Genomic DNA, 115343 nt, shown 5'->3' with positions numbered 1-115343 from the left:
CGGTTGCCGTATTCGGTCATGCGCATACCTGTCATAAACAGCTCCTGTCTCATCAAGCCGCGTTCCGTCTGCGCAGTTCGGACGCAACCTCAGCTTGTGTGTTGTTCCCGTTGCGGATCACTTCACGTGTCTCTTCATCAGATAGCCCGATGATCGTGCCCATTCGCTCTACGGCGCGAGTCAACTGCGAGTTGTCCTGCCGAAGCGCCCGAAGCTCCGCCACAACATCGCTGTTGTCATTGCCCGGTATTCGCCCGGTGCGGTTCATATGCTCGAAGTTCTGAGGACCAATCGACTGCAGCGATCGAGCGTTCATGACGCCCTCGCCGCCTGCCAGACCGATCATGCCGCCGCCCGCATAGCGTGCCAGCACGCTGTCGACGTTGAACATGCCGTTTCCGACAATGCCGCCGCCCTGGTATGCACCGACGATTCCGCCCGCCTGCATTGCGCCATGAAGCTTTGCGTATTGCAGATCCGCCTCGATCTGGCTGATCGACTTGCCAGAGTTGAGGTAGAAGCTCAGCCCCGCTGCATCAGCCGAGCGGCCAAAGATGTCGCGATAGAGCTTCTGGATCCGGGCTTCCGGCGAGTCCGCGATCTCCGAGACAACCCGGTCGACGCTTTTGCCGCGGCTGATCTGGTCCTGGTAGAAGTCGAGCCCGGACTGATCCGCAGATCGTCCGAGGTTGGACTGGTAAGCCGCTTCGATCGCGCTCTTGCTGGCGTTCTGCATCGCCGCAATCTGGTCGCGCAGGGCGTTCTGCGAGTTCTCCATCGCAGCCGCCAGATTGCTGATCGCATCCTCGACTGACACAACGCTGTCGTTGATGTCGATGAGGCCCGAAACCTGCTGATTGAGCAGATCCATCTGGCGCTGTGCTTCCGTCAGTTGACGGCCGGCACTGCTCTCCACCTGGCTGAGCGTAGCATCGATCTCACGCCAGATCTCGGCATAAGCCTCGCTGCTCGCATAATATGCCCGCGCCTCGTCGAGTGCGGACTGACTGACATCGGTGAGCCGGTCCTGTGCTTCCTGATCGCCAGAGAGTGCCAGGCCAGCCGTCTCGCGGAACTGGCGCAACGCCTCTTCCATCTGGTCGCGCTGCCCAAGGGGCGAACTGGCATCGATCCGCATTTCGGCCCGGAACTCCCGAATTGACCGGGTAAACCGCTCAAGCCGGCTGATCGTGCTTTCGATGATCGATATCTCGTCATCGTATGCCCGGCGCAGGTCGGCGCGGGCATCCGCAACGGTCTGCATCGCCTCCTGACCTGCTAGCGTATCGATGAGGCCGGACATCAGCGGGAACGCTGCGGCCAGCATGTCAAGATGTTCAGCCGACAACCCTGCGCTCTGGACGATATCGGCCAGCGATAGGTTCAACTCGCGCATTGCCAGCGAGCCGTCGAGCCCAAGCGCCGCAGCATCACGAAGGCTAGCCTGATAATCTGCTTGCGCTTCCATGATGTCGTTGAGATAGCCGAGCCCCGATAGATCATTGATCGACGAATTTACCTCGTTTAGGTATTCACCGGTCAACTTGGCCAAGGCAACGTTCAACGCATCGTCGATCGCTGCAGCCGCCTTGTCTGCCTCCATACCCAGCTGCTCGAGCGTGACCTGCAGAGCCGAAGCCTGCCCACGAGCCGTAGCCGTGGCGTCTTCATACTCAGTCTGTGCATCAGCACCAGCTAGAATGGACAGCGCGTACGCCTGAGCGGCGTCACGGGCTTCTGCCACCCTAGCAGCAGTCTCTTCTGTCAGATCCTTGCCAGACAGCCGCGCAAGCTCGTCGCCCATGAACTGAGCGTCGGCGACAAAGCCCTTCAACTCCTCGCGCAGGTCTGTGACCTCCGACTGAGCCGTAACGAAAGCGCCAGACATACCCTGTCCGGAGCGCAATGCATCAATCGTACCCTGAAATCCGAGCATGAAGTCGGTGTTCAGGAAGTGGAAGAACTGGTTGACCGAGTCCTGGATTTCGGCGACCAAATCGAAGTTGTCAGCTTCTTGTGCGACTTCCTCGAACTCCAGCGCCTGGTCCTTCACATCGCGGAATGCCTTGGTCATCTCGCCAAGTCCACGCCCCTGACCAACATCAATGAAGTTGTCGATCTCGCCGCGGACCTTGGCCAGTGCAGCTTGCGCCTCTTTGAGGGCCTTACTGGCACCGAAGAGACCACCAATGAAGCCACCCAGACCGCCGATAAGCGCCGGAATAGGATTGCCCGCAAACAGCGCCGGCAGGCCCTGCATTGCGCCGCCGATTGCGCCCTGCATGGGGTCTTGCATGCTGTAGCCAATGCCAAGGCCACCCAGACCCATGTTGAGGGCTTCAGTTAGTGCAGTGCCGCCCTGCCCGTCTTTGCCGCCGAACAAAGCGCCAAGGCCGGAGAAGATGCCACCTTCGGCACCTGCCTTGGTGCCTTTCGCAGCGCCTTTCTCGACAAAATCGCCCATCTGTTGCCAAGACGGCATGGAGCCAATCGGGTCTAGGTTCTCGTTCGCCGGAGTGGAGAACATTCCCTGAAACACATTGCTCAAGTTCTGCTGGCCCAACTGCGCGAAGCTGCTCAGAATGCCGTCTAGCGCGTCCTCGAGGTCTGTAATCGGACCATCGAAGAGCGAAGAGAATGCCTCACCAAGAGTGCTGCCCAACGCCTCGGCTGTTTCCTGCGCGGCTTTCTCCGCTGCGGTCAGTTCATCAGTGAGCTTCTTGGTGTCGTCTGCCGCCTTCTTGGCTGCGCCGCCCGCACCTTTTGCCGCCTCTTCGGTCTCGGAAAGCCGGTTCCGGGCGTTCTCGATTGCTTGCACCTCGATAGCGTCGAATAGCTGGCCCGCATAATCCGCTTTCGCGATGCCGGCCATCGTCTCGCCAAGTGCCATGTAGCGATCATTCAACCGCTGCGCGATCGCCGCTTCAGCCTCAAATTCCTTGAGGTTGGGTGGCTCGATGAGGGCAATGTTTGCGCCCATTTCGTTGACGCCGCTGATAATGACGTTGAGCCCGGCCGCAACCTGGTTCACCATCGCATTAATCGCGCGTATGAACGCGTTAGCTGCTGCAGCGCCCGCCAAGGCGAAGATATCGGGCAGTGCCTGCACAGAGTTGCTGACGATGGTGAAGCCGCCAACGAACCCGCGAACAATCAAGTTCACCGTTGTCTTCGTGATGTCGACAATGGTTGCCCAGTTGTCCGCAAACCATCCGGAAACCGCGTCGACTGCCGGTTGCACAACCGAATAAAGCCCGCCTGCAATCACTTGCACCGTGGCCAAGGCTGTATCACCCCAGGTAACTGTCACGTCGCTGGTCTCGTTAATCGAGTCCGTCATCGAGTCGATCGCGACCAACCCGCCAGCGATCGCAGCGCCGATCAAGCCGAACCGCGTCACCACCATTCGGGCAAGTGCGCCAGTCTCAGCAAGGGCAGCGTTCAACCCCCCAGGCCCTCCAACAATCTGGGCGCCCTGTTGAATCGCGACCATATGGGCGGGCATACCTGACGCCAGCGACACGCCAACGTCAGCATATTGGTACATGAGATTTTGCCGAACGGCCGCACGGTCTGCGGTGCGCCCCACCCTCATGTTGCTTGCGGCAACCGTATCATTCGCTGCGGCAAGCCGTTGCGCGTCGACAATCGCAGCGTCGATCTGGGCAGCGCGCGCCTGCTCTAGTGCCATCAGGTCGCGAAGCGCGTCTTCTTCGCGAAGTTTGCCTTGCACCACGAGGTTAGATGCTGCAGCTGCAGCCCGTGACAAGTCCTGTTCAGCCTTTAAGCGGATACGGGACTCAGCGCTCGAGGATGCTGCAAGGCGCTGGTATAGCTTTTCCTCGCGCGACATAGAGGCAACGCGAGCCTCTTGCACGGGAATGCCTGCTTGTTGCGCTGCCGTCATGCGCTTTAGCTGCGCCTCGAAAGCGCCTGTTGCACTACCGGCCCTCGCGGCACTTTGCGCGGTTTCTTGTAGTTCTTTATCGAACCTGTCGAGGTCGCGCAGCGCGCCGTCGGCTTCGACGCGCAGCCGCACAGTCACCGTGTTAGTGGTGGTGTTCATCTTATTGATTTTCCTAAATAATCAACAATCCGCGGTCTTCGTAGACTGACCGGCCCGTATTGCCTTGTGAGGCGCGCGCGACAGCCATTGCACTAGCTACGGCGCCGTCTATGCGATCGGCTGACTTGGCCTTGTGAAAGCTCTTGTTGCCGGCCGCGTCTGTCACCACGGCAATGTTGCCGAAGTGCCAGCGAAGGATTGGGTTACCGGCATGGTGGAAGCGCCCGGCAATTACCGCGCGTTCAAGTTCCATCACCGCGGGCGCCATCGTTAGCCAGCCTTGCCGAAACTCAACAACTGGCAAGCCCTTGGCCTGCAGATTGTTCATGGTCTGGCGCGCCAGGTGCGGATCAAACGCAATTTCGCGAACGTCGAACTCTTCGGACAACTCGCAGATTCGACGCTCCACATGATCATAATCGACCACGTTGCCGGGTGTCGGCTCGATGAAGCCTTGCGCTGCCCATTCCAGATACGGCACGCCGTCACGCTGTGACCGCGCAGTCAGATTTTCGGCTGGGCAGTAGAACCACGACTTAACGGCATAGCCATCGCCAACGCGCCAGGCGGCAATAACTGCGGTTAGATCCGTTGTGCTGGAAAGGTCCACACCAATCCAACAAGGTTGCCCGCGTAGTGCCTCGAGGTCGACAGTGACATTGCCGCGGTCATACACATGCATCTCGACAAACGGCGCGTGCGAATGCTCACCCCACATATTGAGGTGCAGCTGTTTGAACGCCTCGCGATCGGCCGGCTTCTCTGCGGCTTCGCGCGCTAGCTGGCGCAACCCTTCGATATCTGGAAAGCCATCGGCAAGGCCCGGATTGACGCGGTGCCACACGGACTCGTCTCGCCAATCCTCTTCGGGATCCGCTTCAAACAGGATCGGCAGAGTAGCAAGGTCGTCTATCTCGCCGCGCGCAACCTTGCGGGCGTAGTCGATCGCCTCATAAGCAACGTTTTCAGTGCCCCGCCCAGCCGTGGTGATTGTCAGCATCAGGCTGTTAGGCACCTTCACCAAGCCGGTGCGGATCACGTCCCAGAGGTCGCGGCTCTTGTGCGCGTGCAACTCGTCCACTAGGGCAAAATTTGGTGTGCGGCCGTGCTGGGTGCCAGCATCCGAAGAAAGCGCTTCGAACTTCGCGCCTTTGGTCGGATAGCTGAAGGTTTTTATGGATGGTCGGAGCTTCGCCACTCTAGCGAGGCCCTTTGTGGCCTCGACAATGCCAATGGCCTCGTCAAACGCGATAGAAGCTTGTTTTTGGTCAGACGCGCCAACCACTGCCTCGCCAAGCGGCACCTTTTCCGGGCCGAATGTGTGCAGCAATCCGAGCGCGGCACCCAGGCTGGTCTTGCGGTTACCGCGCGGCAACAAGATCACCGCATGGCGAACGCGCCGCTTTCCGTTCGCGTCAACGTCGCCATATATCCTGCGAACAATCCTTTCCTGCCATCGTGCCAGCTGGAAAGCGCGACCCGGTGCGGTCGACTTCGGATGCTTCAGCGCTTTGATGAACTTTACGGCGCGTTCGCCATAGCCAAGCGGATCGGGGATCGCTGAGTCATCACAAACCCAAGTCGGAGTCGGCGTCGTCATCGTCGCCCCCTTCCGATATGCGGCTGCGGCTTGCAGGTGTGAGGCCAAGCTCAGCTGCCCACTGGCGCGCTGCCGTGGTGGCTTCGCGAAGCGTGGTCCAGGCTGGGTGTCGCTTCAGTTCGCCCTTGGCGTTCGCGATGTAATCGCCGTCGCGCTTCAAGGCGGCTCGGGCCTGGGCAGCATCGCCAACGGCCGCGCAGTAGGTTTCGGCTGCGGTGATATCGGCTGGCGACAGCACACGTCGCGCCACTAGCACCGGCATGACCCGGCGCCACTCTTTCTTGCCTTCAGCGCTCAGCGTTGTGGGTGCGCTGGGCACCTTTTCAAGCGCGTCAGCAGGCACCCCGGCAGGCGATTTGCGCCCGCGGGTGTGGTAAGACATTGAGAATGTTCCAATTCAGAATTTTTGCGCGCGTTTGACCCCGGCCGGTCGCAGCCCCCTACTCGGAAGTCTGCGCATGCCCCCGGCTTTCCGCTCGCGTTTTCTCGTTGTGGTGTCGACGGCAGAGGCTTTGCAGGTTCGTCGGATCAAGTCGCCGCTCAGGCGCCAAGCGGATCGGTGTGATGTGGTCGACGTCAACAGCAACCTCGACAATCTCACTGGCCAGGCACTCAACGCAAAGCGGTGACCCAGCTAGGTGCCTGTCGCGCAGCTTGCGCCATTGCCAGTCGTATCCGCGCTCGCTGCTGTTCCCGCGCTGCTCGTCATACTGGCGCGCGGTCTCAGTCTTGGCGATCTGGCGACATGGGCAGGTCTGCCCAGCCGAAACCACAGCGCCGCACGCGCATATGCTGGGTGGTCTACTGGGCATTGAATGACTAACTTAAGCCTGTGAGGACATGGGAGATTCAAAGATGGCGAACCATGAGGCAGCCGATCAGATAAGGCGGGTACTCAACAACGAACTCTATGATGTCGAGAGGTACATGCGTTCAGGGGACATTGATCGCGCGAAACGCGAGCTGGAGGACGCAAATGACAAGCTTAAGCGCATCATGAATCAGCTGCTCAGGGAGTAGTAGGGTGAGCGTGTCCGGGAAACCATCGGTGTTCAAGCCGAAGGCCAGGACGCCCCGAACACGCTCGTTTTTGCTGTTGAGCAATCAGTGAAACAAGGGCTCTCGCTAAACCCTAGCAATCAACCCAACAGCAAAATTGAACGCGCAGTGTCGGCTGCGCGATGGATTAGGCTACAGGCCGAACGTGTGGGTGGCCTTTGACCAGCACCGCACTTGCCGCAATCGACGTGCCACCATTCTTAGTGATCACGGTGCGCAAGTAGCGGCGATGGCCAGCGTAACCTTGTTTGTAGGTACTAGCCGCCTCGAGGGTAGCGGGCAGCGTGCCAATGAGGTGTTCAGCCGCAACGTCTGTGAAGTCGCCCGTTTCGGTGGTGTCCGACTCCTGCAGCTTGGCGGTGAAGTCGCCAGCGCTGACGATTGCGCCGGTATTGATCACCACGGCAGCGGACTCAAAGCCCTGCAGGTCGACGGGTTCTGCTGTATTCGTGGCGCTGAGAACAGCCGGGACAACCAGCTGCACAACGCCAATATTGCTTGCGATATCTCGCATGTATCTCTCCTAGAATGAGAAAGGGCGCCACTGCGGACGCCCTGTTGTTTGGCTGGTTTAGCTGGTGGCCATCTTCAGCTTGCGGAAGCGCGCGGCCTGAATGACCTTGCCGCCAACGCGACGGTTCGCATGAATGCGCGTCATGTTCTTCTTGGCCAGTGTGTACGGATCCACAAGGATCGACATGGCGAGGCGATCAACGATCCGATATGCGCTGAAGTCGCCATAAATGATCGGGAACTCGCCGCTGGCCACGTTTGGCATATCGACAGCCTCGACAACCGGACGGCCTAGCAAAGTCGATGGCTGGCCAGCCTGCAGGCCCGGTTGCCAGATGTAAGCGCCATTGGTGTCCTTCAGTGTCCGGACAACGCCAAGGGTCGTGCCATTCATCAGCCAGGAACCGTTATTCCGGTAGGTCGCCGGCATGTCGTACATCATGGTGATGAGCTTATCGGCGCTCAGGGTCGTAGCGTGACCGTTTAGATAAGCCTCAATTTCGGCATTGGTCAGCAAGCCCTCAGGCTGCTTGACGCCAGAACCTTCCACGAATGCCAAGCCCTCTTTCTGGGCAAAGTCTTCGCTGAGTGCCAACCGAACTTCTTGCTCGGCACTACCAGCGCTGTCGGAAAGCAGTTCGTTCGAGATATCAACGTAGGTCGAAATACGGTTAGCCGGAATCTCAACCTGCCCAAAGGTCACGTTGGACTCTTCGGACTCTTCGGTCTCGCCTTCCCAATTCGCATTGGTGATGCCCGTGCGCCTCGGATACTTGACCGACATGGCGCCGATGCTGCGCACGCTGGCAACCGATCGGATCGGGCTAAACTCAACAAGATCACGGATGAACTCAGTCGCCATTTCAGGCGGCGCCAGGTAACCGGCCTGCTCATCATTGGCGACAACCAGCGCCTTAAGCTCCTCTTCGGAAGCCTTGTCACCGCGGCGCAAATAGGTGGTGAATGCCTTGCGCTCTTCGCTGGGCTCGTCATCGCTCTTCGTCTGAACGGCCGGACGGTTCAGCTTGGTTTCAGCCTCATCGAGGCGCTTGGTAAGTGCTTCGATACTATCATTCGCGGCCTTAAGTTCGGCTTCGAACTCTTTGTTTTCGGTGGCGGCTTCGCCCATAGGTAGTTCCTTGATGTTGGTAACGCGGGCGCCGGCATGGGCGGGAACCGCAACGATTGAAACCTCGACAAGCTCGAGGTCTGTGAAAGTGCGCCCTGACTTGGATCGGATCGCTTTCTTGGGGATGAAACCGACACTAAGGCCGGTCATTGCGCCCTCGCGCACAAGAGCGCGGGTGATGCGGGCATCGGGTACGTCATCGATAAGCAGGCGCCCTTTGACCTTCAGGCCCTCGGCGTCGACGGTGATGCTATCCCAGACGCCAACCGACTCGCTGTGGCGCGTCATCATTGGCAACGTATGCCCAACCGCACTTGCGAAGGCTTCCGGCACGATCGTGTCGCCCGTACGATCCGGGCTGCCGAACGGCCATGCGGTGCCTTCCACCGCGCCGCTGTCATCGACAGCGAACGCGGCCTTGAAAACCATTTGTTCCATTATGTCTCTTTAGGTCTGTGGTGCCGCTGCTGGCGCCGAACTGGTGTTCGGATTCTCGAACGCGTCGCCGCCCTCATAAGGAGGCATGTTCTCGAGCGCCCTCACCTCGTTCGGATTGAAGATCCGCGCGGCAATGGCTTTGCTGTACGCTTCAAACTTCGCGGTAGGATCGACTTTCAGAAGCGCGTCAGTGACGAACTCGACTAGGTATTCATCGCGCTCATCGTCTGGGATCAAAACCCGCTTAAAGGCGTCTTCCCACGCTCGCAGCCAAGGCATTAGGCAGTGCTGCAGGAACTGCAGGTTAGCGCTGTATGAGTTTGCCCAGGTCGCCCGCCCATAGTCCTGCGCGAATGTCGGGGGCACGCGGAAAATCCGACAAATCTCGATATTCTGCGCGGCGCGTTGCTGTTCGAACTGCGAGTCGACGTTGGTCATCGTGACGGGCGCCCAGGTGGCCCCACCTTCCAGCACTGCAGTTCCGCGGCTATTTTCGCCGCCGTGTGCTTCGCGCCAGGCTTGCGCCAGCCGCTTTTGCGCTTCCGGTGAAAGCTGCTCAGGTACGGTCACCACGCCACTAGGCTGGGCACCGTTCTTGAAAAACCTTGCGGCCGTATCCTGGAGCGCCAATGCCAGGGCGATCGCCTCGCGTCCGGTAGTGATTGGCGCTTGACCGTGTACGCCATCCAAAGCCGGCGCCGGTATGTAGACGATATCGCGCCAGCTGTAGATACGCTTGGCGGTGGCGTCGGAAACGTGAAACTCAGGTTCTGACGTGCGATCGTTAAGCTCTACGCGAACCGATTGGGGATCTATTCGGATAAGCTCGCGAACTTCGCCGTTCACCCGGTTCACCCAGGCAACGCCGTGCCCATACAAGAGCGCGTCTTGCGTTAGCTGCTCGCGGAGCTTTCCGGCCCCCGTCCAAGGGTTGGCGCTGTCGTGTACCAACTTATAAGCCGGGTGATCTGGCGCAGCTTCTTTACCGCCACCCTCGAGCCTGCGAAACACCTTTACCGGCAATGTGCCGGTGGCCTCGCTGATCGCCCGCACGCATGCCGTGACAGCCGGAACCTGCATCGCTCGGGCCGGCGTAACAGTCATGCCTGCGGCCGTCTGCAGGGCGCCGAAAAGCGCGTGCAACTCTGGCGATGGTTCGGCTAGTGACTTTGTTTCCGGCTCTTTCCTTGAGAATGGCCACAACTTCATAGGTGGGCTTCCATCTTCTCAAGCTCACCTTCGATGGCTTCGCGCCACTGGGCAATCGGTACGCCGTTGACGGTGCCAATTTTTGGGGTGCGCCACTCCATCGGGCGTTCGGGTAGATGGTCTTCAATGTCTCTGGCTATCCAGAACAAGCACCGGCCAGAAACCGCCCGTGCGCTCGTCATACGGCGCGCAAGGTGCGGAACGTGGTGACCGTCTTCGGTGTAGACGAGCAATTTGCCATCATCTCGAGAGATGACAACAGCGTCATCACCGACGCGGACCACGGACTCGAAGGCCATTTTTCCCAGGCCATTGGTACGCAAATCTGCGAGCCATACGAGCATGGCCGATAGTATCTCGAGCGGGGTGAAAACATTACCCTCGCTATCAGGCAGGTCAAACCATAGCCGCCAGTCTTCGCAGCCATCTGCCAGGGTCAAAAGTATCAATTCTGCGGCCTGCTCGATTAGGGTTGCTTCAGCACTCACCTTTGACAGGTGAGGATCAACGGCCCCGCGATCGACAGCGAGGCGTGCCGCAACGATCGCGGCCAGGGTGTCGAGCGTCATAGGCTCGCCTCCATTCAGTTGAGGGGTGAGGGGTGGTGCAGGCCAGCACGGAAAACACCACCCCGATTCCGGCGCTGAGGAGCTTGCGCCAGAAACGAGAAAGCCCCGCCTCAATGGGCAGGGCTTAAGTTTTGATGTACTCACTTTATAGTAACATAAACGGGGTCTAGGGGTGGACCACCCCCCCCCTTATGCGGCTCCTAACAGGTAGTGCTTGCCCTTCGCGCGCGCGTTTTCGTTCGCCGCCGAAAGCTGTGTGGGTCTCATATGGTTGAGGAGCGGCCCAACCGCATAGGAACGCGGCTGCGCCTTGCCTTCGGCTATATCCATCCAAGCTTCATGGGCGGAACTGAGGAGCGTGAGCGCGTCGACTACACGGCGGCGCCCAATGCGAGCAGCGTCTTTTGGCAAGCGGCCGTCGCTGGTCATAAACTCAGCGCCGCATAGGTCAGCCATCGGCTTGTCTTCGATCACGGCGCCCATGAGCGTCTGGTAAAGGTGCCCCAGGCGGAACGCGATGTAACGACAGGCCAGGTATCCATCAGCGTTGACTTCGGATCCGATCAGCGTTCCCGGTGCGACCTTCAGAGGATTGCCGCTGCGGCCGCTTCGGGCGCCCTTGATATACTGCGCTTTGAACCAGTCAGCGCTTAACGCCAAGTCGCCAGATATCCGCCTTGTGCGAAATTCAAGATCAAGCGGCGATTCTATAACGCATGGTGCGCCTGCGGTGCCTGTACGCTCTACCCAATCAGCTTGACTTTCACCGTGCTGGCGTTCGTGCGGCAAAGGGGTGTTGTCGTTCGCAGCTGGTGGTCGGGTAAGCTTTGGAGCGGATACGCTGGCGATAGGCGCAATGTGCTTTTTCAGTTTTCCGCCTATAATCCGTCCGATGATGCGCTCGGGTGGATTTGGGCCGGCGTCGGTAATGGGGTGCGGTTCGGAAAGCCGCGGGTCGTCGTCTTCTAGATAGGCGGGTTCGGTCAAGGTGCTGGCCTTTCGGGTTGTGGTCTAACCCTTCAGGTTAAGCGCAGATACGTTTTCGTTCGTCAAGCGCGGCTGCAATATTTTTGAGAGAATGTCAAGCGGGCGGTGCGTTGCGGTCGTGCTGAATGTGCATAACCTGTTAACCAGCCAACTCGCCATCCTAAGTGCAGAACGATCGTACACAACAAAAAGCAAGTCGAAAGTTCGCAGTTGACGAATATAAGGTCCTAGATTCGCGTCGGATAATGCAAGAAAATTCAATAGGTTAAGCGCCATCGAAATTCGCAATACTAGCGGTCGAGAGGTCGCTCTATATCCCCGAAATTCACATATCTCACCTACTATCACTGGGCTCTGTATGCAGTCCGGACACAAGAACTAGTGATTTTTCTGCGTTGACCACGAAATTGAATCGGAACACTCTCGCTCCAGTTCTAATACAAGCAGAAGGGCAAGCCCCGAAGTAAAGCCAAGAAGCCGCATTCGACTTAGGAGGGATCATAGGGCTTCGGCGGATTGGCCGTTGAAGGGGCCAGCAAGCCTGGACTTGCTTCCAACTAAAGGGAGCAAAACGCTCATGCGTGTAGCTTGTACTTTAGAACGGCCGGTGTCCGTAAGGACATACCGGCGGTATCGCCTAGGGCAGTGGGAGCTAGTCTCCTCACACTGCAGAAGATGGCCCCGTTACCGCGGGACGTCTTCCCAAGCCTAGACGATCATTGACCGCGAAGGCGGCTCGCGCGGAAACGTGCGGGCCGTCAACACTAATCTAACTTGGGACACTGGAGAGATTCTAGCAAACCCATATGTACCCGGTACGTTCACGATTGTTGGAAAAATCCACTAAATAGCTGCTTGACGCGTCATAATATTTTACTTTGTTCCAACGCTTCTTCGTGTGGATGCCAGATATGTCGCTCATCGGCGTCTATGACCAACCAGACGCGCGCGCCTTCTAGCCTGCCCGCTGCAGACGTAATTCCGGCTACATCTTCCGGCGCGAAAACTCGGCTGAACGTCTCTGGTTCGCCCTCCTCCCGATCGTTCGGGCGAATGGTGAGTCTATGTCCCTCAACATCTTCAATGGTGAAGTCCCGCAACACCTCGCCAGGGTGCACGCGTGGTTTCTTTGGCTGGGTTTGCTTGCCTTGGCGATATGGTTTCGGCAGTTCCTGCTCCCAGCATCGATCCGCAATCCAGGTGTGCAATCGCTTCCGAAAACGCGGTTCACGTCCCTGTCGATCGTACTCAGCGCGCCAAGCGCGAGCCGCCTCGATTATGGTCAGGTGCAGGGCCTCATCCGGCGCAAGCTCATCGTAAGCGCGCTGGGCAGCGGCCTTACTAATGGTGTGGCCATAAGCTTCCCACAACTCGGAGAACCCCGACGCGGCGCGCGACCCCGCGACAGCGGGAGTCGTGGCGCCAGCGCTCGGGGATCCTCCTACTTCCAGTCCACATGCTTTGTCAGCATGTGACTGTAAGTATGAGTAGGTTGCCGTTTGCGGCAACTGGTCGGGCGTTTGAGTTGTCGTTTGCGGCAACTGGTCGGCTGACTGATTGTCGTTTGCGGCAACTAATCCGTTGCGTTGCGTTTCCGACAATCGTTGCGTTATCGACAACAAGTCGAGGTTCGGAACGTATTTAGAAGCTGCGCCGCGATGGCCATGAAAGACGGTTCGGACGTATCCGAACTCCTCAAGCTTGGCTACGGCACGGCAGGCATTCGCCTTGCTGACCCCAACGACATCGCCAAGGGTTTCTTGGCTGACCCATGTGTTGCCATGCTTGTTCTTGTAAGCGTCGACCAGATACCCGTATATCGCTACGGCGCTTCTGGGCAGGTCTCTATCCCGCGAAACCGCCAATACAAGCTTTAGTTGGTCTAGCGGTGTTCCCTTACTCGTCATTAGCGGCAACTCCCAACGCCTCACAAGCGAGCGCGGTAAGCTGCTCCGCGAGGGGCCTTGAAAAGGTTGCCGTTCGATTGCTGCGGGACTGTGGCGCGTAGACGAGATAACGCCCCCTGGTCAGCATCAGCCGCAAGCCATGCAAGCGTAGGTCCGGATTCAACTCTACGTCGACCGTGCCGATGCAAGTATGATTGCCGCCGCTGCGGTCCTTTTTGACCCGGCGCGCGAATATAACCTTCATTCTCTTATGTCCTTGTTGACGCGCAAAAGCGCGGCGCCGTCAGCGTCTGCCGACAGCGTGAAAAAGGCCCCGGCCTTACGGTCGGGGCGCCTTGTGGATGGTGTGTGTAGTTAGGCTGCGGCTGACTGCCCAGACAGCCAATCATTCAACTGAGACCGCCGCGCTGCGACGGTGCCGCCAACCTTGAACGATGGAATATGACGGTCAGCTATCAGCCGGTAGGTCTGGCGCTGTGTCACGCCAAGATGTTTTGCGATCGCTTTTGCTCCAAGGAGGAGGTCAGCAACAGGGAAATTATCATTTGCGGAATCGGACATTGCTTCACCTTTCTCCCAGCGCACGGAAAAAGGGGCTGGGGACTAGTGTAAGCGCAGGTACGTTTTCGTTCGTCAAATACATTTTCCATTCCTACCAAAATCGCGCCTTGTGCAATGCCTACGCATGCGGCAATGCTTCCGTGCGGCAACGATTCGGATGGTCACAGAATGGCTTCTATCACTAAACGCAATTGGACTAAGCCTAATGGCGAGGAACGAGAAGCGTGGCTACTCACATGGTTTGATGCCAGTGGAAAGCGACACCGCAAACAGTTTGCTCGCAAGCGTGAAGCCGATGCCGCTCGGATAGAGAAAGAGGGTGAAGTTGCAAAAGGCACCTTCCGTGCCGGCGCTGACAAATTTACTGTAGAGCAAGCCGTTGGCGACTACGTGAAGCACCTCGAGGCCCGTAACGAACGCGACCAACGAGTTACCCGCACATATCTGGACTCGACCCGCGCCGAACTTGAGAACTATGTGCTGGCCAAGCCGCGCGACGAGGAGTCCAAGGTCTTTAGCCGCGCCACTACCTTCACGGATGGCATTGGCCATATGAAGCTGGCCAGGCTAACACCTGCAGATGTTGATGATTGGAAAGACAAGCTTCTAGCCGCGGGTGTCACCGTGGCGACGACAAGACGAGTTCTCTCGAGCCTTCGCCGCGTTCTTGCTTATGCGATCACCAAGAACAACGTGGCTATCAATGCCGCGGCAGGGGTGAAGGTGGTCACCGGCCGTAAAGACGCACCGAAAAAGATTGTGCCGCCTTCCAAGGCCACTCTGAAGGCGATGCTTGAGGTCGCGCCATCCGACATGCGATTGCGCATAGCATTTGCCGCGGCAACCGGTTTGCGAGCGAGCGAGCAATGGGCGCTGCGCTGGCACCACCTAGATCTTGATGGTGGCGAGGTCACAGTTGAAACTCGCGTTGACGCGCACGCTCAAGAGGGTTTCACGAAGAGCGAGGCGGGCACGCGAACTGTGCCGCTGGGTAGTGGCATGGTCGCGCAGCTTGAGGCATGGCGAAAGCGGAGTCCCTACCCGGCTGATACCGATCTTGTGTTCCCCAACACGCGCGGTGGTTATGTGCGGCACGGAAACATGATCAAGCGCGAATACAAGGCTCTTCTCGACAAGCTCGAGGGGGAGCGGCCGAACTGGCACGCGCTGCGCCATTTCGCCGTTTCCTCATGGATTGCGGCCGGTCTGCCTCCCAAGACGATTCAGACTTTCGCCGGTCATGCGACCCTTGCGATCACAATGGATCGGTATGGCCACCTCTTTCCGGGCGAGACGCACAAGGCCGCGTTCGATCGGCTAGCGAGCGACATATTCGGGTAGGATTGGAAAGCATAGCAGGGTCGGTAATGCCGCAAATATGCCGCATAGCACTACCAAACCCCTGTAAAACTAAGCTTTACCTACCCACTTTTAATCGAATGGTCGTGGGTTCGACCCCCACCCGGCGTACCATTCTTCAAAGTACCATTGCCCCAGCTTCAAGAGCGGCCTAGCGCGGATTGCTCCTTGCAGATCCTGTCCACAAGTGCGTCGAAATCACCACGCGGCGGGCGGTTTGCTTCGAGGCGCTTCTTCAAATGCATGATGGGCTCGGCCAGGATAGTCTCGAGATCCTCGGCGCAGGTGAAGTCGCCTGCCACGCGCTTGACCTTTGAATTGTCGAAAATTGCCGACCACGCTTTGTCTCCCATAAGCGGACCCTCCCAATCCGGCATGTAGCGGATGAGTGTGTCGGACGGCACGTGCACGATTTTTGCCTCAACACCGAGCGCCGTCGCAATTGCTGTCTGGATATCGTCCCAAATGTGCGCCTTGTCGCCGGTGATGTGAAAGATATCGCCTAGCGCAGCTTTGTTCCCGAACAGACCGACAAACGGCACTGCAAAATCTGAAGACCGGGTGATGGTCCAGGGTGTGTGGCCATCACCCGCGACGATTGTTGGCTCGCCATCCAGCATACGCCGCGCCATGATATCGGCATCGCCCATCATGATCGGCAACCCGGTACGGACGGTGTGACTTGGCCGAACGATGGTCCAATTCAGCCCCTGTGCCTGTTTCAGCAGGTTCTCGCAGGCTATCTTGTCCTGGCTGTACGGCCAGTAAGGATTGATCGCCGGCGTGTCCTCGGTGATCACGTAGTGGCTGGCAGGCTTTTCGTAGACCGATGCCGACGATATGAAGATGTACTGCCCGCAATTGCCGCTGAATATTTTGATATCGCGCTGCACCTGCTCCGGCTTGAAGGCGATGAACTGGGCGACCACGTCGAAATTCTGTCCGGCCAGTTCTTCGTACTCCGGCCCATTGAGGTCACCGACGATCGAGGTCACGCCCTCCGGAAGTTCCTCAGAACGCTTTCCCCGGTTGAAGACGCTCACCTGATGGCCCTGTGCGACCGCGTGTTCAACGCATGGGTGAGAGATCTGGCCAGTTCCGCCAACAAACAGTACGCGCAGTGACATGTGATACATCCTCCATTCAACCCCCAGCATAGCGCATGATTTCGCGGCGCATCGCAACCGTCGATAATTAGAGAAAACACCGAGGAGCGAACGGGTTCGGGTCTCAACGACTTGACTTGGGTGTGCGCCGGTCGCATGGCGACATGATGACCGGCGATGCACTTCAATACTATGCAGGCCAGAGTGTCGCCCTCCTTGCACTGGCGCTTTGCGTTGCGGCATTTGCGAACAAGCAGGACGATCGACTGCTGCTGATCCTGATCTTTGGCAATGTCGCATTTGCGGTTCAGTTCGCACTGTTCGAGGCATGGGTCGCAGCAGGCATTTCTGCTTTGATCGTGCTGCGCATCATCCTGGCGCGAAAAATGGAAGGCAATTGGATCGCCATGCTTGCGATGCTGCTGGCCACAATCTTGATCGCAGGTGTCTCCTGGCAAGGAATACAAGACGTCTTTCCCCTGGCCGCAGGCGTTTTTGGTACTGTCGCGATGTTCATGCTTCGCGGCATTCCAATGCGCGCTGTGCTGGCGCTGGCTGCTGCCTGCTGGATTGTGACCAACGCCATGGTGGGATCTATCGGGGCGCTCGCGGCAGAGGCGATGATGCTGGCCACCAATCTGTGGACGATCTCACGAATCCTCAAAGAGCGCCGTGGCGAAGCCGACCGCATCGCTTCGCCTTGACCTGACCTGCAACACCCGCCATTGCTGCCTTCCCTGCCTGATTTCCGCTAGAGCCCGGCATGTCCCAAGATACGATAGAACTTGTGAAGGTGCTGCTGGTGACGGCGCTCATCATGCTTGTTGGCACCTTGGCGCTTTTCTATCTGCTGCTTGGCATCGCCACTTTCGGGCAAGACCTTCCCGTCATCGGGGATCTGGCCCCGTACGCGCCGACGGACATGATACCCCAGTTGGTCGACATGCGCCCCTTCGTGGTCGTCGGAGCAGTGTTTCTGGTCGTTTGCGGCCTCACACTGATGCTCTCGAGCCTTACCCTCGACATGGCGACCGCTCTTTTTGCCAAAGCCGCCGCAATGTTGCTGGCGGCCCATTTCGGGATTTTCGCCGGGACCTGGCTTTTCGTGCGGCTCAGCAGCGGCAACGAACTGTCAATCGCAAGCCTCAACAGGCCGGGGATCGCACTTCTGGCGTTTTTTGCATTCGCCACGATTTTCAGAAACGCGGCCTTGCGCGGCTTAGGGGCCATGCGCTTCGCAATCGCGGTGCTTCTGATACTGCTTGGGCCGGTCGTCCTCGTGTCCCTATAACCTGGACTTGCCTCGCAACCGACAAGGCGCCGACGACTTGTCTTTCCAGGATGCGGCGCGCGTCAACCGGACGTGGCGGTATGGGTCAGCCCTAGGGAACGGGGATGGTTTTTCCGGTTTCCCACCCCGGCCAACGCATTGGCAGCCGAGCCCTTGTCCCGCCCGCGTCGCATCCTTCTGTTCTTAGTGTCAGGTCTTCTAAAGCGTGACCACGACGGCTCCGCGTGGCGTTGCCACGATCGTGTGTTCGAACTGCACAGTCTGTGCCTTCGGCGAGCCGACCAAGGTCCAGGGGTCGCGCGAGGACGCTGCCTCGGCCCAACGGGCGCCGAGTGAAAGAAATGGCTCTACGGTGAAAACCAGCCCATCCACGATCTTCCTGCGATCAGATTTGTTCGGCCAGGTAGCAATTTCGCCCGGTTCGTCGTGGAGTGAGTCGCCGACGCCGTGGCTGGCGAGATTCTCGATCAGGCTGTAGCCGTGACGCTTGGCGAAGCGCCCTATGGCGACGCCAATATCGGCTAGACCCGCTCCGGTGCGCACCTCTCGAATACCCGCCCACATGGCGCGCTTGCCATCGCGTAGCAAGCCGACGTACTGGCGTGGCGGCGTACCCACCGCATAACTCGCGCCTGTATCGGCAAACACCCCGTCACGCACCGCTGAAACGTCTATGTTGACGATATCGCCAAGTCGGATCACCCGATCGCCGGGAATGCCGTGCGCAACCTCCTCGTTGACGGATATGCAGGTCGCACCCGGAAAATCATACGTGACCTCCGGCGCCGACTGCGCGCCGTGCTCGTCGAGAACAGTGCGACCAATTTCGTCCAGCTCAGCTGTAGTTATGCCTGGACGCAGCGCCTCTGCCATTGTGTCCCTGGCCTTGGCACAGATGGCGCCAATAGCCTTGAGGCGCTCGAGCTCTTCTTCAGATGTAATCGTCATTTGCGAAGGTCATGGTAGTAGCGCAGCAGACCTTCGGTCGAGCTATCATGGGGCGGCTGGTCGCCCTGCCCCTCGACAGCTGGCAGTAGCGCCTTTGCCAACTGCTTGCCGAGCTCCACACCCCATTGATCGTAAGAGTTGATGTTCCAGATCGTGCCTTGGACGAACACCTTGTGCTCATAAAGGGCGACAATCGCGCCGAGCGTTTCAGGCGTCAGTTGCGCATACATAAGCGTATTCGACGGACGGTTGCCCGGGAATACCTTGTGGGGCGTCAGTTCTTCGATCGCTTTGGCGTCGAGTCCTTGCTTTTCCAGTTCCGCCACGACCTCCTCCTCGGTCTTGCCGAGCATCAGCGCCTCCGACTGGGCGAGCACATTCGCGACCAGCTTTTCATGATGTGGCGGCATCGACTCATGCGGACGGGCCGCGATGAGGAAATCACAAGGAATCACATCAGTGCCCTGATGGATCAGCTGATAGAAGGCATGTTGGCCGTTGGTGCCTGGCTCACCCCAAACGATCGGTCCGGTCGACCACTTCACCCGCTTGCCGGATAGCGTTACGCCCTTGCCGTTACTTTCCATGTCCTGCTGCTGCAGGTAAGCGGGGAAGCGTGACAGGCGCTGATCGTAAGGCAGCACGGCGTGGGTGGAGAATTCCCAGATGTTGCGGTACCAGACCCCTAAAAGCCCCATGATGACCGGCAGGTTCTGCTCCAGCGGCGCCGTCAGGAAATGCTCGTCCATTTCCGCGGCGCCTTTGAGGAACTTCTCGAAGGTGTCGAAGCCCACAGCCAAGGCGACCGGGAGACCGATCGCCGACCACACGGAATAGCGACCGCCAACCCAATCCCAGAAGCCAAAGATCCGGTCCGACTTGATGCCGAAATCGCGGCAGCCCTCGAGATTGGTGGACACCGCCGCAAAGTGATCCGTTACCGCAGGTTCACCAAGTGCTTCGGCGAGCCAGGCGCGGGCCGAATTCGCGTTGGTCATGGTTTCGTCGGTGGTGAAGGTCTTGGACGCGACCACGAACAGCGTCTTCGCCGGGTCGAGACGCTTCAATGTATCGTGCATATGCGCGCCATCAACGTTCGACACGTAGTGTGCGCGCAGATCTGGTCGGGTGTAAGGCTCGAGCGCGAGCGTCACCATGACCGGTCCGAGATCCGAACCGCCGATACCGATGTTGACGATATCGGTAAACTGCTCATTGGTGTGACCGCGGATGGTGCCGTCGCGAACCTGATCGGTGAATGTCTTGATGTTCTCGAGGGTCTCGCGCACCGCCGGCATCACGTCTTCGCCACCAACGGTGACCGGCTTGTTGCCCTGGTAGCGCAGCGCCATGTGCATCACCGAACGATCTTCGGTGATATTGATCGGCTCGCCGGCCCACATTGCGTCGCGGCGCGCTTCGACTTCCACATAGCGCGCAAACTCGAACAGCGCAGCCATGGCTTCTTCATCGATGCGATTCTTTGAATAATCCAGCAGGATATCCCCGGCCTTCGCCGAGAAGCGTTCGAAACGACCATGATCTGCGTCGAACATCTCGCGCATCGGTTTGTCCTGCAAGCGCCGCAGATGCTTTTCCAACCCAGCAAAGCTTGCCCTGCGTCCGGTCTTAGCCATCTCAGTTTCCTTCTGTTAGCGGCAAGTCGCCAGCGGACCATCCAGCCCGCGTGGCCGCAGCAAAATCTTCAAATCGACCCTCGGCGATCGCCTGACGCGCCCCGTCGACCAGTTCTTGATAATAGGAGAGATTGATCTGCGAAAGGATCATCGCGCCCAAGATTTCCTCGGTCCTTACGAGATGATGGAGATAGGCGCGCGAGAACCGCCGACAGTTCCGGTTGGGCGATGTCTCGTCGACGGGACGAGGATCATCCTTGTGGCGGGCGTTCTTGAGGTTCAATACGCCGAAGCGGGTATAGATGTGGCCATGCCGGCCTGCGCGAGTGGGATGAACGCAGTCGAACATGTCGATCCCGCGCGCTATGGCGCCGAGGATGTCGTCGGGCTTACCAACGCCCATCAGATAGCGTGGCCTGTCAGAAGGCAATTCCGGGGTGATTTCAGACAGCACCCGAAACATCACCTCTTGCGGCTCTCCTACGGCAAGCCCGCCCACGGCATAGCCATCGAAGCCGATAGAGCGGAGCCCGGCAGCGCTACGTGCACGCAACTCAGGATCGTCGCCGCCCTGAACGATTCCAAACAGCGCGCGCTGTGGCTGATCGCCGAAGGCCGCCTTCGAGCGTTCACCCCAGCGCAGAGAAAGCTCCATTGCTCGCTCCATCTCTTTGCGTTCGGCTGGCAAGGAGATGCATTCGTCGAGTTGCATGATGATGTCGCTATCGAGCAGCGTCTGAATCTCGATAGAGCGCTCCGGCGTCAGTTCATGGCTCGAACCGTCGACATGGCTGCGAAAGGTGACGCCACGCTCGGTCATCCGCCGCAGCTTTGCCAGCGACATGACCTGAAAGCCCCCGCTATCCGTCAGGATGGGTCGCTGCCAGTCCATGAAGTCATGCAGTCCACCCAGCGACGCGACACGCTCGGCGCCCGGACGCAACATCAGATGGTAGGTGTTGCCGAGCAGAATATCGGCCCCGGTCTCGCGCACCTGTTCGGGGTACATTGCCTTGACCGTGGCGGCTGTACCGACCGGCATGAAGGCGGGCGTGCGAATCTCGCCGCGATGGGTATCGATCCGGCCGGTGCGGGCCTGCCCTTCCGTAGCCGAAAGCGTGAATGCTACGGGCAAAGGTTCCGGCATGATGCAGCAGTCTCGTCTGTTTGAATGACGGCGCTGCGATGGGCCAAAACGCCGTGCCTGTCAATGCAAGGCGCCGCGCGTCGATCAATCCTCGTCGTCGGTCTCGGCCCGGAACAGCAGTGAAGAGTCGCCATAGGAATAGAACCGATAGCCGGTTTCTATCGCGTGGGCATAGGCACGCTGCATGGTATCGAGCCCACTGAACGCTGATACGAGCATGAACAGTGTCGAACGCGGCAAGTGAAAATTCGTCATCAGGATATCGACCGCGCGGAAGCGGAAGCCAGGCGTGATGAAGATGTCGGTGTCGCCAACAAAGGGGCGGATCGTACCGGTGGCACGCGCCGCGGTCTCCAGGAGGCGAAGGCTCGTCGTGCCGACGGCGACGATACGGCTGCCGGCCAGCCGCGCAGCTTCCAGTCGCTCAGCGGTCTCTGGCTCCAACTCACCCCATTCGGCGTGCATAACGTGATCTTCCGTGTCGTCTGCCTTCATAGGCAAGAATGTTCCGGCGCCGACATGAAGCGTTACGCGCTCGATGGTTACGCCCATTTCCTCAAGTGCTGCGAGGAGTTGTTCGGTGAAATGAAGGCCTGCCGTTGGTGCTGCGACTGCGCCGTCTTCGGCAGCATAGACGGTCTGATAGTCGACCTTGTCGCGCTCGCCAGACTTGCGGCGGGCGCCGATATAGGGCGGCAGCGGCATGGCACCATTGGCCTTGATGGCCTCATCAAGCTCGGCGCCGCCGAGTTCGAATTCGAGCGTTACTTCACCGGTGTCGCCCTTGCCGGCCAGCTTGGCGATCAGCGGGTCGCCGGCGCCATTGCCGAGTTCAAGACGATCCAGCAGCTTTAGGCGCTTGGCAGGCCGGGCAAAGGCGCGCCAGGTATGGGCGTCTACCCGCTTGTGCAGATTGAATGAAACTGTCGCGCGGTTCTCGCCACGGATACGGTCGCCGCGCAGTTCGGCGGGCAGAACGCGGGTGTCGTTGACCACCAGCACATCGCCAGGTTTGAGCAGGTTTGTCAGATCGCGCACGCCACGATCCTCAAGGCGTCCATCTGAACCGACGACGAGCATGCGCGCGCTGTCACGCGGGGTCGCGGGGTGAAGCGCGATTCTCTCGTCCGGCAGTTCGAAGTCAAATGCGTCGACGCGCATGAAACCCTCTCAGAAAATGATGGCCGCCAAGGGCGGCCATCACCAGAATTATGCGTCAGCTGCGACCTTCACGGAGATCATCTTGTCCGGGTTACTGACCGGTTCACCGCGCTTGATCTGATCGACATTATCCATGCCCTCGGTCACCTTGCCCCAGACGGTGTACTGCTTGTTCAGAAACGGTGCATCGTCGAAGCAGATGAAGAACTGCGAATTGGCGCTGTCCGGATTCTGAGCGCGGGCCATCGAGGCGGTGCCGCGAACATGAGGCTCGCTGTTGAACTCCTGCTTGAGGTTCGGGTACTTCGACCCGCCAGTGCCGGTGCCGTTGGGGCAGCCGGTCTGGGCCATGAAGCCCTCGATCACACGATGGAAGACGATGCCATCGTAGAATCCTTCGCGGGCCAGCTTCTTGATGTGCTCGACATGGTTTGGTGCCAGGTCGGGACGCATCTCGATGACCACGGGTCCCTTCGTTGTTTCGATGAGCAGCGTGTTTTCCGGATCGGCGTAATCTGCCATTGTTCTTTCACTCCGTTCGTATGTGACCGCTTAATCGCGGTATTCGATCTCTGCATCAATGATTGAATCAGGATCATCGACCATCCCGTTGCCGCCGCTACCCTTTTTCAGGTCATCGACGTAGTCCATGCCGTCTACCACGCGCCCGAACACGGTGTACTGGTTGTTCAGGTGCGGTGCGTCGGCGTAGGTGATGAAGAACTGGGAATTGGCGCTGTTGGGGTCCATCGTGCGGGCCGCACCAATCGTGCCGCGCACGAATGGCTGGTCGCTGAATTCCGCCTCGAGGTCCGGCAGCTCGGATCCGCCCATGCCGGTTCCTGTCGGATCGCCCGTCTGGGCCATGAAGCCATCGATGACGCGGTGGAACACGACGCCGTCATAGAACCCCTGCTCTGTAAGCGTCACGACGCGTTCCACGTGGCGCGGCGCCAGTTCAGGCAGCAGTTCGATATCAACGGTGCCGGCATCCAGCTCCAGCATCAGATGTGGCGTGCCGGTCGCCTGCGCCCGGGCAGCGCCCGACCATGCGATGGCGGCGCCAAAAACGAGTAGGAAGACGAATGCCAGAAACCCGGGAAGTCGGTTCGCTGTGGCGTGATGATCACTCATGGGATTGAAGCGCCTTTAGAACGATTTGTGGGACAAAAGCGGCGATGTCGCCGCCCATTTCGGCTATTTGTCGAACCAATGTGGCCGAGATATGCCGGACATGCGGGCTCGACGGGACAAAAACGGTCTGCAGGTCAGGCGCCATCTGCGCGTTCATGCCGACCATTTGCATCTCGTAGTTGTAATCCGTGGTGTCACGAAGGCCTCGGATAATCAGCTTGGCGCCATTGTCGCGGGCTGCCTGAACCATCAGTCCGGAAAATTCGACGACATGAAATTCGGTGTTGGTGCGCTTGCCGATTGCCGGCAGCACCTGCTGGAGAATTGCCAGCCGGTCCTCGTGCGCAAACAGCGGGTTCTTTTTCGCCGAGTTGATTCCCACCCCAACCACCAGCGTATCGACCAGCTTGCAGGCGCGCTCGATGACATCCAGATGGCCGTTGGTCAAAGGATCGAACGAACCTGGATAAAACCCTGTCAGATCACTCATGAGTACCGCCCCCTTTCAGACGACGCGGTTCTGTCACGGGCGTCGAGTGGAGGCAAGGGTAACCAGTCCCAGCAATACGACAAGGGCCCCGCCGACAAGGAACGCGGCGCCGGTTCCGAAGCGCGTGGCGATTGCGCTGCCAATGAGTGGAGCGGACAGCATCGCGCAGGTAATCACCGCCTCGCCGCTGGCAAAGACACGGGCTATGCGGTCGGGCGGCGTCTCAGTCTGAACGATGGTGCGATACGGCACCAGCATGAAGGCTGTTGCACCGCCCATGAAGCCGAGTACGACGAGGAAAAGGATCAGCGGGATATTGGCGCCAAAGAGCGCCGCAAGAGCGATAGCAATCGTGATCGACCCCGCGATCACCGCCGCCAGCGACATCGAAAGCATTGGACGCGATTGTGCCAGCCGACCGGCGATCAAAGCCCCCAGCAATCCGCCCAGCCCAGAAGCGGAGATTGAAAAGCCGTAGGCCGTTTCGTTGAAGCCGAAGCCGGCCGCCAGAAGGGCGATCAGGGCGTCGTAAAGAAAAAACGCGAAATAGGCGCAAGCCGAGAAGATCAGTGCGATCAGCAACCGCCTGCTGCGCTTGAATTCAGAAAGCCCTGCCATTGCTTCTTTAAGAAAGGTCCCCGGCGGTGTCGCCGGTTCCGGGCGCTCCGGAACCTTGAGGGTGAGGATGATGGCCACGGCAACAAACGATAGCGCGGCATTGAACAAGAAGACGCCTTGTGCAGGCCAGAATGCGAGGAGCAATCCGCCGATTGCCGGGCCAGCAATCTTCGACGTCTGGTTTATCGCCTGGTGCATGCCCTGCGCGGCGCCCACCAGATGGTCCGGCGTGGTGGCCTGGAGGGCGCCCTGTCGCGCCGGCGTAAACGCAGAATCAATGCAGCCGCGCGCGAAGACCAGCGCCAGCAACACGAAGGGGCTGCCGGTGAAGGCAAAGGCCAGTGTTGCCAGAGCGCGGCCGAGATTTGTTATGAAAAGAACACGCACAAGCGGCGCCCGGTCGACAAAGACGGCCAGGATCGGGCCAACAAGGACATAGGGCAGCGTCAACGCGAGAGCGAAGATCGCAAGGACAACCGGCCCCTGCCCCCAAGTATAGACAAGCAGAGCCACAACGGCGGCGTAATCGAGCCAATCCGAGAAATCGGCCGGGATACAGGCCAGCGCCAAACGTCGCGGCTGCTTCAGACCAAGAAGCGCGCGATAGCCGTCCTGGGATTTGGTGGTCACGACTCGCCTTTCAAATCCCGGCGGAAGATGAGCAGTTGCTCGTCACCCACATCGCTCTCGATCAAGCCCCAGCCTTTGGCGCTGTAAAACCCCTGCAAGTGAGGCTTCGCCGCGAGATAAACCTCGTCGAATCCCAAGGCCTCAAAGCGCGCGATGACGGCACTCATCAGCTTTGCAGCCACGCCGTGTCCACGTGCCTCAGGCTCGACCCATAGTGCGGCGAGGCACGGGCCGAGGCCCGGCCTTTCATGAATATCAGTCTGAATGCCGGTGACGGTGCCGATGAACGCGCCCTCCTGCAGCGCCACCAGGGTGAAGGGAAACGCGTCCGCTTCCATCACCTCGCGCAGCGCCGCCTCGACATCAGAAAGCGTCTCTCCGTATCCTTTCCACCACGCGTTCCACAGCCTGTCGGCGACGGTGGCAAAGTGCTCATCGACACACTTGAGGTCGCAGATCACTAGCCCGGCGGCAGATGACACATCGGTCATCAGGCGCGCTTCTGCAGGGCGAGCCAGACGCCACCGAACATCAGGAGCACGCCTGAAACCCGCGACACGAGCCGCACGCGCGCGGCGCTGAGCAAGCCGCGTGCGCGACCGGCTACCAGGGCATAGAGCACATCAGTCGTGCCGGCAACGACCATGAAGAACACGCCAAGTCCCATCACCTGACCAAAGCTGGGCTGTGATGGATCAACGAACTGAGGAATAAACGCTCCGAGGAAAATCAGGGCTTTGGGGTTGGAGAGGATTACCAGAAAGCCTTCGATGGCTATGCCCAGATTGGTTTTGTCGCGGACGGCTTCCGCCGTTCCCAAATCGCCCCGGCTACGCAGCATGTTGAAACCGAGCCAGATCAGGTACGCAGCGCCGATCAGCTTGATCCAGTCGAACGCGACTCCCATGAATGCCACTAAGGCCTGCATGCCGAATGCGACGACCAGCGTCATCACCAGAAACCCGGCCTGCGTTCCCGCGATGATCGCCAGTCCGGCGCCGGTGCCGCGTGCGAGGGCATTGGCGATGATGACGGTGACCGTGGGACCAGGAACGATGGCCAACAGCACGCATGCGCCGACATAGGGAACGAGAATTGCGGGATCAAGCATCGGCGTCTCCTTTGAAAAGGAAGCAAGCCACCCTCTGCCGGAAATGACAAGGGGCGCCGAAGCGCCCCGTGCCGTTTATTCTGAGTCGCCAGTATCTTCCGGCGGAGTTGGATCATCGCCGCCACCTTCAGACGGTGGTGAGGCTTCTCCGCCGTCTTCTGAGGGCAGCCCGTCGATCTCATCGTCTTCGGGCTCCGGCTCGCTGATCCCCTCGACAGAGACAACCTTCTCGGTCTCGGCGGTATCGAACACGATGACACCCTGGCTACCGCGCGAGACAATGCGGATCGGCTTGCGGCCTTCGACCGGCAAGCGGGTCATCTGGCCCTTGTTGGTCACCAGCATGATCTGGTCTTCCGGCTGTACCGGGAAGGACGCCACCAGCAGGCCATTACGCTTGTTCACCGCCATCGCGACGATGCCTTTGCCGCCACGGCCGGTGATCCGGTACTCGTGGCTCGAAGTGCGCTTGCCGTAGCCATTCTCGGAGATGGTGAGAATGAACTGTTCGATGGCGCTGAGCTCGGCATACCGCTCCTGGCTCAGTTCGCCGGCAACGACCTCGGCCTCGTCGGACGCGTTCTCCTCACTGTCGCCCTCGCCACGAACCGCCCTGCTCATCTTCAGATAGGCAGCGCGCTCTTCAGCGGAGGCATCGGAGTGATTGAGGATCGCCATCGAGATCACGGTGTCACCAGAGGCCAGCGCGATGCCGCGCACGCCCATCGAGTCGCGCCCCTTGAACACACGCACGCCATCGACCGGGAAGCGGATTGCCTGGCCCTGGGCGGTTGTCAGCAGCACGTCGTCGCGCGTGGAACAGGTGTGGACGCCGATAATGCCGTCGCCCTCGTCGAGCTTCATCGCGATCTTGCCGTTCTGGCGGACCTCAACGAAATCAGCGAGGGAGTTGCGGCGCACCGTGCCGCGGGTCGTCGCGAACATGATATCGAGATCGGCCCAGGTCTTTTCGTCCTCGGGCAGCGGCATGATCGAGGTGATCCGCTCACCCTGCTCCAGCGGCAGAATGTTGATCAGCGCCTTTCCACGGGCATTGGGCGCCGCCACCGGCAGGCGCCAGACCTTGAGCTTGTAGACGATACCCCGTGAGGTGAAGAACAGCACCGGCGTGTGGGTATTCGCCACGAACAGACGAGAGACGAAGTCCTCGTCGCGGGTCGACATGCCGGAGCGGCCTTTGCCACCGCGATTCTGTGCGCGATAGGTGGAGAGCGGCACGCGCTTTATGTAGCCACCATGGGTGACCGTAACCACCATGTCTTCGCGGGCGATCAGATCCTCGTCTTCGAAATCGGCAGCGCTGTCGCTGATCTCGGTGCGCCGCGGACTGCCATACTGATCCCGAATTTCGGTCAGCTCATCGCGAATGATCTGCAGCACGCGTGCGCGTGAGCGCAGAATATCGAGATAGTCTTCGATCTGGGTTCCGAGGCCGTTGAGCTCGTCGCCGATTTCGTCGCGACCGAGTGCCGTGAGGCGCGCAAGCCGCAATTCGAGAATGGCGCGGGCCTGCTCTTCCGAGAGATTGAATGTGCCATCATCGTTGATGCGGTGGCGCGGGTCGTCGATCAGCTTGATCAGCGGCGCTACATCCTCGGCCTGCCAATTACGCGTCATCAACTGCTGACGTGCGGTCGCAGGATCGGGCGCCGTGCGAATGAGGGCAATGACCTCATCGATATTGGCGACGGCTACGGCGAGACCGACCAGTACGTGAGCCCGATCACGGGCCTTGTTGAGAAGGAAGCGCGCGCGCCGCGTGACCACTTCCTCACGAAAGCGCACAAAGGCCTCCAGAATGCCCTTGAGGCTCAGCAATTCGGGCTTGCCGCCGTTGAGCGCCACAAAGTTGCAACCAAACGAGGATTGCAGCTGCGTGAACCGGTAGAGTTGGTTGAGCACCACGTCCGGCACGGCGTCGCGCTTGATCTCGACAACCACACGCATACCGCTGCGGTCGGATTCGTCACGCAGGTCGGCGATGCCCTCGACGCGCTTGTCGCGCACCAGCTCGGCGATCTTTTCGACCATCGTGGCCTTATTCACCTGATACGGAATCTCGGTGATGATCAGCGCCTCGCGCTCGCGGCGCACCTCTTCGATGGTGACGCGACCACGCACGAGAACCGAGCCGCGCCCGGTTTCATATGCCTGGCGGATTCCAGTGCGGCCAAGAATGATCCCGCCTGTCGGGAAATCCGGGCCGGGCAGAACCTCGAGCAACTCGTCGGTGGTGACATCCGGGTTGTCGAGCGCCAACAGGGTGGCGTCGATGACCTCGGACAGATTGTGGGTCGGTACGTTGGTGGCCATGCCGACGGCGATACCGCCGCCGCCATTGACCAGGAAGTTCGGGAACCGCGCCGGAAGAACGACAGGCTCTTTTTCGTTGCCGTCGTAGTTGTCGCGGAAATCGACAGTGTCCTTGTCGAGATCGTCCAGCATCGAGCCGGTAATGCGCTGCATGCGCACTTCGGTATAACGCATAGCTGCCGGCTCATCGCCATCGACAGAGCCGAAATTGCCCTGACCTTCGACGAGCGTCTGGCCCATGGAGAAATGCTGCGCCATGCGCACGAGCGCCATGTAAACCGCGCCGTCGCCGTGGGGGTGATACTTACCGATCACGTCGCCGACGACACGCGCGGATTTTCTGTACGGCTTGTTCCACTCGTATCCATTCTCGTTCATCGAGAAGAGAATGCGCCGATGCACCGGCTTCAACCCGTCTCTCACGTCGGGGAGCGCGCGGCTCACGATCACGCTCATGGCGTAATCGAGATACGACTTGCGCATTTCATCGGTAATGGAGATGGGAGCTATATCGCCCGCACCACCGCCGGTGTTGTCTTCAGGCTGGTCTGTCACGTGCTGATTCTGCCTCGGGAAGGATTCGTTACGTATATGCGATTTTGGCGTGAACCGCCAATTCCCGCGGGGATTTCCACTGCTCGCATCGCCGCTGGTGTCGCAGTTTAGCCATTCCAAAGAAGAATCTGGCACAACAGTGACGCCTTGCTGGACGTCTATTGGACGAACCCATAGTAATTCGCCAGCAAGCTAGGTTTTGGGGATTTCTCAGTATGGCGACTATGGGCCGGCGGGTGAGCGATTTTCTTGGTCGGCACCGGTCAATAGGATTCGGACTCGAAACCATTGGTCTTGCGACTGTCGCGCGGCCTCGCCTGATGGCGTTCCTGGTCGTGGCCTTCACCGCACTCACCGCGTTTTTCATCCCAAAGGCCAATGTCGATGGCGATCTGCTGCGGGTGTTCGCGGACTCGGGCGAGTACTACGATTCTTATGCCGCGCTGTCCGAGACCTTCGGGACATTCGAGAACGACATCTATGTGCTGGTGAACTCTCCTCGGCTCACCGATCCGCAGGTGCTGGAGGACATTCGATTTCTCGCTCTTGAGCTGGAGCTGAGCCCCTATGCTACCGGCACGCTGTCGCCGTTTTCGCTGCGGTCACCCGACGGTCAGGGCGGATCCGTGCCTGCTGTGCCCGAAGGCATGACCAGCAGCGAGGATGTCGCCGCGGCGCTACAGGATCTGCAGCAAAACGATCCGATGATGCGCAATCTCATCACACCCGATCTGTCGGGCGTCGTGATGATCGTGTTTCCGAACAGGGAAATGACGGCGGCCGATGGAACGCGCGCAATGATCGCCAGCCTGCGCGAGACCGTCGCCCCTTATCAGAGTGACGACATACAGGTTGAACTGACGGGGCCGCCGATCTGGACCTCGGAAATGCTGAATGCTGCGGTTGACGACCAGATCAAGTTTACCGTTTACGGGTTCTCGCTGGGGGCGCTGATTGCTCTGCTGGCTCTTCGCTCCCTGTGGGGCGCACTGATTGTAGCCGCGTCTCCTTTCATAGCGGTCATCTGGACGATGGGCGCTATTCTCATCCTGTTCGGATCGTTCTCGTTCCTGACCATCATCGTCACCACGGTCTGCCTCGTGGTCGCTTTCTCGGAGAGTATGTTTTTCGTCTACAACTGGCTCAGCTACTGGCGAGACGGCCACGACCCGGACGCTGCTGTAGTCGAGACGATCAAGCTGGTTGGCCCGGCATCGGCCCTGACAATGCTGACCACCGCCATTGCCTTTGGCTCCCTGGCATTCGCACCTGGGCGCGGCATAGAGGAATTCGCCTATGCTGGCGTTGTAGGGTCCGTGCTGACGTTCGTCGTCATCATGACCTTTCTTCCGCTTTTGCTGAAGGGTGCGATCAGGCTCGGCCTCAAGATGCCGAAGCCGCCGAGCGTCGCCTTGACGGGGGGCCTGCCTTTTGCGTGGCGCCTCGCATCTGGCTTCGCCAAGCCACTGGCAGCAGTCGCGGTGGTTGCGACATTGTTGCTACTGATCCCCTACTTCCTGATTGAGCCGCGCTTCTCCTTTGAAGACTACGTGGCCGACGACTCGAGTGCCCTGACTGCAGCCGAAGAGATAGACTCCGGCGTTGGCGGCGTTGCCCCGTTCTACGTGCGTGTACCGCTTCAGGACATGGATCCGAATGTCAGCGATCGCGACTACGAGACCATACGCACCGTCCACGAGATCGTGGAGCAGCACCTGGGGGAGAACAAGGTGATCTCCGCTGCCGCGCTCACGCACTACACAGAGGCCGGCTTCACCCGAGAAGAAGTGTTCAACGCTGTAGGCCCCTTCATGCGACAGCGCTTCGTGACCGATAGCGGCTCCGAGGCGCTGGTGACCGGCTTCATGCCGACGATCGTGAAATCGGATGTTCTACGCTCGGTCGTCGAGGCGACCGAACGCGATCTCACGGCTGCCGGTATCGACGATGCGCAGGTTGGCGGATTCCGAATCCTCACGACATTTGCGACAGATAGTATCGTTAGAACGCTGCAACTGTGCCTGACTCTGAGCGTGCTGGTGAATATTGGCCTGATCGGCTTCGCCTTCCGTTCATACCGGGTGGCGCTGGCCTCGGCCGTGCCCAACCTGTTCCCCATTCTCGGCACCGAAGCTTTTTTGTGGGCGACCGGGTCGGGCCTGCAATTGACCACAGTGCTCGCGCTGACCATCGCGTTCGGTATTGCTGTGAACGACACAATCCACTTCCTCTCGCACTACCTGCACGACCGGAGGGCTGAGGGAAAACCGCACGAGGAAGCGGTCAAGCATACGATTCTGCGCATTGGTGGCGCGATCGTGGCCACCACCATAATCCTTTGCGCAGGTACGGCGATCGTTGCCACATCGGACCTGCCGCAGGTTGCGATGTTCGGGCAACTCTTCGTGCTGTCCATCGCTCTGGCGCTGCTTGGCGATCTGTTCATGCTGCCAGCAATCCTGTTGGCCGGCCGCCGGTTCTTCGCCCATGTCGGCGAGACCAAGCCCGCTTCCGAGGCCGGCAAGGAACGCGTCACCATTTCAGGCGACACCAGTGCACCGGGAGCAAAGTTATGACCGCTGGCTCACCCAGGATCGTTTCACCAATCCACCGTTCGTATAGTACTCGCGTGGTATGTACGCCGGGGGGCGTAACCCATTGGAGGCTCAATAGATGAAGGTTCTCGGACGCAATTTGCGCTCCCTTGCGATCACCTGTCTGGCGTTTATTCCGCTCGTGTCGGCCATTCCCGCACAGGCCGGACCACAGGACGTGGCTCTTCTCAAATCTTACGTCGGCGAGTGGCGCGGGCGCGGCACGATTGTCGGCGACCAGCAGGAGACGGTGGTTTGCCAGCTCTCTCTGCGTGAAGGCAATGAGGACAAGGTCAATTATTCGGGCCGCTGCGCGATTGCCGGGAGCACATTGTCGATCAATGGCACGTTGGCCTTTGTCGATGCCTTGCAGCGCTACGAGGCTGCCATGACCTCGAACGTCGCGTTTAGCGGCATTGCCGTCGGGCAGAAGCGTGGCAACGGGGTGACTTTCAACCTGCGTGAGCGCGAGCAGTCGGAGGGTCAGCCTGTGACCATCACGTCGCAGATCGTTCTCAACAATGGTGCGATCAACGTCGATTTTCAGGTTGTCTACGAGGAGAGCGGTGACACGCTGCGTGCCAGCGTCCCCTTTTCGAAATAGCGATAAAAAAGGGAGCGCTTGGCGCTCCCTTTCATCTTTCAGAATGGAATGTCGTCGTCCATTCCGCCGGGCTCGAAGGCCGGTGCGCCTGAAGACGGCCGCCGGGATTGCGGCTCCGAACGTCCAGCAGGCTGGAACCCCTGCCCTTCATTGTCGCCCCGTCCGTCTAACAGCGTCAGGCTGGAATTGAAGCCCTGGAGTACGATCTCGGTGCTGTACTTGTCCTGGCCGGACTGGTCCTGCCACTTGCGGGTCTGCAGTTGGCCTTCAAGATAAACCTTTGAGCCTTTGCGCAGATATTGCTCTGCAATCCGCGCCAAGCCTTCCGAAAAAATCACGACCCGGTGCCACTCTGTCCGCTCACGTTGCTCACCGCTGTTGCGGTCGCGCCAGCGCTCTGAGGTCGCAACGCTCATATTGACGACCTTGCCCCCGCTCGGCAGGCTCCGCACGTCCGGATCGGCGCCGAGATTGCCCACCAGAATTACCTTGTTTACGCTGCCCGCCATGGCTGCTCCTTACCGTATCTCTTTTCCGCTATTGTAGCGGCCAAATGCGTCTCCCGTCGCCCCCGCGCGGAAGAATCCCCATCAATTCCTTGCGTTCATATTTTGTTCTGTTTGGTCTGCTGTCAACATCTGTCACTGGCGGACTTGACGAACCCAGCGTTGTTCCGCCTATGTTCCTCTGAATCAGTGGTAGGCCGTTGAACCCGGCGCTGACGTCCGGCGTATAGTAAACGCATCTGTTGTTTCAGAGGCGCCTTCTGCCTATGTCACACGCGTGATCCGCCACATTTGTCTTTCGATCTTGCCGGTCGCACGACCGCACACACAGCCCAGTGGACCGAGCCATGAGCGAACACCAGCCGAATAGCCGCGAAATTGTCGTCCGCGGTGCCCGCGAGCATAACCTCAAGGGCATCGACGTGAGGTTGCCACGTGACAGCCTCATCGTCATGACTGGCCTGTCGGGCAGCGGCAAGTCTTCGCTGGCGTTCGACACGATTTATGCCGAGGGGCAGCGCCGCTATGTCGAATCACTGTCGGCATACGCCCGGCAGTTTCTCGAGATGATGCAGAAGCCGGACGTGGAGAGCATAGAGGGCCTGTCTCCTGCAATTTCCATTGAGCAGAAGACAACCTCGAGGAACCCGCGCTCGACTGTCGGAACCGTCACGGAAATCTACGATTATCTGCGCCTGCTGTTCGCGCGCGTTGGCATTCCCTACTCTCCGGCGACCGGGCTTCCGATCGAAAGCCAGACTGTTTCGCAGATGGTCGACAAGACGCTGGAGCTGCCGGAAGGCACGCGTCTCTACCTTCTTGCGCCAATCGTCCGCGGACGTAAGGGTGAGTATCGCAAGGAACTCGCCGAGTTGCTGCGGCGCGGATTTCAGCGCGTCAAGATCGATGGCGAGTATCACGAGATCGAGGATGCGCCGGCGCTCGACAAGAAGCTCAAGCACGATATCGAGGTGGTGGTCGACCGTATCGTGGTCAGCGAAGATATCGCCAGCCGGCTGGCGGAAAGCTTTGAGACTGCGCTTGGGCTTGCTGACGGCATAGCCCTGCTCGAGCATGCAGACGAGACCGACGAGTCCGGCAGGGCCAAGCGGCACACCTTCTCTGAAAAATTCGCCTGCCCGGTCTCGGGCTTCACGATCTCCGAGATTGAGCCGCGCCTGTTCTCATTCAACAATCCTTTCGGTGCCTGTCCCGTGTGCGACGGTATCGGCACCGAAATGACCATCGATCCGAATCTGGTGGTGCCGGACGGAACGATGTCATTGCGCGAGGGCGCGATCCTCCCCTGGTCGAAGACATCTGCGCCTTACTATCGGCAGACGCTCGACGCCGTCTGCAAGGCCTATGGCGCCTCGAGCGGCACCGCGTGGCAGGATTTGCCGGACGACGTTCGCAAGGCGGTTCTGCACGGCACCGGCAAGAAAACCATCAACTTCGTCTATGATGACGGCCTGCGCACCTACAAGACCAGCAAGCCTTTTGAAGGTGTGATCGGCAATCTCGAGCGCCGCTACCGGGAGACCGAGAGTGCCGGCATGCGCGAAGAAATCGAGCGCTATATGTCGAATGCACCGTGCGATGCATGCGGTGGCTATCGGCTCAAGCCCGAAGCTTTGGCGGTCAAGATCAGTGGTCTGCACATCGGCCAGGTGACGGAGAAGTCCATCCGTAATTCGCTCGAGTGGTTCGAAGCGTTGCCGCAGCATCTCAACGATAACCAGAAGGCCATCGGCGAGCGCATACTGCGAGAGATCCGCGAACGCCTGACCTTTCTGAATGATGTCGGGCTCGATTACCTCACGCTCTCGCGCAATTCCGGCACTCTTTCCGGCGGAGAGAGCCAGCGCATTCGTCTGGCCAGCCAGATCGGCTCTGGTTTGACGGGGGTGCTTTATGTTCTTGATGAGCCCTCGATCGGCCTTCATCAGCGCGATAATGCGCGTCTGCTCGACACGCTCAGGCGCTTGCGGGACCTCGGCAATACCGTGATTGTGGTGGAGCATGATGAAGATGCTATCCTGACCGCCGATCATGTTCTCGATATTGGCCCCGGTGCGGGCGTGCATGGCGGAAATGTTGTCGCGGAAGGTACCCCTGACGATATCGTCAGCCATCCGGACAGCCTGACAGGAAAGTATCTCTCGGGACGCATGGGAATTCCCGTGCCGGCTGAGCGGCGTGAGCCCTCGAAGACCCGCGCGCTCACCGTTCGTGGCGCCACCGGCAATAACCTCAAAAATGTTTCGGTAGATGTGCCGCTGGGCCTCTTCGTCGCGATCACCGGGGTTTCGGGCGGCGGGAAATCGACGCTGATGATCGACACGATGTATCACGCGATCGCGCGGCGGTTGAATGGTGCCCGCGTTACGCCGGCACCACACGAGTCACTGACCGGGCTCGAGTTTCTGGACAAGGTCATCGATATCGATCAGAGCCCAATTGGCAGGACGCCGCGCTCGAACCCGGCGACCTACACCGGCGCCTTCACGCCATTGCGTGAATGGTTTGCCGGCCTGCCGGAAGCCAAGGCGCGCGGATACGGGCCGGGACGCTTCTCCTTCAATGTGAAAGGGGGCCGTTGCGAGAAATGCGAGGGAGACGGCGTCCTGAAAATCGAGATGCACTTCCTGCCGGACGTCTACGTCACGTGTGATGTGTGCAAGGGCAAACGCTATAATCGCGAAACTCTCGAGGTTCAGTTCAAGGGCAAGACGATCTCCGACGTCCTCGACATGACCATCGATGAAGGTGTTGAGTTCTTTTCCGCGGTGCCTTCGATCCGCGACAAGTTCGCGACGCTGCAGCGCGTCGGCTTGGGCTACGTGAAAATCGGCCAACCGGCGACCACCCTTTCGGGCGGCGAGGCGCAACGTGTCAAGCTTTCGAAGGAACTATCGAAACGCGCCACTGGCCGAACGCTCTACATGCTAGACGAGCCGACCACCGGCCTTCATTTCCACGACGTGGCCAAGCTGCTTGAGGTGCTGCACGAACTGGTTGAGGGCGGTAACACTGTGGTTGTGATTGAGCACAATCTCGAAGTGATCAAGACGGCAGACTGGGTGATAGATCTCGGGCCGGAGGGCGGCGATGGGGGTGGCGAGATCGTCGCCGCCGGCACGCCGGAAGACATCGCCGCAAACCCGAGATCTCACACCGGCAGGTTCCTGAGAGAGGTGATGGCGCGGCGGCCAGCAAAGCAGGCTGCCGAGTAGTTTCACCCTTTCGTGTCACTGCCATGTCCGGGGCATGCGTGTGCCGCATGCCCCGCTTGACGCCCCAACTGTAGAACCCTTCGGCGATTCACAGCATTCTCTGGGTGTTGCAACGCCAACAGGGATACTGCCGATGTTCGTACGAGCCAGATGGCACCAACGGCGCCTGGTCGACGTCAAGCAGCAGTTGCGGGAGATGGACTCCCCTACCACGCGCGATGCCGGCCTTCTGGGCCTTTCCGGCCCGGATTTCGACAAGATGGCACGCGGTCTCTTCGACCGCTGAAGATATCTGCCAAGCAAGGGCTATCTCGACCGCCGGACGCCAGCCCGGTGGTCATTCGTTTGTGTAAGTTAACAATCAGTCAAAAGCGCCCTTCGCCAGCTTTGCAACACATGCATAGGTCGTTTGAGGTTTTTCGCACTGCACATTTCCGATGCAGTGCACTAAATTTGTTCTCGTAAACGAAAGGAGACTTCACATGGATATCCGCAAGACTTTTCGCCGTTGGTCCGCTTACCAGCAGACTGTTCGTGAGCTCGGTTCTCTCGACAATCGTCAGCTCAGCGATCTTGGTATTTCGCGCACCGACATCAATCGCGTTGCTCGCGACCATGTCAGCTCGCTGTAATCGGCGACTGCTGTCGTATAGCACCGAAGCATTGCAAACACCCGCCTCATGAAAATGGGCGGGTGTTTGTCTTTCAGATCAATACTCGAGACGTCCACGCAAATCATCGAAGCTGACCATTACGTTGGCCTGGAAGGCCGGCCGCTCCTTCAGGTGCTCGTACCAGCGCGTGACGTTCGGCAAGTTCTTTCTTTGAACCGGCATATTGAACCATCTATACAATGAGACGCCAGCCGCAATGTCCGCGTAGCTGAGTTGCGGCCCAGCCAGATATTCTGTCCCGGCCAGCCTGTCATCGAGCAGTTGCAGGCAGGCATGTGTTTCCTCAAGTGCTGCAGCGATGATGTCTGGTTCTTGCAGATGCCTAGGGGTTCTCACCACGCGCCAGAAAACACTCATCCACGCAAGCTGAAACCGGGTCGCGGTCCAATCCGTCCATTGGTCCACAGCTGCGCGGTGGCGTGGATCATCAGGCCAAAGACGGTCTTTTGAATAGACCGCTGCCAGATAACGCAGAATGGCGTGGCTCTCCCAAACCACCAGTTCTCCATCACGCAGCGTTGGTACACGGCCATTCGGATTCAGCGCCAAATAGTCGGACTTTGTCAGTCCGCCATGCGCGCCGCCGCGCTCAGCGAGCGTGTACTCCAGCTGCAGTTCATCCAACAACCATAGTACCTTCTGCACATTTGAAGAATTTCGGCGTCCCCAGAGCGTCAGTGCTTCCATTGCATTGCCAGATCATTGTGATCACCTTCGAGGAACATACCCAAAATCGCGGCGTTGAGCGCTCACCAACCCATTTTGGGAGCACGAAAATGCAGAATCTTCAGAACAAGAAAATCCTCATCCTCGCCACCAATGGCTTCGAACAATCGGAACTCGAAGTGCCGCGCGATAAGCTCCGCGGCGCTGGCGCTACCGTTGATATTGTGTCGCCGGAAAGCGGCGAGATCACCGGCTGGGACACTGACGACTGGGGCGAGGCGGTGAAGGTGGATAAGACCCTGGATTCCGTATCGGCCGATGATTATGACGCGATCGTCTTGCCAGGCGGACAGATCAATCCGGATCTGCTGCGCGTCAACGACAAGGCTCTGGCCCTAATCAAGACGTTCTGGGAGCAGAAGAAGGTCGTTGCTGCCGTTTGCCACGCACCTTGGCTGCTGGTTGAAACCGGCATCGCCAAGGGCCGCAAGATGACCTCGTTCAACTCGATCAAGCAGGATGTCATCAACGCGGGTGCGCATTGGGAAGACAGCCCGGTGGTCGCGGACCAGGGTCTGGTGACCAGCCGTAACCCGGGCGATCTCGATGCTTTCTGCGAAAAGATTGCCGAGGAAATTAACGAGGGCAAGCACCTCAGCCGTGCTGCCTAAGCTACTGGATTGCGCACTCATGGCCGGCCTGCTATTGCGCCGGCCATGACATCAAACACAGTCGTTCACATCATCGGCGCAGGCCTCGCCGGATCCGAAGCAGCATGGCAGGCAGCCTCACGCGGCGCCTCTGTTGTCCTTCACGAAATGCGGCCCACCACCCCTACCGACGCCCATCAGACGGACGGTTTCGCAGAACTCGTCTGCTCGAACAGTTTCCGCTCAGATGACCACGAGCACAACGCCGTCGGCCTGCTCCATGAGGAGCTGCGACGCTGCGATTCACTGGTCATGCGGTGCGCAGATAAACATGCACTGCCCGCTGGTGGCGCGCTGGCTGTCGACCGTGATGCATTTTCCGCAGCGGTGACCGAAGCGATCCATGCGCACCCGAACATTACCGTCGAACTTGGCGAGGTGAATGGCCTGCCGCCCGAGGATTGGAACAATGTTATCATTGCTACCGGCCCGCTAACATCGCCGGCATTGGCCGAGGCGATCGTTGCACGCACCGGTGAAGAGTCACTAGCGTTCTTCGATGCGATCGCGCCGATCGTTCATGCGGACAGCATCGATATGGATATTGTCTGGGCTCAGTCCCGCTACGACAAGCCGGGCCCGGCGGGTAGTGGCGCTGATTACCTCAACTGCCCGATGAACGAAGCCGAATACAACGCGTTCGTCGACGCCTTGATCGAAGCGCCGCTTCACCAGTTCAAAGACTGGGAAAAGGTGCCATACTTTGACGGTTGTCTGCCGATTGAAGTGATGGCCGAGCGTGGACGTGAAACGCTTAGGCATGGCCCGATGAAGCCGGTCGGGCTAACGAACCCCCGTGATCCGGACGTCAAGCCATACGCGATCGTTCAACTGCGCCAGGACAATGCGCTTGGCACGCTTTGGAACATGGTCGGCTTTCAGACCAAGATGCGTTACGGCGTCCAGACCGAGGTTTTCCGGATGATACCGGGGTTACAAAACGCCCAGTTTGCGCGTCTTGGTGGTCTTCACCGCAACACGTTCCTGAATTCTCCAAAGGTACTCGATCCAAAGCTGCGGCTTAAAGCGGAGCCGCGTCTGCGCTTTGCCGGTCAGGTTACGGGCGTCGAGGGCTACGTCGAGAGTGCAGCCATCGGGCTTGTTGCCGGTCGGTTGGCGGCGGCGGAGGTTACCGGTCGTGAATTGCCCACGCCTCCCCTGACCACTGCCCTTGGAGCGTTGATTGCTCATATCACAGGCGGGCACCTCGAGGCTGAAGCCTATTCAGGCGCACGCAGCTTTCAGCCGATGAACGTCAATTTCGGATTGTTCCCGGAGGTAGAATTCAAAAAGCCGGAAGGCGTGAAGCGCTGGCGTGGGCATGAGAAGACGCAGGCAAAGCGGCGAGCGATCACGACCCGCGCTCTGAACGACCTCACGCAATGGGCTGCGGCCTGACGGTCAGCGTCCTCCGCGCCACGTCCACCAAACCACCCGGCCGATTTTTTGCCAATCAGGCAAGTCGGGCGGCATGGTGTATGGCCCGTCGCCCACATCTTTAAGCGCAGCCAGTTGGGCTTTCAGAATCGGCAGGCGTGCAAACGTCGGACGAACTTGTGACGGCAAGTGTCGGATAGCCGATGCGGCTTTGGTCAAATGGTCTTCCGCAAGTTCGAGCAGCTGCCCAATGGCTTCCGTCAGGCCTTCGCTTTCGACGCCCGCGAAGATTTCCGCTTCTTCCACGCCATTGGCATTGAAGACGTTCAGCGGCAGGAACAGGCGGCCGCGGCTGGCATTGAAGCCGAACGCGCGCAGGTGTCCGATTATCGCCTCTGCCACGCCAAGATGACCGGCAGCATCGCCGGATTCAATGAACACGCCGTCGTTTGCGATCATCGCCGAGAGATGCAGCAAGGTGGCGTTGGTCTCGCCGGCGTACCCTTCGAAGCTTTCGAGATCGGGCATCGGATCATCGTAAAGATCGAAGCGCCGGGCACCGAGCAGGCGCTGCAATGTTCCCGCAGGAATGCTCCGCCTATTCATGGTATCAAGCAGAGCTGCAGCAAGGGGATTGCTGCGGACATCACCATGCCCCTCGCCCGTCAATGCGTCGTTCCACCACTGCAGACGGATTTCTCCGGGGCCGGGCTCGGACACGCGTTCGCGGATCATCGCAACGTCTGCGTTAAAGGCATCGAGCGCCAAAACGTCCAAACGCTCCTGTCCGCGAAGCACCAGACTTGCGAGATAACGGTCGCGGTCATGCTGCCGAACGAATGTCTCGGCATGGCCGAAGTCGCCTTCCGCCATCAGCGCGCCCGCTCGACGGCTATCAGCGCGGCTGCAACTCTGCGTTGCTCCCCCAGCAGCACGTTATATGTTCGCACCGCTGGACCCGTGGCTATTGCCTCGACGATCACGTTGCGCTCACGAAACTGGGCGCGCCACTCGCGTGGGAACGCCACGATATCGTGTCCCAAACCTATGAAGAGGACATCGATCTGATCGGCGAGATCCAGAACAGGCTGCAAGGACTCGAGCGTAATTTCTGAACTGGTGTTCACGCTCCAGGCATGCATGCCTGTCGGCAGACACAGAATCGAACCCCGATGCGACATGTCGGCGAAACGAAAGCCGCCATTGCCGTAGGCATCAACCGGTGCCTGATATGGGTAGTGTCCTGCCTCGGCCACATGACCTCCGCAACAATTAAGGTGACAGGACGGGGTCTAAACCGCCGCCCCGTCTGCACGCTTTGCCTCTGCCGGCGCCTTCTGCTGCTCGGGACGCTCGCGCAGTCCGAACAGCAGAAGGATCGGCGCAGAAACAAAGATCGAGGAGTAGGTACCGATGAGAATGCCGAATGTCATGGCGATGGTGAAGCTGCGGATGACCTCTCCGCCGAATACCACCAGAGCTGTGAGAGCCAGCAACGTCGTAAAGCCGGTGAGGATGGTTCGCGACAAGGTCGAATTGATCGACATGTCCAGAACCTCGGTCATCGGAATCTTGCGATACTTCAGCATGAACTCGCGAATGCGGTCATAGATCACAACGGTATCGTTCAGCGAGTAACCGATGATGGTCAAAATGGCGGCGATACTCGATTGATTGAATTCAATGCCGGTGACGGCAAAGAAGCCCAGCGTCATGATGGCATCATGCACCGTGGTCAGAATCGCGCCGACCGCAAATTGCCACTCGAACCGGAACCACAGGTAAATCAGGATACCGAGAACAGCCACTGACAAGCCGATGGCACTGCTTAAGGCCAATTCACCGGAAACAGTCGGTCCGACGCTTTCTACTCGACGGATATCGTAACCCGCGTCAGTGAGAACAGTGCTGACCTGGTCGACCGTCTCCTGTTGGGCGCCTTCGCCGCCCTCCTGCGCTTCAATGCGAACCAGCACATCCTCAGGCGAACCGAAACCCTGTACCTGTACTTCACCGAGTTCGAGTTCGCCCAATGCACTGCGAATGGCCGATAGATCCGCTGGGCCCTCGGTTGATTGCACCTCAATGGATGAGCCACCCTTGAAATCGATACCGAGGGCCAGCCCGTGTATGCCGAACCAGCCAATGGACAGCACAGACAGCAGTACTGAGAATATCAGCGCGGTCTTGCGCCACGACATGAAGGGGATGTGCGTATCATCAGGGATGAAGCGGGTGAGCTGGATCTTCAGCGTCTTCGGGCGCTTCCACGCGTACCAGCGGCCAACGATGAAAAGCGTCACAAAATACGCGGTAAACAGCGTCGTCAGAATACCAAGGCCAAGCGTCACCGCGAAGCCCTGTACCGGTCCCGAGCCAAGGAAGAACAGTACGGCAGCTGCGATCAGAGTAGTGACGTTGGAGTCGAGAATCGCGCTCATGGCGTTGTCGAAACCGGCCTGAATCGACTGCACCACTGACCGACCGTTTCGCTGCTCCTCACGAATACGCTCGTAGATCAGCACGTTGGAGTCGACGGCCATGCCGATGGTCAAGACGATACCGGCAATGCCCGGCAGTGTGAGCGTCGCGCCGAGAAGCGACATCGCGCCAACAATGGTGGTGACGTTCAATACCAGAGCGAGGTTGGCGAAAACACCAAACAGACCGTATGCGATCAGCATGAACACCACCGTCGCCAGACCGCCGATGATGCCGGCAGTCACACCGGCGCGCACGCTGTCAGCACCGAGGCTTGGACCGACAGAGCGCTCTTCAACAATATCGAGGCTTGCCGGCAGAGCACCAGCACGCAGCAACACCGCCAGATCGTTTGCTGTCTCCGTGGTGAAATTGCCTGAGATCTGGCCTGTACCGCCAGTGATCGGTTGCTGGATGACCGGAGCCGTGATCACCTGATTATCAAGGACGACCGCGAAGCGCTGGCCGACATTGCGCGAGGTGATTTCGCCGAAGGTTATCGCGCCGCGGGTGTCGAAGCGGAAGGTCACGACCGGGCGGTTGGTTTGCTGGTCATAGCTCGGCTGGGCATCGATCAGCGATTCACCGCCAAGTGCGACCTCATCGTAAATGAGCTCATTGCCGCCAGTCTGGCTCGGAACGACACGGGTGCCCGCGGGCAGGCCCTGCGCCTCTGCCTGTGCAGCGCTGAGGCCCGGATAGACCATATGGAAGGTCAGACGCGCTGTGCGCGAGATAATGTCCTTCAACCGCTCGGAATCATCGAAACCCGGGACTTGAACCAGGACGCGATCGTCGCCCTGGCGCTGGATCGTGGGTTCCGTTGTCCCGAGCTCGTCGACGCGTTTGCGGATCACCTCGATAGATTGCGCCACCAAGGCGCTCATACGCTGCTCGACACCATCTGGCGTCAGTCCGACCGTCAAGCGACCGCTAGAGGTCTCACCGAACGAGAGTTCCTCCACACCGCCGACAGCGAACATTGAGTTCGACAGGGTGTTCTGCAGACCTTGAATGGCCTGCCGAGCCTGCTCACGCTGATCCGGATCGGTCAGCTCGATCACGATCTCGTTGGCGTCGGGGTTCGTCGTGATAATGTTGCCGATGCCGTTTTCGTTAGCCAGCACCGTGCGTGCATCACGCCGCAGATCGGAAAGCCTCTCTGCGATGATGCCTTCGCGATTGACCTGCAGAAGAAGGTGAGACCCCCCCTGCAGATCGAGACCGAGGACAACCGATTGCTTTGGCAGCCAATCCGGCCACGCCGCCACCTGTTCCTTCGTGAAGAAATTAGGCAGCGTGAACATAATCGCGCACAGCGCGACCAGAACGATCAACACGGTGCGGAACGGAGAAAACTGCAGCATCTAGGCGTCCAGAATCGGAGGTAATTGCCTGGCTTCAGGCGGATTATTTGTTGTCGTTCACAGGCTCGGCTTTGGAGCGGACGTCCGCAACCATGCTCCGAACGATCTTGACTTTCACACCCTGCGAGATCTCGACCTCAAGATCTTCGCCATCAACGGCGCGCGTGACCTTGCCGACAATACCGCCGGTCGTCACCACGGTGTCACCCCGACGAATTGCGCTTAGCATCGCCTGTTGTGCCTTCATGCGCTTCTGCTGCGGACGGAAGATCAGCAGCCAGAAGATCACCACCAGCAGCAGGATCGGCATCAACTGAATCAGGATATCAGCGAATCCGCCTCCGGCCGGAGCACCGGCGGCCTGCGCATAAGCGGGGGTAACGAACATTGATAAGGCTCCTCAAGGCATTTCAGGGGGTGCTGTTGGTCAGAGGCGCGTCCATACGAGGCGCTTCTGGACGGATCAGGCGCCATTGGCCTACCCCGTCAAAATCGCGCGGACTATACAGAGCGCCCCTGAGGATTGCAAAGGCAAACGCCGCGCCACAAATTGACGCGCCAGACACAGGAGCAGAGCTTGGAGAACGAAAAACACCTGGCAGAGATTGCGGCCTCCCTGGCGTCAATCGCGCGTGCGCTGGAGCATCTCGCGCCCGCCCAACCCTCCTCCATTTCCACTCTCGGCGACGCCGACGCGTACCGGTGGGACGCGGAACTTGCCAGCCTGAAACCGGTCCCCAAGGTCAGCCGGGTTCCGCTCGCCATGCTCAAGGGCATTGATCAGGTTCAGGATATCCTGCTGCGCAATACCGAGCAGTTCGCGCGCGGTCACGGCGCCAACAACGCCCTGCTGTGGGGCGCGCGCGGGATGGGCAAGAGCTCGCTGGTCAAAGCTATCCATGCTGACATTTCTGCACGCGAGGAGTCTTCAAACGCCCGTCTGGTGCTGATCGAGATCAATCGCGAGGACATTGAGAGCCTACCGAACCTGATGCGGCAAATCGCCTCTCAGCCTGCCCGGTTTATCATCTTTTGCGATGATCTGAGTTTTGACAGTGGCGAGGCGACATACAAGTCGCTCAAGACTGTGCTCGACGGAGGGCTTGAGGGCCGGCCGGATAATGTCTTGTTCTATGCCACCTCGAACAGACGGCACCTGATGCCGCGCGAGATGATTGAAAACGAGCGCTCCACCGCCATAAATCCTGGCGAAGCAGTGGAGGAAAAGGTCTCGTTGTCAGATCGTTTTGGCCTCTGGCTCGGCTTTCACAACTGCGACCAGCCGACCTATTTGAGCATGGTCGATGCCTATGCGGACCACTATGGTCTCGAGATCGCGACCGATGCGTTGCATGCTCGCGCGATCGAATGGGCCGCGACGCGCGGCGCCAGATCCGGACGCGTCGCCATCCAGTTCGTGAGAACCCTTGCAGGGGAACTGGGCAAAGCCATCTAGAAACAGCAAAGGCCCCAGCCTTTGAAGCCGGGGCCCAAGGTTTCCCGGAGGGGAAGCTTAGCCGAGTAGCGGCATCGGATCGACCGGTGTCGCGCCCTTGCGCAGTTCGAAGTGTAGTTGTGGACGACTGACCGAGCCGGTCATGCCCGACGAGCCGATAGCGTCGCCGCGCGAGACGACCTGACCCTTGTTCACACCGATAGACTTCAGGTGGGCGTAAGCGGACACGTATCCGTTGGGATGGCGGACGAGAACCAGGTTGCCGTAACCCTCAACGCCGGAACCCGTATAGATGACGGTGCCGTTTTCAGCGGCCTGCACTGAGGTACCCTCAGGCAGTTCGATATTGATGCCCGTACCCTTGGACGCGGCGAAATCGGTGATGACGCGCCCGTTTGCAGGCCAGCGGAAGTTGTCGGCGCCTGACATTGATGGCTCTGGCGTCGGGGTCGAAGCTTTGGGAGCAGAAGCCTGCTGTGTTGGCTCCGGCTGTTGGGGCTGCACCTGCTGCTGCGTGGCCTGGGCCTGCTGGGCAGGCTCTGCTGGCGCAGCAACCGGTGTCGGCTGCGCCGGCGTTACGCTCGCAACTTCGGTACGCTGTGGCTGAGCCGGCGCGGGCGTCGTCGCCTGCGTGCCAAGAAGGTCAGAGCGCCCGGGTATCACGAGCTTCTGGCCGACCACGATTCGGTCAGGAGAGGACAGCGCATTGGCATGAACTAGCGACTGCGTCGTCACATCGTAACGACGCGCGATGGTGTAAAGCGACTCGCCACTCTGAATAGTGTGGGTATATGTCCCGCCGCCAGATGTCGCAGCGGCCTGGGTCGGCTGCGGCCGCGGCGTAGTATCGTTGGCCGGCAAGCTGCCGAGGTTTGACGGTGGGGCGCCAAGGGCAGCAGTTTGTGTTGGTGCTGCAACCGACGCAGAGGCTTGCTGTGCAGGCATGGCTTGCGGGATTCCCGTAGTGGTTGAACTCAAGGCAGGAAGGGAACTGGTGGAAACGGAACCACCACTACCCGCTCCGGTCGCGAACGCGGTCTGCTGAGGCGGCGCAAAACCGGCCTGAGCCATGGACCCGCCGACAGCGGCTGGAGGCACGAACGGCCCTTGCGCCACCTGCTGTGGAGCGCCCAGAGACGACGGCATTGTTTGGTTGAGATTACTGGGTGTGGACTGCGCACTTGATCCAGTGGTCATTTGGTCGCCGAAACTCCGGCTTCCGAGCGCAGTACACCCCGAAAGTGCGACGGCACCGACCATCAGGCCAGCGAGCGCCATGACGTTCTTCGACGTCCTACGGGATACGCGGATACTCATTAGCTCACTCGTACGCAGGTACTTGACACACCTGCAAGGTAAACGCGGTAAGGTAAAAGCGAGCTTAAAGTTGGCGCGTTTTGAATAAAGTTTTGGCCGAGATTCTCGATTAGGTAAGGTTAAGGCTCAATCGAGGGCCAGTTTCCCCGACAAACGCTGGCGTTCCGCCTCATCGGTTTGCACCAGAGTTAGTGGCGTAACGGTAATCGCCCGATCGCGATGCAGCACTTCGAAGTCCGCCTCCCGATCGAGCGGCAGGGGCGTTTTCGGAATGGCGATGAAGAAATGATCCGGGTTGTCGCTGGCATAGTAGCCAAACGGGGAATGCGCGAACCGCTGGTGCGGCACGAGCCGGATGCCGCTGACGTCCTCTGGGCGGCCCAGTGGAAAGTTCACGTTATAATAGATGTCGCTGCCGGGGCGGAACTCGGCATGCAGTTGCCGAACGATTGCGGCACCGAACCGACCTGCCACATCCCAGTGTACTTCACGTGTGTGGGCATAATCGACAGCCTGGCTGAGCGCGATGCCCAGTGCGCCCTGCATGGCTCCTTCGCGGGCGCCTGCAGCAGTGCCCGAACAGTGAACGATATCGCCGAGGTTCTGCCCGTTATTGACGCCGGAAAGGACGATATCGGGTTTTCGATCGACGAGCAGATGAGTGCAGCCATAAACCACGCAGTCTGCTGGCGAGGCGGTGTCGATGGCGTAACTGCGATCATCGCGCTTTTGCGCGGTGAGCTCGCGGCCAAAGCTAAACCGGTGCCCTGCCCCACTCTGATTGCCGCCAGGCGCGACAACCCAGACGTCATCGCTGATTGTCTCGGCAATCTGCTTCAAGACCGCCAGCCCCGGCGCATCGATACCATCATCATTGGTGACGAGGATGCGCGGGGATTGTGTCATCAGCTATTACCGATCGCGGTGAGGCCGCCCATATACGGTTGCAGCGCGTCAGGAATGGCGATCGAGCCATCTTCCTGCTGGTAGTTTTCCATCACCGCAATCAGTGCACGGCCAACGGCAGTACCGGAGCCGTTGAGGGTGTGGACGTAGCGAGGCTTGCCGTCTTTCGGACGATAGCGAGCATCCATGCGCCGCGCCTGGAAGTCACCGCACACGGACACCGAAGAGATTTCACGGTACGTGTCCTGACCGGGCAACCAAGCCTCGATGTCATAGGTCTTTTGAGCACCAAAACCCATGTCACCAGTACACAGCGTCATGACGCGGTAATGGATACCCAAGCGGCTAAGAACCTTCTCGGCGCAAGCAAGCATGCGCTCATGCTCGTCAGTCGATTGCTCGGGCGTGGTGATCGAGACCATCTCGACCTTATTGAACTGGTGCTGGCGCAGCATTCCGCGTGTGTCACGACCGGCAGAGCCCGCCTCCGATCGGAAGCACGGAGTCAACGCCGTAAAGCGCAGCGGCAATTCGGCCTCGTCGAGAATGCTCTCGCGCACAAGATTTGTCAGCGGCACCTCGGCAGTCGGGATGAGCCACATCCGTTCCGATTGCTCTTCGGCCGTCACATCCTTGAGCACGCCGAACTGGTCGGCGAGAAACTTCGGCAATTGACCGGTACCGTAAAGCGGTTCATCGCGGACCAGCAGCGGTGGCTGCACTTCCAGATAGCCATGCTCGAGCGTGTGCATGTCGAGCATGAACTGCCCGATGGCGCGCTCCAACCGGGCGACCTGCGACTTGAGTACCACGAATCGGCTGCCCGAAAGCTTGGCCGCAGTCTCGAAATCCATGCCGCCAAGCGCTTCGCCAAGTTCAAAATGCTGCTTTGGAGCAAAAGCGAACTCTGGCTTTGGAGGGCGCGCCTTGGCCGCGAGCTCTCTAGAGCTGTTCGGCCCAAAGTACTCCACATTGCCGTCTTCGTCCTCGCCGACAGGAACATCGGCCAAGGGTACATTCGGAAGTTCCGCAAGCTTCTGGCGCAGATTGGCTTCAAGCTCGCGTTCTTCAGCTTCGCCCTTCTGAATCGTGGATTTCAAATGCGCCACTTCATCCATGAGAGCGCTGGCCCGCTGATCGTCCTTTTCCGCCTTGGCCTTGCCGATCTGCTTTGAGGCAGCGTTGCGCGTTTCCTGCGCCTCGTTCAGATGCGCGATCACCTGGCGACGGTGATCGTCAAGCGCCAGCAACTCTGCAGACCTGGGCTGAGCGCCGCGTGTCGCCAGCGCCGCGTCAAAGGCATCAGCGTTGGCACGTATCCACTTGATGTCGAACATGAATGGTCAGGCCCGGACGGGCCGGCCTCTCGAATTCTTATGATCCCAGACGGAACGGGCCCGCATTGCGGACCCGCTTACTCACTCAGAAGATTCGGCCGCAGCCGCTTCCTTGGCCCGTGAACGCTCTATCCAGCGCACGGACCAGATGGAGAGTTCGTAGAGCAGGTAAACCGGCATCGCAAGGCCGATCTGGGATATCGGGTCCGGCGGGGTAATGAAGGCAGCCAGACCAAGAATGGCGACGATTGCATAGCGCCGTCCCTTGCCTAGCATCTGCGAATTTACCAGCTCTATCTTCGCTAGCAGCGTTAGGATGACAGGCAGCTGGAAACAGACGCCAAACGCGATGATCAACGTCATTGCGAGGCCAAGGTACTCACTAACCTTGACGAGCATCGACACTTCATCGGTCTGCATCCCCTGGAAAAACCCAAGGGCCATAGGCAACACAACAAAATAGACCAGCAAAGCACCGAGCAGAAAGAAGATCGGAGTGGCGATCAGGTAAGGCACGAAGGCCGAACGCTCGTGCTTGTACAGCCCGGGCGCCACGAACATGTAGATTTGGGTCGCCATGAACGGAAAGCCGAGGAAAAGCGCACCAAAGAAAGCGACACTCAACTGCGTGAAGAAAAATTCCTGCGGTGCCGTATAAATCAATTCCAGATCTTCGGGATTGGGCACCACGCTGCGGTACGGCTCCAGAAGAACGTCGAAAATCTGCCCAGCAAAGATAAAACAGATAATGAGCAGCACGCCGATGGCGATCAGCGAATTGATCAGGCGTTTGCGCAATTCGATAAGGTGATCGAGAAGCGGCGCTTCGCTGCCTGCCAGCTCATCCTCCGGCTCGGTTGGCGATTCGACTTTGGAAGGGGTCTTGGCGTCAGTCATGATTGCGCATCCCCTTTGTCAGTCGATTGCTGCTCCGCGTTAGGCGGCGGAGTATCAGGGGTAGTACTTTGCGCAGGTGCGGCGGCCTTCTTACGCGGCGCACGCGGAGCCTTTGCGCTCGAGGACGGCGCCTTCGGCGCAGCTTTTTTCGTACCTGAGCCGCTCGCAGCTTTGGCCGGACGCTTCTTTTTCGGCGCGGCTTCTGCTGTCTCGTCCGAACCGGTGCCGGCTGACTTCGGCATAGCAGACTTTGGTGCTTTGCTACCTGTTCGCCCGGCAGCCTTGACCCGGCTCGTCATAACCGGAGCGGCTTCGGGATCGTCCTGCGCGGCAGAGAGGTTGTCGGGAGTAACCACGGGAGGTTCCTCGCGCGTCACCGGTGGTGCTGGCGACATATTCGCGGCAGCGCGAATTTCGTCGACAACGCTTTCCTGGCCCTCCTTTGACGGCTTCAACTTGCCTGAGGGTTCTACCTTGCCGGATTTGGATATTGAGTTGAACTCGCGCCTGATCTCGTCGGTGGACTTGCGCAACGGCTCGGTGATCGACTTGCGCAAGTTCCGGACTTCATCAAGGCCGGTCGAACGATTTACTTCTCGCTGAAACTCACTACCCAGCCGCTTGATCTGACCCACATACTTGCCGACCTGCTGCATGACAGCAGGCAAGTCCTTAGGGCCGATAACGATCAGGGCCACGACCCCGAGCACGAGCATCTCCGTCCAGCCCAAACCGAGCATATTCTTATCGTCTCCGAGCCTGGTCTATGGCGTGAACTGGCCTGAAACTACCTCAGGCGTCCCGATTCTTCTCGGTCTCTCGCGTCTCGCTGGTATGCTGCGGCTGGTTGGCCGTCTCGATGCGCTCTGACGGCTTGTCATCGTCACGCATTCCCTTCTGGAAGGCTTTGATGCCCGAGGCGACTTCACCCATCATTCCCGAAATCTTGCCGCGGCCGAAAAGCAGAATGACCACGACGGCTACGATAAGGATGCCCCAAATACTCGGCGCGTGCATACTGAACTCCCTTTTAATCCGACAACGCGATACACGCGATACCTATGCCGAGAAATAGGTTCAAACGCGCCTGAACACAAGAACGACTTGCCCTTTGTGCAGCGTCCTATTGCCCCGTCCAACGCGAAATTGAACAGCATCAACCCTCATCGAGATCGTCGCCGCTGACATCATCGGGGTCCAGAGGGTCCTCATCCTCCCGCAGCTGACCATCGAAGGGCAGCGGGATCTGCAGATCAGCAGGCAGACGGCTCGACAGCAATCCGCTGCCCTTCAGCTCTTCAAGTCCGGGCAAATCCGACAACGCCTCCAGGCCGAAGTGGTCGAGAAAGCCTTCCGTGGTCCCGTACGTCACGGGCCTCCCGGGTGAACGCCGCCTGCCGCGCATTCTGATCCACCCCGCTTCCATCAGAAGATCGAGCGTCCCCTTGCCCGAAGACACACCCCGAATCTCTTCAATCTCGGCCCGCGTCGTCGGCTGGTGATAAGCAATGATCGCAAGAGTCTCCATTGCGGCGCGGGAAGGCTGGCGGGTCTCCTGCTCTTCGCGCCGAAGCAGGTATTGGAGGTCTTCAGCAGTGCGAAACGCCCATGCCTCGCCACGCTTGACGAGGTTGACGCCGCGTGCGGCGTAGCGAGCCCCCAGTTCATGCAACAGCGCCGCCACATCCGTCTGCTCGTCAAAGTAAGGCGCGATCTGCTGCAGCGACAAAGGCTTTTCCGACGCGAACAGAAGTGCTTCGAGAATGCGTAATCTCCGTTCGAAGACCTCCGTCGTTTCCGCTAAAGCACTGTTCTCCTCATTCATTCGGGTGCAGCTGCCTTCCGACGCATGAAAAGTGGCCCGAACGTCTTGTCCTGACGCAGTTCCAACTCCCCCTGGCGCACCATTTCAAGGCTGGCAGAAAAACTAGAAGCCCTTATCATGGCACGCTCTTCCTGACGCGTCAGGTAATGTTCGAGATAGCTGTCGAGCGCGACCCACTCGAAGCTTGCCCCAATCAGCCGATCAAGCAACTCATGAGCCTCCTGCAGCGACCAGACCGTCCGCCTGATTGGCTGATAGTTGGTATCGACACGGCGCTCGCGCTGATGTGCATACGCCTTAAGGAGATCGTAGAGTGTCGCTTCCCATGTGCTGGTTCGGTTGATGGTGAGCGCTTCCGGTTGTCCGCGTGCAAATACCGCCTGATTCAGTTGCGGCCGGCCAAACAGGGCGGTCGCCGCCCTGCGCATCGCCTCCAGCCGCCGCAGCCGAAACTGCAGCAACGCTGCCATCATTTCTCCGCTAAGCTCTTCTTCTGCCGGCGCCTGCGGCACCATGAGACGACTCTTTAGGTAAGCGAGCCACGCAGCCATCACCAGGTAGTCAGCTGCGATCTCGATTCGGCGCTGTCGTGCGCTTTCGACGAATTCAAGGTACTGCTCTGCCAGCTGCAGGATGGAAATTGCGGCCAGATCGACTTTTTGCCGTCGCGCCATCTCAAGCAGAAGGTCGAGCGGCCCTTCATAGCCGTCGACCTCCACGAGCAATGAATCAGCCAGCTCACGATGTTGCGTCGCTGATTGTCCGAGCCAGTCTGAGCCTTCGTCTGTCATGCGCCTCGCCGCGGGTTTTCCGAAGCTTGCGGATGACGGCTAAGGGCGTCAAGCGCGCCGCAGCGCAAACTAGATCGTGAAGCAATCGCCGCCGTTCGACTTCACGGCGTTGCAGATCTGGGTCGCTTGCGAAGCCGACTGAGCCGGCAGCCGCACGCGGTAGTAGATACCTTGGTTGCCGAGATCCACGCGTTGGATCTCAAGCGGCACGCCGTTGAAGATCGGACCGAAACGGTTGGCTATGCTCTGAGCAGTCTGGCGAGCAGCATCTTCAGTGCGTTGCGAAGACAATTGGACGTATGCCGGTGCGTTGGAGGCGCTGCTTGTGTTGCTGCCACCGTTGTTCCCGAACAAATCACCGAAAAGAGTACGCTGTGCTGGCGCACCCTCCTGCTGCTGAACCGCACCAGTCGTCTGAGGCTCATTCACGGCATTGACCGGCGAGGTGGGCTGCGACAACTGGACAGGCCCTATGGGCGAGGATGTGCGCGAAATACGGCTCATCGGCACCGGCGCAGTGACGTTGGGCACCACCTCACCTTGCTGATCTACGACCGGCGCTTCCTGCCCAGGCACAAGAGGTTGCAGGTTCGCCGTCAATGTTGTGCCGTCGACTTCGCTTGTCTCGTCAGCAAGAGGCGACTCAGTCTCAGCTGCAGTGCCGTCGACTTCGGTAGATGGAGAAGACAGCAATTGCCCGATCGCATCATCTGAAACCGGGGATGCAGCAGCGTTGCCAGACGCTTCAGCACCGGCCGCGGTCCCGTCGATCTCCGCAATCTGCTCGGAGCTGCCCTCGTCGCTGACGTCCGGAACATTCGGGCGGTCAACCGGAAGCGCAGCGGCACCGGCGAGGCCACTTTCCCCGCTGACGATCGTTCCGTCTGGCCGCACGGTGACTGTACGCACCCTGCGGTTCACCAAGCCCGAATCTGTCGTATCAACCGGCGGCTCGTCACTGATCGTCCCCTCGAGGCTCTGGTCCCGAGACACCAGTTCCTCGTTTTCGGCCGGCGCGGAAACTCCATCCATCTCATCGAACACGACAGATTGTCGCGACGGCTCGTCGGAGGCCTGCGGGAGTTCCTTGACCGGATCGGAATCTGCCGTCAGCACAGGTGGCGGGCTGTCATCGCTGCTGGACCCGAGAACCCAGTAAAGAGCACCGCCAGCGATCAAGAGCAACACGAGAGCGACAGAGGGCCCGACGATCGCCCGTGGAACCCCGCCGCGCTTTCGCGCCGGTTTGGGCTTGCCCGCGGCAGGCGCGACGAAAGCAGCTTCCTCATCAGGCTCAATCCAACCAACCCGCGCACCTGTGGCAGCAGCAGCAGCCAGGATCGCGTCTTCAGCTGAATGCGCTACAGTGCCCTGCGAAGAGCGGGGCGCCGCCTTTTGAGCATCCCCACGCGGCAATACCGGCGTGGCAAGGCTCCTGAGAGCGGCACTTGCTGCCGGCTTCGATGCGGTGCTTCTGCGCTCGATAGCCGCCGCCTCGCCGATCAGCGCCTCCATGTCGCGCTTGGGATCGCGCGCTGCCGCCTGAGGGGCTGATTGACGCGGTGGCTGCTGAGGCGCGGCGCGCGTGGCAGCCGGGTCGACCTCCGGAGCAGCATTCTGGCGACCTGCGAGATCAGGTTGAGCAGCACCACGCGCATCGAGGCCAAAGACTGGTGCCACACGGAAACTGTCATCCTCCGAACGAGCTGCAGTCGACGAACTCTGTGGAGCGTCTTGCTGCGCGCTTTTCTGAGAAACATGCGGCTCAGTCGAGACCGGTTCATCGTCTGCGAACTCCGCCGCAATCAGATTGCCGATGACGTCCTGCTCGTACGCACCATCCGAATCCCTTTGCCCCACCGGCTCTTCGTCGGTGGCCGCGCCAACCGGATCGGATGCTTCTGAACGTGAAAAATCGAATCGCGGTTCTGGAGCAGCCTCTGCCGGCGCCTCGTTAGCTGCGCCGCTAGACGCGGGCCGCGCGCTGGGAGCGTGTTCGGCTGCAGGCTTATTCTCCTCCGGCAATCTGAACGCAAAGCCGGCATCATCCTCGCGGGCATCGTTTTCAGGCTGTGGCGCCTCGGCCGCGCTGGGCGATCGCGAAGTCGGTTTATCGGTGTCCTGCGCCATCAGCTTACTGAGCTCGGCGATCAGGTCGTCCGCGCTATCATGCTGGTTGTTGGATTGCTGTTTCGCTGACATCGATCCAGCGCCCTCTCGTCACAGGTACGGAACGCCATACATGGGCGGGCCGCTACACAACACATTATTGCGCCCGAATTATGAAAGCTCCTCGGGAGCAGAAACCCCCAAAATTTGCAGACCATTCACGATGACCTGCCGAACCGCTTCGACGAGGGCGAGTCGAGCCACCGTTAGAATGTAATCTTCACTATTAACAAACCGTAAGGCAACATCTTCCTTGCCCTTGGCCCAGAAGCCGTGGAAGGCACTGGCGAGGTCATGCAGGTAAAACGCAACCCGATGCGGCTCATGCGCTGCAGCTGCTGCCGCAACCGTGCGCGGCCAAGCGGCAAGCACCCGAATAAGATCCAGTTCCGCTTCGGATGAAAGTCGGGAGAGATCTGCCGTCCTCAGCGCCTCCGGCCCAAAGTCCTGATCCGGTAGATCGCGTTGCGCAATGCGGAATACCGAGCAAGCCCGAGCATGCGCGTACTGAACGTAGAACACCGGGTTGTCTCTGGTCTGCTCCTTGACCAGAGCGAAATCGAAATCCATCGCTGCGTCATTGCGCCTGAACAGCAGCATGAAACGCGTGGCATCGCGTCCGACCTCGTCCACGACATCCGCCAGGGTTACAAGATCGCCCGAGCGCTTGGACATCTTGAACGGCTCGCCATTCTTCATCAGGCGAACGAGCTGGCAAATCCGCACATCGAGTTCGGCGCTACCTTCAGAAACCGCTTTAACTGCTGCCTGCAAGCGTTTGACGTAGCCGGAATGATCGGCGCCGAGCACGTTGATCATGTGCTTGTATCCGCGCAGATATTTGTTCCGATGATAGGCGATGTCTGCGGCAAAATAGGTGTAGCTTCCGTCAGACTTGACGAGCGCGCGATCGACGTCATCACCAAAATCGGTAGCCCGGAACAATGTCTGCTCGCGGTCCTCCCAATCCTCCGGCAACTTGCCCTTCGGAGGCTCGAGGCGGCCCTGATAGACCAGCCCTTCATCCCTGAGCCAATCGAGCGTCGTGTCGATATCCCCGCCCTGTCCGTGCAGGGTGCTCTCTGAGAAGAACTCGTCGTGGTGGATACCGAGCGCAGAGAGATCGGCCTTGATCAGCTCGAGCATGGCAGCAAGCACCCGCTGCTTGACGATTGGCAAGACTTCCGCCTCTGGGCGTTCAAGAAGGTCGCGGCCGAATTCGTCTGCCAGCGCCTTGCCGACAGGAACCAGATAGTCCCCAGGATACAGCCCAGCGGGTATTTCGATGCTCTCCCCGAGAGCTTCGCGATAGCGCAGAAGCGTCGATTGCGCGAGAACGTCGATCTGGCCGCCAGCGTCATTGATATAATATTCGCGGGTAACTTCGTACCCGCAATATTCCATCAGCGATGCCAGTGCGTCACCGAACACCGCGCCGCGAGTATGCCCGACATGCATCGGACCTGTGGGGTTGGCAGAGACATACTCGATATTGACCTTCTGGCCCGTACCGAGACCAGAACGGCCAAAGTCCGTTCCCTGCTCCGCGACTTCAGCCACGATCTTATGCCAGACACCAGCAGCAAGACGGAAGTTGATGAATCCCGGCCCCGCGACCTCGACCGAAACGACATCTGCGTCATCCGCGAACGCGTCGGCAATCTCTGCAGCAATATCTCTTGGAGCCCGCTTTAGGGGCTTGCCTACCACCATCGCCGCGTTGGTCGACAAATCGCCATGCCCAGGGTCTCGCGGAGGCTCGACAGTAATGCGTGCCAGAAGCTCATCCGACAACTCGGGATGCAGAGACCGCAACGCGTCAGCGATACGCGTGGTAAACTGGGCAAAAACGTCCATGATCAACCTATCGGGAAAGACCGGGCGGGGTTAGCTGAAAACCGGACGAGCGTCAAACAACCGGGCGTACTCGTCGATTGCGTAGGGATCGGTCATCCCGGCGATGAAGTCGCCAACAATTCGTGCCCGTGCAGCCTCGTTGCTGGCTGTGGCGGCAGCTTTGCCCCAGCGGCCAGGCATGTCACCAGTCTCGATGTATCGCTCATAAAGTGCTGAGACGAGACGCTGGCTCTCAAGAACTGGGGCCATGACGGCATCAGAACGATAGACTTGCGCAAACAAGAATGACTTCAGCGCCTTTTCCGCCTCGGCAAGCGGGACCGAGAAGCGAACAAGTGCCTGCCCCGCCAACCGCACATCGTCCACCGTCGCGACACCCTCGTCGGCAATCGAGAACTCGGTGGTTTTGATCACGTCCTCGATCTGCCTTGTGATCAGGCGTCTCTGAACTTCGTGCGCCTGTCGCTTTGGTGCGACATCAGGATAACTTGCTTGCACCTCGCGGACGATCGGGCCGACCAACGGCACATCCCCCAGATCATCGAGGCTCAGCAGACCTGCCCGCAGTGCATCGTCTATATCATGCGCGTTATAGGCGACATCATCTGCAATCGCGGCACATTGCGCCTCGAGGCTGGCAAAAGTTTGCATTTCGAGGCCGTCGGCGCCGGGAACCTCAAGAAGGTAGGATGGCAATCCGGTATCCCGGTAGCGACCGAGCGGCTGACCATCGGCGTCAACGAGCGGACCGTTGTGCTTGAGTATCCCTTCCAATGTCTCCCAACTCAGGTTCAGCCCGTCGTGCTCGGCGTAGCGGTTCTCAAGCAGCGTCACCACGCGCAGTGCCTGAATATTATGGTCGAACCCACTGACTTCGATAAGCTTTTCATCGAGCACACGTTCGCCAGCATGACCGAATGGCGTGTGTCCAAGATCATGCGACAGCGCTATGGCCTCTGCGAGATCCTCGTTCAGGCGCAACGCACGCGCCATCGAGCGCGCCATCTGGCTGACCTCGAGCGTATGAGTCAGCCGATTGCGATAATGCTTACCCTCGTGCTGCAGGAAGACCTGCGTTTTGTTCTGCAGGCGCCTGAACGCCGTCGAATGAATGATCCGATCGCGGTCGCGTTGAAACTCCGAGCGGGTGGGACTGCTGCTGACGGAGAACCTTCGACCGCGAGAGTGTTGGGCACTCGACGCATATTGCGCCAATCCTTGCTCGTTCATGGCAGCCCTTCGTTCGCGCCCCTTTTCATGAGGCAAAGGAACGCCTATCTTGAGATTATGTTACTGAGTAACAGGTTGATAAACGGATTGCTTTCATGACCGACGTTCTCGATCGCCCTCAAGTAGCCCTGACGGACCGCGCCGCCAAGCGTGTTGCGCGCATTCTTTCAAAGGAGCCGGAGGGAACTGTCTTGCGGATCGCCGTTTCAGGCGGCGGGTGCTCGGGCTTTCAGTACGAATATAACCTGGTTCAGGAACAAGCCACGGAAGACGACGTCGTCCTCGAGAAGCTTGGAGCGACCGTTCTGATCGATTCCATGAGTCTTGAGTTTATGGGCGGCGCGGAGATCGATTACGTCGATGATCTGATCGGCCAGGCTTTCCAGATCAAGAACCCGAACGCCGTAGCGTCCTGCGGCTGTGGCACCAGCTTCGCAGTGTAGCCTACTGAATAGGGTTTTCTCCATCTCTCCGGTGTCGTATCCAACGGCGCTGGAGGATGCCGATGAGTCTTAAGTCACGTTTAGATGACGCGCTTGAAGCCGCCACGAGCACGGGGGCTATAGTCGGGGCGCACGTGATCGTCGATCATCGCGGTCAGCGCGTCTACGACAAGACGATTGGCTACAATGACAGAGACGTTGGAGAATCCCTGGCTCCCGACGCAATTTTCAGGCTCTCCTCACTCACCAAGCCGATAGTCGCGACAGCCATTCTCGCGATGTGTGACAGAGGCCTCTTAGCGCTGGCTGATCCAGTAACCAAATACCTCCCCGACTTCCAGCCGGCGCTCCCGGACGGCACGCGACCGACAATATTGCTCGATCACCTGATCACGCACACAGCAGGACTTGGCGGTGAAGTCCCGCTGTTCGACGACGAACGCATTGACCCTGCTTTCCTCGCAGTGGGCCTCAATCGTTGGCACCTGTCGCTCGAGGCGAATATCCAGCGCCTGATGCGCGTCCCATTGCAGTTTGCGCCAGGCGAGGGCTGGGCATACTCACAAGGTCTCGACGTGCTCGGACTGGTGGCTGCCAAAATCGTTGACGGTTCTCTTGGTGACGCGGTCGAAGAGTTCGTCACGGGCCCGCTCGGCATGAAGGATACAGCGTTCCTCGCGGTCGAGCCCAGCCGCCTCGCGATCCCCTATGCCGACAGCGCCGACGGGCCGGTTCCCATGCAGGATCCTCACTCGGTGCTGAACCGCTCCGGCGGGGTGACGCCATTCTCTCCAGGACGCAATATCGATCCACGCGTCTACCATGCGGGCGGCGGGGGGATGTCGGGGACCGCCGAGGACTTCATGCTTCTGCTACGCGCTCTTCTGGGTTTGGAGGGCGGCGTCCTCGCTCCGGCGACAATCAAGGCGGGGCTTCAAGACCATGTGCCTGCGCAAATTTCCGGACCAGATCCGGGGTGGGGGTTCGGGCGTTTCGGTGCGGTTCTGCGAGATGCTGACACCGCAGACTGTCCTTGCGCGGCCGGCACAGTTCGCTGGGGCGGGATCTATGGACACACCTGGTTTATCGATCCTGAAAATCATATCGCTGCATTGGCCATGACAAACACCGCCATGTCCGGATACGAAGGGGCCCTGCCCGTTGCTGTTCGGGACGCAATTTACGATGGGTTGAAAGATGACGCTTGAAGCCATGAAGGACGCACTCGACCAAGCAATTGATTCTGCTCTGGGGGATCAACGTGTGGTCGGCACCGTGATACGCATCGCCAGGGAAGGCGATGAGATCTACGCCGGGCATGCGGGCCTTGCTGACCGGGAAGCGGGCGTTGCTATTCAACCGGACACGATCTTCCGCCTCGCCTCTGTGACCAAGCCGATCGTCGCGGCGACTGCTCTTTGCCTGGTTGAAGACGGCAAGCTTAAACTGGATGCACCCGTGTCCGACTACTTGCCGTACTTTCATCCCAAACTGGCCAACGGGACCGAACCACGGGTGACCATCCATCATCTGCTCACTCACACAGCAGGCATCAGCTACCGCTATGACGACCCGGCAATTTCGCGGGGCCTCGAGAATACCGACCTCGGGATGGAGGAAACGTTCACGCGCCTTGCGCAAAAGCCGCTGAACTACGAACCAGGCACGGCCTGGGAATACTCGATGGCAATCGACGTCCTCGGCGCCGTCATTGCCGCTGTCGAAGGCAAGAGCCTTGCCGATTCTGTGGAAGCACGGATCACAGCGCCACTGGGCATGAACGACACAAAGTTTGGCGTGGCGGATCCGGCGCGGCTGGCCGTAGCGTATGCCGATGGCCAGCCGGAACCCGTGCGGATGACAGAGCCGTACACCAAGCACAACGACGACGGCACCGAGACGATCTTCTCACCGGCGCGCATTTTCAATCCGCTCGCCTATCAGTCTGGCGGCGCCGGGATGGCAGGCACAGCCGGCGACATCTTGAAGTTTCTTGAGATGCTTCGGAACGGTGGAAACGGCATACTCTCGGCTGACCTGATAAATGCCGGCATGCAGAATCAGATTGGCACTGTTACGCGGGACCCCGGCATGCGCTTCGGATATTTCGGCGCAGTGGTCGAAGACGCAACCGCAGCCCAGACGCCGTGTCCTGAAGGCACCGTAACGTGGGGCGGAATCTATGGGCACGACTGGTTCATTGACCCGGTCAACAAGCTAAGCGTCATGATTGCCACCAACACAGCGACTGAGGGCTCAAACGGCCAACTGCCGAAAGACATACGTCGCGCCATCTACGACAATCTGGCTCGTGGCTGAGGGGTCACTCAATGCGTATCGCCACCTGGAACATCAACGGCGTAAAAGCCCGGCTTGAGGCTCTGAAGACCTGGCTGCAACAGGAGCAACCCGACGTTGTGGTGTTGCAGGAGATCAAGTCGGTCGATGAGGCGTTTCCACGGAGCGAAATCGAGGATCTCGGTTACAACATCGAAACGCACGGTCAGAAGAGCTGGAATGGCGTCGCAATACTGTCGAAGCTTCCCATTGAGGACGTACAGCGGGGCCTGCCGGGCGATAACGACGACACGCAGGCACGCCTGATCGAGGGCGTGTTTTCGGTCGAAGGTGGCGCCGTTCGGGTCTGCGGCATCTATCTGCCAAACGGCAACCCGGTAGATTCTGAAAAGTTCACCTACAAGCTCGCCTGGATGGACCGGCTGATAGCCTATTGCGAACAGCGGCTGAGCCTTGAAGAGCCCTTTGTCCTGTTGGGAGACTTCAACCTTATCCCGGCCCCGGTGGATGTTCATGATCCTGAGGAGTGGTGGGGCGATGCGCTTTATCGCCCTGAGAGCCTCGAGCGCTTTCGCAAGCTGATGAATCTGGGCTTTACCGATGCCATACGGGCGGTGACGGACGAGCCGAGTTATACATTCTGGGACTTTCAGGCCGGTGCCTGGCGCCGCAACAACGGAATCCGGATCGATCACCTCCTGCTGTCACCGCAGGCTGCGGATCGCCTAGAGGCAGCCGCGGTTCATAAGGACGTGCGTGGCTGGGACAAACCAAGCGATCACGTGCCAGTCGAGGCGACCTTCGCTTTTTAGATCAGTGGCTTAGAACTGCCCGCTAAATTGGGGGCCGAGCTGAGTCGCCAGGTTGGCGGCCTGCAGGCGTTCGTCTTCCGTCGCCTCGGCCAGTGCCGCATTGCGGATCTCGTCGACTGCTGCCTCATCACCTGTGCCCTGAAGTAGGCTCTTGGCGATGTTCATCCACATCAGCCCCTCGACAGGTTGCGCTTCGATGCCCTCGATGCCCTCATAAAGAAGTTCCCCAAGCTTGGCTTGAGCCAGGCCATGCCCTTTGCGCGCGGCAAGTGACAGCCATCGGGCACTCTGCAACGGGTTCACACCCAGTTCATTTTCCTCGAGATACAACATACCGACGCGATACTGGGCATCGGCGTCACCGAAATAACTGGCCGCGTGCATCAACAGAGCGTGCGAGCGATCTGCATCGGCCTTGATTCCGGCTCCCGGCAGACCATCGCGATAATAGTCGCCAACCTTGACGAAGGATTGCGCAACGATGTCGGCTTCCAGACCTCTCGGCGCTGCATCGGCATGCTGGTTGGCAATCTGGGAGAAGTACCCAAAAGCCTTTACGGGGTCTTGCGCTACCCCCTCGCCGTTCTCGTACATGGTGCCAAGCTGCCAGAGCGCCATGGGCTGGCCTGCTGCAGCGGCATTTTCCAGTGCGGAAAGAAGCTGATCGCGCGAAACACCGCCACCTGCCCCATCGAGCATATTGGCCATTCCAAGAGCAGCATCGACAGCACTTTGCGGCTGAGCGAGGTGTGACGGGTTAGCCTGGACCTGAGCCGAACGTTCCCCCTGGCGCAGAGCGCGATCTGCCATGCCCGTTTCGCCTACCGCCACGGTCTGCGCGACCGCCGGCAGCGCAACGGTATCAAGACCGGCGAGGCCCAGACCAAGAGCGAGGGTCAGCAGGCAGGCACCCTTATGCACGCGCATGTAACTCCTTTTCACCTCACTCGACGTGTTGTCGATGTCGGTGGCGTGAGCAGAGACTGTTAGAGAACACCGCAGCAAATGAAGCATCAGCTTCCCGCGGCCGCTTAACACGTTAACGAAATACGAACCATTTGTGTCCGTATTGGAGCAAGCATAAGCCATTGAAAATGCTGAAGGCTTACGAACTCGGCAGATAAGCCGAGACGAAAAGATGGCATTATCCGCAGCAGAGCGCATTCCCACCACAATCCGGAACCGGGCAAGATTGCCCCCAAGTGACACTTTGTGTCCCTATAGCCCAAGATTGTGGCGTGAAATGTCGCCAAATGGTTGACGTGGCCGGCCCTACAAGGCTTTCACAAGGCTTGTTGCTGAATCGTCACATCCCGCAGGCGGGCGCCTACGCGCCCAGTCGTGCCACGGCTGCAGTGATCTTCGCCCGACGTTCAATTGCTGTATCCCGCCGCGCCTTCTGCTCTTCGATAACCTCTTCGGGCGCCTTGGAGACGAACTGCGGATTATCGAGTTTCTTGTCGATCGCCGCGATGTCCTTTTCGAGTTTGCCCACTTCCTTCTCGAGCCGTGCGCGCTCAACTCCAATGTCGATCACGCCGCTTAGCGGCAGCGCCCATGTCGCCTCGCCCACCACAAACTGCGCCGAGCTAGTGGGAACCTGGGAATCAATCGTAATGGATTCTAGACGGGCAAGGCGAGCAATCAGAGCCTCATGCGAGGCCAACCGTGTTTCGGTCAGAGAGCTCGCGCCCACGGCAACAAGTTTAAGTTTTGCGCCGGCCGGTACGCGCATTTCCGTGCGTACCGAGCGCACAGAAGAAATGAGCTCCATTAGCCAGTTCAGCTCGTTATCGGCTGCCTCATCCTCAAGGCCTTCAAGCTTCGGCCATTCTGCAAGTACAAGCGCGCTTTCGCGTGAAGGACCGATCTTGCCAGTCTCCGCCCAAAGCTCTTCCGTCACAAACGGCATGAAGGGGTGCAGCAGCTTGAGGATCTGGTCGAGAACGAAAGCAGCGGTTGCCCGCGTCTCGGCCTTCGCCTCCTGGTCTTCCCCACTAAAGATCGGCTTTGCGAACTCAACGAACCAGTCGCAGAACGTGCCCCAGACAAAATCGTAGGCCGACGATGCCGCTTCGTTGAAGCGGTACTGTTCAATTCCTGACGTGACCTCGGTAGCCGCACGCGCGGTCGCACCGACGATCCACCGATTGAGCGGTAGTTGGTTGCCGCTCGGGTTGTATCCCTCGAGCCGGTGGCACTCATTCATTTCGAGAAAGCGTGCTGCGTTCCAGATCTTGGTGACAAAGTTGCGATAGCCTTCGACGCGGCTGATGGCGAGGCGGATGTCGCGCCCCTGCGCGGCCATTGCAGCCAGTGTAAACCGGGTGGCGTCAGCCCCGTATTCATCGATGAGCTGCAGGGGATCGATAACGTTCCCCTTGGTCTTGCTCATCTTTTGGCCCTTCTCGTCGCGGACAAGGGCGTGCATGTAAACGGTGTGAAACGGTTCGGTTTCCTGGAACTCCAGCCCCATCATCATCATCCGGGCCACCCAGAAGAAGATGATGTCGAAGCCTGTCACCAGAACGCTGGTCGGATAATACCGCTTCAGTTCTGCCGTCTCATCGGGCCAGCCAAGCGTTGAAAAAGGCCATAGCGCTGAAGAGAACCACGTATCGAGGACGTCCTCGTCGCGCCGGAGTTCTATAGCGCGGCCATAGTGGTCCTCTGCCGCTTTCGCCGCTTCCTCTTCGGAAGCGGCAACGAACACCTCACCATCTGGTCCGTACCATGCCGGAATACGGTGTCCCCACCAGAGCTGACGCGAAATGCACCACGGCTTGATATTGTCCATCCAGGCAAAGTAAGTGTTCTCGTATTGCTGGGGCACGAAGCGCGTCCGGCCTTCGCGCACGGAGGCTTTGGCGGGTTCGGCAAGCACCTCGGCCTTCACCCACCACTGATCGGTCAGGAAGGGTTCGATCACTACCTGCTTCGACTTCTCGTCATGTGGGACCATGATCTTCTTGTCTTCGACGTGATCGAGCACGCCCTGGACTTCGAGATCATCGAGAATCCGCTTGCGAGCCTCGAAGCGGTCGAGACCACGATAAATTTCGGGAGCATTGTCGTTGATGGCTCCGGACGTGGTGAAAATGTTGATCTGCTCAAGCGCGTTACGAACACCCACCTCGAAGTCATTGAAATCATGGGCAGGCGTGATCTTGACCGCGCCCGAACCAAGCTCTGGATCTGCGTACTCATCACCAACGATCGGGATGCGGCGTCCCACAAGTGGCAGCATGACCGACTTGCCGATCAGCCCCTGATAGCGTGGATCCTCCGGGTGCACTGCAACACCAGTGTCGCCGAGCATGGTTTCGGGACGAGTGGTCGCCACCACGAGGTAGTTGCGGGTTTCGTATTCCGTCGGGTTGCCGTCTACATCGAAGGCGATCGGATAGTCGTAAGTTACGCCATCAGCCAACGGATAGCGCAGATGCCACATATGGCCGTTGACCTCGATGTTCTCCACTTCGAGATCCGAAATCGCGGTCTCGAGGCCGGGATGCCAATTGACCAGCCGCTTGGCCCGGTAGATCAGCCCGCGCTTGTAGAGCTCGATGAATACGGTGGTAACGGCGCGGACCATCTGGTCATCCGCGGCGCCATTCTCGCCCATCGTGAAGCGCTCGCGCCCGTAATCTGCTGAGGCACCGAGCCGTTTGAGCTGGTTCATGATCGTACCGCCACTCTCGTGGCGCCACTGCCAGACCTTCTCGACAAACTTTTCGCGCCCCATGTCGCGGCGTCCGGGCTCCTGCCGCTCCATCAATTGCCGTTCCACAATCATTTGTGTTGCGATGCCGGCGTGGTCCATACCCGGCTGCCAAAGCACATCCTTGCCCAGCATGCGATTGTAGCGGACGAGAATGTCTTGAATGGTGTTGTTCAGCGCGTGTCCGATATGCAGCGAACCGGTGACGTTCGGTGGCGGAATGACAATCGTGAACGGCTCTGCGCCAGGCTTCGCGCCGGCCCCGGCGGCAAAAGCGCCCTCGTCCAGCCACTTCTCAAATATGCGTCCTTCGACGGCGGCGGGATCGTAGGTCTTTTCAAGCATGTCCACACTCGTAACGGCAAAAGGCCCACCAGCCTCCCCTAAGGGCACTGATGGGCCGAATTTGGGATCGGCAGACTTCAAGCAAATGCCGGCGAAGCGGTCAACTGCAGGAGTCCGGTTGTAAGGCTACTCGCCGCGCGAGATCCGAGAAATCTCTCGTTCCACCATGCGTTCGACCACGCTTGGCAGGTTCTCGTCCAGCCATTCCTTCAGCATTGGCCGCAGCATTTCGCGGACCATGGATTCGATTGTCAGCCCCTGCGTGCCCAAGCCTAGATTGTTCAGTCGCGCAAAGGTGTTACGCACGGCAGCGTTGGTCGCCGGCTCCAGCAGCCGGTCTGCCATATCGCTGCTCAAGTCCTTATCCGGAAGAGGCGAACTATTGGCAGCATTCTGGCTGTAAGACGGCTCAGCCTGCCGTGCAGCGTCCTTTTGCTCAGGCGCTGAAGCCCGAGCGGCTTCATTCATAGCAGGCTCTTGGGAGCGAGCAGGTTCGGGGCTCGGCTGCTCTTCAGCAGCCTGGGCCATGGCGTTATCAGCGTCATTCTCATCGACTTCGGAGTCATCGTCCGAATAAAACGCAATGTCATCCGGATCGACCAGCCCAGGACCTTCGTTCTCAGCCTCTTCAGGCTCGGAAGCCTCTTCCCCCGCGGTCTCCGCCAGCAGGGAATCGAAGCTGAAATCGTCCTCGTCGTCATCCGCCGCCGCTGGCGCCGGTGCACGATCATTGGCAGCCGCGGGCTCCTCTTCCTGCTCATCGTCCACGATCTGCTCAGGCGACAAAGCAAGCGGTTCGACCTCGCCGAGAACATCGTCGAATGATGTATCTTCCGGCTCGCTCTCAGCCGGCTTTGCGGCTACAGGCGCAGCCTGCATCGGCGCCGGTGCGGGATTGGCCGAGGGCCTGCGTGAACCGCCCGCAGCATCGTCATCTGCGATTATCTGCCGGATGGACGACAGGATCTCATCCATTGACGGTTCTTTGTGAGCGGGTCTGTTCATGACGGCCTCTTCGTTCATGAAGTCATCGAGATGCCGCGCGCTAAACGCGAATCGTCGTGCATTCACCTTAACGTCTGAAGCCTTAAGACGGAATCTCTGCGGGAAGATTGTCTGTTGTTTCCACCAAAATAGATGTGGCCGACGCTAGGCCGGCCACGAAAGACTTGGCGGAAGCGATGCTGCTAGTCGATCGACCGCAGCTCCAGCCATACATCTTCAACCTTGGCGACGTAGCCTTCTCCGGTATCGACGGTTACCGGCAGCGCCAGATCGACCGGAGACAGGCGTCCCATCGCCGCGATCAATGTGAAAGTCGCGATGACCTGGCTGGTCCGCGCCTCGATCAGCAGTTCACGGGCACTCGTCAATTCCGCCTGAGCATCCAGGACGTCGAGGGTGGTGCTCTGGCCGAGATCACGCTCCTGAATAACGCCAGAGACGACTTCTTCGCCGGCACTCACCGCAGCGCGGGCTGATGTGATCTGCGCAGTAGCGTTCTGCAGGGCACTCCAGGAACTGATGACGGCCTGACGAACCTGATCGTAAGACGACATCGCGTCGACTTCGCTTTTCACCTGCTGGATATTGGCCTTGCGGACACTGGCGCCCAAGGCACCACCCGCGTAGATCGGGATCGATAGTGAGAAACGCACGGATCCGCTCACGCCGTTCGGCGGATTTGGCGTGCTGCCAAAACATCCGATCGCGCAGAGCGAACCAATCATGTCGAGGGTAGGCCCGAATGCGGCCTCCGCAGCATCCGAGCCGGCTTCAGCAGCCCTGATCGCCGCGCGCGCGCTGAGAATAGCGGGATGCCGTTCTTCTGCCGAAGCAATGGCAGCATCAAGACTGCCCGGTATGAGATTGTCGAATTCGTGGGCGATGGACAGATTTTGAGGCGGGCTACCGACCCAACGCTGATAGCTCGCGCGGCTTGTCGCGAGGCTCGAAACAGCGGCCTGATAGGCGGCACGCCCCTGCGCCAAACGAGCCTGCGACTGCGAGACTTCTATTCGCGTCCCCTCGCCTACCTCGAGACGATCGTTGGCCGAGTTGGCCTGCGCCTGGTAGAAATCCACGTTGTCCTGGCGAAGCTCTATAAGCTGCGTATCGCGGATAACGTTCATGTACGACTCTACAACGGAGAGCAGCACATTTTGCTCTTCATTGCGCAGTGCGTGCTCGCTGAGATCTGCAAGAGCCCGCGCCTGCTCGATCTCAGCATCGGTCCTGAAATTGTCGAACAGCGTCTGGTTATAACTCAGCCCACCGGTCACGTTGGTTGAGTCGTTATACCCGTCTTCGGTCACCGACCAGTTGTACGTGCTGTCGATGGACGCGCCGATGGTTGGCCGCAAACCGGCCTTTCGCAATGCAATATCTTCAGCCGACGACTTCACGCTGAGCAAAGCGGAAGCGATATCGGGGTTGTTCTGGTAAGCGCTGGCAAGTGCTTCCGCTAAGGATTCCGCCTGAGCAGAACTGGGAACCACTGCCATGGCAGCCGCCAATGCGCCAGCGACTAAAACGCGATACAAATTCATCTCTCTGGCCTCCAGATGCCCCGGAACCTAGGTCCGCATGCGGCCAAGGGCAACACGTGGACAATGTAACGGCGACATTGAGATAGCTTTAATTCAAATGCGTACCATCGACGCAACACGCATAATTAAAATACGAAATCTTCCTCGCGCTGCAGGACCTCTAGCGGTGGAAGGCTAAGGTTGAACTCAGCCCGGCCCGCGACGCTATCACCGGTACGCCGATAGACATGGGCAACGCCCGTCGCGTTGCCAGCAATCAGACACACCAGACGCCCATCGTCAGCAAGACGCGGGAACACCATATCGGGCGCCTTCTCGACTGACCCCTCAATGACGATCACGTCGAAGGTTTCTTCCGGGGCGTCCTGCATACGACCGTGCAGAACCTTTGCGTTCTCTACGCCGAGTTCGTTCAAGTGACGATTTGCCTCATCCGCGAGCGCAGCATCGGCTTCAAGCCCAGTCACGTCGTGCCCCAACCGGGCGAGAACGGCGCAGGAATACCCGGTTCCGGCACCGATATCGAGGACGCGGTCAGTCGACGCGATATCAGCCAGCTGAATCAGCCGGGCAAAAGGAGCAGGAGCTGCCAGAAAACGCTTAGACTCGAGCGGCCCTAGCGACTGTACGTCGTCGATATAAGCAAGCGGCTTGCGCTCTGGCGACAGGAACCGCTCGCGAGGCACCAGGCTCATCGCCTTGAGAATACGCCAATCTGTGATGTTATTGGTGCGCAGCTGGTTATCCACCATGGCCCTGCGCGCGCGTTCGTAATCCAACTGTCCGGCCTTCTTGCAGTCACACCCTATGACGGACGTGAATATAGCGAGCATGTTTCAGGCGCAAGACGTGCGTGAGCCACGCTTTCGAAGATGGAACGATTGTGAGGCGTGTCGGTGTTGATCTACATCAAGACGCGCGCCCTCATACAGCGTAGCTTGCGCACTACAAGGAGGCACTCATGTACAAGAAAATCCTGATCGCCACTGACGGCTCAGAGCTCGCCCAAAAAGGCCTCGAGCATGGCTGCGCTCTCGCCAAGCAGCTCGGCGCGCCGGTTCATATCGTCACAGTCACCGAGCCGAGCGTGCCGCTAGCTGCCACCACCACCGCTGCCTGGGTACCGGCGTACGACCCGACAGAACTGAACAAGGCGAAAGGCACAAGCGCTACAAATCTATTGGCTGACGCGCGCAAATCGGCCGAAGGACATGGGCTCACGGTCACAACAGAACATGTTGCTGAGCGCTATCCGGCAGAAGGCATTGTCGAAAGTGCGCAGCAATGTGGCGCGGATCTGATCGTCGTAGCGTCTCATGGACGCCGTGGGCTTGGCCGGCTGCTCCTGGGCAGCCAAGCGACCGAGGTGCTCACGCACAGCACCATCCCGGTCCTCGTCGTAAAGTAGGATAGAAGGGTCCTCCGGATAGGACCGGAGGACCCTTCAGACGAGTTAGGCGATTCCGGCACCGCCCGTGACGCCAATCACCTCGCCGGTCATGTAACTGCCCTCCTGACTGGCTAGGAGGACATAAAAGGGCGCTATCTCAACCGGCTGTCCGGGGCGGCCAAATGCGCTCTGCTGACCGAACTTTGTCACCTTTTCGTCCGGCTGACCGCCGCTCGGCTGCAAGGCAGTCCAGAACGGACCGGGCGCTATGACATTGGCTCGCACGCCCTTCTTTATCAGATGCTTCGACAGCGCCTTCGTGTAGGCCGCGATCCCCGCCTTCGTTGTCGCATAATCGAGAAGGATGGCGGAAGGCTCATAGGCCTGGATCGACGATGTGGTGATCACTGCAGCGCCCGGCTCGAGGTGCGGCTCGGCAGCCTGAACGATCCAATGCAAGGCGTAGAGGTTTGTCTTCATCGTGCGATCGAAGTCCTCGGTCGTGACCTCGGCAATCTCGTTATGAAATTGCTGCCGGCCTGCGTTGATCACGAGTATGTCGAGCCCACCAAGGCCATCTACTGCCTGCTTCACCAGGTCGCGGCACCACGCCTCCTCGCACACGTCGCCCGGCAACGCGATTGCCTTGCGGCCTTCGGCTTTGATCAGCTCAACGACCTCAGAGGCGTCTGCCTCCTCGCTCGGAAGATAAGAAATCGCGACGTCCGCGCCCTCTCGCGCATAGGCGATGGCTGCGGCTCGACCGATTCCGCTGTCGGCCCCTGTCACCAGTGCCTTGCGCCCGACGAGCTTGCCGGAGCCCTGGTAGCTGGTTTCGCCGTGATCCGGTGTCGGGTCGAGTTTCGAAGCGAGCCCTGGTGGCTGCTGAGGCTGTTCGGCAAACGGCGGCTGCGGGTATTGCGTACGTGGATCTTGCAGCTTCAAGCGGTCGGTCACGGGTATCTCCTTGTCAACGAATGAGACAAGGCGGCTCGCGCCGATCGGTTCCGGGCACCCCAGGTTTAATGCCCAAGGCAAGAATCCCACGATCGACACGGCCGTGCAAATGGCGACGAGACAGATGGCGGGTGGGGAACTGGAGGCCACGTCCGGAATCGAACCGGAGTACACGGATTTGCAATCCGCTGCGTAACCACTCCGCCACGTGGCCTCACGCCCGCTTTCTCAGGGCTTTGCGCGATTAAGTCAATATTGTTCTGAATAATGATCTGAGGAGCGTGTGCAAAAAATGCTCACACCGTTAAGGCGCAAACAGCCTAAGATCGGAGCATCACTCGACTCTTCGCACGCTAACGATCGTCGGTATCTAGCAGCCCTCCGTGGGGTATCGGGTTGCGACATGCTGGATTCGAGGCCAAAGGGGTCACTCTCTGCGGCAAGCCGTTGCAAAATAGGCAGTACCGCGCTTCGCTGGCGACGGCTTTGCGCGGTCTGAATTGCCGGGGGCACTGCATGCTTGTACACGCTGGCGAAAGCCGCACCGTCAGTATTGACCTTCGCCTTGCGGCAATGCTCGCGGCAGTGGCGGGTGCAGTCAATGGCGCAGGTTTCTACGCCGTCGGATACTTCTCTGCGAATATGACAGGCAATGTTTCGTCACTGTCGGATGCTCTGGCGCTGGGCAGCATGTCGGTTGCAGGTGTCATGCTCGCTCTGCTCGCCGCTTATATCGGGGGCTCGTTCATGTCAGCGCTCTTGATAGAGGCCGGGCGGCGGCGCCACATTCGCGGGATTTACGCTTTCAGCATAGTGCTCGAAGGTATTCTGCTCGGCAGTCTCGGGCTTGCAGACTTGCTGCTTCCTGAAATTCACAGCGGTCCAATCCTTGTACTGGGCCTGGCATTCCTTATGGGTCTGCAGAACGCGACAACCACCAGAATTTCCAATGCCAGGGTCCGGACAACCCACGTGTCCGGGATTGCGACCGATCTCGGAATCGAACTCGCCATACTGTTTGGCGGCGCCACAAGCCGGGACGAGAAGCAAATCGTGCGGTCGCGGTTCCTGCTGCACGCGACGACATTGCTGTGCTTTCTGGCTGGTGGCGTCGTGGGAGTTCTGGGGTATGCAGCGGCAGGAGGTATCCTGATGCTCGCGGTCGCACTTCTGTTGTTGCTAGTTGCCGTTCCAGGAACCCGACGGCCGCGAAAAGTCCGTCACAACGCGTAACGGTATATCTAGAAACCTCTGGAAGTCAGAGATCTCCTCCTCAGCACTCAAACTTAATGCAAAGGCTGCCATGGCATCACCATGGCAGCCTTTACTTAGTGGCTGTGGCTAGTTGGAGAGCAGGGTGTCGTCATCCTGCGCATAGATGACCAAGGTGTCGCCCTGAATGGTGGCACCGAGAACATCGGACTGATTCAATCCACGCGCCTGAAGAATTTGCAGGAGTTCTGGGTTCTCTTCAATTTCCTGCTGTACCTGGGTGGCTCCGTTCGTCCCCAGTGCGGCTGTCACGCCACCCTGGGCGCAATCCGCTACCGTTACAATCTGCGCGGTCATTTCGCCCGAGAGCATCGCCGGATCGAAACTCTGCGACATGCGGATCGTCGATTCCAAGGATTCGTCATCGCAACTGTCATCCGAGCCGGACATGGCGTCGTCGTCGCCGTCGTCGCTTTGTTCGTCATCCATATCGTCATCTTCCGACATGTCGTCAGAATCATCGCCCGACATTGCATCGTCGTCCGAAGTGCCACCGCCTGCGGATGCACCGTCATCGTCATCCGAGACGCCATCGGTGTTGTCATTATCGTCGGTATCGTCATCGTCCGTCGTCAGGCTTCCGCCGGCATCCGCGCCAACATCGGCAGACACGCCGCCGACGTCGGCCCCGACGTCAGCGTCGGCATCGACAGATACCTGGGCCCATGCGACGCTCGAAACGCCAAGTGTGAGAGCAGCGGTTATCGCCAGAAGTGATGATCTCGTGTTCATTGTTCAAACCTTTTTGCGGCCCCACGCCTCTGGATAAGCGCAATTGTCAGCAATGGTTGCCGATCGTAACGATCACGAATTGAGCGAACACTTCCCTGCCCCCACTTTCCTGGTGCTGGCCGGCGGAGGCGGTGCTCGTCTGGGTGGCGTTCGCAAGGCGGATTTAAGGCTCAAGGGCAAGCCGCTCCTTGAGCATGTCTGCAGTGCGTTGCCATCGAACGCTGGGCTGATTTCTTCGGGTCCGCTGGCGTCAGCAGCCACAGACGTTCCGGATGGCTGGATATCGATCGCGGATCAATCACCCATTCTTCGGGGGCCTCTGGCCGGAATGGACGCGGCAATGCGCTGGCTTGCAGCTCACCAGCCGTCAACTCGCGCCATTATCTGCTGCTCTTGTGACGCACCGTTCTTGCCGCCCGACTTCACCAGCGTGATGATCCAACAGCTGGCGGCTTCGCCTGCAGCTTATGCGGACTATAAAGGGACAAGCTATCCAACCCATGCCGCATGGCGCGTCGAAGTGCTCAAACACGCATTGGCACAGGCCGTTCCTGGGCAAGGACCGCGGCACTTGCTTGCCGAGGTAAATGCATTTTCCGTTAGCCATTGGGATCACCTGCCGCGAAATCCCTTCCGCAACATCAACACCCTGGCCGATCTTCTGGCGGCGCAACGAGATTGTGGATAACTGCGCCATAACGAGAAAGTCACAAACGGGGCTTGGCAAATCCAGCCAACTTCGCTAAACGGACCTCGCCCTCGTTGAGGGGGCCACAAAAGGCATTCCGCGATAGCTCAGTTGGTAGAGCAGACGGCTGTTAACCGTCGGGTCGTAGGTTCGAGTCCTACTCGCGGAGCCAATCTCCTTCCCAGATTAGTGGTATTCGAGCGAGTGACCGTTTTGTGCGGCATGCGTTGCGCTTCTGTGGAAAAAAACGTCTGCCGGCCACGAGAGCGATGGCAGCGCAACAGCAAGAGGACGTCATGACCCTCGATCCCACCGAAAGCGAGAGCGAAATCACGCTGACTCGGACGATTGATGCGCCTGTCGAAGACATTTTCGCCGCCTGGACAGACCCGGCGATTCTCGAGCAGTGGCAAGCCGACGAGGTTGAGGTGGAGCCGTTCACCGGCGGCCATTACCGCTACACGATCGAAGGTGACGAAGAGACGCCCGGCGAACACGTTATCAAGGGCGAGTACCTGATTTTCGAGGAGAATCAGCGCCTGTCGATGTCGTGGATTTACACCGCGCCTGGTGATGAGAACGAGACGATCTTCGTTCTCGACATTACCTTTCGTGGGGTCGACGACGCCCGGACAGAGATCAAGCTAGTGGAGCGCGGGGCCAGCCACGCCGACCCCGAGTCCCGGATCTTCTCGATGGAAGCGTGGGATAGCGCCCTTGCCCATCTGGCCGACCTGATCGAGTGAACCACCGCCTTGGCGCGTACGTTCCCGAACCGTCCGGCGGAGGCAGCATTCCTGTCGTTCCGCCTATACGGCTCTGGAGGGTGAATGTCGGATTCCACTGCGCTGGTCTGGTTCAGGACTGATCTTCGGATAAGGGATAATCAAGCGCTCCAAGAAGCGCTGAGCAAAGCCGATCGAGTGGTCGCGATCTATATTCACGAGAGCGAAGGGCCGCGCGAAATAACCGGCGCGGCGCGCTGGTGGCTCCACCATAGCCTGAACGCCCTCGCCGCCGACCTCATAAGACTGGGCGTCGAATTACGCGTCGAATCCGGCAACGCGGAAGAGGTTCTCGGTCGTGTTCTCGAGGAAACTGGGGCCGAAGCGCTTTTTTGGAATCGGCGCTATGGTCCAAACGAGCGCGAAGTAGACGCAAGCGTCAAAGAAACGTTCCGCAAGCGTGGTCTGACAGTTGAGTCGTTTGCTGGCCATCTCCTGCTCGAGCCATGGCAGGTGGAAACCAAGCAAGGCGAGCCCTACTCCGTCTTCACCCCGTTCTGGAAGGCCGTCCGACAGCGCCACGACATTTCCGAGCCTTTCGGCACACCGAGGGCTCGTTCGCCGGACGCCAAGCCCAAGAAGGTCGATACCGACTACAAAGAGCCCCAATGGGCTCAAAAGCTCTCTGAGTACTGGACGATCGGCGAGGATGGCGCGCGCTCGGCCCTCAAGTCGTTCCTTGACGAGCGGATCGATGACTACTCGGACGGGCGGGATCGCCCTGCCAAGACCCATACGTCGAAGCTGTCCCCTCATTTACGATTTGGGGAAATCACGCCACGACAAGTCTGGTATGCCGCAAAGTCCCATGCCGCTCATCATTCTGCAAGCTCTGATGCGATCGACACGTTCCTTTCCGAACTGGCTTGGCGAGACTTCAACTACACCCAGCTCTATTATCGTCGCGACATCGCCAACCATCCGATGAAGGATAAATACGAGAGCATGCGGTGGCGCGATGCCGATGCAGGCTTTGAGAAATGGACGCGCGGCGAAACCGGTCTGCCCATGGTCGATGCTGGAATGCGCGAGCTCTGGCAGACCGGCAGCATGCACAACCGTATCCGCATGCTGACCGCGTCACTCTTGACCAAGAACCTGCTCGTCGACTGGAAACGCGGCGAGCGCTGGTTCTGGGATTGCCTCGTTGACGCCGACCCGGCCAACAATCCCAGCAACTGGCAGTGGGTGGCCGGCTGCGGCCTCGACGCCTCCCCCTATTTTCGCGTGTTCAATCCCGTCACACAGGGTGAAAAGTTTGACCCGTCGGGCGGCTATATCCGGCGTTGGGTGCCTGAACTGGCGGAACTTCCGGACAAGTATATTCACCGCCCGCACGAAGCGCCCGAGTCCGTGCTCAAAAAAGCCGGCGTCGAGCTCGACAAGACCTACCCCCGACCAATCGTCGACCTTAAGACTTCGCGCCAGCGTGCGATTGACAGGATGGGAGACCTCTAGGCATCAGATATCTTATTCCTGGTGCTTGGCGCACGCCGCTTGCGCCTTCACTGCCATGGAAGGAAAGCCTTGCCTGAGCACAAGGTTTTCACCTTGCTGCGGGCGGCACGTCTCCCTACCATCCTGCAAAACTGAAACCGGCAAAGAAACATGGCGCAAAAACATCAGGACATCCTGTCGGCAATCGGCAACACCCCGCTCGTTCGGCTCAACCGGGTGTCCGCACTTACGGATTGCGAAATATGGGGCAAGGCTGAGTTCTTGAACCCAGGGCAATCGGTCAAGGACCGCGCGGCACTGTTCATTATCCACGACGCAGTCAAGAGCGGGGCGCTCAAGCCGGGCGGAACGATCGTCGAAGGCACTGCAGGCAATACCGGCATCGGCCTCACGCTCGTCGCGAATGCGCTCGGGTTCAAATCGGTGATCGTTATTCCGGAAACGCAGAGCCAGGAAAAGAAAGACGCGCTGCGGCTCTATGGCGCCGAACTGATTGAAGTTCCCGCCAAGCCATATCGCCATCCGAACAATTATATCCGCGTTTCCGGCCGAATCGCCGAACAGCTTGCCAAAGAGTCGCCAAACGGGGCCGTGTGGGCCAATCAATTCGACAACACTTCGAACCGACGCGCCCATATCGAAACCACCGGCCCGGAGATTTGGAGCCAGACTAATGGGCGCATCGATGGCTTCATCTGCGCCGTCGGCTCAGGCGGCACGCTCGCCGGCGTTGCCCATGCGCTTCGTGAGCGGAGCAAGGATGTAAAAATCGGGCTGGCTGACCCGGAAGGCGCAGCGCTCTACAATTACTACGCCCATGGAGAACTCCAGTCCTCAGGCAATTCCATTACCGAGGGCATCGGCCAGGGCCGTATTACAGCCAACCTGGAAGGGCTTGATGTCGACCTGCCCTACCAGATCCCAGATTCGGAGGCCCTGCCCTACGTGTTCGACCTGCTCGAGCACGAGGGACTTTGCCTCGGCGGGTCGAGTGGCATCAACATTGCCGGTGCCGTGCGCATGGCCAAGGATCTGGGGCCCGGCAAGACCATCGTGACGATTCTGTGCGACTACGGTAATCGCTACCAATCAAAGCTGTTCAACCCGGCATTCCTGCGCGAGCAGAACCTGCCGGTGCCCGAATGGCTCGAGCGTGGCGCAGGCTTCGATGCCAGTCGGGTGATGGAGTCGGATCCAGCCTAGCCGACTTCCGCTGGAGCCGGCTCAGCCGGTTCCAGCCGGACACCAAGCTCCTGCAGCATCTTCCAGTACCCCGGATAGGTCTTTCCGGCACATGCGGGGTCGAGAATGATGATCCCGGGGATGCGAAGGCCGGCCAAAGCGAAAGCCATTGCAATCCTGTGATCGGCGTAAGTCTCGATACGTACGCGATGATTCCTGTTTGCCAATGTCTCGGCCAGACGAGGATCGGAGGCGATGACCAGATCATCGCCCTCTTCGGTGCAGAGGCCCGGCTGTATTCGTGAGAGCTCATTCGCGATCGCCGAGACGCGGTCGCATTCCTTGACCCGCAAGTTCGCGATGCCGACGAAGCGAACCGGTTGATTGTTGAATGCGGCCACCACTGCCAAAGTGGGCACTGCGTCCTGCATCTGCGAGCCATCGATCACCGCTGGCATATTGGGAAATTGCTGCAGCATGGCGTACGCTGCGGCATCGGGCTGCGTAAATGCCTCAGCCGGCACGCCAATGTCGATGGCGCCCCCTGTCAGCACCTCGGCGCCCCACAAGTAAGTCGCAGCTGAGGCGTCGGGTTCGATCTGGAAATCGGTCGCTCGGTAGCCGGTCGGAGAAACGCGCCAGGCGCCGCCCGCGACCTCCTCGACTTGCGCTCCGAACTGCCGCATTGCGGCAAGCGTCAGATCGACATAGCCACGGGCGCCAATGTCGTTGCCGGTCAACGCGACCTCGACCGCTTCACCGGCAAGAGGCGCAGCCATCAGCAGCGCAGACACATACTGACTGGAAAGCCCTCCATCGATCTCTATTCGACCGCTGGCGAAGCTTCCCGTCCCGCGTACGGTCACCGGCGGACAGCCAGATGGGCTCGTGATGTCGACGCCGGCCTTGGACAGGGCGTCGACCAAAGGCGCGATAGGGCGCTTGCGCATGTGCTCGTCGCCATCGACCACCACTTCTCCATCGACTGTCGCTACAGCAGCCGTCAGAAATCGCGTTGCGGTCCCGGCGTTTCCAAGCATGAGCGGGGCTGCAGGCACCTGCAGCCGCCCGCTGCTGGTTACGACAAAGCTGGTTTCATCCGGCTCTTCTACCGTCACGCCCATCTGCCTGAGCGCGCGCGCCATGAGGTCTGTGTCTTTACTCTTGAGGGCGCCCGAGAGACGGCTCGTTCCTTCAGCAAGCGCTGCCAATAGCAAGGCGCGATTGGTGATGGACTTTGATCCCGGCGGCGTCACGCGTCCCACCAAAGGGTGTTTCGCAGGAGTGATGGCAAAAGCGGCGGGGAGATCGGTCATGGCAAGCTCGTGCAAAGGATGGCCCGGTGTTATGCCATCGAAGCCGCCGGTGCAACGCTGTGACTCTCTAGGTCTAGCTGGCGCGTGCCTCTGCAAGCGCCTTAAGGTCCGCCTGCTTGAGCTGCACGCTCTCACCGCACCCACATTCACCGGTTTGGTTCGGGTTCTTGAACGTGAAGCCAGACGTCATCTTCGACTCCTCGAAGTCCATGACAGTGCCCAGCAAGAACAAGGTGGCCTTCGGGTCGACGTAGACGTGCACGCCCTTGTCTTCCACATGGTCATCACCCGCTACCGCTTCGGTGACGTAGTTCATGGTGTAGGCCATACCGGCGCAACCGGCATTCTTCACCCCGACGCGCACACCGATAACCGGCTCATCCGAATCTTCGATGATCTCGGCGACCCGCTCTGCAGCGGTATCGGTGAGGGTCATGATCTTGAAGCTCATTGTGCGTGTCCTAGTAGTTTTTCCAAAGGCCCGGCGTCACCAGTTCAACGAGAAGGCGGTCCGGGTCGCGGAAGTAAAGGCTTCGTCCGCCCTGCGGCCAGGCGATCTCGCTTTCGATCTCTATATTTAGACCTTCGAGGTACAATTTCCAATCGTCGACCCGCTCCAGCGGGATGCCGAAAGCGAAATGCTGTTCCCCATTTCCGTCATGCGGCGGGATATGGCTACCTGCGACTGGCACAGGCTGGAGAGTGCCGCCGCGACGGAATAGAATCAGCACCTGGCCAGGACGAACCGCCATCGGCTGTATCCGGTCATTGCCGCCGAGCGGCTCAAAGCCGAATATCTCCACGTAGAAATCACGGCTGCGTTCGACGTCAGAGACGTATAGACAGGTTTCAACCAGGCCATCGAACTCAGGACGCTTCATGGCTACCACCAGTTGAGAGCGACCTGCGCTTCTTCGCTCATCATGTCGGCGTTCCACGGCGGGTCGAAGACCATATTCACCCGCACATCCTGGATGCCCTCAACGCCACGCACCGCGTTTTCAACCCAGCCCGGCATCTCACCAGCCACCGGGCAACCGGGCGCCGTCAGGGTCATGTCGATGCTGACATTGCGGTCATCATCGAGGTCCACCTTATAGATGAGGCCAAGCTCGTAGATATCGACCGGAATCTCAGGATCATACACGGTCTTTAGGGCGGCAATCATATCGGTCGTGATCCGCTCGACTTCATCGGCCGGCAATGTGCTGCCAGCGGAGGTTTCCATCCGAGTCACCGGTTCGGCGTTCGCGATGGATGCTTCAGTTGTGTCGCTCATAAAGTCGACCTTTGCGTCAGGCGAAAAATTTCTGGGCGCGCTCGATGCCATCGACAAGCACGTCGACGTCATCCTTGCCGTTATATAGTGCGAATGAGGCGCGACATGTAGAGGTCGCGCCGAAACGTGAGAGCAACGGCATGGCGCAATGCGTTCCGGCACGTACGGCTATCCCGTACCTGTCGAGGATCGTCGCGACATCGTGGGCGTGAGCGCCTTCGATTTCAAACGAGAAGATGCCGCCTCTGCCAGCTGCAGTGCCGAGCAGGCGCAGCGCGTTGATGCGCCGCAGACGCTCTTCGGCATATTCGGCAACCTCGTGCTCGTGCTGTGCAATTGCATCGCGGCCGAGGGTCGTCATGTAGTCGAGTGCCGAGCCGAGCCCTATTGCCTGAACAATCGGCGGTGTTCCGGCTTCAAAGCGATGCGGTGGATCATTGTAGGTGACCTCATCTGTCGTCACCGTTTCGATCATCTCACCGCCGCCCTGGAAGGGCCGCATCTGTGAGAGCAGATCGCGCTTGCCGTAGAGCACGCCGATACCCGTGGGTCCGTAGAGCTTATGCCCCGTCATCACGTAAAAGTCGGCATTGAGCGCCTGCACGTCGACCGTTTCGTGCACTGCGCCCTGGCTGCCGTCGATCAGTACCGGGATGCCGCGCGCATGCGCGATCTCGATGACGCGCTTTATAGGAACGATCGTGCCCAACACATTGGACATGTGGGTGATCGATACGAAGCGTGTCCGTTCGCTCAACGCCGCCTCGAACGCATCGAGATCAAAGCTGCCGTCGTCGGCAACATCAACCCATTTGATCACCGCGCCCTGGCGTTCCCGGAGGAAGTGCCAAGGCACGATGTTCGAGTGATGCTCCATGATCGTCGTGACGATCTCATCACCTTCACGGATCTGCGGCGCAACGAACGATGATGCCACGAGATTGATCGCTTCAGTCGCAGAGCGCGTGAAGACGATCTCGTCGATCTCGGAAGCATTGAGGAAACCGCGCGCTATGGCGCGCGCGCCTTCGTATGCCTCGGTTGCCCGGTTCGCCAGTGTGTGAAGGCCTCGGTGCACGTTGGCGTATTCGTGCCGGAACGCATGATCCATGCGATCGAGTACCTGCACCGGCTTTTGGGCTGAGGCGCCACTATCGAGATACACCAGCCGCTTTCCGTGAATCTCCTCCTTGAGGATCGGAAAATCGGCGCGAACGGTTTCGAGGTCAAAGCTCATGTGCAGGGCCGCAGGCTCCTCGTTCTGTTATTGGATGCCGCCTTGCAGCCATCCCTCAATAACGCCATTAAGGGCTTCGCGCAGTTCGTCACCTTCGATCGGCTCGATCAGCTCTTCCAGAAAGCCGCGCACCAGCATCACTTGCGCCTCGGCTTTAGGAATGCCGCGGCTCATGAGGTAGAACATCGACACTTCATCGATGTGGCCACACGTCGAACCGTGTCCGCAGACCACGTCGTCGGCATAGATTTCGAGCTCGGGCTTTGAGAGGATCTGCGCCTCGTCAGACAGCATCAGGCCCTGCATCATCATCTTGCCATCGACCTTCTGGGCATCTCGCGCAACGACGATGCGGCCCTGGAAGACCGCCTTCGAGCGACCGCGAGCGATCTGCTTGAACGTCTCCTTGGATGTCGTGTTTGGCACAGCGTGATGTACGTCGAGCGTGATATCGCGGTGCTGACCGTCATCGACCATATTGAGGCCGGTGAAGTCGGCATGTGCGCCCTCGCCCGCAAACCGCGCAAAAACCTGCGAACGCGCGAGATCGGCGCCGGCATGAATTACAAGCGACCTTAGCTTCGAGCCTTCCGCGAGTTCATACTCGGTGGTCGAGAAATGCGTTGCCTCTTCGGCCGAAAGATCGACGGTGATGTGGGTCAACGTCGCGTTCTTGCCGAGCGACACATAGCTGGCGTGGTTGCCGACATGCGCCGCCTTCGAGCCGGAACAGGTCTCGATGATCGTGGCCTTGGCGTTGTCTGCAACAAACACGCGTGCGGAACTTGCGGAGTGCGCGGCCGCCCCTTCGATCCGGCGGTCGATCTGCAACGGGCAGTCAACCGTTCCTTCAAGGGTCAGGTTCAGGCTCTGCTTGGCCATCGCACCATTGAGATGCACCAGCACATCGTCGCGCGTCGACAGGCTTGTGCCTTCAGACGTTTCAACGATTACACCTGCTGGCGCAGTACCTGCAGATTGCACCGCACCATTGGCAATCATCAGCTGGTAAGCGCCCGGAACACGCAATGCGGGCGCACTGGCTTCGTTCGCCGGCGCCGCAAGCGGCGGCATGGCCTTCAGCAGCGTCTTGAGGTCGGTATAGTGGTAGCTCTCCACCCGGCGTGTCGGCAGACCGGCCACGCTGATGCGTTCGGCCTCAGCCTCGTTGCCGAGCGACTTCAGCTGCTCGATGAGCGTTTCTTCGGCGGTGCTCAGCCGCACGGGCATGGTTTGACGCATGGTTTAAGCAACGTCCTTTTCATAGGCAGCATAGCCCTTGGCCTCAAGCTCGAGCGCCAGGGATTTGTCACCGCTCTCGACCACCTTACCGTCGGAGAAGACGTGAACCACATCCGGAACGATGTGATTCAAGAGCCGCTGGTAGTGCGTGATGACCAGCATCGAACGCTCGGAGGAGCGCATCGAATTGACGCCGTTCGCCACAACCTGCAGCGCATCGATATCGAGCCCGGAATCGGTCTCGTCCATCACGCACAACTTCGGCTGCAGCAGCTCCATCTGAAGGATTTCGGCGCGCTTCTTCTCACCGCCGGAGAACCCGACGTTCAGCGGGCGTTTCAGCATGGCGGAATCGATGTTGAGACGCGAGCCTGCATCCTTCACGAGACGCATGAATTCCGGCGTCGTCACCTCCGCTTCCCCGCGCGCCTTGCGCTGCGCGTTGATAGCGGCCTTGAGGAACGTCATAGTCGCAACGCCAGGCACTTCCACCGGATACTGAAACGCCAGGAACAGGCCTGCGGCGGCGCGCTCATCGGGCTCCATTTCCAGAATGCTCTCGCCATCCAGCAGAATGTCGCCGCCGGTGATCTCGTAGTCTTCCTTGCCCGCTAGAACGTAGCTCAGCGTCGACTTGCCAGAGCCATTGCGGCCCATAATCGCGTGAACTTCGCCAGGGGGCAGGACGAGATTGACGCCCTTGAGGATGTCCTTGTCTTCGACGCGCACGTGCAGATCACGGACTTCGAGGATCGGTGTTGTCATTGTCTGGAGTTCTCCGGTCGTTCGCCAGGGCCGCCTGTCGCTTGCAGCGCCAGGGTTTGCCCATCAAGTTTTGATGTTCGCTTCGGCGGCAACGCCGCCGGCGTTGGCTGTGATTAGCCCACACTGCCTTCGAGGCTGATCGAGATCAGCTTTTGGGTTTCCACCATGAACTCCATCGGCAGTTGCTGAAGCACGTCGCGCACAAAGCCATTAACGATCAGCGCTACGGCTTCCTCTTCAGACAGGCCACGCTGCTGGCAGTAGAACATCTGGTCATCGGAGATCTTCGATGTCGTCGCTTCATGCTCGAAGACGGCGCTAGAATTGTGGCTCTCGATATAGGGGACCGTATGCGCACCGCACTTGTCACCGATCAGCAGACTGTCGCACTGGGTGAAGTTTCGTGCACCCTTTGCCTTGGCATGCGCTGAAACCAGGCCGCGATAGGTGTTGTCCGAAAAGCCTGCGGCAATACCCTTGGAGATGATGCGGCTCGTCGTGTTCTTGCCGAGATGGCGCATCTTGGTGCCGCTATCGATCTGCTGGTGGCCGTTGGAGATCGCGATCGAGTAGAACTCGCCACGGCTCTCGTCACCACGCAGAATGCAGCTTGGATACTTCCAGGTGATCGCAGAGCCGGTCTCGACCTGCGTCCACGAGATTTTCGAGCGATGACCACGACAATCACCGCGCTTGGTCACGAAGTTGTAGATGCCGCCCTTGCCGTTTTTGTCACCGGGATACCAATTCTGGACCGTCGAGTACTTGATCTCGGCATCATCGAGCGCCACCAACTCGACCACAGCCGCATGCAGCTGATTTTCGTCGCGCATTGGCGCGGTGCAGCCTTCGAGATAGCTGACGTAGGATTCTTCTTCGGCGATGATCAGCGTGCGCTCGAACTGGCCGGTGTTCTTCTCGTTGATACGGAAATAGGTCGACAGCTCCATCGGGCAGCGGACGCCCTTGGGGATGAAGACAAATGAGCCGTCGGTGAAGACCGCTGAGTTCAGGGTCGCATAGTAGTTGTCGGTGACCGGAACGACCGAACCGAGGTACTTCTTCACCAGTTCCGGGTGCTCACGCACTGCCTCGGAGATCGAGCAGAAGATGATACCGTGCTTCGCAAGCTCCTCGCGGAAGGTCGTGACCACGGAGACCGAGTCGAACACCGCATCGACGGCGACATTGCCGCCATAGGGGGTGGCCGTCTCGCCGGTTGCACCTTCGACGCCCGCTAGGATCTCCTGCTCTTTCAGCGGGATACCGAGCTTCTCATATGTCGCCAAGAGTTCGGGATCGACTTCAGCCAGGCTCTTGGGGCCCGCAGTCGTCTTCGGCGCCGCGTAATAGCTTATCTCCTGGAAGTCGATTTTCGGATAGGAGACCTTCGCCCAACTCGGCTCTTCCATTGTCTGCCAACGGCGGAACGCCTCAAGACGCCATTCCAGCATCCATTCGGGCTCTTCCTTCTTTGCCGAGATCATCCGCACGATGTCTTCGTTGAGCCCCTTCGGCGCAACGTCGGATTCGATCAGCGTTTCGAAGCCGTATTTGTACTTGTCGACGTCGAGTGCACGAACCTTATCGACCGTTTCCTGGTCGATGTTCTCTTTCAACGTGGGTGTATCGAGCATCGCCATATGCGTTCTCCTTGCTGCTCTACCTCGGCAGAGCGCCACTCATTCCAGCTACGCGGCCTTTCGCCGGCGCGACAGCACCGTAGAAAAGGCTGCGAGAAATCCTTCAATGTCGTCGTCCGTCGTCGACCAGCCCAGGCTCACGCGAAGTGCGCCTTCGGACAATTCGGGGGCAACTCCCATAGCGTCCAACACGTGACTGCGCCCAACTTTGCCGGAAGAGCAGGCTGACCCGGATGAGATCGAGACACCGGCCAAGTCGAGCGCCATGAGCGCTACCGTGTTTTTCACGCCGGGAACCGCAAATGCGACAGTATTCCCTATACGCTCTGCACCGCGCCCGAAGATCACCGTATCAGGCGCAAGCCGTTCGATTCCGGCCTCCAGCTTTTTCGTCAGCATTGAGACCCTGAGGAGATCGAACCTCGCCTCGATCGCTTCGGCTGCAGCACCGAACGCCGCGATTGCTGGAACCGCCTCGGTTCCGCCACGACGGCCCTGCTCCTGTCCACCACCCGGTATCAGCCGAACAGTATCTGCGTGAGATTTGAGCAAGAGCGCCGCGGCGCCCGCGATCCCACCAATCTTGTGACCGCTCACCGCCATCATGTCGGGAGCCGATGCCGCAAAGTCCAGTGCTTGCTTCCCCAATGCCTGCACCGCATCGACAAAAAGAAAGTGTCTCGTGGGGCCGACCAGCGAATTGATCCCCCCGATCGGCTGAACCACACCGGTCTCGTTGTTGGCCGAGTGCACGCAGACCAGAGCAGTGACGCCGTCCTCATCGGCTAGGGCAAGAGCCTGACGCAGAGCAGCCAGTTCAATGCGTCCCTCACCATCAAGGGCTATGGTTTCGAGCGGCACGCCGGTGGATGCTGCAGCCTTGGTTGTGGCCGCATGTTCGCCAGCGCTTAGAATCAGTCGCTCAACGCCGAATGCCTTGATCGAGCCGCAGACAGCCTGAGTGATCGCTTCGGTCGCCGACGCTGTGAAGACGACCTGCGCCGGCACCGCGCCGCACACACCAGCCACCCGGCTTCGTGCGGTTTCAATGAGATGGCGCAGGGAGCGCCCGTGCGCATGAATGGATGATGGGTTGCCCGTCAGCTCGAGCGCAGCAAGCATCGCCTCCCGCGCTTCAGGCAGCAAAGGTGCCGCCGCATTATGGTCCAGGTAGATAGCCGCTTGCGTCATTCGCCCTGCATCCAGCGTCTGGACAATACCAATTCTGCGTTTCGCGGCACCCTGCCGCGCAATCCCGCAGACTCTCATCTTGAAAGTTCGCGCCCAGAGTCATTACAAGGAGCGCTCTTAAGCCGCCGCGTGACGGTCCGAAAACCCGTTTTGAATAATTCTAAACTGGTATTTCAAAGTCCGTTTTAGGTAGCGTAGCGCGCGTAGTCAAGCCGGCAGAGCATGGAAGCGAACTGATGCCAGAAGTGATTTTTAACGGACCCGACGGACGTATCGAGGGCCGGTACCAGCCAGGCAAGGAACCCAACGCACCGGTTGCCGTGGTTTTGCATCCCCACCCCCAGTTCGGGGGCACGATGAACAATCAGATCGTCTACAATCTGTTTTACATGTTCGCGAAGCGCGGCTTTGCCGTGCTGCGGTTCAATTCGCGCGGTGTTGGCCGCTCTCAGGGAATGTTCGATCATGGCGTCGGTGAATTGTCCGATGCCGCTTCGGCGCTCGATTGGCTGCAATTGAACAACCGCGAAAGCCGCGGCTGCTGGATTGCCGGGCTATCATTCGGCGCATGGATCGGCATGCAGCTGCTGATGCGCCGGCCAGAGGTCGAAGGCTTCATCTCGGTGGCCCCGCCAGAGAACCTCTATGATTTCTCCTTCCTCGCCCCCTGCCCCTCGTCCGGACTGATCATTCACGGAGATAAGGATCGCGTTGCTCCGCCGGCGTCAGTGCAAAAGCTTGTCGACAAGCTGAAGACGCAGAAAGGCATCACGATCGAGCAGCAGATCGTGCCGGATGCGAACCACTTCTTCGAAGGCAAGATCGACGAGCTGACCGAACGGTGCACGGACTATCTCGACCGTCGCCGGGCCGAGATCGCCGCCGGCGGCGGACGCTGATACTCCGCGATCACCCACGACGCGCTTCGGGCATGACTGCCTGCGGCGCGTAAACCGCAAGTCCTGAGCGCCAGACGCGCCTCCTGCCCATGGAATGATCGCATGAGCCAGTTCAAATCAGATTTTCTCCGCGTCCTCGAAGAGCGCGGCTTTATCCACCAAATCTCCGACCCTGAGGGCCTCGATGCCCGTGCCGCCGCGGGGCCCATCACCGGCTATGTCGGCTACGACGCCACGGCAACCAGTATCCATATTGGAAATCTCATCAGCGTCACCATGCTTTACTGGCTCCAGGAAACGGGCCACAAGGCAATTACATTGATGGGTGGCGGCACCTCGATGGTGGGCGACCCGTCGTTTCGCGACGATCAGCGTAAGCTCCTGACCGTCGAGCAGATCGCTTCGAACATCGAGAGCATCAAGAAGGTCTACGCAAATATCCTTCGCTATGACGGCTCAAACCCTGCCCTCATGGTCAACAATGCCGACTGGCTGCTGAAGCTGAACTATGTCGAGTTTTTGCGCGACGTGGGACGGCATTTCTCCGTCAATCGCATGCTCAGCTTCGATTCCGTGAAGCTGCGGCTGGACCGCGAACAGTCTCTGTCGTTCCTTGAATTCAACTACATGATCATGCAGGGCTACGATTTCGTGGAGCTCAACCGGCGCTATGACACCGTTCTACAGATGGGCGGGTCCGATCAGTGGGGCAACATCATCAACGGCGTGGATCTGAGCCACCGCATGGGCGGGCCTCAGCTATATGCGCTTACCACCCCGCTTCTGACAAAATCGAGCGGTGAGAAGATGGGTAAGTCCGCCTCCGGCGCGGTCTGGCTCAATGCTGACCTGTTTAGCCCGTATGACTTCTGGCAGTACTTCCGAAATACCGAAGATGCTGACGTCGAAAAGTGGTTGAAAATCTTTACGCGACTTCCGCTAAGCGAGATCGCACGCCTTACAGCTCTTGGCGGCAACGAGATCAATGAGGCGAAAAAGATCCTAGCCACGGAAGTCACAGCGATCGTCCACGGCCGCGAAGCAGCGGAAGAAGCAGCGCATACGGCCCGACAGACGTTCGAAGCCGGGACCATCGACATGTCGTTGCCGACGGCAGAGGTCACTCATGCGGAGCTCGCGAACGGAATGGGTATTCTCGTTGCGCTAGTTTCGGCAGGGCTTGCGGCCTCCAACGGCGAAGCGCGGCGGCACGTCAAGTCCGGCGCCGTACGCGTCAATGACTCGGTTATTGATGACGACAAACTCATCCTTGGTGACAATGCTCTGCTGGAAGAGGGCGTGATCAAGTTGTCGGTGGGCAAAAAGCGTCACGCGCTGCTGAAGCCGATCTGATCTGAGTTGCATCTTCGGGGAGGCGACGCGCTCGCCTCCCTATTGCTGCTGCTGGCCTTGCGAGCGGAATTCGAACAACTCACGGAATACGCCAGGCACAAGCGCTGAAAGCGGATTGATCTGGAACTGCGGGTTATCGAGGGGACCACGCACCGCGAACGTCACGCCCACAAGACCCTCGCCCTCTCGCCCGCCGAGAAGCGGCCCAAAAAGCGGAATTTTCTGGAAGGCATTGTTGAGGCCAAATAGCGGCACATAGGTGCCTGTTAGGTCATACCGACGCTGATCAGTATAGATATAGCCTTCCATTGTGCCACCGACCGTGTCACCGCTCAGAACCGCATCGGTTACCCTGACGCTATCATCTGTACGCTGGAAGGTGACACGACCGCTGTTGAAGTCGAGCCGATTGCGCGCCTCGATCATCTCGCGGGAATCGGCATGGTTCCCGAGTATCTGGCTGACATTGTTTTCATCGACGATTGCAAAGTCGCGCATGCGCAGTTCGCCCGCTTCAATATCGAGCTCCCTGTCGCGATTAAGCGTCAGACTGCCCTCGCCACCCGCAAGCTGAGAGTAGACGCCGATAAATCGCAGGATGGTGCCGGCATCGTTGAACGCTACCGACATCACCCGTCCGCGCGGCGTGGGGTTGGTGGCGACAGAGAGCCCGTTGCCCTCGCCGAAGCTCGCCGAAACTGATGCGTTGGTCAGATCGGAGCCGGAAAGCGTCATGGCCAGATCGACATTGAATGCCGTGGTCCCGTAAAAGCCCACCGCCCTATCAAGATCTGCTCTGACGCTGATGCGCTGATCGAATTGCGTGGTTTCGACACCGCCCGCACCCTGGTCAAGCCCGAACACCTGTCTCAGCATGGGCTTGAGATCAAATTGCGCGCCCTGCAACGTCAGGGCATAGCCATTTTGCTGGGGAGCCAGAGAAGCCCGGGCGCTATCGCCAGCGCTCAACCGGAAGGTCGAAAACTCCGCAGACTGTAGCCCGGATGCGGCGTCCACAGTCAGTTCGCCCGCAAGGTGAACGTCGGCGAAGGCCAGATCCACGTCAGTGAGTTGCACACCGTCATCTTGCTGACGCACCACTGCCCGCAGGGTGCCGGGCACCCCGGTGTTCTTCCTAATGCCCAGGTCATGAAGATCGAGCCCCGCCTGTGTCAGATCGATGATCACCTGAAGCGATTCATCGTCGCCAGGTTGTGCAACCAGGCGAGCTTGGCCGCTCAGAAAATCTCCCGCGTCGAACCCGAACTCCGCGAGATCCTCCACGGTCACATCCGCCGCGAGCCGTATCCTTGGTTCTGAGGTCGGCGTGCCGGTAATTTCGACGTCCGCTTCGACACCATCGATAGCCGCGGTGCCGGTCACCTGGTACCGCGCCTGAGAAGCGGAAAATGTCAGGTTGGCGTCCGAAATGCGCCGTTCGGCAATCGGCGCCTCGCTAGAGAGTTCGCTGACGCTACCGTTGAGGACATAATCTATTCTCGGCTCTGCCTCGGCCGGAAGCGTGATCGTGGCGAGAACGCTGGCGTCGACGCTACCGGAAAGAGCATCGAGCGGCACCGGCAGGTCATTAGAGGCCAACGCCTCGGGAGCGTATTGCCGTGCGATCGCAACGAGCTGGGGAATCTCGCTGGCGACGTCTCCCGATATCTCAAACAATGTCTCTTCAGGATCGGAATAGTCCATGTAAAGCGCGGGTTGGGAAACAGCCAAGCCACCGTCTGCTCCCGGCACGTCACTCCCCGCCGCCGAAACGGAAAGCTCGTTGTCGCGCAGGTTGAGGACCATCTGCCCTTCGAGGGCCAATGGCTCCATCTCAGGCATAGGGCGAACTAGGACCTCGTTGCCCACGAGGTTCACCGACATCGAACCTTCCGGCAACGGACCAGTTCCGCTACCGTCAACGGCGATAGCGCCCACCGGAAAGTCGAAACGCATATTGGTCGACTCAACTGTACCGCCGGCGATGTTGGCAACCAGCCAGTCACGGCTTTCGGTACCTGTGACATAAGGCCATAGCCGTTTTAGATCGTCCGCCGTCACGTCCTTTCCGTTCAGGGCGATATCGATCCCTATCCCGGCGAGCAGCATATCGATGCGGCCCTGCGCTTCCATGAAACCATCGCCTCGCCGAGCCACCATGCGATCAATGCCGAGCGCTCCGTAAAGCGGCGCCGACCATCCTGAAAACGTAATCTCGTCGAAAGGCTCTAGCTGCGCTTCCATGTCATCGGGCTGAATGAAGACGTCCCGCGCTTGCATCGAGACCGCGATCGTCGGTCCGAATTCCTCATCGAGACCCATCGCGAAGATTCCAGATACGACAGCCTTGCTCTCTCCGATGGTCACACTGCCGGGCGAAAGCGTAAATCGCGAGCGGTCGGGCAACCACTTGGCTTCGAGGATCGAGCTGGCAATAGGAAAGCTGTCATCGGAAATGCGCAGGTCAAGGCCCGTCATATCCAGTTTGAAATCGCCGGTTTGCGGCAGGCTGGTGGTTGTGTCGAAAACGATGTCCATCGAAATCGCCCCGGCGCCACGGACCGCGACAAGGCTGGCGGGATCGTCGAGGAAAGGCAGTATCGAAGCGAAATCCATGTTGGTCATGTCGATTTCGAGCCGCGAGCGATCTTCACCTTCTAACGTTCGCAAGATCGAGCCGGTCATGCGACGGCCGCCAACAGTTGCGGCAAACTCGCCAGCCACCGAATCGCCAACTGCCGCTGGCGCTACATCGAGATCAATGTCCTCGAACCGGCGATAAAGGCCGTAAACGGAATCGATCATGCCGACCGTGCCGTTTCGAATCCTGAGACGCGAGAACCGCCCCATCTCCGCCTGCAGCAGCAAATCGGCCATTCCCTGTTCGCTGGACTGAAGGTTGTATATCAGCCAGTCATTGTTCGAGCGCAGCGTCACCTCGCCGTCTTCGGGCGGCTCCCCCAGCGCGGCAATTCCCTGCTCTGAAATGCCGATTGGCGGGAAAGCGTCCTGACCTTCGAGGACGCGCACTGTCGTGCCGCCGCCATTCGGATCAGTAACGAATTCGAATCGCGACGCCCGGGGGCCAAACAGGTCCTGAACGATCTGAATCCGCGGGCCAACCAGTGTGATGACGGCACCAGGCTGCCCGACAAGCGCTCTCAGGGCCGAAAAGCCCAATTCCAAGGCATCCATTCTGATGCGCGCGCCGGTCTTACTGTCGTTGAGCGAGACGCCGTCAAATCTGATAACCGGCGCGACACCGTTCTCTACCGCAAGCGCTACATCTCCCAGCCGTAGATCGGCAGATGGAGGCATTGCAGAAATGACCATCGCTTTGGCCGCGTTGTTCGCGAACGGCAGTGGCACCGGCGTGATGAGCAGAACCAAGTATAGCAGAGCCAACAGAGCAACCGGCACGCCAACAATCCACCCGACAATGCGGGCAGCCTTTTGGGCGCGAGTGCGGCGCGGGCGAGCCTTTGGCTGTACTTCTGGAGGGGCGGTCACGTCAGACGCGTTCACGTATCCTTGCTCGGGCTGTCGGCTGTCTGGCGCTTCCGAGAATCAACCGCGGTGCGCTGACTTGCTCAATGATACCGGCTGCAATATGGCATCGACACCCCTAAGACCTCGTTTGCGGAGTGATAGTTCTGAGATGACGATAGAACAACCTTCTGTTGGCGACGATGCCCCTGGCTTTGAGCTTAAGGACCAGCATGGTTCGTTACGTCGACTGGACGATTTCCGAGGCGCACCACTGGTGCTGTTCTTCTACCCTAAAGACGATACGGAAGGCTGCACAAAGGAAAACCTGGAGTTTTCCGAGCTTCAACAGCAGTTCAGGGCGCTTGGGGCAAACCTTATGGGCATTTCGCCAGACACTGTCGAGGATCACCGAAAGTTCAGTGAGAAGCATGCTCTAAAGGTCGATCTGCTCGCTGATCCGGATCGGTCGGCGATCGATGCCTACGGGCTGTGGCGCACAAAAAAGCTCTACGGACGCGAATTCCCGGGGCTGGTGCGCACCACGTTCCTCATCGATGCCGACGGACGAATCGTCGACATCATTCCCGCTCGCCGGATAAAGGGCCACGCGCAGCGCGCCTTGGATGCCCTGCGCCAGCATTTGCGGGCTGCCTGAGGCGTGCTTGCAGAGTATTAACCATGTCTCGTTACACTTCACTGACCATGGCGTTGAGTTTTGAAGAGTACGAGTCGTGTCATTGGGCAGAGCGAGCGCAGCAAAGAAACCCTCACGTCCCGCGGGTGGCATAAGGCCCGGCATTTTTTACGGCCTTGTCGGAGCACTGATGCTGACAAATGCCTTGACGGCTGTCGGCTTTTTCATGTCGAGCGACATTGCCCGGCTGGTTAGCGGGCGAAACGAACTGCTTATCTCGGCTTACGAAGAACGCATTTCGGAGTTGCGGGTCGCCGTCGACCGCCTGTACTCGCGGAACTATGCCCAGACTGGCGACATCAATTTGCAGTTGCAGGATCTGGCGCATCGGCAGCAGGAATTGGTGGAGCAACATCAGTTGGTCCGGGCACTCGCTGGGCGGGCAAGGACGCTCGGGATTGAGCCTGCGGCAGCCGAACCGGACGACGCGCTCAACGTCGGGTCGTACAGTCCCCGTACCGGGGACGGCAGCGACATCGAACAGACGGCCAGCGCGTTGCAGGACATGCTCGTCGACAGCCGCCGTGCCATGGCAGGCATAGCCACCGCTGCCACTGCACAAACAGACCGGATTGTTGAAGAGCTCAACGGCCTTGGGATCAATACCGTTTTGCCGATGGAGGAGACTGGCGGCGTTGGCGGCCCATTCATTCCCGCTTCCTGGGAAGAGGAGGATGCTGACCTCGTTGGAGATGCGAACGCGGTTATGAGCACGCTGATGCGCTACGAGGCTGCGCGTCAGGCGCTCAGTGCAGCACCGGTCCACACGCCGATATCAGGCAGCTTCCGCAAGAGCTCGAACTTTGGCAATCGCCGCGATCCGTTTTCGGGTAAATCTGCGTTCCATGCCGGCATAGATTTCGCGGCCGCTACTGGCACGACCATTCTTGGCGCCGGTGATGGTCTCGTCAGCTTTGCAGGCCGCCGCTCCGGCTACGGAAACGTGGTGGAAATTGCACATACCGGCACCCAGCTGACCACGGTCTACGCACACATGTCCGCTATTCTGGTGCGTGAAGGCCAACGCGTCACAACCGGGTCCCCAATCGGCAAGGTCGGCTCGACGGGCCGATCGACCGGACCGCATCTGCACTTTGAGGTGCGCAGAGACGGTAAGCCGATGAACCCCAAGCAATTCTTGGACGCCGGGCTCCGATTGAGCCAGGTGATCTAGTGATCAGGCTTCCGCCTGATCACTTTCAAGCCCTACGCGCTGCGCCAAGGCTGCTTCCATGAACGGATCAAGGCTGCCATCGAGCACCTGTCCCGGCTGGCTGGTTTCGACGCCGGTGCGCAGGTCCTTGACCATCTGATATGGCTGCAGGACGTAAGATCGTATCTGGTGTCCCCAGCCGATATCGGTCTTGCCAGCTTCGGTGGCGCTTGCCGCTTCCTCGCGCTTTTGAAGCTCCATCTCGTAGAGGCGCGCGCGCAGCATCGTCCAGGCAGTCGCACGGTTTTTGTGCTGGCTGCGTTCGTTCTGGCACGACACGACGATGCCGGTCGGGATGTGGGTAATTCGCACGGCACTATCGGTCGTGTTCACGTGCTGCCCACCAGCGCCAGAGGCGCGATAGGTATCAATGCGGCACTCGGATTCGTTGATCTCGATTTCGATGTTATCGTCGATCACCGGGTACACCCATACGCTGGAGAAGCTGGTGTGGCGGCGCGCCGCCGAATCGTATGGACTGATCCGCACCAGCCGGTGAACGCCACTCTCGGTCTTCAGCCAGCCATAGGCGTTGTGGCCCTTGATCTGGATGGTGGCGGACTTGATGCCGGCTTCTTCGCCATCGTGTACCTCGATGGACTCGACCTTGAACTTTCTCTGCTCGGCCCAGCGGGTGTACATGCGAAGCAGCATGTTTGCCCAATCCTGGCTTTCGGTGCCGCCTGCTCCGGAATGAACTTCCAGGAAAGCATCGTTCTTGTCGGCCTCACCCGATAGGAGCGTTTCGATCTGCAGACGGCCCGCGCGCTGGCGTAACTCTCCAAGCGACGCCTCTGCCTCGTTGACAACATCCGTGTCGCCCTCGGCCTCGGCCAGTTCGATCAGTTCGACATTATCCGAAATGCCGGTCTCCAACTCATGCACGGCGGTAATCTGGGCATCCAGTTCATCGCGCTGGCGCATGAGGTCACGAGCTTTTTCGGGGTCGTTCCACAAGTCAGGCGATTCAGCCTGAGCGTTCAGGGCATCTAGTCTCGTCTGGGCAGTATCCCAGTCAAAGATGCCTCCTCAGCAGGGTCAGAACCTGCTTGATTTCGGTAATGGTCTTTTCGATCTCGGCTCGCATGAAATCCCGTCCTGTTTTGCAGCCCCATGTAGACAAGCCGGCATTGGTGATCAAGGCACCGCGTATGATTCCAGTTGTCGGAAAGCCTAAACGGGAGCACTCTCAACACGCCTGCGTCTGGCAGGCGTGGAGGGCAAAATGCTGAAGACCATTCTGGTTTTGGCTGCTGGGTTGTTAACGGGGGCAGCCACCGCTCAAGAGACTGTTTCTCTTGATGAAGGCTCGCGCATCGCGCGTATTGGCGGATGTCACGATTGCCATACGCCGGGGTTTGGCGAAGCAAATGGCGATCTGGATCCGTCCGTTGCCTTGATCGGCAGCCCTGTCGGCTACCAGGGTCCGTGGGGCACCACATACGCGGCCAACCTGCGGCTGGTCGCTGGTGACATGTCGGAAGATGATTGGGTCGAGTACATGGCAACGATCCAGTCCCGACCACCGATGCCTTGGTTCAACCTGCACTACATGACTGAAAGCGAGTCGCGATCGCTCTATCAGTACATCGTCTCGCTTGGAGACCAGGGTGAACCCGCACCGGAATACGTTCCGCCCGGCGAGACTGCGACGACGCCGTTTCTGGTGTTTGTTCCGCAAATGCCGCAATAGACGGGTCCGCGCACCTGCCACGGGGTTCGCTGCGTCACCGGCGGATTCCGTGGCGTTTCAGCAGGCGATCGCGCTTGAGACGGGAAAGCTTGTCCAGAAAGAAGATGCCGTTTACCTGGTCGATTTCGTGCTGAGCTACCCGCGCGACGAAATCCTGAAGGGTGTCCGTGTGGCGTCCCCCGGTTTCATCATCGTATTCGACTTCAGCGACGGGGTGGCGGTTAATCTCCGCTTCAAGCCCGGGTAAGGATACCGACCCCTCAGGCGCGGCAACCGCCTCGCCGGAGACCATCGTCACCCGGGGGTTATAGAGAATTTGGTAGTCTCGCTTCTCCGGATCGCTCGAGAAGGTCATGACGATTACGGGTTCACAGACGCCGATATGCGCCGCTGCGAGCCCGTAGGCTTTGACCTCTGACGCTGCGGCAAGCAGGCGCTGCCCGACCTGCCGCAAGGACTCGTCGGGCGGGCGTGGAACGGCCTTTTGCCGAAAGATCGGATCAGGATAGGCAATGAAGCCGGCCATCGTGATGTCTCTCGCTGACCGGCTCATTTGCTAGTGGTTGTCGCGCGGCACGCCGTTGGTCTGAGCGATACGTTGATAGTTGACCGCCGGGCGCAACACGGCACCCTCGCCTAACTGGTCGACGATCCCACGCTGGATTTCCTGCCACGGAGTCTGGTGCGCCGGGAACTTGTACCCGCCGTCCTGTTCGAGCTTCTGGCGCCGCGTGGCGATTTCCTCATCAGAGATCAGGATGTTGGCTTCGCCCTTGTTTAGGTCGATGCGGACCCTGTCCCCGGTCTGCAGGATCGCAAGATTGCCGCCCGAAGCGGCTTCTGGCGAGGCATTTAGAATCGACGGCGACCCAGAAGTTCCCGACTGGCGACCATCTCCGATGCAGGCGAGCGAGTGGATGCCCTTCTTGATGAGATAGGCCGGAGGCCGCATGTTCACCACCTCGGCTGCGCCGGGATACCCGACCGGCCCCGCGCCACGCATGAACAGCATGGTGTCTTCGTCGATATCGAGGGCCGGATCGTCAATCCGGTGGTGGTAGTCTTCCGGTCCGTCGAAGACCACGGCCTTGCCTTCGAAGGCGTTCGGATCATCGGGGTTGGACAGGTAGCGATCGAAGAACTCCTGGCTGACCACGCTGGTCTTCATGATAGCGCTGTCGAACAGATTGCCCTTGAAGACCACAAACCCGGCATCCTTGCGCATTGGCTGCTCGAACGGGAAGATCACGCGCGTGTCCTCGATCTCGCGGCCGCGACAATTGTCGCCCATGGTCTTACCGTTGACGGTCAGGGCGTTCTCGTGAATGAGCCCCTGCTTCATCAGCTCATTGACGACCGCTGGGACACCGCCGGCATGGTAGTAGTCCTCGCCGAGATATTCTCCCGCCGGCTGCAGATTGACGAGCAACGGGACCTTATGGCCGTGCTCCTGCCACTCCTCGATCTTGAGGTCGACGCCGATGTGCCGGGCGATGGCATTGATGTGGATGGGCGCGTTAGTCGAACCGCCTATCGCGGAATTGACGACGATGGCGTTGAGAAACGCTTCCTTGGTGAGAATGTCAGACGGCTTGAGATCCTCGTGCACCATGTCGACGATGCGCTTGCCGGTACGGTACGCCATTTCCTGGCGATCCCTGTAGGGAGCCGGAATCGCAGCCGAACCCGGCAATTGCATGCCGAGTGCTTCGGCAAGCGAATTCATCGTCGTGGCCGTGCCCATCGTGTTGCAGTAGCCGGTCGAGGGCGCCGAGGAGGCAACGAGTTCGATGAACTGTTCGTAGCCGATCTCACCCGCTGCCATCATCTGGCGTGCTTTCCACACGATTGTGCCGGACCCGGTGCGCTCACCCTTGTGGTAGCCGTTGAGCATTGGGCCAACGGACAGCGCAATCGCGGGGATGTTCACGGTGGCGGCACCCATCAGCATCGCCGGTGTGGTCTTGTCGCAGCCCACCGTCAACACGACCGCATCGAGCGGATAGCCGTAGAGCACTTCCACGAGGCCGAGATAAGAAAGGTTACGGTCAAGTCCTGCCGTCGGACGCTTGCCCGTTTCCTGGATCGGATGAACCGGAAATTCGATCGCAATACCGCCTGCTTCGCGGATGCCTTCACGCACACGCTCGGCGAGGACCATGTGATGGCGATTGCATGGCGACAGGTCGGATCCGGTCTGCGCAATGCCGATAATCGGCTTGCCGGATTGCAGTTCCTCACGCGAGACGCCGTAGTTCATGTAGCGCTCGAGATAAAGCGCGGTCATGTCGGGGTTATCGGGGTTATCGAACCAAGCTCGTGAGCGCAGCTTTTTCTGTGCGTTGCCCTGCCCGTTCGTCGGGTTCCCGCCAGCGTTATCCATCATGTCCTCTATCCTCACCTCGGCGCCGCACTGGCAGCGTCGTTTTAGGAACTTCTAGCGCAGTTAGCGTTGTCAATAAAATGGGTATTTGCGCAATTGCCGGAGTTTTGCTGATACATATCGCAAAAGCTGAACTATACGGTCCAGTGCCGAACGGTCCCAAAAACGCCTTGCCACCGGGTGGTTTAGCCGTTTGAGTGTCACCGCCGCATCAGGGGGTGTGGCAGAGCTTGTAGTTGTTGGAGGGGATAGTGGCGCAGCTGGCCGATTGGGTTGCCGTTGATTGGGGAACATCGAACCTGCGGGTTTGGGGACTGACGCTTGATGGCGAAGTAACCTTCCACGTCGCGTCGCCCAAAGGGATGGGCAAGCTGTCTGCTTCCGAGTTCGGCCCGGTGCTGATCGATATCCTCAGCCAGAACGGCATTGACGCCGGCGCCCGGAACGAGGTTCTGATCTGCGGGATGGCCGGTGCACGTCAAGGCTGGCTCGAAGCGCCGTATCTCGATGCCCCGGCGGACTTGCGCGGATTATCGCAGGGATCGGTTGCGCCACAGATCGCCGGCAGCGGTCTGTCGGTCAGTATCCTACCAGGAGTCTGCCAGAAGCGTTCCGGCGAAGAAAACGTGATGCGCGGCGAGGAAACGCAGCTACTTGGGTTGGCGAGCCTCATTTCCGATTTTTCAGGCGTCGTGTGCATGCCGGGTACGCACTCTAAATGGGCGCTACTCGAGCGTCATAAGCTCAGCAGTTTCACCACGGCAATGACCGGAGAGCTGCATGAAGTTCTCGGCAGCCACTCTATCCTGCGCCATTCCCTGTCGGGCAATCCTGAAGGACCAGAACGCGACGCTGGATTTTCTGCCGGCCTCGATATCGGTCTGGAAGCGCCAGAATTGCTGAGTTCCCATCTGTTCGGCGTGCGTGCTGCAGCTCTCATTTCAGGCAAAGAACCAGCCTGGTGCGCGGGCTATCTTTCCGGACTGCTGATCGGCTCGGAAGTCGGGGCGCGCAGCAGTCACATCAATGCGGAAGTGACGATACCGCTCATCGGTTCGCCAAAGCTCTGCGCGTTATATGCAGAGGCCATCCATCGGCTTGGCGGGAGCAGCCGGATCATCGATTCTGCAGAAGCCGTGCTTGCAGGACTGCTCGCTGCCCGCGCACACTGAGACTGGCAAGGAGACCCCCATGACGCACCGACATATAATCGCGATCCTGCGTGGAATCTCGAATGATGAGATCATCAGCGCGTGCAGAGCGCTGATCGATGCTGGCATCACCATGATCGAAGTGCCACTTAACTCTCCGGATGCCATAAAAAGCATCGGCATGGCTGCGGGCGAGTTCTCGCATGAGGCTCTTATTGGCGCCGGTACGGTACTCAGCGTCGAAGACGTTACGTCGGTCGCCGGCGTTGGCGGCCAATTTGTTGTATCGCCTGATACGAATGCCGCCGTCATCCGCGCGACGCGTGAGGCGGGATTGGCGTCCTATCCGGGCGTCTTTTCACCCTCCGATGCCTTTGAAGCCATTCGTAGCGGCGCCAATGGGCTCAAATTCTTCCCGGCAGAAGTTCTTGGTCCCCGCGGCATCAAGGCAATGAAGGCGGTGCTGCCACCAGATATGCCGGTATATGCCGTTGGTGGGGCGGAACCCGGCAATTTTGCCGAATACTTTGCCGCCGGATGTACCGGATTCGGGCTTGGTAGTTATCTCTACAAGCCCGGGATTGACGTAGACACTATCGGTGAACGAGCACGGGCCGCCGTCGCGGCCTATGATGGGAGGACATCATGAGCCAGGCGCAACTATTGATCGATTGCCAATGTGGTCTTGGCGAAGGCCCCTTCTGGCACCCTGACCGCCAGGAACTTTTCTGGTTCGACATCGACGCCCAGCGCCTGTTTGCCGCCGATGAAAATGGCGAAATCCGCAACAGCTGGGCATTTCCGGAAAGCGCTGCAGCGGCGGCAATTATCGATGCCGACACCTTGGCAATTGCCACAGAAACCGGTCTCAAACGGCTCGATCTCAAGAGCGGCGAGATCTCGCTGATTGTCGAAATAGAAGCCGATGACCCCAAGAACCGGGCCAATGACAGCCGCGTCCACCCGTCCGGTGCGTTCTGGATTGGCACGATGCGCAAGGAAGAGGATGCGGCCGCGGGCAACGTCTATCATTACCGGGCCGGCGCAGTGAACAGAATCATTTCCAACGTGAAGATTCCCAACGCCACCTGTTTCACGCCAGACGGAACGCGCGCCTATTTCGCGGACACGCCGACCGGCCGGATCATGACTACCGAGACCGACCCGGACACTGGAATGCCGACTGGGGAGTGGAAAGAGTTTGCCGATTGTCGGGATCATCGCGGTAGCCCCGATGGGGCAGTCGTCGACAGCGAGGGCTATGTCTGGAGTGCTCGCTGGGGCGGCCATTGCGTTGTGCGTCATGCACCGGACGGCAGTGTGGATCGCATTGTTGAAGTTCCCGCCAGCCAGGTCACCTGCCCTGCATTTGGCGGCAAGGATCTGAAGACGTTGTACGTCACGACCGCGCGCAAGACTCTGTCCGATGAACAGATGGCCGCAGAGCCGCATGCTGGCGGCATCTTCGCAATTAATGTCGACGTTGCCGGGCAGACCGAACCAAGACTTGCTCTCTAGGGCCTCCAGGGTCTGTCGCCGGGAGGGATGGCGGTTCTGACGTCGAACCGCTTCCGCTCGACATTCCACCTCAGCCAGTGCACGCCGCCGCGCCGCAGGTCCGCAGCGTCGATGACTTGCGTGTTGTCGCGGCAGTAGATCGGCGCATATGCGCGCGTCAACACTAGGTCAGACTGCCAGCAATCTTCGGAGAACGCCTCGGCGGATTCAATCAGTGACATGGCATAGCCCGTTCCGGAAAAGACGCATGCCAACGTATCGCATTGCCGCCCCGCAAGCTCGGGGCCAATAATCTCCGCATAGTGCTCAGACCAGACATCGACGGCGAACGTTCCCGTCTGACCATCCATGAGATCCATGCCGGCGGCAGTCCGCACCGCTACAGCTTGCGTGCTGTCGGCGATCAGGATGTCCGGGCGGTGATCAAAACCGAACATTGCTATCCACGTGAGGGCCAGCACGGGGCCTGCGAAGCGCCAACGGTCCTTTAGGAAAGCAAACCAGGCGAGCCCGAAAAGGCCTGCCAGCAGCGCAGAGGGCGCGAGTAGCGGGTTTGTCTCCAATCCTTGACCAAGTGCCGTTACGAATGCGGCTATCGAGAGCATCTGCTCGATGCCCCATCCCATAGCCTGCAATGGAGCCGCCTCTAGTCCCACAGGCATAAGAAGAACGCCGAGCGTGCCGAACGGCATGATGACGAAGGTGAGGAATGGAAGAACCAAGACATTCCCCAGAACACCGAGTGGCGCCGTTTGCTGGAAGTGATAGGCGGAAAACAGCAGCGTCGCCGCACCGGCTATGCCACTCGTGAACGCTGCGGCCATGAACAACACCAGCACCCGCTTGAACGCTCCTCGCGCGCCTTGTCCGACGGGACGCATCGTCTCGTAAACTCCGATCAATCCGACGACTGCTGCGAACGAAAGCTGGAAGCTCGCGCGGAACACGTCGGCTGGATCGACCAGAATGATCGCGATCGCCGCTAGCGCAACGTTGCGCATCGTAAGGGCCCGCCGCCCGGCGAGAACCGCATCAAAGACGAGCACGAGCATCAGTGTCGAGCGGAAAGCCGGGATGTTGCCGATTCCGCCTGCGAGGAGGAGGTATCCGAGGGCTGCGGCAATTCCTGCCCCTGCAGCGAGCTTCTTGATCGGGATTCGAGCCGATAACGCCGCGGAGGCGGCAAGAGCCAAGCGAAAGAGCGCAAATACGCCGCCGGCCACAATCGACAGATGCAAACCTGAGATCGAATAGATGTGCGCCAGGCCGGAATTGGCCATCACCTCGCGCGTCTCGTCGCTGATCAGACTCTGGTCGCCGACAGTCATGGCGCGGGCGATGGCGGCTTGTTGGCCAGTGAGAACGGCGTCGATCCTGCGCGCGATCGTTCCGCGCAGCTTCTCGACGTTGGCGAGAAAATCCCCTTCCTCGGCGTAAGAGAGCACGGCCAGATTGCTCGTGACGTTTCCGAAGGCCCCTATTCCCTCGAAATAGGCGTGAAATTGGTTGTCGAAGCTTGCGGGCAGCACAGGGCCAGGCACAGGGGCAAGCCGAAGATTTGCGCTGATACGATCTCCGACCGAAACCGGCGCATCGCCGCGCACCAGTACTCGGGCTTTTTTCAGGTCAGGATCAGGTGCGTCTGCCACAGGGACAATATTGGCTATCACGAGGCGGGTGGCGTCAGGGGCGCGCGACAGGACCCGATCCACTGTCGCCTCGTAGGCGCCATAAATTGGGAACCCCAGCATGGGCGTTCCAGCGACATAGGCGTGAGCGGGCAACAGGCAGAGGCCAAAGCCAAATGCCGCCAGAAGCGCCCGCGGACGTCGCATCCATCCGAAGCCCATGGCGGTTGCAAGCCCTGAGGTGAGGCAGACAACCCCCACGACCAACCAAATCGCAGGGTCGGGCTCATCAACAAGACCCGCATATGCGGCGATGCCGGCCAGAAGAAAAAACGGCACGAGAACCAGCAGACGCCGGCTCTCCAGAGCGTCCGATATCGAACGCTTGAGGGCCGATACTCCAAGGACATCTCGGCGGCGCCGCAATTGCGGCAGCACCAGGTCTCGCTTCGGCGAGCTGGCACCCGGCCCTAGTCCGCCTTCAGCACTCATCCTTCGATCTGCCCCCTGCCCGGCGCCCAGCTGCCGACATGCGACTGGCGCCAGCCAAAGCGCACGTCCCTGCCCTTGCGCTGGTGTCAACCTATGGTACACACGAGGCCGATTTCGTCCAACTCTTCGGCGGTCATGTCCCAAGTCGTTACACGCTTCGCTCCCTCGCCCACCGGGTATCTTCATATTGGCAGTGCACGCACGGCCCTGTTCAACTGGGCCTATGCGCGCAAAACCGGTGGCAAGATGCTGCTGCGCGTAGAAGATACCGACCGGGAGCGCTCCACGGAACCGGCGATCCAGGCGATCTATGACGGGCTGAGTTGGCTTGGATTGGAATGGGATGGCGATCCCGTTCTGCAGTTCGGCCGTGCGTCACGTCACGCTGAGATCGCGGAAGAACTGCTGGCGAGCGGCCACGCGTATCGGTGCTACTGCTCGCAGGAAGAATTGGCGCAGATGCGCGAGACTGCGCGTGCCGAAGGCCGCGCGCCGCGCTATAACGGTTATTGGCGCGATCGCGACCCGAGCGAGGCTCCAGAGGGCGTAAAGCCGGTCATCCGCATTAAAGCGCCGCAGCAGGGCGAGATCGTCGTCAACGATAGCGTCCAGGGCAAGGTGGTGTTCCAGTCCGAGCACCTCGATGACTTCATCATCCTGCGGTCGGACGGTACGCCGACATATATGCTCGCCGTGGTTGTTGATGATCACGACATGGGCGTGACCCACATCATCCGTGGCGACGACCATCTGACGAACGCCGCGCGCCAGATCGTCATTTACCGGGCGATGGGGTGGCAGGTGCCGGGGATGGCCCACATTCCGCTGATCCATGGCGCGGATGGTGCGAAGCTCTCGAAGCGTCACGGCGCTCTTGGCGTCAAGGCTTACCGGGAGATGGGCTATCTGCCCGAGGCCATGCGCAACTACCTGGCACGCCTCGGCTGGAGCCATGAGGATGACGAGTTGTTCTCAAGCGAGCAGATGATCGAGTGGTTCGATCTCGACGGGCTCAACAAGGGCGCGGCGCGGTTCGACTTCGTCAAGCTGGAGAACATCAACGGACATTACATCCGGCAGTCGCAGCCGGACTATCTCTACGAGGTCATGGTTTCGACGGCCGAGGAAGTCGGTCGCGCTGAAGATCATGCAGGCTTGCTGGCAAACAAGGAAACGGTGCTGAGCGCGCTTCCGGAACTGCAGCCGCGTGCCAAGACCGTTCTCGAGCTGATCGATCTTGCTCAGTTCATCTATGTCGAACGGCCTCTTACAGTGGACGCAGCAGCGCAAAAGCACCTCGGTGACGATTCCCGCAGCCTGCTTGCCGACGCTGTCGATGTCCTCAAGGGCCTCAACGAGTGGAGCGTCGAGAGTATAGATGGCTCAATGCGCACGCTCGCCGAGCAGAAGGGTCTGAAGCTCGGAAAGATCGCCCAGCCGCTCCGCGCCGCGCTAACCGGCCGCACGGTTTCGCCGGGGATCTTCGAAGTCATGGTGCTGATCGGCCGGGAAGAAAGTCTCGCGCGCCTTTCAGATCAGACCCAGGATGCCGCACTCAACACGGGGACGTGAGCTGTCATGTCCCTGTTGCCTCGCCGGGTGAATGAGAATACCCCAAACAGGCAATTCTCGCCGAATAACTGAGGCCCTGCTGCCGGTCATTACCGGGTGAGAGGGGACCATCAAGGAGAGCTCAATGACTGACAAAGTCGCCAAACTCACACTCGGGGATCAATCGTACGAATTTCCAGTCATGTCCGGCTCGGTAGGCCCTGACGTGATCGATATTCGCTCGCTTTATGCCAAGACCGGGCTTTTCACTTACGATCCGGGATTCACGTCCACGGCGGCCTGCGACAGCGCCATCACCTATATCGATGGGGACAAGGGCGAACTGCTCTATCGCGGGTACCCGATCGATCAGCTGGCTGCCGAAAGCTCCTATATCGAGGTGTGCTACCTGCTGCTCTACGGCGAACTGCCGACGAAGGCACAGCTGGCGGAATTCGACACGCTCGTAACGCGCCACACCATGGTGCACGAGCAGATGCATTATTTCTATCGCGGCTTCCGTCGTGATGCCCATCCGATGGCGATCATGACCGGCGTGGTCGGCGCCATGGCAGCATTCTACCACGACTCAACCGACATCAGCGATCCGGAGCAACGCGAGATCGCCTCGATCCGCATGATCGCGAAGATGCCGACGATCGCTGCCATGGCCTACAAGTACTCTGTCGGCCAGCCATTCGTTTACCCCCGGAACGGCCTCGATTACGCATCAAACTTCCTGCACATGTGCTTTTCTGTGCCGGCAGAAGAATACAAGATCAACCCGACCATTGCCCGCGCAATGGACCTGATCTTCACGCTGCATGCCGATCACGAACAGAACGCCTCGACCTCAACTGTTCGTCTGTCCGGCTCGTCCGATGCCAACCCGTTTGCCTGCATCGCCGCCGGTGTCGCGTGCCTGTGGGGACCGGCTCACGGCGGAGCGAATGAAGCGGCGCTGAACATGCTTCGCCAGATCGGCAGCGTTGACCGCATCCCCGAGTTCATCGCCCGGGCCAAGGACAAGAATGATCCGTTCCGGCTGATGGGGTTCGGCCACCGCGTCTACAAGAACTACGACCCGCGGGCCAAGGTCATGCAGCAGACGGCCAAGGAAGTGCTGGATCTGCTCGGTGTCGAGAACAACCCGACCCTGCAGGTGGCCCAGGAGCTTGAGCGCATCGCACTCGAAGATCCCTACTTCGTCGACCGCAAGCTCTATCCCAATGTCGATTTCTATTCCGGCATCATCCTCGACGCGATTGGTTTCCCCACGTCCATGTTCACCGTGATTTTCGCAATGTCGCGCACGGTTGGCTGGATTGCGCAGTGGAAGGAAATGATCGGCGACCCGCAGAAGAAGATTGGCCGCCCGCGTCAGCTCTATAACGGCTCGCCGGCTCGCGACTACAAGCCGATCACCGACCGCTGACGGCTAGCGGTTCACATGCGCCAGGACCCGCTCTGCGGGGTCTTGGCGCTCTGCTCCTTCAACACCATCCTCCATCAGCTGGCGTAGCGTCTTGAACGCCTCTGCCTGGGCCGAGAGGGCCGTGGCATCACTGGCCAGCGCCGCTGCTTCTTTCGCAACGCGACGAGCGTCGGGCCGCGCGAGCACCAGTTCGGGTGCGGCGTTTCTGCCCAGCAGAATATTCGGAAGGCCGACAGTCGGCCGGCCGAGGCGCCGGTACACCACTGCCTGCGGGCGATCCATCACGTAAACGATCACCATCGGGACGCCTGCAAGCGCCACCTCCAGCGTTGCTGTACCCGCCGCACAAAGCGCCATTCGCGTTTCGGCATAGAGTTGCGCCCGCTGCGACCGATCCGACACGCGCTCGACCGAGACCGGCCAATCGGCCGTGGCCGCAGCAACCGTCTCTCGAGTGCGCGCGAGCGTGGGTATGTAGAACTGCATTGAGGGGTCGTACGCTGCGATTTCGGCCACGGCGGCACGAAACATCGGCAGATGCCTGCGTAGTTCTCCCGCCCGGCTTCCTGGCAAGAGGGCTATACGTTGCGGGGCTGGGCTACGAGTGAAACCAGACACTTCTTTCAGAGAGGGATGGCCGACATAGCTGGTATGTGGGCCGCCTAGCTGCCGCATTACTTTCGGCTCGAATGGCAGAACCGCGAGCACCTCATCAAATAGCGGCGCCAAACGCGCCGCGCGGCCGGGCGACCGCGCCCAAACCGAAGGTGCGACATAGAGAATCAACTTTCCCGTATAACCCATTGATCGCAGACGCTTTGCGACCATTCGCGAGAACTCCTGAGAGTCTACAAGCACGGCGATGTCGGGCTTCTGTTCCGCGATTGCGCGTGCTGTTTGCCGCACCCGCCAGAGCAGCAGCGGCAGACGGCCGAGCACATCCACGAGACCCATGACTGCAAGATCTTCCATCGGAAACAGCGGCCGCAGCCCCTGCTCCGCCAGTTCCTCGCCACCGACACCGGAGACCTCGACCGGCATACGCGCCTTCAGCCCCTGGACGAGATCGGCGGCAAGCCTGTCTCCTGACGCCTCACCCGCTACGATGAAAAGACGTAGTGGGTCAGTCATCACTCAGCTCGATACCGACGATTGAAATCCCTGCCCTCACGGCTTCGGCCTCGACGCTCGAGCGCTCGATCACCAGCGACCGTCCCGCCTGAACGACGACAAGACCGATTCCTGCATCGGCGCAATTGCGGATGGTATCTGGTCCGATAGCAGGCAGGTCGATATAGAGCGGCTGATCCGGCTTGGGCGCCTTTGCCAGTATAAGGGCATCGCGACCGTCACCCGCGCGCCCATCACGCTTCAAGCTGCCGCAGCGTCGAATGAGGTCGTCCGTGCCACCGATGTCCTCAACGGCTATCATGCGGCGCCCGCATGTCACCAGGGCCTGCCCGAGATCAAGCCGCCCTGCTTCCCGCGCTCGCGATAAGGCCCAGCGGCAATCCTCACTACTCTGAGCAGATAGTTGTGGTCCGGCAATATGCCCTGCGGGCGCCAGAAGGTCCGGACAAAGGTCCTGCACGCCGATCAATTCAGCTCCAGTGAGCGTCTTTATTGTCTTGCCGATACCGGACAGAGCCCCATCACCGACCGTGCGTTCCGGCGGCGCAGCTGCCTTTTCCGAAGTATTGCGATTGGCAAAGCGTAAAAGGCCTTCCCGAGCAGTGTCCGGCAGGACAACGCCCCCGGCCATGACGATATGAGTGGTACGGAACATGCGCAAAGAGAACAGTATTCCCAGCGGATTGCCGATATCCGCGGTCACATGCTTCGTGCCCTCAATCGGAGATCTCGTGGCAAGGGCCAGAACCTGTATACGGTCACCAGCCCGTTTGGCGGCTTCGACAACCTGGCCCACCAAGTCCCCCGAACCCGCGAGGATCGAGAGCCTGCGCGCCATCAGGATTCGCTGTGGCCGTTGCGCGGCATGAGGATCGGCCGTTCCGACGCCTCGAGAACGAAGTTGACGACGTTCATCACAAGCCGATCGCCCTTGAAGAACTCTGCAGCGTCATCGACGCGCTCGCGCAGCGTTCCTTCAGCGGAGAAGATCATTCTATAGGCCGCGCGCAGCCTATGGATTTCCTCACGTTCGAACCCGCGCCGCTTGAGGCCGACGATGTTAAGCCCTGCAAGATTCGCGCGGTTGCCGAGTGCCATCCCGTACGGAATCACATCACCATCGATCATGCTTTGCGCGCCAATGAATGCGTGATCGCCAATGCGCGTGCGCTGGTGCACCACCACGATACCACCGAACGTGACATTGTTTCCGACAACACAGTGCCCCGCAATGCCGACATAGTTTGCCAGGATGACGTTGTCGCCCAATATGCTGTCATGCGCGACATGGGCGTTGGCCATGATCAGACAGTCATTGCCCACCTGGGTGAGCATGCCGCCACCTTTGGTGCCGGGATTGATCGTCACGGCTTCGCGGATCATGCAGCGCTCGCCGATCACCACGCGCGATGCCTCTCCCTCATATTTGAGATCCTGCGGCTGATGGCCGATGGATGCAAAAGGGAATAGTCGCGACCCGGAACCGATATCGGTATGCCCGTCGATCGATACGTGGGAAATCAGCTCGACATCGCGACCGAGCGTGACGTGTTCACCAACGATGCAGAAAGGCCCTATCTTCACACCATCAGCCAGACTTGCGCCCGGCGCGACGATCGCGGTGGGATGAATATCAGCCACTATTCCGCCTCGACCATCATGGCGCCGATTTCTGCTTCGGCAACCACGACACCGTCCACAACAGCCTTGGCTTCATAGCGACCGACGTTGCGACGCCGCTGGATCTTCTTGATCCTGTATTCGAGCTTGTCGCCCGGCTCAGCAGGACGGCGGAACTTCGCCTTATCGATCGTCAGCATGAGAACGATGTTCTTCTTGCCTGACATCGAATCGTTGGCGATCACAATGGCGCCCGCGGTTTGCGCCATGCCCTCGATGATAAGGACACCGGGGAAAATCGGTTTGCCCGGAAAGTGCCCCTGAAAGATCGGCTCGTTGTACGTGACGTTCTTGATGCCGGTCGCCGACTCATCGCCATCGATGTCGATGATCCGGTCAATCATCAAGAATGGATACCTGTGCGGCAGACACTCCAGGATCTTCAAGATGTCGAGGGTGGAAAGCGCCTTCGGCGGCACGTCGCTAGTCTCAAGTTCCATCAGCGCTGGTCCCCTTTGGTCAGTCGTCGCACGGTCGCAATCTCCCTCCAGAAGTCCTTTATATCCTGAGCGGGAGCTCCGGCAAGCTTCACGCCGGCAGGCCAGTCCTTGGTCACAGCGGCACGCGCGTAAACGATCGCGCCATCGCCAATTGACAGATGTCCGGAGGTGCCGACCCCGGCTCCCATGACCACGCCATCGCCGAGCACTGTGGTGCCGGCGAGGCCGGTTGTCGGGGCCAGAAGGCAATTTCGACCGAGGCGCGAATTGTGCCCGATGACGACGCCATTACCGAGCTTGGTCCCTTCGCCGATGACGGTGTCGCCAAGCGCGCCACGGTCGAGCGTGGCATTAGGGCCGATCTCGCAGGCGTCCTGAACGATCAGCCTGCCAAGCTGAGGGATCTTGCGGTTGGTTGTGCCATGGCCCAGCCAGCCGAATCCTTCCGTTCCAAGGCGTGCGCCCGGGTGCACCGTGACCCGATTACCGAGATGGCTACAATGGATCGTGCAGTTCGCGCCGATGATTGAATCCCGGCCTATGGTGACCCCGGCGCCGATGACGGTGTTGGGGCCGATCACCGTATTGCGCCCGATTTCCGCGCCACGTCCTATGATGACATTCGGACCGAGATGGACATCCGCCTCGATAAGCGGCTCGGCCAGATCTGGGCGCTCTGCCGTTACCACCGATTTCAGGCTGGCGGGGTACAGATGCTCGAGAATGTCGACGAACAGCTCATGGGGGCGCGAAGACACGACTGCCACGCAATGTGCCGGAACGAGATCACGAAGAGCAGCTGAGACAATCACAGCGCCGGCTCGCGTCCGCGGCAGATCCGCCGCGTAAGCCTTCGATGCTGCCAGTGCGACCTGGCTGTGATCGGCGGTTCCCAGCTCATCCGCGCCAGAGATAACGAGAGTCTCTCCTCTCGGGTCCTCGGGCGCCTCACCACCACACTCGTCGAGCAGGTGCAGGAGTCCGACCGGGGATGGCGAAATATAAAAGCGCGTATCGACCATGTGCCACTCATGAATGAGGCCGCGGTGCTGAGCACCGCGGCCTTTACTGTTTGCCGCCGGTTTTCCGCTTAGAGCAGCGTCTGCAAGCTGAGCTGGAAGACCTGCGTGCGGTCCGAGTCGGACTTGTTCAGCACGTGGGCGAAGTCGCCGCGCAACGGACCGAAAGGCGAGTCCCAAATCAGCGAGGCGCCTACGGACGTGCGGACCGGCTCGTTGTCGCTACCCGGATCGAGGATATTGCCCTGCAGATCCGGTGTACCGCCTACCCAGGCCACATCGCCCCAAACGGCGCCACTCAGCCCGTAGTTTTCCGGCAGAGCCGGGATCGGGAATTCGACCTCGGCCGACAGGCCCGCATACATGGTCGAGCCAACATACTCGCCATTCGCCAGACGCGGGCCAAGGCCACGAGACTGGAAACCACGGATCAAAGACGACCCTGGGTTGAAGGCCTCGACAACATGAACACCGTCGCCACTGAGGTCGTTGATCACGCCAGCCTGGCCGCGAACGCTTGCCACGATCCCGCTGTCGTCGAGCAGCGGCATGAAATAACGCGCACGAGCTTCGCTTTTGATCAGGCTGTGATCGATGCCGATATATTCCTGGCTGAAGGTCGCATAGAGACCCTCGGTCGGATCTTCGACATTGTCCACACCATCATAGGTCAGGGTGTAGCCGATGCTGGCCTTATAGAACTCTTCGCCATCGTCGACGAGCAGCGAATTGTCCGGATCCTCATCAACGATCAGCTTGCGTTCGCCGGAGACGAAAGCAGTTGCGCTGAGCGTATCGGTGATCGGCACGCCGAACCGCAGACGCCCGCCTGTTGCCTCGTAGCCATAAACGCTCGAGTCCGTCTCATCCTTGATCCGGTGATAGACATCGACGCCGCTCGACACGCGCAGCCCCATGAAGCGCGGCTCGGTGAAGGAGAAGTCGAACGTCCGACCGCTCTCAGAAGCACCAAGTGCAACGCGGAGATACTGTCCGCGGCCAAGGAAGTTGCGCTCCGTCAGCGAAACCTCGCCCAGAATGCCGTCAGTCGTCGAGTAACCGGCGGTCGCGCCGTACTGGCCGGTCGACTGCTCAACCACTGCAACGTTCAGCACCACCTGATCCGCAGCGCTACCGCGCTGGGTGGTCACGTTCACGTCGGAGAAGAACCCTAGATCGCGAATGTTCTGCCGGCCACGGATTACCATCGAGCGGTTGAAGGGGTCGCCTTCACCGAACTCAAGCTCACGCCGGATCACATAATCACGGGTCTTCTCGTTGCCGGTGATGTTGATGCGCTCGACATAAACACGCGGGCCTTCGTCAACGAGATACGTGATGTCGAAGGTTCCGGTCTGCGGGTTCCGATCGATCCGCGGACGCACATCTGCGAAAGCATAGCCCTGGGCCGTCGCCTCATAGGCCATGTCCTGAACCGTCTCCTGCAAGTCGGAGATCGAGTAGGTCGTACCTTCCCGTGTCTCCACCACATTGCGAAGAACATCCGTGTTCAGCCCGGAAATGCTGGTCTCGATGCCGACCTGGCCAAACTGGTAGCGCTGGCCCTCATCGATGGTGAAATTGATGAAGTAGGCATTGCGCTGCGGGTCGTATTCACCCACCGAGTTCACCTGGGTATCAGGAAAGCCGCGGTTGGCGTAGTACAGACGGATGAGTTCGCGATCGATACCGATCTGCTGATCGCTATAGGTGTCGTCGCGCACCAGCCAGCTGAGAATACCGGTTTCCTTGGTACGGATAGCGCCCTTGAGGTTACCCGAGCTGATTGAATTGTTGCCGGTGAAATTAATCGCCGCCACGCCAGCGCGATCACCCTCCTCGACTTGAAAGATTACTCGAACGCGACCATCGGCGACCGCCTCGGTGCGTGCCGAAACGTTCACCCGGGTAAAGCCGTCGTCGTCATAGGCTCGGCGGATACTCTCGATGTCGGAATTCAGCCGCTGCTGGGTGTACAACCCGGTCGCGCTGACATCGACCATATCGAGCAGTTGAGCGTCGGAAAACCGCCGATTGCCCTCGAAAAGCACAGAGGCAACAAGCTGCTCCTGGGCCTGAACGGACTGGACGCCAACAATTGCAACGTTCGCCCCCGCGAACGGTGCGGCGGCCAACACGGCGACTGCCAGAAGCGCCCCTCGCGTCAGCTTGGTGAGTTGAATCATGTTCTCTCTTGCCTTCTGCGACCTAGGCTTCGGGACCCGCTAATCGCAGCGCTCCCCCAAGCATACTCCATCAACGGTTTTACTGATCTTTTAACCAAGGGCAAGGCAAGAGCCTGCGCGAGGTTAGCAAATCATTCGCCGTCTTGTATTCGTGCAACACCTTGCGAACCTAGGTAAACAGGGCCTTAACAGGCCTGTTACCCAGCTGCGCGAAGGTATGCCAGCAGCGTATCGTTGACCAGTGTAAATACCATCAACGCCAGCACGAGAGCGAAGCCGAACCGGTACCCCAGTTCCTGCACCCTCATGCTGAGCGGCCGCCCCCGAACCGCTTCGATCAGGTAGTACAGAAGATGTCCCCCGTCCAGCATGGGGATCGGCAGCAGGTTGATAATTCCGATGTTCAGCGACAACAGCGCGGTCAGGTTAACCAGAGCCAGAATGCCTAGCGTCGCCATCTCGCCGGAAACCTTGGCGATCTTGACCGGCCCACCAAGTTGCTCGACATCGCCGCGCCCCACAAAGAAGTCTCCAAGGAACGCCGCCGTCCTGTCGACGATGAAGACTATTTCCTCGAACGTCATCCCCACAGCTTCTATGGGGCCCGGGCGGTAGAGCGTCATGTCTTCTTCGGCGACATCGCGCGACACGCCGAGCTGGCCGATTCTCTGTCTGTTACCGAATCGGTCTTCAACCTCGACGGGATCGGGCGTCGCGACAACTGTCTGCGTCGCGCCGTCTCGCTCAAACTGAATGCTCACCGGCCGTTCCGGGCTCGTGGCGATCAGCCGCTGAAAATCCGAGAATCCGCGCACCGAATATCCGTCAACGCTAAGAATCTCGTCGCCTGTCTGAAGTCCGGCTTCGGCGGCCGCCGATTCGGCGACGACTTCGCCTACAACCGGCGGGATCGTGTAACGCCCATATCCGACCAGCATGCCGTAGAGAATCACGAAGGTCAGGAGCACATTGGCGGCCGGCCCCGCGACCACAATGGCAATCCGGCGCCAGACCGATTTGTTGGCGAACAGCCGTGGCGCGAGCTCAGGCGGCACGTTTTGTGAAGCGCTCGGATCAGGCACACTGGCTGCGTTCGCGTCACCGGTGAACTTCACATAGCCGCCAAGCGGGATCGCCGCGACCCGCCATCTGGTCCCTGCCTTATCGTTCCAGCCGAACAGCTCTGGTCCGAACCCGATCGAGAACGCATCGATCGCAACGCCATTCCAGCGGGCGACGAGATAGTGACCCATCTCATGGACAAAGACGATAACTGTCAGAATTGCGAGAAACGGGATTATGTAAGAGAACAGCCAGAACGCGAAATCGAACATATCAACACCTTGATCTTTGTGCCGCGCGACGGCTCACCAATACAGAAACCCATGCGGAATCGAAGCAGTCCCGCCGTGTATCAGCCCCACAATAGCAACAAAAATTGCGCCCAATGTTAGGCTGTCGAGGCGGTCCATAAGTCCACCGTGACCGGGGATAATGTCTCCACTATCCTTGATCTTGAAGTGGCGCTTGATGGCACTTTCCGCCAGGTCGCCGCCCTGCCCCAGAACGCTGATGATGGCGGAGAACAAGGCACCCAACCAAAGTGGCCCCTCCGCCAGGAAGAACCAGGCAACGGTTCCAGCAATCGTTCCGAGCGCCAGGCCACCAAGAGCCCCGGACCATGTCTTCGAAGGAGATATTCCAGGGGCAAGCTTTTCTCCCCCGATCTGGCGGCCGGTGAAAAAGGCCGCTGAGTCCGTAACCCAGACCACGCTGAGAACGTAAACAGCCACGAGAATACCTGCGCCTGTTGATCCTCTCAACATCAGCAAGGCGAGCATGAAAACGCAAAGGAATGCCAGTCCGGCCAGGCGCCACCAGCGATACTTACCGTCCGTGGCAGCGGCAATCAGCGCCGTCGCCGCCATCAACCCAAATGTTCCCAGCCAACCAAGCAGTGGGTAAAGAACAGCGGCAAGCGCGATGAGTGTCAGGTAGAGATAGGCCCGCGGACGCATTTGCGATCGGGTGACCATTGTCTCCCACTCACGAAACAGGCCGGCGAACAGAACCGCGACAAACCCTGAGAAAAACCAGCCGCCAGCGACCACACAACCCAGGGTTACGGCGATGAGCACAGCAGCTGAGCCCAGCCGTGGGCCCAGATCTCCCCAACTGCGACCGGAGGCCGATTGCGCGGATTTATTCTCGTCGTTCAAGGCTCTTGCGCCTCGACGCCACCATAGCGTCGCTCACGGAGCGCATAGGTCTCAAGCACGCGCAGGAATGCCTCTTCGCCAAAATCGGGCCAGCATTCGTCGACAAAGATGAATTCCGAATAGGCAGACTGCCAAAGCAGAAAGTTCGATATCCGCTGTTCACCGCTGGTGCGCACGATCACATCGGGGTCGGGCAGCCCCGAGGTAAACAGGGCCGACGACACGGTCTCTTCTGTGATGTCGGAGGGCTTCAAGTCGCCGCGTGCGACGGCTTCGGCTATCTGCCGCGTCGCTTCGGTAAGCTCCGCCTTGCCGCCATAGTTGAAAGCAACGATCAGCGTTAGGCCGGTATTGCCTGCTGTCTGAGCTTCGACATCATCGATAATCCTGACAAGCGACGGCTCGAGCCCGCGACGAGACCCGATGATGCGCACGCGCACATTGTTGCGGATCAAGCGCTGAAGGTCCGATGCAACGAAGCGACGCAACAGGTTGAAGATGAATGACACTTCCTCTGCGGGACGCGACCAGTTTTCCGAGGAGAAACTGAATACAGTAAGGTGCTTCACACCGTAGGAAATACACAGTTCGACAAGACCACGCAGCGCCTTGACCCCAGCGACGTGACCTTCTGTCCGACGCTTGCCACGAGCTGCCGCCCAGCGCCCATTGCCGTCCATGATGACGCCCAAATGACGGGGCACGCGCAAACGTTGGCGCGGGGATGTGGTCGTAAGTGCTGGGTCCGATTGCATGCTGTGGCGCTCCCGAGCAGCTGAGGGCGTGCTCTACACCTGCATGATTTCTTTTTCCTTGGTAGCCACGATCGTATCGATCTCGGACACCGCTTCGTCTGTAGCCTTCTGAACCAACTCGGACTGGCTTCGGGCTTCGTCCTGGCCCATATCGCCATCCTTTTCTGCCTTCTTCAGCAGATCCATCCCATCGCGACGCACGTGCCGCACTGCAACGCGTGCCTGCTCTGCATAGTTGTGGGCGACCTTTGTCAGCTCGCGCCGCCGCTCTTCATTGAGTTCTGGCAGCGGTACGCGAATGACCTGCCCCTCTGCAGCGGGGTTCAGCCCAAGTCCACTGTCGCGGATAGCTTTTTCCACCGCGCTGGCCATCGAACGATCCCAAACTTGCACGGAGAGCATGCGCGCCTCCGGCACCGTAACTGTCGCCACCTGATTCAAAGGCATGCGCGAGCCATAGGCCTCGACCTGAACCGGCTCGAGCAGGCTGGCGCTGGCGCGCCCCGTGCGCAGACCCGCCAATTCATCTTTTAGCGAGACGATTGACTTGTTCATGCGCGACTTGAGATCGGCGAGTGAAAACTCTTCAGCCATAAGGTTTGGTCCTCTCTATACCGGGCCAACGCGGGTACTCCGCGTATCGCCGTTCAATACACCGACAACGCCTGCCTTGTCGTCCAATGCATAGACAATTATGGGCAAGCCGTTGTCACGGGCAAGGGCAAAGGCCGCCGTGTCCATGACCCGCAGATCCCGGCTAATGACTTCCTCATAGCTGACCGTGTCGTATCGCTCGGCCGAGGGATCGGTCATCGGATCGGCAGTGTAAACACCGTCGACCTTCGTCCCTTTCAGCATCACGTCACACTCGAGCTCGATGGCCTTGAGGGCAGCAGCAGTGTCGGTCGTGAAGAAAGGATTGCCGGTTCCGCCGCCACACACGACGACGTAGCCGTCATCAAGTGCCTGCTTTGCTTCGCGGGCCGTGAAGTTTTCGGCGACGGCAGGCATGGTGACGGCGCTATACACCTTCGACTTGGCGCCCTGACGGCTAATGGCATTCGAGAGCGCCAAAGCATTGATAATGGTGCCGAGCATACCCATCAGATCAGCGGTCACTCGGTCTGTGCCATCGGCCGCGCCTGCCATGCCGCGAAAGATGTTGCCACCGCCGACCACGATGGCCACCTGCATGCCTTGCTGAGCAAGCTGCGCGACCTGCTTGGCAATCGCCTGAAGGAAATCGGTCTCGATTCCAAAGCTCTTGTCGCCCGCCAGGGCCTCACCGGAAACTTTCAGCAGGATCCGCTTGTAGGCAGGCGACATGAACAGTCCTTCAGTATTCTTGCGGGTCGAAATGGATCGGACGCCGATATCGCACGATCGGGCCGCTTTGCAAACAGCCGCATGTGACAACTCAAACACAAAAAAGGCGGGCCCAAGGCCCGCCCCTTCATCTACGCGCTCTGCCGATCAGTTACCGGCAGTCGCTGCAACTTCAGCAGCAAAATCCGATTCCTGCTTCTCGATGCCTTCGCCGAGCGCATAGC

Annotated in this window: 106 protein-coding genes and 2 tRNA genes (2 of these 108 running past the window's edge); 33 read left to right on the top strand and 75 right to left on the bottom strand. The window is 59.5% G+C overall.

The window, feature by feature from the left end; all coding sequences use genetic code 11:
* The 5 genes in view from IE127_RS01095 to IE127_RS19885 are tightly spaced (at most 58 nt apart) and all read right to left on the bottom strand, a layout consistent with a single transcriptional unit that may run on beyond the window.
* Positions 1-53, bottom strand: partial view of a hypothetical protein gene (locus tag IE127_RS01095; RefSeq protein ID WP_189422579.1) — the beginning only. 436 nt of this gene lie to the left of the window's left edge; 53 of the gene's 489 nt are visible here — the first part of the coding sequence; its start codon is at positions 51-53; the stop codon falls past the left edge of the window.
* The gene (locus IE127_RS01090) at positions 53-4066 is read right to left on the bottom strand and encodes a DUF4214 domain-containing protein (protein ID WP_189422577.1); all 4014 of its coding nucleotides are present in this window, start codon (positions 4064-4066) and stop codon (positions 53-55) included. Before IE127_RS01090 ends, IE127_RS01095 begins: the two co-directional genes overlap by 1 nt.
* Positions 4067-4079: 13 nt before the next feature.
* On the bottom strand, positions 4080-5666 hold the full coding sequence (locus IE127_RS01085) for a terminase large subunit (protein WP_189422575.1): 1587 nt from the start codon (positions 5664-5666) through the stop codon (positions 4080-4082).
* On the bottom strand, positions 5635-6048 hold the full coding sequence (locus IE127_RS01080) for a phage terminase small subunit P27 family (protein WP_189422573.1): 414 nt from the start codon (positions 6046-6048) through the stop codon (positions 5635-5637). Before IE127_RS01080 ends, IE127_RS01085 begins: the two co-directional genes overlap by 32 nt.
* A gap of 58 nt (positions 6049-6106) precedes the next feature.
* Positions 6107-6478: an HNH endonuclease signature motif containing protein gene (locus IE127_RS19885; RefSeq protein WP_189422571.1), complete on the bottom strand. Its 372-nt coding sequence runs from the start codon at positions 6476-6478 to the stop codon at positions 6107-6109.
* Positions 6479-6521: 43 nt separating this feature from the next.
* Between IE127_RS19885 and IE127_RS01070 the strand changes: the two genes are divergently transcribed.
* Positions 6522-6686 carry a hypothetical protein gene (locus IE127_RS01070; RefSeq protein ID WP_189422569.1) on the top strand — a complete coding sequence of 55 codons (165 nt, stop codon included), beginning with the start codon at positions 6522-6524 and terminating at the stop codon, positions 6684-6686.
* Positions 6687-6852: 166 nt separating this feature from the next.
* On the opposite strand, the gene IE127_RS01065 is transcribed toward IE127_RS01070, so the two are convergent.
* The 7 genes from IE127_RS01065 to IE127_RS01035 form a co-directional block, all read right to left on the bottom strand.
* Positions 6853-7239: a hypothetical protein gene (locus tag IE127_RS01065; RefSeq protein ID WP_189422567.1), complete on the bottom strand. Its 387-nt coding sequence runs from the start codon at positions 7237-7239 to the stop codon at positions 6853-6855.
* Between the two features lie 57 nt (positions 7240-7296).
* Entirely contained in the window at positions 7297-8805 is a 1509-nt protein-coding gene (locus tag IE127_RS01060) for a phage major capsid protein (RefSeq protein ID WP_189422565.1), read from the bottom strand.
* A 9-nt stretch (positions 8806-8814) separates the two neighbouring features.
* Entirely contained in the window at positions 8815-9909 is a 1095-nt protein-coding gene (locus IE127_RS01055; RefSeq protein ID WP_194599183.1) for a phage portal protein, read from the bottom strand.
* Between the two features lie 101 nt (positions 9910-10010).
* Positions 10011-10583: a hypothetical protein gene (locus tag IE127_RS01050; protein ID WP_189422562.1), complete on the bottom strand. Its 573-nt coding sequence runs from the start codon at positions 10581-10583 to the stop codon at positions 10011-10013.
* Positions 10584-10772: 189 nt separating this feature from the next.
* Complete coding sequence (locus IE127_RS01045) at positions 10773-11570, bottom strand: hypothetical protein (RefSeq protein ID WP_189422561.1); 798 nt, start codon at positions 11568-11570, stop codon at positions 10773-10775.
* 863 nt (positions 11571-12433) lie between these two features.
* Entirely contained in the window at positions 12434-13477 is a 1044-nt protein-coding gene (locus tag IE127_RS01040) for a helix-turn-helix domain-containing protein (RefSeq protein ID WP_189422560.1), read from the bottom strand.
* A gap of 354 nt (positions 13478-13831) precedes the next feature.
* A complete protein-coding gene (locus tag IE127_RS01035; protein ID WP_189422559.1) occupies positions 13832-14038 on the bottom strand; it encodes an excisionase family DNA-binding protein in 207 nt (68 codons plus the stop codon).
* Positions 14039-14170: 132 nt separating this feature from the next.
* Here IE127_RS01035 and IE127_RS01030 point away from each other — a divergent pair, with 132 nt between their 5' ends.
* On the top strand, positions 14171-15379 hold the full coding sequence (locus tag IE127_RS01030) for a tyrosine-type recombinase/integrase (RefSeq protein WP_244639845.1): 1209 nt from the start codon (positions 14171-14173) through the stop codon (positions 15377-15379).
* A gap of 158 nt (positions 15380-15537) precedes the next feature.
* Here the strand turns inward: IE127_RS01030 and IE127_RS01025 are convergent, their stop codons facing one another.
* Positions 15538-16524, bottom strand: a complete 987-nt coding sequence (locus IE127_RS01025) for an SDR family oxidoreductase (protein ID WP_189422558.1) — start codon at positions 16522-16524, stop codon at positions 15538-15540.
* 146 nt (positions 16525-16670) lie between these two features.
* On the opposite strand from IE127_RS01025, the gene IE127_RS01020 reads away from it, so the two are divergent.
* Entirely contained in the window at positions 16671-17207 is a 537-nt protein-coding gene (locus IE127_RS01020; protein ID WP_244639844.1) for a YgjV family protein, read from the top strand.
* A 59-nt stretch (positions 17208-17266) separates the two neighbouring features.
* Positions 17267-17794, top strand: a complete 528-nt coding sequence (locus IE127_RS01015; RefSeq protein WP_189422556.1) for a hypothetical protein — start codon at positions 17267-17269, stop codon at positions 17792-17794.
* A gap of 198 nt (positions 17795-17992) precedes the next feature.
* On the opposite strand, the gene map is transcribed toward IE127_RS01015, so the two are convergent.
* The 11 genes from map to gyrA form a co-directional block, all read right to left on the bottom strand.
* Positions 17993-18742 carry a type I methionyl aminopeptidase gene (gene map, locus IE127_RS01010; protein WP_189422555.1) on the bottom strand — a complete coding sequence of 250 codons (750 nt, stop codon included), beginning with the start codon at positions 18740-18742 and terminating at the stop codon, positions 17993-17995.
* Positions 18739-20379 carry a glucose-6-phosphate isomerase gene (pgi, locus tag IE127_RS01005; RefSeq protein WP_189422554.1) on the bottom strand — a complete coding sequence of 547 codons (1641 nt, stop codon included), beginning with the start codon at positions 20377-20379 and terminating at the stop codon, positions 18739-18741. Before pgi ends, map begins: the two co-directional genes overlap by 4 nt.
* Before the next feature lies 1 nt (position 20380).
* Positions 20381-21526 carry a tRNA guanosine(34) transglycosylase Tgt gene (tgt, locus tag IE127_RS01000; protein ID WP_189422552.1) on the bottom strand — a complete coding sequence of 382 codons (1146 nt, stop codon included), beginning with the start codon at positions 21524-21526 and terminating at the stop codon, positions 20381-20383.
* A gap of 84 nt (positions 21527-21610) precedes the next feature.
* Positions 21611-22687 (bottom strand): tRNA preQ1(34) S-adenosylmethionine ribosyltransferase-isomerase QueA, encoded by a 1077-nt coding sequence (gene queA, locus IE127_RS00995; protein WP_189422550.1) that lies wholly within the window; start codon positions 22685-22687, stop codon positions 21611-21613.
* Between the two features lie 48 nt (positions 22688-22735).
* On the bottom strand, positions 22736-23209 hold the full coding sequence (locus IE127_RS00990; RefSeq protein ID WP_189422548.1) for a peptidylprolyl isomerase: 474 nt from the start codon (positions 23207-23209) through the stop codon (positions 22736-22738).
* Between the two features lie 30 nt (positions 23210-23239).
* The gene (locus IE127_RS00985) at positions 23240-23821 is read right to left on the bottom strand and encodes a peptidylprolyl isomerase (protein WP_189422546.1); all 582 of its coding nucleotides are present in this window, start codon (positions 23819-23821) and stop codon (positions 23240-23242) included.
* The gene (coaD, locus tag IE127_RS00980; protein ID WP_189422544.1) at positions 23814-24311 is read right to left on the bottom strand and encodes a pantetheine-phosphate adenylyltransferase; all 498 of its coding nucleotides are present in this window, start codon (positions 24309-24311) and stop codon (positions 23814-23816) included. Before coaD ends, IE127_RS00985 begins: the two co-directional genes overlap by 8 nt.
* 33 nt (positions 24312-24344) lie before the next feature.
* A complete protein-coding gene (locus tag IE127_RS00975) occupies positions 24345-25559 on the bottom strand; it encodes an MFS transporter (RefSeq protein ID WP_189422542.1) in 1215 nt (404 codons plus the stop codon).
* Positions 25556-26050, bottom strand: a complete 495-nt coding sequence (locus IE127_RS00970; RefSeq protein ID WP_189422540.1) for a GNAT family N-acetyltransferase — start codon at positions 26048-26050, stop codon at positions 25556-25558. The genes IE127_RS00975 and IE127_RS00970 overlap by 4 nt, the downstream gene beginning before the upstream one ends.
* A complete protein-coding gene (locus tag IE127_RS00965) occupies positions 26050-26670 on the bottom strand; it encodes a LysE family translocator (RefSeq protein WP_189422538.1) in 621 nt (206 codons plus the stop codon). The genes IE127_RS00970 and IE127_RS00965 overlap by 1 nt, the downstream gene beginning before the upstream one ends.
* A 75-nt stretch (positions 26671-26745) precedes the next feature.
* The gene (gene gyrA, locus IE127_RS00960; protein ID WP_189422536.1) at positions 26746-29559 is read right to left on the bottom strand and encodes a DNA gyrase subunit A; all 2814 of its coding nucleotides are present in this window, start codon (positions 29557-29559) and stop codon (positions 26746-26748) included.
* Between the two features lie 215 nt (positions 29560-29774).
* Here gyrA and IE127_RS00955 point away from each other — a divergent pair, with 215 nt between their 5' ends.
* Positions 29775-32135 carry an efflux RND transporter permease subunit gene (locus IE127_RS00955; protein ID WP_189422534.1) on the top strand — a complete coding sequence of 787 codons (2361 nt, stop codon included), beginning with the start codon at positions 29775-29777 and terminating at the stop codon, positions 32133-32135.
* 97 nt (positions 32136-32232) lie between these two features.
* Complete coding sequence (locus tag IE127_RS00950; protein ID WP_189422532.1) at positions 32233-32757, top strand: hypothetical protein; 525 nt, start codon at positions 32233-32235, stop codon at positions 32755-32757.
* Positions 32758-32795: 38 nt separating this feature from the next.
* Here the strand turns inward: IE127_RS00950 and ssb are convergent, their stop codons facing one another.
* Positions 32796-33266, bottom strand: a complete 471-nt coding sequence (gene ssb / locus IE127_RS00945; protein ID WP_189422531.1) for a single-stranded DNA-binding protein — start codon at positions 33264-33266, stop codon at positions 32796-32798.
* Positions 33267-33610: 344 nt separating this feature from the next.
* Between ssb and uvrA the strand changes: the two genes are divergently transcribed.
* The 3 genes from uvrA to IE127_RS00930 all read left to right on the top strand — a co-directional run bounded on the left by uvrA (position 33611) and on the right by IE127_RS00930 (position 37131).
* Complete coding sequence (uvrA, locus tag IE127_RS00940; RefSeq protein ID WP_189422529.1) at positions 33611-36499, top strand: excinuclease ABC subunit UvrA; 2889 nt, start codon at positions 33611-33613, stop codon at positions 36497-36499.
* Between the two features lie 133 nt (positions 36500-36632).
* Positions 36633-36785 (top strand): hypothetical protein, encoded by a 153-nt coding sequence (locus IE127_RS00935; protein ID WP_189422528.1) that lies wholly within the window; start codon positions 36633-36635, stop codon positions 36783-36785.
* Positions 36786-36981: 196 nt separating this feature from the next.
* A complete protein-coding gene (locus tag IE127_RS00930; protein ID WP_189422527.1) occupies positions 36982-37131 on the top strand; it encodes a DUF1127 domain-containing protein in 150 nt (49 codons plus the stop codon).
* Between the two features lie 78 nt (positions 37132-37209).
* On the opposite strand, the gene IE127_RS00925 is transcribed toward IE127_RS00930, so the two are convergent.
* Positions 37210-37860, bottom strand: a complete 651-nt coding sequence (locus IE127_RS00925) for a glutathione S-transferase family protein (protein ID WP_189422526.1) — start codon at positions 37858-37860, stop codon at positions 37210-37212.
* 89 nt (positions 37861-37949) lie between these two features.
* On the opposite strand from IE127_RS00925, the gene IE127_RS00920 reads away from it, so the two are divergent.
* Positions 37950-38510 carry a DJ-1/PfpI/YhbO family deglycase/protease gene (locus IE127_RS00920; protein WP_189422525.1) on the top strand — a complete coding sequence of 187 codons (561 nt, stop codon included), beginning with the start codon at positions 37950-37952 and terminating at the stop codon, positions 38508-38510.
* Positions 38511-38555: 45 nt separating this feature from the next.
* Positions 38556-39947, top strand: a complete 1392-nt coding sequence (trmFO, locus tag IE127_RS00915; RefSeq protein WP_189422524.1) for a methylenetetrahydrofolate--tRNA-(uracil(54)-C(5))-methyltransferase (FADH(2)-oxidizing) TrmFO — start codon at positions 38556-38558, stop codon at positions 39945-39947.
* A gap of 3 nt (positions 39948-39950) precedes the next feature.
* Here the strand turns inward: trmFO and IE127_RS00910 are convergent, their stop codons facing one another.
* From IE127_RS00910 to yajC, 4 genes are read right to left on the bottom strand one after another with little or no spacing between them, the layout of a single operon-like run.
* A complete protein-coding gene (locus IE127_RS00910; RefSeq protein ID WP_189422523.1) occupies positions 39951-40799 on the bottom strand; it encodes a phytoene/squalene synthase family protein in 849 nt (282 codons plus the stop codon).
* The gene (locus tag IE127_RS00905) at positions 40799-41182 is read right to left on the bottom strand and encodes an Mth938-like domain-containing protein (RefSeq protein ID WP_244639840.1); all 384 of its coding nucleotides are present in this window, start codon (positions 41180-41182) and stop codon (positions 40799-40801) included. Before IE127_RS00905 ends, IE127_RS00910 begins: the two co-directional genes overlap by 1 nt.
* Positions 41183-41218: 36 nt before the next feature.
* Entirely contained in the window at positions 41219-43774 is a 2556-nt protein-coding gene (gene secD, locus IE127_RS00900; RefSeq protein WP_189422522.1) for a protein translocase subunit SecD, read from the bottom strand.
* Between the two features lie 43 nt (positions 43775-43817).
* Positions 43818-44162, bottom strand: coding sequence for a preprotein translocase subunit YajC (gene yajC / locus IE127_RS00895; protein ID WP_189422521.1), 345 nt, complete (start codon positions 44160-44162; stop codon positions 43818-43820).
* Positions 44163-44351: 189 nt separating this feature from the next.
* Here yajC and IE127_RS00890 point away from each other — a divergent pair, with 189 nt between their 5' ends.
* The gene (locus tag IE127_RS00890) at positions 44352-45230 is read left to right on the top strand and encodes an ATP-binding protein (RefSeq protein WP_189422519.1); all 879 of its coding nucleotides are present in this window, start codon (positions 44352-44354) and stop codon (positions 45228-45230) included.
* A gap of 57 nt (positions 45231-45287) precedes the next feature.
* Here IE127_RS00890 and IE127_RS00885 read toward each other — a convergent pair whose 3' ends face one another.
* The 11 genes from IE127_RS00885 to IE127_RS00835 all read right to left on the bottom strand — a co-directional run bounded on the left by IE127_RS00885 (position 45288) and on the right by IE127_RS00835 (position 57559).
* Positions 45288-46175 (bottom strand): M23 family metallopeptidase, encoded by an 888-nt coding sequence (locus IE127_RS00885; RefSeq protein WP_189422517.1) that lies wholly within the window; start codon positions 46173-46175, stop codon positions 45288-45290.
* Positions 46176-46673: 498 nt separating this feature from the next.
* Entirely contained in the window at positions 46674-47453 is a 780-nt protein-coding gene (surE, locus tag IE127_RS00880) for a 5'/3'-nucleotidase SurE (protein ID WP_189422516.1), read from the bottom strand.
* Positions 47453-48790, bottom strand: coding sequence for a serine--tRNA ligase (gene serS, locus IE127_RS00875; RefSeq protein ID WP_189422515.1), 1338 nt, complete (start codon positions 48788-48790; stop codon positions 47453-47455). Before serS ends, surE begins: the two co-directional genes overlap by 1 nt.
* Positions 48791-48871: 81 nt before the next feature.
* A complete protein-coding gene (gene tatC, locus IE127_RS00870) occupies positions 48872-49687 on the bottom strand; it encodes a twin-arginine translocase subunit TatC (protein ID WP_189422514.1) in 816 nt (271 codons plus the stop codon).
* Entirely contained in the window at positions 49684-50427 is a 744-nt protein-coding gene (gene tatB / locus IE127_RS00865) for a Sec-independent protein translocase protein TatB (RefSeq protein WP_189422513.1), read from the bottom strand. The genes tatC and tatB overlap by 4 nt, the downstream gene beginning before the upstream one ends.
* A 52-nt stretch (positions 50428-50479) precedes the next feature.
* On the bottom strand, positions 50480-50704 hold the full coding sequence (locus tag IE127_RS00860; protein WP_189422512.1) for a twin-arginine translocase TatA/TatE family subunit: 225 nt from the start codon (positions 50702-50704) through the stop codon (positions 50480-50482).
* Positions 50705-50843: 139 nt separating this feature from the next.
* A complete protein-coding gene (gene scpB, locus IE127_RS00855; protein WP_189422511.1) occupies positions 50844-51512 on the bottom strand; it encodes an SMC-Scp complex subunit ScpB in 669 nt (222 codons plus the stop codon).
* The gene (locus IE127_RS00850; protein WP_189422510.1) at positions 51509-52303 is read right to left on the bottom strand and encodes a segregation and condensation protein A; all 795 of its coding nucleotides are present in this window, start codon (positions 52301-52303) and stop codon (positions 51509-51511) included. The genes scpB and IE127_RS00850 overlap by 4 nt, the downstream gene beginning before the upstream one ends.
* Before the next feature lie 69 nt (positions 52304-52372).
* Positions 52373-54505 (bottom strand): SPOR domain-containing protein, encoded by a 2133-nt coding sequence (locus tag IE127_RS00845; RefSeq protein WP_189422509.1) that lies wholly within the window; start codon positions 54503-54505, stop codon positions 52373-52375.
* A gap of 78 nt (positions 54506-54583) precedes the next feature.
* Positions 54584-56329: an arginine--tRNA ligase gene (argS, locus tag IE127_RS00840; protein WP_189422508.1), complete on the bottom strand. Its 1746-nt coding sequence runs from the start codon at positions 56327-56329 to the stop codon at positions 54584-54586.
* A gap of 30 nt (positions 56330-56359) precedes the next feature.
* Positions 56360-57559 carry a deoxyguanosinetriphosphate triphosphohydrolase gene (locus IE127_RS00835; RefSeq protein ID WP_189422506.1) on the bottom strand — a complete coding sequence of 400 codons (1200 nt, stop codon included), beginning with the start codon at positions 57557-57559 and terminating at the stop codon, positions 56360-56362.
* A 95-nt stretch (positions 57560-57654) separates the two neighbouring features.
* Here IE127_RS00835 and erpA point away from each other — a divergent pair, with 95 nt between their 5' ends.
* The 4 genes from erpA (at position 57655) to xth (ending at position 61112) form a co-directional block, all read left to right on the top strand.
* Positions 57655-58002, top strand: coding sequence for an iron-sulfur cluster insertion protein ErpA (gene erpA / locus IE127_RS00830; protein ID WP_189422504.1), 348 nt, complete (start codon positions 57655-57657; stop codon positions 58000-58002).
* Between the two features lie 62 nt (positions 58003-58064).
* Positions 58065-59210 (top strand): serine hydrolase domain-containing protein, encoded by a 1146-nt coding sequence (locus IE127_RS00825; RefSeq protein WP_189422502.1) that lies wholly within the window; start codon positions 58065-58067, stop codon positions 59208-59210.
* Entirely contained in the window at positions 59200-60321 is a 1122-nt protein-coding gene (locus IE127_RS00820) for a serine hydrolase domain-containing protein (RefSeq protein ID WP_244639838.1), read from the top strand. Before IE127_RS00825 ends, IE127_RS00820 begins: the two co-directional genes overlap by 11 nt.
* An 11-nt stretch (positions 60322-60332) precedes the next feature.
* Positions 60333-61112 carry an exodeoxyribonuclease III gene (xth, locus tag IE127_RS00815; RefSeq protein WP_189422500.1) on the top strand — a complete coding sequence of 260 codons (780 nt, stop codon included), beginning with the start codon at positions 60333-60335 and terminating at the stop codon, positions 61110-61112.
* A gap of 9 nt (positions 61113-61121) precedes the next feature.
* On the opposite strand, the gene IE127_RS00810 is transcribed toward xth, so the two are convergent.
* From IE127_RS00810 to IE127_RS00790, 5 genes are all read right to left on the bottom strand, one after another.
* Positions 61122-62039: a tetratricopeptide repeat protein gene (locus IE127_RS00810; RefSeq protein WP_189422498.1), complete on the bottom strand. Its 918-nt coding sequence runs from the start codon at positions 62037-62039 to the stop codon at positions 61122-61124.
* A 400-nt stretch (positions 62040-62439) separates the two neighbouring features.
* A complete protein-coding gene (locus IE127_RS00805; RefSeq protein WP_189422496.1) occupies positions 62440-65178 on the bottom strand; it encodes a valine--tRNA ligase in 2739 nt (912 codons plus the stop codon).
* Positions 65179-65304: 126 nt separating this feature from the next.
* Positions 65305-66183: a DUF2497 domain-containing protein gene (locus IE127_RS00800; protein ID WP_189422494.1), complete on the bottom strand. Its 879-nt coding sequence runs from the start codon at positions 66181-66183 to the stop codon at positions 65305-65307.
* Positions 66184-66365: 182 nt separating this feature from the next.
* Entirely contained in the window at positions 66366-67682 is a 1317-nt protein-coding gene (locus IE127_RS00795) for a TolC family outer membrane protein (RefSeq protein WP_189422492.1), read from the bottom strand.
* A gap of 170 nt (positions 67683-67852) precedes the next feature.
* Entirely contained in the window at positions 67853-68506 is a 654-nt protein-coding gene (locus IE127_RS00790; RefSeq protein WP_189422490.1) for a protein-L-isoaspartate O-methyltransferase family protein, read from the bottom strand.
* Positions 68507-68688: 182 nt separating this feature from the next.
* On the opposite strand from IE127_RS00790, the gene IE127_RS00785 reads away from it, so the two are divergent.
* Positions 68689-69135 (top strand): universal stress protein, encoded by a 447-nt coding sequence (locus IE127_RS00785; protein ID WP_189422489.1) that lies wholly within the window; start codon positions 68689-68691, stop codon positions 69133-69135.
* A gap of 45 nt (positions 69136-69180) precedes the next feature.
* Here the strand turns inward: IE127_RS00785 and IE127_RS00780 are convergent, their stop codons facing one another.
* Both IE127_RS00780 and IE127_RS00775 read right to left on the bottom strand, forming a co-directional pair.
* Complete coding sequence (locus tag IE127_RS00780) at positions 69181-70074, bottom strand: SDR family oxidoreductase (RefSeq protein ID WP_189422487.1); 894 nt, start codon at positions 70072-70074, stop codon at positions 69181-69183.
* 140 nt (positions 70075-70214) lie between these two features.
* Positions 70215-70288, bottom strand: a tRNA-Cys gene (locus tag IE127_RS00775).
* A 302-nt stretch (positions 70289-70590) separates the two neighbouring features.
* Here IE127_RS00775 and IE127_RS00770 point away from each other — a divergent pair.
* Positions 70591-71307 carry a YoaK family protein gene (locus IE127_RS00770; protein WP_189422486.1) on the top strand — a complete coding sequence of 239 codons (717 nt, stop codon included), beginning with the start codon at positions 70591-70593 and terminating at the stop codon, positions 71305-71307.
* 108 nt (positions 71308-71415) lie between these two features.
* Here IE127_RS00770 and IE127_RS00765 read toward each other — a convergent pair whose 3' ends face one another.
* Positions 71416-72078 carry a hypothetical protein gene (locus IE127_RS00765; RefSeq protein ID WP_189422485.1) on the bottom strand — a complete coding sequence of 221 codons (663 nt, stop codon included), beginning with the start codon at positions 72076-72078 and terminating at the stop codon, positions 71416-71418.
* A gap of 52 nt (positions 72079-72130) precedes the next feature.
* Here IE127_RS00765 and mobA point away from each other — a divergent pair, with 52 nt between their 5' ends.
* The 5 genes from mobA (at position 72131) to IE127_RS00740 (ending at position 76212) form a co-directional block, all read left to right on the top strand.
* A complete protein-coding gene (gene mobA / locus IE127_RS00760) occupies positions 72131-72766 on the top strand; it encodes a molybdenum cofactor guanylyltransferase (protein WP_244639974.1) in 636 nt (211 codons plus the stop codon).
* 96 nt (positions 72767-72862) lie between these two features.
* Positions 72863-72938, top strand: a tRNA-Asn gene (locus IE127_RS00755).
* Between the two features lie 124 nt (positions 72939-73062).
* Entirely contained in the window at positions 73063-73512 is a 450-nt protein-coding gene (locus IE127_RS00750; protein WP_189422482.1) for an SRPBCC family protein, read from the top strand.
* Positions 73513-73596: 84 nt separating this feature from the next.
* Positions 73597-75009: a cryptochrome/photolyase family protein gene (locus tag IE127_RS00745; protein WP_189422480.1), complete on the top strand. Its 1413-nt coding sequence runs from the start codon at positions 73597-73599 to the stop codon at positions 75007-75009.
* 150 nt (positions 75010-75159) lie between these two features.
* Entirely contained in the window at positions 75160-76212 is a 1053-nt protein-coding gene (locus IE127_RS00740) for a cysteine synthase A (RefSeq protein ID WP_189422478.1), read from the top strand.
* Here IE127_RS00740 and IE127_RS00735 read toward each other — a convergent pair.
* The 9 genes from IE127_RS00735 to IE127_RS00695 all read right to left on the bottom strand — a co-directional run bounded on the left by IE127_RS00735 (position 76209) and on the right by IE127_RS00695 (position 84864).
* Positions 76209-77507, bottom strand: a complete 1299-nt coding sequence (locus IE127_RS00735) for a 3-phosphoshikimate 1-carboxyvinyltransferase (protein ID WP_189422476.1) — start codon at positions 77505-77507, stop codon at positions 76209-76211. The genes IE127_RS00740 and IE127_RS00735 overlap by 4 nt on opposite strands.
* Before the next feature lie 73 nt (positions 77508-77580).
* A complete protein-coding gene (locus tag IE127_RS00730) occupies positions 77581-77958 on the bottom strand; it encodes a HesB/IscA family protein (protein ID WP_210310395.1) in 378 nt (125 codons plus the stop codon).
* Positions 77959-77968: 10 nt separating this feature from the next.
* The gene (locus IE127_RS00725; RefSeq protein WP_189422474.1) at positions 77969-78388 is read right to left on the bottom strand and encodes a VOC family protein; all 420 of its coding nucleotides are present in this window, start codon (positions 78386-78388) and stop codon (positions 77969-77971) included.
* 2 nt (positions 78389-78390) lie between these two features.
* Entirely contained in the window at positions 78391-78735 is a 345-nt protein-coding gene (locus tag IE127_RS00720; RefSeq protein ID WP_373297294.1) for an SUF system Fe-S cluster assembly protein, read from the bottom strand.
* A gap of 67 nt (positions 78736-78802) precedes the next feature.
* Positions 78803-80023: a cysteine desulfurase gene (locus IE127_RS00715; RefSeq protein WP_189422470.1), complete on the bottom strand. Its 1221-nt coding sequence runs from the start codon at positions 80021-80023 to the stop codon at positions 78803-78805.
* A gap of 27 nt (positions 80024-80050) precedes the next feature.
* On the bottom strand, positions 80051-81265 hold the full coding sequence (sufD, locus tag IE127_RS00710; RefSeq protein ID WP_189422468.1) for a Fe-S cluster assembly protein SufD: 1215 nt from the start codon (positions 81263-81265) through the stop codon (positions 80051-80053).
* 3 nt (positions 81266-81268) lie between these two features.
* Positions 81269-82030, bottom strand: coding sequence for a Fe-S cluster assembly ATPase SufC (gene sufC, locus IE127_RS00705; RefSeq protein ID WP_189422467.1), 762 nt, complete (start codon positions 82028-82030; stop codon positions 81269-81271).
* A 113-nt stretch (positions 82031-82143) separates the two neighbouring features.
* Positions 82144-83673, bottom strand: coding sequence for a Fe-S cluster assembly protein SufB (gene sufB, locus IE127_RS00700; protein WP_189422466.1), 1530 nt, complete (start codon positions 83671-83673; stop codon positions 82144-82146).
* Positions 83674-83721: 48 nt separating this feature from the next.
* A complete protein-coding gene (locus IE127_RS00695; RefSeq protein WP_189422465.1) occupies positions 83722-84864 on the bottom strand; it encodes a cysteine desulfurase family protein in 1143 nt (380 codons plus the stop codon).
* A gap of 236 nt (positions 84865-85100) precedes the next feature.
* Here IE127_RS00695 and IE127_RS00690 point away from each other — a divergent pair, with 236 nt between their 5' ends.
* Both IE127_RS00690 and tyrS read left to right on the top strand, forming a co-directional pair.
* On the top strand, positions 85101-85763 hold the full coding sequence (locus tag IE127_RS00690; protein WP_189422463.1) for an alpha/beta hydrolase: 663 nt from the start codon (positions 85101-85103) through the stop codon (positions 85761-85763).
* Between the two features lie 102 nt (positions 85764-85865).
* Positions 85866-87116, top strand: coding sequence for a tyrosine--tRNA ligase (tyrS, locus tag IE127_RS00685; RefSeq protein ID WP_189422461.1), 1251 nt, complete (start codon positions 85866-85868; stop codon positions 87114-87116).
* A gap of 39 nt (positions 87117-87155) precedes the next feature.
* On the opposite strand, the gene IE127_RS00680 is transcribed toward tyrS, so the two are convergent.
* Positions 87156-90641, bottom strand: a complete 3486-nt coding sequence (locus IE127_RS00680) for an AsmA-like C-terminal domain-containing protein (protein WP_189422459.1) — start codon at positions 90639-90641, stop codon at positions 87156-87158.
* A gap of 133 nt (positions 90642-90774) precedes the next feature.
* On the opposite strand from IE127_RS00680, the gene IE127_RS00675 reads away from it, so the two are divergent.
* Together IE127_RS00675 and IE127_RS00670 are read left to right on the top strand one after the other, a co-directional pair.
* Positions 90775-91260: a peroxiredoxin gene (locus IE127_RS00675; protein WP_189422457.1), complete on the top strand. Its 486-nt coding sequence runs from the start codon at positions 90775-90777 to the stop codon at positions 91258-91260.
* Positions 91261-91429: 169 nt separating this feature from the next.
* On the top strand, positions 91430-92473 hold the full coding sequence (locus IE127_RS00670) for a M23 family metallopeptidase (RefSeq protein ID WP_189422455.1): 1044 nt from the start codon (positions 91430-91432) through the stop codon (positions 92471-92473).
* 3 nt (positions 92474-92476) lie between these two features.
* On the opposite strand, the gene prfB is transcribed toward IE127_RS00670, so the two are convergent.
* A protein-coding gene (gene prfB / locus IE127_RS00665) for a peptide chain release factor 2 (RefSeq protein WP_189422453.1) occupies positions 92477-93599 on the bottom strand; the annotation gives its coding sequence in 2 pieces (ribosomal slippage) (positions 92477-93529 and positions 93531-93599; 1122 coding nt in all).
* Between the two features lie 138 nt (positions 93600-93737).
* On the opposite strand from prfB, the gene IE127_RS00660 reads away from it, so the two are divergent.
* The gene (locus tag IE127_RS00660; protein ID WP_189422452.1) at positions 93738-94205 is read left to right on the top strand and encodes a cytochrome C; all 468 of its coding nucleotides are present in this window, start codon (positions 93738-93740) and stop codon (positions 94203-94205) included.
* Positions 94206-94239: 34 nt separating this feature from the next.
* Here IE127_RS00660 and IE127_RS00655 read toward each other — a convergent pair whose 3' ends face one another.
* Together IE127_RS00655 and IE127_RS00650 are read right to left on the bottom strand one after the other, a co-directional pair.
* Positions 94240-94731 carry a peptide deformylase gene (locus tag IE127_RS00655; RefSeq protein ID WP_189422451.1) on the bottom strand — a complete coding sequence of 164 codons (492 nt, stop codon included), beginning with the start codon at positions 94729-94731 and terminating at the stop codon, positions 94240-94242.
* A 30-nt stretch (positions 94732-94761) separates the two neighbouring features.
* Complete coding sequence (locus tag IE127_RS00650; RefSeq protein WP_189424598.1) at positions 94762-96588, bottom strand: IlvD/Edd family dehydratase; 1827 nt, start codon at positions 96586-96588, stop codon at positions 94762-94764.
* Positions 96589-96839: 251 nt separating this feature from the next.
* Between IE127_RS00650 and IE127_RS00645 the strand changes: the two genes are divergently transcribed.
* Genes IE127_RS00645 through IE127_RS00635 form a run of 3 tightly spaced genes read left to right on the top strand, consistent with a single transcriptional unit; the run spans position 96840 to position 99257 of the window.
* Positions 96840-97760 (top strand): 2-dehydro-3-deoxygalactonokinase, encoded by a 921-nt coding sequence (locus tag IE127_RS00645; RefSeq protein ID WP_189422450.1) that lies wholly within the window; start codon positions 96840-96842, stop codon positions 97758-97760.
* A 19-nt stretch (positions 97761-97779) separates the two neighbouring features.
* Positions 97780-98388 carry a 2-dehydro-3-deoxy-6-phosphogalactonate aldolase gene (locus tag IE127_RS00640; protein ID WP_189422449.1) on the top strand — a complete coding sequence of 203 codons (609 nt, stop codon included), beginning with the start codon at positions 97780-97782 and terminating at the stop codon, positions 98386-98388.
* The gene (locus IE127_RS00635; protein WP_189422448.1) at positions 98385-99257 is read left to right on the top strand and encodes an SMP-30/gluconolactonase/LRE family protein; all 873 of its coding nucleotides are present in this window, start codon (positions 98385-98387) and stop codon (positions 99255-99257) included. The genes IE127_RS00640 and IE127_RS00635 overlap by 4 nt, the downstream gene beginning before the upstream one ends.
* On the opposite strand, the gene IE127_RS00630 is transcribed toward IE127_RS00635, so the two are convergent.
* The gene (locus tag IE127_RS00630; protein WP_189422447.1) at positions 99254-101377 is read right to left on the bottom strand and encodes a ComEC/Rec2 family competence protein; all 2124 of its coding nucleotides are present in this window, start codon (positions 101375-101377) and stop codon (positions 99254-99256) included. The genes IE127_RS00635 and IE127_RS00630 overlap by 4 nt on opposite strands.
* Positions 101378-101512: 135 nt before the next feature.
* On the opposite strand from IE127_RS00630, the gene gltX reads away from it, so the two are divergent.
* Both gltX and gltA read left to right on the top strand, forming a co-directional pair.
* A complete protein-coding gene (gene gltX, locus IE127_RS00625) occupies positions 101513-102949 on the top strand; it encodes a glutamate--tRNA ligase (protein ID WP_373297261.1) in 1437 nt (478 codons plus the stop codon).
* A gap of 124 nt (positions 102950-103073) precedes the next feature.
* Positions 103074-104363: a citrate synthase gene (gltA, locus tag IE127_RS00620; protein WP_189422444.1), complete on the top strand. Its 1290-nt coding sequence runs from the start codon at positions 103074-103076 to the stop codon at positions 104361-104363.
* A 3-nt stretch (positions 104364-104366) separates the two neighbouring features.
* Here the strand turns inward: gltA and IE127_RS00615 are convergent, their stop codons facing one another.
* The 12 genes from IE127_RS00615 to tsf form a co-directional block, all read right to left on the bottom strand.
* Positions 104367-105494, bottom strand: a complete 1128-nt coding sequence (locus IE127_RS00615; RefSeq protein WP_189422442.1) for a lipid-A-disaccharide synthase — start codon at positions 105492-105494, stop codon at positions 104367-104369.
* Positions 105487-106332 (bottom strand): LpxI family protein, encoded by an 846-nt coding sequence (locus tag IE127_RS00610; RefSeq protein ID WP_189422441.1) that lies wholly within the window; start codon positions 106330-106332, stop codon positions 105487-105489. Before IE127_RS00610 ends, IE127_RS00615 begins: the two co-directional genes overlap by 8 nt.
* Positions 106332-107135 (bottom strand): acyl-ACP--UDP-N-acetylglucosamine O-acyltransferase, encoded by an 804-nt coding sequence (lpxA, locus tag IE127_RS00605; protein WP_189422439.1) that lies wholly within the window; start codon positions 107133-107135, stop codon positions 106332-106334. The genes IE127_RS00610 and lpxA overlap by 1 nt, the downstream gene beginning before the upstream one ends.
* Positions 107135-107614: a 3-hydroxyacyl-ACP dehydratase FabZ gene (gene fabZ / locus IE127_RS00600; RefSeq protein ID WP_189422438.1), complete on the bottom strand. Its 480-nt coding sequence runs from the start codon at positions 107612-107614 to the stop codon at positions 107135-107137. Before fabZ ends, lpxA begins: the two co-directional genes overlap by 1 nt.
* Positions 107614-108636, bottom strand: coding sequence for a UDP-3-O-(3-hydroxymyristoyl)glucosamine N-acyltransferase (gene lpxD, locus IE127_RS00595; protein ID WP_189422436.1), 1023 nt, complete (start codon positions 108634-108636; stop codon positions 107614-107616). The genes fabZ and lpxD overlap by 1 nt, the downstream gene beginning before the upstream one ends.
* A 68-nt stretch (positions 108637-108704) precedes the next feature.
* Entirely contained in the window at positions 108705-110819 is a 2115-nt protein-coding gene (gene bamA / locus IE127_RS00590) for an outer membrane protein assembly factor BamA (protein ID WP_189422434.1), read from the bottom strand.
* A 197-nt stretch (positions 110820-111016) separates the two neighbouring features.
* Positions 111017-112153 carry an RIP metalloprotease RseP gene (gene rseP, locus IE127_RS00585; protein ID WP_189422432.1) on the bottom strand — a complete coding sequence of 379 codons (1137 nt, stop codon included), beginning with the start codon at positions 112151-112153 and terminating at the stop codon, positions 111017-111019.
* A 33-nt stretch (positions 112154-112186) separates the two neighbouring features.
* Positions 112187-113038 carry a phosphatidate cytidylyltransferase gene (locus tag IE127_RS00580; RefSeq protein WP_189422430.1) on the bottom strand — a complete coding sequence of 284 codons (852 nt, stop codon included), beginning with the start codon at positions 113036-113038 and terminating at the stop codon, positions 112187-112189.
* Positions 113035-113793, bottom strand: a complete 759-nt coding sequence (gene uppS / locus IE127_RS00575; protein WP_189422428.1) for an undecaprenyl pyrophosphate synthase — start codon at positions 113791-113793, stop codon at positions 113035-113037. The genes IE127_RS00580 and uppS overlap by 4 nt, the downstream gene beginning before the upstream one ends.
* 33 nt (positions 113794-113826) lie before the next feature.
* Positions 113827-114387: a ribosome recycling factor gene (frr, locus tag IE127_RS00570; RefSeq protein ID WP_189422426.1), complete on the bottom strand. Its 561-nt coding sequence runs from the start codon at positions 114385-114387 to the stop codon at positions 113827-113829.
* 15 nt (positions 114388-114402) lie between these two features.
* Complete coding sequence (pyrH, locus tag IE127_RS00565; RefSeq protein ID WP_189422425.1) at positions 114403-115119, bottom strand: UMP kinase; 717 nt, start codon at positions 115117-115119, stop codon at positions 114403-114405.
* Positions 115120-115266: 147 nt separating this feature from the next.
* Positions 115267-115343, bottom strand: partial view of a translation elongation factor Ts gene (gene tsf / locus IE127_RS00560; protein ID WP_189422423.1) — the end only. It continues 847 nt past the right edge of the window; only the last 77 of its 924 coding nucleotides appear in the window; the start codon falls outside the window, past its right edge — the gene reads right to left on this strand; the stop codon is at positions 115267-115269.

This window comes from Devosia pacifica (assembly GCF_014652635.1).
In the GTDB taxonomy this organism is placed as follows: Bacteria; Pseudomonadota; Alphaproteobacteria; order Rhizobiales; family Devosiaceae; genus Devosia; species Devosia pacifica.
The sequence above is the reverse complement of the archived record's forward strand: the minus strand, read 5'-3'. Positions and strand labels throughout refer to the sequence as shown.

Excerpts from the sequence above, each read along its gene's own strand:
- ssb (WP_189422531.1), bottom strand. The coding sequence starts at position 33,266 with ATGGCGGGCAGCGTAAACAAGGTAATTCTGGTGGGCAATCTCGGCGCC.
- trmFO (WP_189422524.1), top strand. The coding sequence starts at position 38,556 with ATGACATCAAACACAGTCGTTCACATCATCGGCGCAGGCCTCGCCGGA.
- IE127_RS00740 (WP_189422478.1), top strand. The coding sequence starts at position 75,160 with ATGGCGCAAAAACATCAGGACATCCTGTCGGCAATCGGCAACACCCCG.
- pgi (WP_189422554.1), bottom strand. The coding sequence starts at position 20,379 with ATGGCTAAGACCGGACGCAGGGCAAGCTTTGCTGGGTTGGAAAAGCAT.
- IE127_RS00920 (WP_189422525.1), top strand. The coding sequence starts at position 37,950 with ATGCAGAATCTTCAGAACAAGAAAATCCTCATCCTCGCCACCAATGGC.
- IE127_RS00910 (WP_189422523.1), bottom strand. The coding sequence starts at position 40,799 with ATGGCGGAAGGCGACTTCGGCCATGCCGAGACATTCGTTCGGCAGCAT.
- IE127_RS01090 (WP_189422577.1), bottom strand. The coding sequence starts at position 4,066 with ATGAACACCACCACTAACACGGTGACTGTGCGGCTGCGCGTCGAAGCC.
- tatC (WP_189422514.1), bottom strand. The coding sequence starts at position 49,687 with ATGACTGACGCCAAGACCCCTTCCAAAGTCGAATCGCCAACCGAGCCG.
- tatB (WP_189422513.1), bottom strand. The coding sequence starts at position 50,427 with ATGCTCGGTTTGGGCTGGACGGAGATGCTCGTGCTCGGGGTCGTGGCC.
- IE127_RS00630 (WP_189422447.1), bottom strand. The coding sequence starts at position 101,377 with ATGAGTGCTGAAGGCGGACTAGGGCCGGGTGCCAGCTCGCCGAAGCGA.
- erpA (WP_189422504.1), top strand. The coding sequence starts at position 57,655 with ATGACCGACGTTCTCGATCGCCCTCAAGTAGCCCTGACGGACCGCGCC.
- IE127_RS00845 (WP_189422509.1), bottom strand. The coding sequence starts at position 54,505 with ATGTCAGCGAAACAGCAATCCAACAACCAGCATGATAGCGCGGACGAC.
- IE127_RS00670 (WP_189422455.1), top strand. The coding sequence starts at position 91,430 with ATGCTGACAAATGCCTTGACGGCTGTCGGCTTTTTCATGTCGAGCGAC.
- IE127_RS00640 (WP_189422449.1), top strand. The coding sequence starts at position 97,780 with ATGACGCACCGACATATAATCGCGATCCTGCGTGGAATCTCGAATGAT.
- IE127_RS00985 (WP_189422546.1), bottom strand. The coding sequence starts at position 23,821 with ATGAGTGATCATCACGCCACAGCGAACCGACTTCCCGGGTTTCTGGCA.
- IE127_RS00795 (WP_189422492.1), bottom strand. The coding sequence starts at position 67,682 with ATGGCAGTGGTTCCCAGTTCTGCTCAGGCGGAATCCTTAGCGGAAGCA.
- lpxD (WP_189422436.1), bottom strand. The coding sequence starts at position 108,636 with ATGGTCGATACGCGCTTTTATATTTCGCCATCCCCGGTCGGACTCCTG.
- IE127_RS00810 (WP_189422498.1), bottom strand. The coding sequence starts at position 62,039 with ATGCGCGTGCATAAGGGTGCCTGCCTGCTGACCCTCGCTCTTGGTCTG.
- IE127_RS00805 (WP_189422496.1), bottom strand. The coding sequence starts at position 65,178 with ATGCTTGAAAAGACCTACGATCCCGCCGCCGTCGAAGGACGCATATTT.
- coaD (WP_189422544.1), bottom strand. The coding sequence starts at position 24,311 with ATGAGTGATCTGACAGGGTTTTATCCAGGTTCGTTCGATCCTTTGACC.
- IE127_RS01080 (WP_189422573.1), bottom strand. The coding sequence starts at position 6,048 with ATGTCTTACCACACCCGCGGGCGCAAATCGCCTGCCGGGGTGCCTGCT.
- IE127_RS00750 (WP_189422482.1), top strand. The coding sequence starts at position 73,063 with ATGACCCTCGATCCCACCGAAAGCGAGAGCGAAATCACGCTGACTCGG.
- serS (WP_189422515.1), bottom strand. The coding sequence starts at position 48,790 with ATGTTCGACATCAAGTGGATACGTGCCAACGCTGATGCCTTTGACGCG.
- IE127_RS00715 (WP_189422470.1), bottom strand. The coding sequence starts at position 80,023 with ATGAGCTTTGACCTCGAAACCGTTCGCGCCGATTTTCCGATCCTCAAG.
- IE127_RS00635 (WP_189422448.1), top strand. The coding sequence starts at position 98,385 with ATGAGCCAGGCGCAACTATTGATCGATTGCCAATGTGGTCTTGGCGAA.
- IE127_RS01050 (WP_189422562.1), bottom strand. The coding sequence starts at position 10,583 with ATGACGCTCGACACCCTGGCCGCGATCGTTGCGGCACGCCTCGCTGTC.
- IE127_RS01015 (WP_189422556.1), top strand. The coding sequence starts at position 17,267 with ATGTCCCAAGATACGATAGAACTTGTGAAGGTGCTGCTGGTGACGGCG.
- argS (WP_189422508.1), bottom strand. The coding sequence starts at position 56,329 with ATGGACGTTTTTGCCCAGTTTACCACGCGTATCGCTGACGCGTTGCGG.
- secD (WP_189422522.1), bottom strand. The coding sequence starts at position 43,774 with ATGCTGCAGTTTTCTCCGTTCCGCACCGTGTTGATCGTTCTGGTCGCG.
- IE127_RS00955 (WP_189422534.1), top strand. The coding sequence starts at position 29,775 with ATGGCGACTATGGGCCGGCGGGTGAGCGATTTTCTTGGTCGGCACCGG.
- IE127_RS01065 (WP_189422567.1), bottom strand. The coding sequence starts at position 7,239 with ATGCGAGATATCGCAAGCAATATTGGCGTTGTGCAGCTGGTTGTCCCG.
- IE127_RS00735 (WP_189422476.1), bottom strand. The coding sequence starts at position 77,507 with ATGACCGATCTCCCCGCCGCTTTTGCCATCACTCCTGCGAAACACCCT.
- IE127_RS00765 (WP_189422485.1), bottom strand. The coding sequence starts at position 72,078 with ATGAACACGAGATCATCACTTCTGGCGATAACCGCTGCTCTCACACTT.
- rseP (WP_189422432.1), bottom strand. The coding sequence starts at position 112,153 with ATGTTCGATTTCGCGTTCTGGCTGTTCTCTTACATAATCCCGTTTCTC.
- gltX (WP_373297261.1), top strand. The coding sequence starts at position 101,513 with ATGTCCCAAGTCGTTACACGCTTCGCTCCCTCGCCCACCGGGTATCTT.
- IE127_RS00690 (WP_189422463.1), top strand. The coding sequence starts at position 85,101 with ATGCCAGAAGTGATTTTTAACGGACCCGACGGACGTATCGAGGGCCGG.
- IE127_RS01020 (WP_244639844.1), top strand. The coding sequence starts at position 16,671 with ATGACCGGCGATGCACTTCAATACTATGCAGGCCAGAGTGTCGCCCTC.
- IE127_RS00850 (WP_189422510.1), bottom strand. The coding sequence starts at position 52,303 with ATGACAGACGAAGGCTCAGACTGGCTCGGACAATCAGCGACGCAACAT.
- IE127_RS00965 (WP_189422538.1), bottom strand. The coding sequence starts at position 26,670 with ATGCTTGATCCCGCAATTCTCGTTCCCTATGTCGGCGCATGCGTGCTG.
- gltA (WP_189422444.1), top strand. The coding sequence starts at position 103,074 with ATGACTGACAAAGTCGCCAAACTCACACTCGGGGATCAATCGTACGAA.
- IE127_RS01040 (WP_189422560.1), bottom strand. The coding sequence starts at position 13,477 with ATGACGAGTAAGGGAACACCGCTAGACCAACTAAAGCTTGTATTGGCG.
- tyrS (WP_189422461.1), top strand. The coding sequence starts at position 85,866 with ATGAGCCAGTTCAAATCAGATTTTCTCCGCGTCCTCGAAGAGCGCGGC.
- IE127_RS00925 (WP_189422526.1), bottom strand. The coding sequence starts at position 37,860 with ATGGAAGCACTGACGCTCTGGGGACGCCGAAATTCTTCAAATGTGCAG.
- IE127_RS01085 (WP_189422575.1), bottom strand. The coding sequence starts at position 5,666 with ATGACGACGCCGACTCCGACTTGGGTTTGTGATGACTCAGCGATCCCC.
- IE127_RS00725 (WP_189422474.1), bottom strand. The coding sequence starts at position 78,388 with ATGAAGCGTCCTGAGTTCGATGGCCTGGTTGAAACCTGTCTATACGTC.
- scpB (WP_189422511.1), bottom strand. The coding sequence starts at position 51,512 with ATGAATGAGGAGAACAGTGCTTTAGCGGAAACGACGGAGGTCTTCGAA.
- IE127_RS19885 (WP_189422571.1), bottom strand. The coding sequence starts at position 6,478 with ATGCCCAGTAGACCACCCAGCATATGCGCGTGCGGCGCTGTGGTTTCG.
- IE127_RS00660 (WP_189422452.1), top strand. The coding sequence starts at position 93,738 with ATGCTGAAGACCATTCTGGTTTTGGCTGCTGGGTTGTTAACGGGGGCA.
- sufD (WP_189422468.1), bottom strand. The coding sequence starts at position 81,265 with ATGCGTCAAACCATGCCCGTGCGGCTGAGCACCGCCGAAGAAACGCTC.
- IE127_RS01060 (WP_189422565.1), bottom strand. The coding sequence starts at position 8,805 with ATGGAACAAATGGTTTTCAAGGCCGCGTTCGCTGTCGATGACAGCGGC.
- IE127_RS00675 (WP_189422457.1), top strand. The coding sequence starts at position 90,775 with ATGACGATAGAACAACCTTCTGTTGGCGACGATGCCCCTGGCTTTGAG.
- IE127_RS00610 (WP_189422441.1), bottom strand. The coding sequence starts at position 106,332 with ATGGCGCGCAGGCTCTCGATCCTCGCGGGTTCGGGGGACTTGGTGGGC.
- IE127_RS00970 (WP_189422540.1), bottom strand. The coding sequence starts at position 26,050 with ATGACCGATGTGTCATCTGCCGCCGGGCTAGTGATCTGCGACCTCAAG.
- surE (WP_189422516.1), bottom strand. The coding sequence starts at position 47,453 with ATGACACAATCCCCGCGCATCCTCGTCACCAATGATGATGGTATCGAT.
- IE127_RS00770 (WP_189422486.1), top strand. The coding sequence starts at position 70,591 with ATGCTTGTACACGCTGGCGAAAGCCGCACCGTCAGTATTGACCTTCGC.
- IE127_RS00885 (WP_189422517.1), bottom strand. The coding sequence starts at position 46,175 with ATGCCTGCACAGCAAGCCTCTGCGTCGGTTGCAGCACCAACACAAACT.
- IE127_RS00650 (WP_189424598.1), bottom strand. The coding sequence starts at position 96,588 with ATGGATAACGCTGGCGGGAACCCGACGAACGGGCAGGGCAACGCACAG.
- IE127_RS00835 (WP_189422506.1), bottom strand. The coding sequence starts at position 57,559 with ATGAACGAGCAAGGATTGGCGCAATATGCGTCGAGTGCCCAACACTCT.
- IE127_RS01035 (WP_189422559.1), bottom strand. The coding sequence starts at position 14,038 with ATGTCCGATTCCGCAAATGATAATTTCCCTGTTGCTGACCTCCTCCTT.
- IE127_RS00950 (WP_189422532.1), top strand. The coding sequence starts at position 32,233 with ATGAAGGTTCTCGGACGCAATTTGCGCTCCCTTGCGATCACCTGTCTG.
- mobA (WP_244639974.1), top strand. The coding sequence starts at position 72,131 with ATGGTTGCCGATCGTAACGATCACGAATTGAGCGAACACTTCCCTGCC.
- fabZ (WP_189422438.1), bottom strand. The coding sequence starts at position 107,614 with ATGGAACTTGAGACTAGCGACGTGCCGCCGAAGGCGCTTTCCACCCTC.
- IE127_RS00930 (WP_189422527.1), top strand. The coding sequence starts at position 36,982 with ATGGATATCCGCAAGACTTTTCGCCGTTGGTCCGCTTACCAGCAGACT.
- yajC (WP_189422521.1), bottom strand. The coding sequence starts at position 44,162 with ATGTTCGTTACCCCCGCTTATGCGCAGGCCGCCGGTGCTCCGGCCGGA.
- queA (WP_189422550.1), bottom strand. The coding sequence starts at position 22,687 with ATGCGCGTCGACGCATTTGACTTCGAACTGCCGGACGAGAGAATCGCG.
- uppS (WP_189422428.1), bottom strand. The coding sequence starts at position 113,793 with ATGCAATCGGACCCAGCACTTACGACCACATCCCCGCGCCAACGTTTG.
- bamA (WP_189422434.1), bottom strand. The coding sequence starts at position 110,819 with ATGATTCAACTCACCAAGCTGACGCGAGGGGCGCTTCTGGCAGTCGCC.
- map (WP_189422555.1), bottom strand. The coding sequence starts at position 18,742 with ATGACGATTACATCTGAAGAAGAGCTCGAGCGCCTCAAGGCTATTGGC.
- IE127_RS00745 (WP_189422480.1), top strand. The coding sequence starts at position 73,597 with ATGTCGGATTCCACTGCGCTGGTCTGGTTCAGGACTGATCTTCGGATA.
- uvrA (WP_189422529.1), top strand. The coding sequence starts at position 33,611 with ATGAGCGAACACCAGCCGAATAGCCGCGAAATTGTCGTCCGCGGTGCC.
- IE127_RS00785 (WP_189422489.1), top strand. The coding sequence starts at position 68,689 with ATGTACAAGAAAATCCTGATCGCCACTGACGGCTCAGAGCTCGCCCAA.
- xth (WP_189422500.1), top strand. The coding sequence starts at position 60,333 with ATGCGTATCGCCACCTGGAACATCAACGGCGTAAAAGCCCGGCTTGAG.
- sufC (WP_189422467.1), bottom strand. The coding sequence starts at position 82,030 with ATGACAACACCGATCCTCGAAGTCCGTGATCTGCACGTGCGCGTCGAA.
- IE127_RS00825 (WP_189422502.1), top strand. The coding sequence starts at position 58,065 with ATGAGTCTTAAGTCACGTTTAGATGACGCGCTTGAAGCCGCCACGAGC.
- IE127_RS01055 (WP_194599183.1), bottom strand. The coding sequence starts at position 9,909 with ATGACTGTTACGCCGGCCCGAGCGATGCAGGTTCCGGCTGTCACGGCA.
- IE127_RS00720 (WP_373297294.1), bottom strand. The coding sequence starts at position 78,735 with ATGGAAACCTCCGCTGGCAGCACATTGCCGGCCGATGAAGTCGAGCGG.
- IE127_RS01025 (WP_189422558.1), bottom strand. The coding sequence starts at position 16,524 with ATGTCACTGCGCGTACTGTTTGTTGGCGGAACTGGCCAGATCTCTCAC.
- IE127_RS00860 (WP_189422512.1), bottom strand. The coding sequence starts at position 50,704 with ATGCACGCGCCGAGTATTTGGGGCATCCTTATCGTAGCCGTCGTGGTC.
- IE127_RS00615 (WP_189422442.1), bottom strand. The coding sequence starts at position 105,494 with ATGACTGACCCACTACGTCTTTTCATCGTAGCGGGTGAGGCGTCAGGA.
- IE127_RS00655 (WP_189422451.1), bottom strand. The coding sequence starts at position 94,731 with ATGGCCGGCTTCATTGCCTATCCTGATCCGATCTTTCGGCAAAAGGCC.
- tgt (WP_189422552.1), bottom strand. The coding sequence starts at position 21,526 with ATGCCGGAACCTTTGCCCGTAGCATTCACGCTTTCGGCTACGGAAGGG.
- IE127_RS00695 (WP_189422465.1), bottom strand. The coding sequence starts at position 84,864 with ATGACGCAAGCGGCTATCTACCTGGACCATAATGCGGCGGCACCTTTG.
- IE127_RS00990 (WP_189422548.1), bottom strand. The coding sequence starts at position 23,209 with ATGGCAGATTACGCCGATCCGGAAAACACGCTGCTCATCGAAACAACG.
- sufB (WP_189422466.1), bottom strand. The coding sequence starts at position 83,673 with ATGGCGATGCTCGATACACCCACGTTGAAAGAGAACATCGACCAGGAA.
- frr (WP_189422426.1), bottom strand. The coding sequence starts at position 114,387 with ATGGCTGAAGAGTTTTCACTCGCCGATCTCAAGTCGCGCATGAACAAG.
- IE127_RS00935 (WP_189422528.1), top strand. The coding sequence starts at position 36,633 with ATGTTCGTACGAGCCAGATGGCACCAACGGCGCCTGGTCGACGTCAAG.
- pyrH (WP_189422425.1), bottom strand. The coding sequence starts at position 115,119 with ATGTCGCCTGCCTACAAGCGGATCCTGCTGAAAGTTTCCGGTGAGGCC.
- IE127_RS00820 (WP_244639838.1), top strand. The coding sequence starts at position 59,200 with ATGACGCTTGAAGCCATGAAGGACGCACTCGACCAAGCAATTGATTCT.
- IE127_RS00800 (WP_189422494.1), bottom strand. The coding sequence starts at position 66,183 with ATGAACAGACCCGCTCACAAAGAACCGTCAATGGATGAGATCCTGTCG.
- IE127_RS01030 (WP_244639845.1), top strand. The coding sequence starts at position 14,171 with ATGCTTCCGTGCGGCAACGATTCGGATGGTCACAGAATGGCTTCTATC.
- IE127_RS00730 (WP_210310395.1), bottom strand. The coding sequence starts at position 77,958 with ATGAGCTTCAAGATCATGACCCTCACCGATACCGCTGCAGAGCGGGTC.
- IE127_RS01070 (WP_189422569.1), top strand. The coding sequence starts at position 6,522 with ATGGCGAACCATGAGGCAGCCGATCAGATAAGGCGGGTACTCAACAAC.